The organism is Methylophaga sp. F-2, from assembly GCF_056859315.1.
In genome coordinates, this window is the sequence record NZ_JBSXOF010000019.1 from 1 (window position 1) to 115,343 (window position 115,343).

Annotated in this window: 101 protein-coding genes (1 of these 101 running past the window's edge); 79 read left to right on the top strand and 22 right to left on the bottom strand. The window is 47.1% G+C overall.

What is annotated here, in order from left to right:
* Positions 1–58: 58 nt before the first annotated feature.
* Together AC13DA_RS09325 and AC13DA_RS09330 are read right to left on the bottom strand one after the other, a co-directional pair.
* Complete coding sequence (locus AC13DA_RS09325) at positions 59–1,336, bottom strand: ISL3 family transposase (protein ID WP_000610830.1); 1,278 nt, start codon at positions 1,334–1,336, stop codon at positions 59–61.
* Positions 1,337–1,348: 12 nt separating this feature from the next.
* On the bottom strand, positions 1,349–2,383 hold the full coding sequence (locus AC13DA_RS09330) for a permease (protein WP_023660029.1): 1,035 nt from the start codon (positions 2,381–2,383) through the stop codon (positions 1,349–1,351).
* Positions 2,384–2,494: 111 nt separating this feature from the next.
* Between AC13DA_RS09330 and AC13DA_RS09335 the strand changes: the two genes are divergently transcribed.
* Entirely contained in the window at positions 2,495–2,809 is a 315-nt protein-coding gene (locus tag AC13DA_RS09335) for an ArsR/SmtB family transcription factor (protein ID WP_068435097.1), read from the top strand.
* 264 nt (positions 2,810–3,073) lie between these two features.
* Here AC13DA_RS09335 and AC13DA_RS09340 read toward each other — a convergent pair whose 3' ends face one another.
* Complete coding sequence (locus AC13DA_RS09340) at positions 3,074–3,679, bottom strand: TetR/AcrR family transcriptional regulator (protein WP_023660028.1); 606 nt, start codon at positions 3,677–3,679, stop codon at positions 3,074–3,076.
* A 141-nt stretch (positions 3,680–3,820) separates the two neighbouring features.
* Between AC13DA_RS09340 and AC13DA_RS09345 the strand changes: the two genes are divergently transcribed.
* The 25 genes from AC13DA_RS09345 (at position 3,821) to AC13DA_RS09465 (ending at position 31,394) form a co-directional block, all read left to right on the top strand.
* Positions 3,821–5,023, top strand: a complete 1,203-nt coding sequence (locus tag AC13DA_RS09345; RefSeq protein ID WP_008294933.1) for an efflux RND transporter periplasmic adaptor subunit — start codon at positions 3,821–3,823, stop codon at positions 5,021–5,023.
* A gap of 19 nt (positions 5,024–5,042) precedes the next feature.
* Complete coding sequence (locus tag AC13DA_RS09350) at positions 5,043–8,210, top strand: efflux RND transporter permease subunit (protein ID WP_284450824.1); 3,168 nt, start codon at positions 5,043–5,045, stop codon at positions 8,208–8,210.
* 64 nt (positions 8,211–8,274) lie between these two features.
* Positions 8,275–9,804, top strand: coding sequence for an efflux transporter outer membrane subunit (locus AC13DA_RS09355; RefSeq protein ID WP_284450825.1), 1,530 nt, complete (start codon positions 8,275–8,277; stop codon positions 9,802–9,804).
* A gap of 14 nt (positions 9,805–9,818) precedes the next feature.
* A complete protein-coding gene (locus AC13DA_RS09360) occupies positions 9,819–10,763 on the top strand; it encodes a LysR family transcriptional regulator (RefSeq protein WP_004350822.1) in 945 nt (314 codons plus the stop codon).
* On the top strand, positions 10,760–11,020 hold the full coding sequence (locus AC13DA_RS09365) for an EexN family lipoprotein (RefSeq protein ID WP_004350821.1): 261 nt from the start codon (positions 10,760–10,762) through the stop codon (positions 11,018–11,020). The genes AC13DA_RS09360 and AC13DA_RS09365 overlap by 4 nt, the downstream gene beginning before the upstream one ends.
* 236 nt (positions 11,021–11,256) lie before the next feature.
* Entirely contained in the window at positions 11,257–13,254 is a 1,998-nt protein-coding gene (locus tag AC13DA_RS09370; RefSeq protein WP_008294936.1) for a conjugal transfer protein TraG, read from the top strand.
* Positions 13,251–13,739 (top strand): ribbon-helix-helix protein, CopG family, encoded by a 489-nt coding sequence (locus tag AC13DA_RS09375; RefSeq protein ID WP_008294937.1) that lies wholly within the window; start codon positions 13,251–13,253, stop codon positions 13,737–13,739. The genes AC13DA_RS09370 and AC13DA_RS09375 overlap by 4 nt, the downstream gene beginning before the upstream one ends.
* Entirely contained in the window at positions 13,736–14,806 is a 1,071-nt protein-coding gene (gene trbB / locus AC13DA_RS09380) for a P-type conjugative transfer ATPase TrbB (RefSeq protein WP_008294938.1), read from the top strand. Before AC13DA_RS09375 ends, trbB begins: the two co-directional genes overlap by 4 nt.
* On the top strand, positions 14,803–15,189 hold the full coding sequence (locus AC13DA_RS09385; RefSeq protein WP_022960600.1) for a TrbC/VirB2 family type IV secretion system protein: 387 nt from the start codon (positions 14,803–14,805) through the stop codon (positions 15,187–15,189). The genes trbB and AC13DA_RS09385 overlap by 4 nt, the downstream gene beginning before the upstream one ends.
* Complete coding sequence (locus AC13DA_RS09390) at positions 15,186–15,455, top strand: VirB3 family type IV secretion system protein (protein ID WP_003462917.1); 270 nt, start codon at positions 15,186–15,188, stop codon at positions 15,453–15,455. Before AC13DA_RS09385 ends, AC13DA_RS09390 begins: the two co-directional genes overlap by 4 nt.
* Positions 15,456–15,467: 12 nt before the next feature.
* The gene (gene trbE / locus AC13DA_RS09395; RefSeq protein WP_008294940.1) at positions 15,468–17,918 is read left to right on the top strand and encodes a conjugal transfer protein TrbE; all 2,451 of its coding nucleotides are present in this window, start codon (positions 15,468–15,470) and stop codon (positions 17,916–17,918) included.
* Positions 17,915–18,658, top strand: a complete 744-nt coding sequence (trbJ, locus tag AC13DA_RS09400; RefSeq protein WP_008294941.1) for a P-type conjugative transfer protein TrbJ — start codon at positions 17,915–17,917, stop codon at positions 18,656–18,658. Before trbE ends, trbJ begins: the two co-directional genes overlap by 4 nt.
* Positions 18,659–18,670: 12 nt before the next feature.
* A complete protein-coding gene (locus AC13DA_RS09405) occupies positions 18,671–18,985 on the top strand; it encodes a hypothetical protein (RefSeq protein WP_008294942.1) in 315 nt (104 codons plus the stop codon).
* Positions 18,982–20,370, top strand: coding sequence for a P-type conjugative transfer protein TrbL (gene trbL / locus AC13DA_RS09410; RefSeq protein ID WP_008294943.1), 1,389 nt, complete (start codon positions 18,982–18,984; stop codon positions 20,368–20,370). The genes AC13DA_RS09405 and trbL overlap by 4 nt, the downstream gene beginning before the upstream one ends.
* 17 nt (positions 20,371–20,387) lie before the next feature.
* Complete coding sequence (trbF, locus tag AC13DA_RS09415) at positions 20,388–21,092, top strand: conjugal transfer protein TrbF (protein WP_028621632.1); 705 nt, start codon at positions 20,388–20,390, stop codon at positions 21,090–21,092.
* Positions 21,089–22,093, top strand: a complete 1,005-nt coding sequence (gene trbG, locus AC13DA_RS09420) for a P-type conjugative transfer protein TrbG (protein ID WP_008294945.1) — start codon at positions 21,089–21,091, stop codon at positions 22,091–22,093. The genes trbF and trbG overlap by 4 nt, the downstream gene beginning before the upstream one ends.
* Before the next feature lie 2 nt (positions 22,094–22,095).
* Positions 22,096–23,373, top strand: a complete 1,278-nt coding sequence (locus AC13DA_RS09425) for a TraB/TrbI/VirB10 family type IV secretion system protein (RefSeq protein WP_008294946.1) — start codon at positions 22,096–22,098, stop codon at positions 23,371–23,373.
* Positions 23,370–23,615 (top strand): DUF2274 domain-containing protein, encoded by a 246-nt coding sequence (locus AC13DA_RS09430; RefSeq protein ID WP_008294947.1) that lies wholly within the window; start codon positions 23,370–23,372, stop codon positions 23,613–23,615. Before AC13DA_RS09425 ends, AC13DA_RS09430 begins: the two co-directional genes overlap by 4 nt.
* A gap of 272 nt (positions 23,616–23,887) precedes the next feature.
* Positions 23,888–24,271: a hypothetical protein gene (locus AC13DA_RS09435; protein WP_482945907.1), complete on the top strand. Its 384-nt coding sequence runs from the start codon at positions 23,888–23,890 to the stop codon at positions 24,269–24,271.
* Between the two features lie 93 nt (positions 24,272–24,364).
* The gene (locus AC13DA_RS09440) at positions 24,365–24,619 is read left to right on the top strand and encodes a GNAT family N-acetyltransferase (RefSeq protein ID WP_284451596.1); all 255 of its coding nucleotides are present in this window, start codon (positions 24,365–24,367) and stop codon (positions 24,617–24,619) included.
* A 61-nt stretch (positions 24,620–24,680) separates the two neighbouring features.
* On the top strand, positions 24,681–24,974 hold the full coding sequence (locus tag AC13DA_RS09445) for an antibiotic biosynthesis monooxygenase family protein (protein WP_284451597.1): 294 nt from the start codon (positions 24,681–24,683) through the stop codon (positions 24,972–24,974).
* Positions 24,975–24,995: 21 nt separating this feature from the next.
* The gene (locus tag AC13DA_RS09450; protein WP_284451598.1) at positions 24,996–25,508 is read left to right on the top strand and encodes a hypothetical protein; all 513 of its coding nucleotides are present in this window, start codon (positions 24,996–24,998) and stop codon (positions 25,506–25,508) included.
* 288 nt (positions 25,509–25,796) lie between these two features.
* A complete protein-coding gene (locus AC13DA_RS09455; RefSeq protein ID WP_284451599.1) occupies positions 25,797–28,751 on the top strand; it encodes a putative bifunctional diguanylate cyclase/phosphodiesterase in 2,955 nt (984 codons plus the stop codon).
* Positions 28,752–28,995: 244 nt separating this feature from the next.
* Positions 28,996–29,391 (top strand): GFA family protein, encoded by a 396-nt coding sequence (locus AC13DA_RS09460; RefSeq protein ID WP_284451600.1) that lies wholly within the window; start codon positions 28,996–28,998, stop codon positions 29,389–29,391.
* 155 nt (positions 29,392–29,546) lie between these two features.
* Positions 29,547–31,394, top strand: a complete 1,848-nt coding sequence (locus tag AC13DA_RS09465) for a lytic transglycosylase domain-containing protein (RefSeq protein ID WP_284451601.1) — start codon at positions 29,547–29,549, stop codon at positions 31,392–31,394.
* Positions 31,395–31,632: 238 nt separating this feature from the next.
* On the opposite strand, the gene AC13DA_RS09470 is transcribed toward AC13DA_RS09465, so the two are convergent.
* A complete protein-coding gene (locus AC13DA_RS09470) occupies positions 31,633–32,739 on the bottom strand; it encodes an NADH:flavin oxidoreductase/NADH oxidase (protein ID WP_284451602.1) in 1,107 nt (368 codons plus the stop codon).
* Positions 32,740–32,871: 132 nt separating this feature from the next.
* On the opposite strand from AC13DA_RS09470, the gene AC13DA_RS09475 reads away from it, so the two are divergent.
* Complete coding sequence (locus tag AC13DA_RS09475) at positions 32,872–33,165, top strand: ArsR/SmtB family transcription factor (protein ID WP_482945908.1); 294 nt, start codon at positions 32,872–32,874, stop codon at positions 33,163–33,165.
* 105 nt (positions 33,166–33,270) lie between these two features.
* Here the strand turns inward: AC13DA_RS09475 and AC13DA_RS09480 are convergent, their stop codons facing one another.
* Positions 33,271–33,846 (bottom strand): type 1 glutamine amidotransferase domain-containing protein, encoded by a 576-nt coding sequence (locus tag AC13DA_RS09480; RefSeq protein WP_284451603.1) that lies wholly within the window; start codon positions 33,844–33,846, stop codon positions 33,271–33,273.
* A 228-nt stretch (positions 33,847–34,074) separates the two neighbouring features.
* On the opposite strand from AC13DA_RS09480, the gene AC13DA_RS09485 reads away from it, so the two are divergent.
* The 4 genes from AC13DA_RS09485 (at position 34,075) to AC13DA_RS09500 (ending at position 36,906) form a co-directional block, all read left to right on the top strand.
* On the top strand, positions 34,075–34,311 hold the full coding sequence (locus AC13DA_RS09485) for a hypothetical protein (protein ID WP_284451604.1): 237 nt from the start codon (positions 34,075–34,077) through the stop codon (positions 34,309–34,311).
* A 117-nt stretch (positions 34,312–34,428) separates the two neighbouring features.
* Positions 34,429–35,358: a patatin-like phospholipase family protein gene (locus tag AC13DA_RS09490; RefSeq protein ID WP_284451605.1), complete on the top strand. Its 930-nt coding sequence runs from the start codon at positions 34,429–34,431 to the stop codon at positions 35,356–35,358.
* A 14-nt stretch (positions 35,359–35,372) separates the two neighbouring features.
* Positions 35,373–35,885: an RES family NAD+ phosphorylase gene (locus tag AC13DA_RS09495; protein WP_284451606.1), complete on the top strand. Its 513-nt coding sequence runs from the start codon at positions 35,373–35,375 to the stop codon at positions 35,883–35,885.
* Positions 35,886–36,174: 289 nt separating this feature from the next.
* Entirely contained in the window at positions 36,175–36,906 is a 732-nt protein-coding gene (locus AC13DA_RS09500) for a glucose 1-dehydrogenase (protein WP_284451607.1), read from the top strand.
* A gap of 379 nt (positions 36,907–37,285) precedes the next feature.
* Here AC13DA_RS09500 and AC13DA_RS09505 read toward each other — a convergent pair whose 3' ends face one another.
* On the bottom strand, positions 37,286–38,161 hold the full coding sequence (locus AC13DA_RS09505; RefSeq protein WP_284451608.1) for an alpha/beta fold hydrolase: 876 nt from the start codon (positions 38,159–38,161) through the stop codon (positions 37,286–37,288).
* Positions 38,162–38,293: 132 nt separating this feature from the next.
* Between AC13DA_RS09505 and AC13DA_RS09510 the strand changes: the two genes are divergently transcribed.
* The 5 genes from AC13DA_RS09510 (at position 38,294) to AC13DA_RS09530 (ending at position 46,923) form a co-directional block, all read left to right on the top strand.
* On the top strand, positions 38,294–38,878 hold the full coding sequence (locus tag AC13DA_RS09510; protein WP_007144790.1) for a CGNR zinc finger domain-containing protein: 585 nt from the start codon (positions 38,294–38,296) through the stop codon (positions 38,876–38,878).
* Between the two features lie 537 nt (positions 38,879–39,415).
* The gene (locus AC13DA_RS09515; protein ID WP_284451609.1) at positions 39,416–43,846 is read left to right on the top strand and encodes an autotransporter-associated beta strand repeat-containing protein; all 4,431 of its coding nucleotides are present in this window, start codon (positions 39,416–39,418) and stop codon (positions 43,844–43,846) included.
* A gap of 86 nt (positions 43,847–43,932) precedes the next feature.
* Positions 43,933–44,448, top strand: a complete 516-nt coding sequence (sodC, locus tag AC13DA_RS09520; protein WP_007144793.1) for a superoxide dismutase family protein — start codon at positions 43,933–43,935, stop codon at positions 44,446–44,448.
* Positions 44,449–44,665: 217 nt separating this feature from the next.
* Positions 44,666–46,084 (top strand): sensor domain-containing diguanylate cyclase, encoded by a 1,419-nt coding sequence (locus AC13DA_RS09525; RefSeq protein ID WP_284451610.1) that lies wholly within the window; start codon positions 44,666–44,668, stop codon positions 46,082–46,084.
* 302 nt (positions 46,085–46,386) lie between these two features.
* Positions 46,387–46,923: an AAA family ATPase gene (locus tag AC13DA_RS09530; RefSeq protein ID WP_284451611.1), complete on the top strand. Its 537-nt coding sequence runs from the start codon at positions 46,387–46,389 to the stop codon at positions 46,921–46,923.
* Positions 46,924–46,926: 3 nt separating this feature from the next.
* On the opposite strand, the gene AC13DA_RS09535 is transcribed toward AC13DA_RS09530, so the two are convergent.
* Positions 46,927–48,801 (bottom strand): cation:proton antiporter domain-containing protein, encoded by a 1,875-nt coding sequence (locus tag AC13DA_RS09535; protein WP_284451612.1) that lies wholly within the window; start codon positions 48,799–48,801, stop codon positions 46,927–46,929.
* A gap of 328 nt (positions 48,802–49,129) precedes the next feature.
* Here AC13DA_RS09535 and AC13DA_RS09540 point away from each other — a divergent pair, with 328 nt between their 5' ends.
* The 13 genes from AC13DA_RS09540 to AC13DA_RS09600 all read left to right on the top strand — a co-directional run bounded on the left by AC13DA_RS09540 (position 49,130) and on the right by AC13DA_RS09600 (position 61,637).
* Positions 49,130–49,516, top strand: coding sequence for a tautomerase family protein (locus tag AC13DA_RS09540; RefSeq protein ID WP_284451613.1), 387 nt, complete (start codon positions 49,130–49,132; stop codon positions 49,514–49,516).
* Positions 49,517–49,582: 66 nt separating this feature from the next.
* Positions 49,583–50,050: a transcription elongation factor GreB gene (greB, locus tag AC13DA_RS09545; protein ID WP_273180832.1), complete on the top strand. Its 468-nt coding sequence runs from the start codon at positions 49,583–49,585 to the stop codon at positions 50,048–50,050.
* Between the two features lie 115 nt (positions 50,051–50,165).
* The gene (locus tag AC13DA_RS09550; protein WP_284451614.1) at positions 50,166–50,543 is read left to right on the top strand and encodes a MerC domain-containing protein; all 378 of its coding nucleotides are present in this window, start codon (positions 50,166–50,168) and stop codon (positions 50,541–50,543) included.
* Positions 50,536–50,940 carry a TraR/DksA C4-type zinc finger protein gene (locus AC13DA_RS09555; RefSeq protein WP_284451615.1) on the top strand — a complete coding sequence of 135 codons (405 nt, stop codon included), beginning with the start codon at positions 50,536–50,538 and terminating at the stop codon, positions 50,938–50,940. The genes AC13DA_RS09550 and AC13DA_RS09555 overlap by 8 nt, the downstream gene beginning before the upstream one ends.
* The gene (zigA, locus tag AC13DA_RS09560) at positions 50,924–52,132 is read left to right on the top strand and encodes a zinc metallochaperone GTPase ZigA (RefSeq protein WP_284451616.1); all 1,209 of its coding nucleotides are present in this window, start codon (positions 50,924–50,926) and stop codon (positions 52,130–52,132) included. Before AC13DA_RS09555 ends, zigA begins: the two co-directional genes overlap by 17 nt.
* Complete coding sequence (locus tag AC13DA_RS09565) at positions 52,129–52,785, top strand: DUF1826 domain-containing protein (protein WP_284451617.1); 657 nt, start codon at positions 52,129–52,131, stop codon at positions 52,783–52,785. Before zigA ends, AC13DA_RS09565 begins: the two co-directional genes overlap by 4 nt.
* Positions 52,786–52,910: 125 nt before the next feature.
* On the top strand, positions 52,911–53,363 hold the full coding sequence (locus AC13DA_RS09570) for a Fur family transcriptional regulator (RefSeq protein ID WP_273180823.1): 453 nt from the start codon (positions 52,911–52,913) through the stop codon (positions 53,361–53,363).
* A gap of 103 nt (positions 53,364–53,466) precedes the next feature.
* Positions 53,467–54,168, top strand: a complete 702-nt coding sequence (locus AC13DA_RS09575; protein WP_284451618.1) for an ABC transporter ATP-binding protein — start codon at positions 53,467–53,469, stop codon at positions 54,166–54,168.
* Between the two features lie 16 nt (positions 54,169–54,184).
* Positions 54,185–56,179: a TonB-dependent receptor gene (locus tag AC13DA_RS09580; protein WP_284451619.1), complete on the top strand. Its 1,995-nt coding sequence runs from the start codon at positions 54,185–54,187 to the stop codon at positions 56,177–56,179.
* 13 nt (positions 56,180–56,192) lie between these two features.
* The gene (locus tag AC13DA_RS09585) at positions 56,193–57,611 is read left to right on the top strand and encodes an ABC transporter permease (protein ID WP_482945909.1); all 1,419 of its coding nucleotides are present in this window, start codon (positions 56,193–56,195) and stop codon (positions 57,609–57,611) included.
* A complete protein-coding gene (locus AC13DA_RS09590; protein ID WP_284451621.1) occupies positions 57,608–58,972 on the top strand; it encodes a DUF3526 domain-containing protein in 1,365 nt (454 codons plus the stop codon). The genes AC13DA_RS09585 and AC13DA_RS09590 overlap by 4 nt, the downstream gene beginning before the upstream one ends.
* Positions 58,962–59,969, top strand: coding sequence for a CobW family GTP-binding protein (locus AC13DA_RS09595; protein WP_284451622.1), 1,008 nt, complete (start codon positions 58,962–58,964; stop codon positions 59,967–59,969). The genes AC13DA_RS09590 and AC13DA_RS09595 overlap by 11 nt, the downstream gene beginning before the upstream one ends.
* Positions 59,970–59,975: 6 nt before the next feature.
* The gene (locus AC13DA_RS09600) at positions 59,976–61,637 is read left to right on the top strand and encodes a formylmethanofuran dehydrogenase subunit A (protein WP_284451623.1); all 1,662 of its coding nucleotides are present in this window, start codon (positions 59,976–59,978) and stop codon (positions 61,635–61,637) included.
* A gap of 13 nt (positions 61,638–61,650) precedes the next feature.
* Here the strand turns inward: AC13DA_RS09600 and AC13DA_RS09605 are convergent, their stop codons facing one another.
* From AC13DA_RS09605 to AC13DA_RS09615, 3 genes are all read right to left on the bottom strand, one after another.
* Positions 61,651–62,775: a PQQ-dependent sugar dehydrogenase gene (locus AC13DA_RS09605; protein ID WP_431522809.1), complete on the bottom strand. Its 1,125-nt coding sequence runs from the start codon at positions 62,773–62,775 to the stop codon at positions 61,651–61,653.
* A gap of 19 nt (positions 62,776–62,794) precedes the next feature.
* Positions 62,795–64,411 carry a protein adenylyltransferase SelO gene (locus tag AC13DA_RS09610; RefSeq protein WP_284451625.1) on the bottom strand — a complete coding sequence of 539 codons (1,617 nt, stop codon included), beginning with the start codon at positions 64,409–64,411 and terminating at the stop codon, positions 62,795–62,797.
* 69 nt (positions 64,412–64,480) lie between these two features.
* On the bottom strand, positions 64,481–65,494 hold the full coding sequence (locus tag AC13DA_RS09615) for a metal-dependent hydrolase (protein ID WP_284451626.1): 1,014 nt from the start codon (positions 65,492–65,494) through the stop codon (positions 64,481–64,483).
* A 145-nt stretch (positions 65,495–65,639) separates the two neighbouring features.
* Between AC13DA_RS09615 and AC13DA_RS09620 the strand changes: the two genes are divergently transcribed.
* The 3 genes from AC13DA_RS09620 to AC13DA_RS09630 all read left to right on the top strand — a co-directional run bounded on the left by AC13DA_RS09620 (position 65,640) and on the right by AC13DA_RS09630 (position 69,563).
* A complete protein-coding gene (locus AC13DA_RS09620; protein ID WP_284451627.1) occupies positions 65,640–67,232 on the top strand; it encodes a tetratricopeptide repeat protein in 1,593 nt (530 codons plus the stop codon).
* 34 nt (positions 67,233–67,266) lie between these two features.
* Complete coding sequence (locus tag AC13DA_RS09625; RefSeq protein WP_284451628.1) at positions 67,267–68,964, top strand: PglL family O-oligosaccharyltransferase; 1,698 nt, start codon at positions 67,267–67,269, stop codon at positions 68,962–68,964.
* A 161-nt stretch (positions 68,965–69,125) separates the two neighbouring features.
* Entirely contained in the window at positions 69,126–69,563 is a 438-nt protein-coding gene (locus AC13DA_RS09630; protein ID WP_284451629.1) for a pilin, read from the top strand.
* A 63-nt stretch (positions 69,564–69,626) separates the two neighbouring features.
* Here the strand turns inward: AC13DA_RS09630 and metG are convergent, their stop codons facing one another.
* Entirely contained in the window at positions 69,627–71,654 is a 2,028-nt protein-coding gene (gene metG / locus AC13DA_RS09635; RefSeq protein ID WP_284451630.1) for a methionine--tRNA ligase, read from the bottom strand.
* 176 nt (positions 71,655–71,830) lie between these two features.
* Here metG and AC13DA_RS09640 point away from each other — a divergent pair, with 176 nt between their 5' ends.
* The 21 genes from AC13DA_RS09640 to AC13DA_RS09740 all read left to right on the top strand — a co-directional run bounded on the left by AC13DA_RS09640 (position 71,831) and on the right by AC13DA_RS09740 (position 92,140).
* The gene (locus tag AC13DA_RS09640) at positions 71,831–72,334 is read left to right on the top strand and encodes a hypothetical protein (protein WP_273180784.1); all 504 of its coding nucleotides are present in this window, start codon (positions 71,831–71,833) and stop codon (positions 72,332–72,334) included.
* A 2-nt stretch (positions 72,335–72,336) separates the two neighbouring features.
* A complete protein-coding gene (locus tag AC13DA_RS09645; protein ID WP_284451631.1) occupies positions 72,337–72,924 on the top strand; it encodes a succinate dehydrogenase/fumarate reductase transmembrane subunit in 588 nt (195 codons plus the stop codon).
* Complete coding sequence (locus tag AC13DA_RS09650; protein WP_284451632.1) at positions 72,921–74,861, top strand: fumarate reductase/succinate dehydrogenase flavoprotein subunit; 1,941 nt, start codon at positions 72,921–72,923, stop codon at positions 74,859–74,861. The genes AC13DA_RS09645 and AC13DA_RS09650 overlap by 4 nt, the downstream gene beginning before the upstream one ends.
* Positions 74,858–75,586, top strand: a complete 729-nt coding sequence (locus AC13DA_RS09655; protein ID WP_284451633.1) for a succinate dehydrogenase/fumarate reductase iron-sulfur subunit — start codon at positions 74,858–74,860, stop codon at positions 75,584–75,586. Before AC13DA_RS09650 ends, AC13DA_RS09655 begins: the two co-directional genes overlap by 4 nt.
* 55 nt (positions 75,587–75,641) lie before the next feature.
* Entirely contained in the window at positions 75,642–76,154 is a 513-nt protein-coding gene (locus tag AC13DA_RS09660; protein WP_284451634.1) for an ATP-dependent zinc protease family protein, read from the top strand.
* Positions 76,154–77,059 carry a 30S ribosomal protein S6--L-glutamate ligase gene (rimK, locus tag AC13DA_RS09665; RefSeq protein WP_007144828.1) on the top strand — a complete coding sequence of 302 codons (906 nt, stop codon included), beginning with the start codon at positions 76,154–76,156 and terminating at the stop codon, positions 77,057–77,059. The genes AC13DA_RS09660 and rimK overlap by 1 nt, the downstream gene beginning before the upstream one ends.
* A 2-nt stretch (positions 77,060–77,061) precedes the next feature.
* Positions 77,062–78,114 carry a succinylglutamate desuccinylase/aspartoacylase family protein gene (locus tag AC13DA_RS09670; RefSeq protein WP_273180776.1) on the top strand — a complete coding sequence of 351 codons (1,053 nt, stop codon included), beginning with the start codon at positions 77,062–77,064 and terminating at the stop codon, positions 78,112–78,114.
* 117 nt (positions 78,115–78,231) lie between these two features.
* Positions 78,232–80,178: a biosynthetic arginine decarboxylase gene (gene speA, locus AC13DA_RS09675; protein ID WP_007144830.1), complete on the top strand. Its 1,947-nt coding sequence runs from the start codon at positions 78,232–78,234 to the stop codon at positions 80,176–80,178.
* A gap of 26 nt (positions 80,179–80,204) precedes the next feature.
* A complete protein-coding gene (locus AC13DA_RS09680) occupies positions 80,205–81,404 on the top strand; it encodes a saccharopine dehydrogenase family protein (protein ID WP_007144831.1) in 1,200 nt (399 codons plus the stop codon).
* 5 nt (positions 81,405–81,409) lie between these two features.
* Entirely contained in the window at positions 81,410–82,576 is a 1,167-nt protein-coding gene (gene nspC / locus AC13DA_RS09685) for a carboxynorspermidine decarboxylase (RefSeq protein WP_284451635.1), read from the top strand.
* A 10-nt stretch (positions 82,577–82,586) separates the two neighbouring features.
* Complete coding sequence (speB, locus tag AC13DA_RS09690) at positions 82,587–83,453, top strand: agmatinase (RefSeq protein ID WP_284451636.1); 867 nt, start codon at positions 82,587–82,589, stop codon at positions 83,451–83,453.
* Between the two features lie 152 nt (positions 83,454–83,605).
* Entirely contained in the window at positions 83,606–84,013 is a 408-nt protein-coding gene (locus tag AC13DA_RS09695; RefSeq protein ID WP_007144834.1) for a ketosteroid isomerase-related protein, read from the top strand.
* Between the two features lie 10 nt (positions 84,014–84,023).
* Entirely contained in the window at positions 84,024–84,611 is a 588-nt protein-coding gene (locus tag AC13DA_RS09700) for a GNAT family N-acetyltransferase (RefSeq protein WP_284451637.1), read from the top strand.
* Between the two features lie 62 nt (positions 84,612–84,673).
* Positions 84,674–85,555, top strand: a complete 882-nt coding sequence (locus AC13DA_RS09705) for a carbon-nitrogen hydrolase family protein (protein ID WP_284451638.1) — start codon at positions 84,674–84,676, stop codon at positions 85,553–85,555.
* A 140-nt stretch (positions 85,556–85,695) separates the two neighbouring features.
* Positions 85,696–86,778, top strand: a complete 1,083-nt coding sequence (gene apbC, locus AC13DA_RS09710; protein ID WP_284451639.1) for an iron-sulfur cluster carrier protein ApbC — start codon at positions 85,696–85,698, stop codon at positions 86,776–86,778.
* An 87-nt stretch (positions 86,779–86,865) separates the two neighbouring features.
* On the top strand, positions 86,866–87,426 hold the full coding sequence (gene dcd, locus AC13DA_RS09715; RefSeq protein ID WP_007144838.1) for a dCTP deaminase: 561 nt from the start codon (positions 86,866–86,868) through the stop codon (positions 87,424–87,426).
* A 5-nt stretch (positions 87,427–87,431) separates the two neighbouring features.
* A complete protein-coding gene (locus AC13DA_RS09720) occupies positions 87,432–88,481 on the top strand; it encodes a WD40 repeat domain-containing protein (protein WP_284451640.1) in 1,050 nt (349 codons plus the stop codon).
* Positions 88,482–88,484: 3 nt separating this feature from the next.
* On the top strand, positions 88,485–88,817 hold the full coding sequence (locus AC13DA_RS09725) for a YqfO family protein (protein WP_284451641.1): 333 nt from the start codon (positions 88,485–88,487) through the stop codon (positions 88,815–88,817).
* Between the two features lie 12 nt (positions 88,818–88,829).
* Entirely contained in the window at positions 88,830–91,487 is a 2,658-nt protein-coding gene (gene pepN / locus AC13DA_RS09730; RefSeq protein ID WP_482945910.1) for an aminopeptidase N, read from the top strand.
* Between the two features lie 2 nt (positions 91,488–91,489).
* A complete protein-coding gene (locus AC13DA_RS09735) occupies positions 91,490–91,903 on the top strand; it encodes an HIT domain-containing protein (RefSeq protein ID WP_284450912.1) in 414 nt (137 codons plus the stop codon).
* A gap of 12 nt (positions 91,904–91,915) precedes the next feature.
* A complete protein-coding gene (locus AC13DA_RS09740) occupies positions 91,916–92,140 on the top strand; it encodes a DUF2835 domain-containing protein (RefSeq protein WP_284450913.1) in 225 nt (74 codons plus the stop codon).
* Here the strand turns inward: AC13DA_RS09740 and AC13DA_RS09745 are convergent.
* The 4 genes from AC13DA_RS09745 to AC13DA_RS09760 form a co-directional block, all read right to left on the bottom strand.
* On the bottom strand, positions 92,134–94,965 hold the full coding sequence (locus tag AC13DA_RS09745) for a bifunctional diguanylate cyclase/phosphodiesterase (protein ID WP_284450914.1): 2,832 nt from the start codon (positions 94,963–94,965) through the stop codon (positions 92,134–92,136). The genes AC13DA_RS09740 and AC13DA_RS09745 overlap by 7 nt on opposite strands.
* Positions 94,966–94,973: 8 nt before the next feature.
* Positions 94,974–96,221, bottom strand: coding sequence for a hypothetical protein (locus tag AC13DA_RS09750; RefSeq protein ID WP_007144845.1), 1,248 nt, complete (start codon positions 96,219–96,221; stop codon positions 94,974–94,976).
* Positions 96,218–96,646, bottom strand: a complete 429-nt coding sequence (locus AC13DA_RS09755) for a substrate-binding domain-containing protein (protein ID WP_284450915.1) — start codon at positions 96,644–96,646, stop codon at positions 96,218–96,220. Before AC13DA_RS09755 ends, AC13DA_RS09750 begins: the two co-directional genes overlap by 4 nt.
* Positions 96,647–96,733: 87 nt before the next feature.
* The gene (locus tag AC13DA_RS09760) at positions 96,734–97,159 is read right to left on the bottom strand and encodes an RDD family protein (protein ID WP_284450916.1); all 426 of its coding nucleotides are present in this window, start codon (positions 97,157–97,159) and stop codon (positions 96,734–96,736) included.
* An 85-nt stretch (positions 97,160–97,244) separates the two neighbouring features.
* Here AC13DA_RS09760 and purL point away from each other — a divergent pair, with 85 nt between their 5' ends.
* On the top strand, positions 97,245–101,129 hold the full coding sequence (purL, locus tag AC13DA_RS09765; protein WP_284450917.1) for a phosphoribosylformylglycinamidine synthase: 3,885 nt from the start codon (positions 97,245–97,247) through the stop codon (positions 101,127–101,129).
* A gap of 57 nt (positions 101,130–101,186) precedes the next feature.
* Here the strand turns inward: purL and AC13DA_RS09770 are convergent, their stop codons facing one another.
* Entirely contained in the window at positions 101,187–103,202 is a 2,016-nt protein-coding gene (locus tag AC13DA_RS09770; RefSeq protein ID WP_482945911.1) for a methyl-accepting chemotaxis protein, read from the bottom strand.
* A gap of 373 nt (positions 103,203–103,575) precedes the next feature.
* Between AC13DA_RS09770 and AC13DA_RS09775 the strand changes: the two genes are divergently transcribed.
* From AC13DA_RS09775 to AC13DA_RS09790, 4 genes are all read left to right on the top strand, one after another.
* On the top strand, positions 103,576–105,723 hold the full coding sequence (locus tag AC13DA_RS09775; protein ID WP_284450919.1) for a diguanylate cyclase: 2,148 nt from the start codon (positions 103,576–103,578) through the stop codon (positions 105,721–105,723).
* A gap of 103 nt (positions 105,724–105,826) precedes the next feature.
* Positions 105,827–106,252 (top strand): plastocyanin/azurin family copper-binding protein, encoded by a 426-nt coding sequence (locus AC13DA_RS09780; RefSeq protein WP_273180732.1) that lies wholly within the window; start codon positions 105,827–105,829, stop codon positions 106,250–106,252.
* A 122-nt stretch (positions 106,253–106,374) separates the two neighbouring features.
* Positions 106,375–107,460, top strand: a complete 1,086-nt coding sequence (locus AC13DA_RS09785) for a mechanosensitive ion channel family protein (protein ID WP_284450920.1) — start codon at positions 106,375–106,377, stop codon at positions 107,458–107,460.
* An 80-nt stretch (positions 107,461–107,540) separates the two neighbouring features.
* Positions 107,541–108,851: a sensor domain-containing diguanylate cyclase gene (locus AC13DA_RS09790; RefSeq protein WP_273180725.1), complete on the top strand. Its 1,311-nt coding sequence runs from the start codon at positions 107,541–107,543 to the stop codon at positions 108,849–108,851.
* Positions 108,852–108,876: 25 nt separating this feature from the next.
* Here the strand turns inward: AC13DA_RS09790 and bla are convergent, their stop codons facing one another.
* The 3 genes from bla to AC13DA_RS09805 form a co-directional block, all read right to left on the bottom strand.
* Positions 108,877–109,755 carry a class A beta-lactamase gene (gene bla, locus AC13DA_RS09795; protein ID WP_284450921.1) on the bottom strand — a complete coding sequence of 293 codons (879 nt, stop codon included), beginning with the start codon at positions 109,753–109,755 and terminating at the stop codon, positions 108,877–108,879.
* Positions 109,756–109,893: 138 nt separating this feature from the next.
* Positions 109,894–112,227 (bottom strand): putative bifunctional diguanylate cyclase/phosphodiesterase, encoded by a 2,334-nt coding sequence (locus AC13DA_RS09800; RefSeq protein ID WP_482945912.1) that lies wholly within the window; start codon positions 112,225–112,227, stop codon positions 109,894–109,896.
* Positions 112,228–112,384: 157 nt separating this feature from the next.
* Complete coding sequence (locus AC13DA_RS09805) at positions 112,385–113,284, bottom strand: LysR family transcriptional regulator (protein ID WP_284451306.1); 900 nt, start codon at positions 113,282–113,284, stop codon at positions 112,385–112,387.
* A gap of 130 nt (positions 113,285–113,414) precedes the next feature.
* On the opposite strand from AC13DA_RS09805, the gene AC13DA_RS09810 reads away from it, so the two are divergent.
* Positions 113,415–114,155 carry an SDR family NAD(P)-dependent oxidoreductase gene (locus tag AC13DA_RS09810; RefSeq protein ID WP_284451305.1) on the top strand — a complete coding sequence of 247 codons (741 nt, stop codon included), beginning with the start codon at positions 113,415–113,417 and terminating at the stop codon, positions 114,153–114,155.
* Between the two features lie 15 nt (positions 114,156–114,170).
* Here the strand turns inward: AC13DA_RS09810 and AC13DA_RS09815 are convergent, their stop codons facing one another.
* The 3 genes from AC13DA_RS09815 to AC13DA_RS09825 all read right to left on the bottom strand — a co-directional run.
* Positions 114,171–114,503, bottom strand: coding sequence for a DMT family transporter (locus AC13DA_RS09815; RefSeq protein ID WP_007144858.1), 333 nt, complete (start codon positions 114,501–114,503; stop codon positions 114,171–114,173).
* Between the two features lie 4 nt (positions 114,504–114,507).
* Positions 114,508–114,726 (bottom strand): VF530 family protein, encoded by a 219-nt coding sequence (locus AC13DA_RS09820; protein WP_007144859.1) that lies wholly within the window; start codon positions 114,724–114,726, stop codon positions 114,508–114,510.
* A gap of 182 nt (positions 114,727–114,908) precedes the next feature.
* Positions 114,909–115,343 carry the 3' portion of a COG4705 family protein gene (locus AC13DA_RS09825; RefSeq protein ID WP_284451304.1) on the bottom strand. The gene runs 324 nt beyond the window's last position, so only the last 435 of its 759 coding nucleotides appear in the window; its start codon lies beyond the right edge, outside the window; the stop codon is at positions 114,909–114,911.

A 115,343-nucleotide genomic window follows, 5' to 3' on the forward strand; every position in this document is an offset into this window, starting at 1 on the left:
GGGTATACGGATTTAATGGTTGATGGGGCACCTTCACCCCATCAATCTGATACCACCCTCAGATGGTTGATAGATCGACTCCGTAGTTGAGTTCCTCTGCGAAGTCCGGCAGTCCGTAACCGATGGTTTTCTTGTAGAAAGGAGAGACCTTCGCAGTCGGTGCCTTCTTCTTGTGCTTCGTGGTGTAGAGCATTCGTGCCCGCATCACCTCGAAGGAGTAACCGCGCCCTTCACGGTTCTTGTCCTTGGCCAGTCGGTTGATGGACTCCGTGTAAGCGTTGGTGACGGGCATGTCCGTCTCGAAGTAGGTCATGGTCTCTTCGCGCCAGTTTCCCACTGCCCTGACCAGATCGCTCCAGACTTCCTTTTGGCCCTTCGGGATGGTGGCTATCCACTCGTCCAGGGCGGCTTCTGCCTGGAGCCGTGTGGTGGCGTCCCAGATGCCGTAGAAGCGCTCCTTGTGCTCGTAGGCGGCCAGCAGTTGCGGGAACGCGCCTGTCCAGGTCTCCATGATGAGGCGCTCCCGGTCTGAGACTTCGTGAGCGCGTTTCAGCAGGATTTTCCGGTCTCCCTTGAGAGTCCGGCTCTGGGACGGTTTCAGCTCCTTTCTGAGGCCCTTGCGCACTCTCTCTAGGGCATCGTTGGCCATGCGCACCACATGGAACTTATCGACCACGATACGGGCCTGGGGCAGCACAGCCTTGACCGCTGCCCGGTAGGGGTTCCACATGTCCATGCTGACGATCTCGACCTTCTGCCGGTCTTTCAGCTTCATCAGGTAGTTGGTCACCACGTCCTGGCGGCGGGTGGCCAGCAGGTCGAGCAGGGTTCGCTCCTCAATGTTGGTCAGAATGCAGCGGTAGCGCTTGTTCAGGTATAGCTCGTCAATGCCCAGGATGCGGGGCGTCTCGAAGCGGTGCCAGCGCCCCAGGAACTCGGCGCGGGCGTTGAAGATGTCGCGCACCGTCTTCTCGTCCAGGCCGGTCTGTGCCGCCACAAAGGTGTAGGGGTGGTTGAAGGATTCCTTCTCCACGTACTCATGCAGCCGCAGTGTCATACGGAATCCGTCCACCATCTCCGGTAGCTGGGGCCTGAATGTTGTCTTGCAGGCCCGGCAGGTGTATCGGCGGCGGACCACCCAGAGAGTGACCCGCTTGCCGTGGATGGGCAGATCACGATAGGGAACGTCACGCTTGCCGAACCGCACGAACTCACCCTGCACGCCGCACCCCTCGCAGGCTACTGGTGTAGGTGCTTCAAGCCGAAAATGTATGTCTTCATTCTGCTCATCAGAATCCACCAACTGGTACCCAGGAAGGCTTAACGAATTAATCATCTCCCGCCTTGATCAGAAAAACAGGTAGGTGGCGTAACCGGCAATCATCGCCATAGCAAAAATGACTGCTAAAAACGCCGCTAAAAGCTTCAGCGTGAACAAAGAGCGCAACAGAATGAGCTCAGTCAGGCTGGCTCCGGCACTGCCGATGATCAACGCTAGCACCGTCCCGGCACCCACGCCTTTGGCCATCAGAGCCGCTGCCAGAGGTATGACGGCTTCAGCGCGAATATACAACGGCACGCCGATGACAGCGGCAACTGGAATGGCAAAGGGATTATCTGGGCCTGCATACTGCTCCAATAAGTCAGTGGGCATGAAACCATAGATCACGCTGCCAATCGCAATACCGATGAGCAGGTAAGGCAACACATCGATAAAGTCCGACCAAGCTTCCCGCCACACACCACTGTACTTCCCTTCTTTCTTAACCGTGACAGTGGGTTGACTGTCACAGCATTCGCTAGACGTAGAGACTGTTGTCTTCCTATCAGCCCCGCAAGAAGCCGTCTTCGGAGTGGTGTCGCAGCTGTTGGTGCCGCAACTCGATGCGGTCGATGTAGCACTGCACGGGCTTGCTGATGAACTACATCCACTGCTCTCTTGTGTCGCCGTCCGGCGCACATAACGCTCGAAGCCAAGCGTGTGAAGCAGCCATCCGGCACCTACCGCGACCACCAAAGCGGCGAGCACATAGATAGCAGTAAGTGTCCATCCAAACGTGGCAACCAGCAGGCCGACGACGATAGGATTCAGCAACGGAGATGAGAAAAGAAACACCATCATCGGCCCAAAACCGGCCCGTGCCCGAATCAACCCTTTCAACATGGGGATAGTCGAGCAACTACAGAAGGGCGTTATAGCTCCTAAACCAGCAGCAAGAAAATAGCCTCGCTTCCCACTGGAAGTCAGTAACGCTTCCACCTTGGATGGTGGGATGTGACGTTGAAGAACTCCGACCAGCAAGCTAATGCCAATGAATAAAACCGATAGCTCGATAGCGAGAAAGGCGAACATGCCTAGAGCGTCTTGGAGTTGAGGTGACATTCAATATTACTCCTATATTTCTAGTATTGTCGAAATGATGTACGCAGCTTACTTGCGTTTATCCGACCTGTCAACTATAATTCTAGAAACATCGAATTATTGGGGCGTGCTATGGATCACGAAAAGGTTGCAGCCAGCTTAGCTGAGCTAGGGAATAGTCACCGACTGTCCGTGTTCCGCTTTCTGGTCAAAGCTGGCCATGATGGGGCTTCGGTCGGAGATATCCAGAAGGGGCTGGGTATTCCTGCTTCGACGCTATCACATCACCTTGCGCGCATGGCCAAGGTAGGGCTGATCCGGCAGGAGAAACATAGCCGCACGATTGTCTGTATACCCGAGTATGGGCACCTAGAGAATTTGATCGGTTTCTTACTAGAGGAATGTTGTGCAGGTGTCCGGATTGCGCATGAACCAGAACCGCTTTGACGCTTGCCCAGCTCTCGCTGTCCTCCCTAGTCAGCATCGCTATGAAGACTCAGGCGAAGGTGGAAACAGAAAATTGGCAGTAGAGTAGGCTGAAGAGGATCAATCAGATAATCCGCTGAGAAAGATTTTCTTCTTTACATCTTTGGCATTTTATCAACCAGAAATTCCGGATACCCGATTTTTGAAAGGGTTCATGGTCAAAATCCAAATAGGTGAATGGTCAGGGTCAAAGAGTCCGGCCTGCCGGTCGGCACCTTTGGGCTGTTACGGCTGCGCGGGAGAGGTGTCCCGCCGCAAGCCCGCCACCAGTACAAGAAATCCCTGCACGGCTTTTTCGGAAGCGGCGCGTGGGTCGTCTGCGCTGGCGATCCACAGCGATGCGCCCAGCAGCGCCCCGCTTATCAGGTGGGCCGTCGCCAGGGGATCGACGGGGCGTATGACTGCCTCCTCGATCAACTTCTGGAGGCTGCGGCGCGTATTCACGATGCACACGTTCTGGCAGGGCCACTGGGAGGGATCGCCCAGAACCGCTGGCCCGTCCAGCAGGACGATCCGCTGGACTTCGGGCTCGACGGCCATCTTGATGTAGCCAATGCACTCCTGAACGAAGCCGTCCCAGGTGGACTCCGCCTCCTCGACGATGACGGCCAGTCGGCCAGATATCTCTGCATCAATCTGGGCGATGACCGCCTCCAGCAGCCCTTTCTTTCCACCGAAGTGGTGATAGAGCGCTCCGCGCGTCAGTCCGGCTTGGGCCGTCAGCTCATCCATTGAACTGTCCGCATACCCCACGGTTGCGAACGCAGCGCGGGCGGCACTGATGAGCTTGGCCCGCGTTTCCTCAATCATCTCTGCACGCTTTTGTGCCATTAGGTCGTCCTCCGATTTTTCACATACGAAGTGTATGTAAATGATTGACATACGTTGCGTATGAGTGGATGATAAATGGCATACGTCACGTATGTCAAATTTTATCAACCGGGTTTCGCCATCCCTTGGAGACTGAAAACAATGAGCACATTGCCTTACCTTGCGGTCCTGCCTTCCTGGCGCCGCGCCTTGCCGTTAGCTGCGGCGAGCTTGCTGGCGCTGTCCCTAGCTGGCTGCAATAGCGACGCCGCCGACGCGGTCGCCGCCCCTCCACCCACGGTCAGCGTGGCACCTGTGTCGGTGCGCAAGATCGTCCTATGGGATGAGTTCAATGGCCGCGTCGAGGCGGTGGAAAGCGTTGCGCTGCGGCCACGTGTGAGTGGCTACATCGACAGGGTCAATTACGAAGAGGGCCAGATCGTCAAACGTGGCGACGTGCTGTTCGAGATTGACGCTCGCAGTTACCGTGCTGCTCTGGCTCGCGCGGAAGCAGACTTGGCCCGCGCCCGCACGCAGGCCGCACTGGCACGTAGCGAAGCGGCCCGTGCTCAAAAGCTGGCTTCGTTGCAAGCAGCCTCCACCGAGGAGTTGGAGCAGCGCCACGCCGCCGCCGATCAGGCCCAAGCCAACGTGCAGTTCGCCCAAGCCGCAGTCGAGACCGCCAAGTTGGATCTGTCGTTCACCCAGGTACGTTCGCCCATCACAGGCCGCGCCGGACGTGCACTGGTCACGGCAGGCAACTTGGTGAGTGCTGACGGCCAGGCCAGCATCCTGACCACCGTAGTCTCGCTGAACCCGGTGCACGTGCATTTTGATAGCGACGAGCGTACCTATCTGCGCTACGCCCACATGGCTCGCAACGGAGAGCGCCCCGACCAGCGCAGCGAAAGTATCCCGGTGCAGGTGGGCCTGGTCGGCGAGAACGGCTATCCACACGCCGGAAACGTGGACTTCGTGGACAACCGTGTCGATGCGGCCACCGGCACCATCCGCGCACGCGCCACCCTGGTCAATCCCGACGGCCTGCTTACGCCGGGCCTCTATGCCCGAGTGCGCCTGCCGGGTAGCGGCAGTTTCGAGGCCATGCTGATCGACGACAAGGCCATCCTGACCGACCAGAGCCGCAAGTACGTGTATGTGATCGATGAGAACAACACCGCCCAGCGCCGCGACATCACGCTGGGACGCAAGGCCGAAGGCCTGCGCATCGTCGAGGAAGGTCTAAATCCCGGCGACCGCGTGATCGTCAACGGCATCCAGAAGGTTTCTGTCGGCATGCCAGTGACGGCCCAGGACATTGAAATGGCGCCTGCAGGCCGACAAATCGCCCAGGCGAGCGAATGAGCGCGGAGAGCCAGCCATCATGAACTTTGCCCGCTTTTTCGTGGACAGGCCGATTTTTGCGGCCGTGCTGTCCATCATCATTTTCGTGGTTGGGTTGATCGCGATCCCGCTCTTGCCCGTCAGCGAGTACCCGGAAGTCGTGCCACCCACCGTACAGGTTCGCGCCACGTATCCTGGCGCAAATCCGCGCGAAATCGCCGACACGGTAGCCGCACCACTGGAGGCATCCATCACCGGCGTGGAAAACATGCTCTACATGAAGTCCGTGGCCAGTAGTGATGGCGTGTTGTTGCTGACCGTCACCTTCCGTCCTGGCACCGATCCCGACGACGCCCAGGTCAAGGTACAGAACCGTGTCGCCCAGGCAAATCCGCGTCTTCCCGAAGCGGTGCGCCAGCAAGGTGTGGTGACCGTCAAACAGTTCCCCAACGAAACGCTGGTCGTGCAGTTGCGCTCGCCGGACGATCGCTATGACGAGCTGTACCTGCGCAACTATGCCGTGCTCCATGTACGCGACGAGTTGTCACGCATCCAGGGGGTGGGCGATGCCAAGATCATCGGCTCTGGCGACTACGCCATGCGCTTATGGCTGGACCCCGACAAAATTGCGGCGCTGGGTATGACCGCCGGCGATGTGGTCGAAGCCGTGCGCGAACAGAACGTCCAGGTCTCGGCCGGTCAACTAGGTGCGCCGCCCAACCCCTCGGGAAGCGACTTCCTCCTGTCCATCAATGCGCAGGGCCGGCTGGTGACGGAAGAAGAGTTCGGCGACGTCATCGTCAAGACCGGATCGCAGGGTCAGGTCACCCGGCTGCGAGATGTGGCGCGCGTGGAAATGGACGCATCCAGCTACTCGCTGATGTCGTTGCTCAACAACAAGCCTGCTGTCGCGATCCCTGTCTTTCAAGCCCCGGGCGCCAATGCCATCGAAGTCTCGGATCAAGTCCGCGCGAAGATGGACGAGTTGGCCAAGCGCTTTCCCGAGGGAGTGGAATGGTCGGTGGAGTATGACTCAACTGTCTTCGTGCGTCAGTCGATCAAGGCGGTCGTCAACACTCTGCTGGAAGCCATCGGACTGGTGGTGCTGGTGGTGATCTTGTTCCTTCAGACTTGGCGTGCCTCCATCATCCCACTGCTAGCCGTGCCGGTGTCGGTGGTAGGCACCTTCGCCGTGCTGCTGATGCTGGGCTTTTCCATCAATACGCTCACGCTTTTTGGACTCGTGCTTGCCATCGGGATCGTGGTGGACGACGCGATCGTGGTGGTGGAAAACGTCGAGCGCAACATCGCCGAAGGGCTGGCGCCGCTGGCTGCGGCCCATCAGGCCATGCGCGAAGTCAGTGGCCCCATCGTCGCCATCTCGCTGGTGCTGTGCTCGGTATTCGTGCCTATGGCATTCCTGTCCGGCGTGACAGGGCAGTTCTACAAACAGTTCGCCGTCACCATTGCGATCTCCACGGTAATTTCGGCCATCAACTCGCTGACGCTGTCGCCTGCGCTGGCCGCGCGCCTGCTTCGCCCGCATGGTGCCGCGCCAGACCTGCCCACGCGGGTGCTGGATCGCAGTCTGGGCTGGATACTCCGGCCGTTCAACCGTTTCTTCCTGCGCAGCGCGGATGGCTATGGAAACAGCGTGTCGCGCATCCTCGGGCGGCGTGGTGCGGTGTTTCTCGTCTACATCGCGCTACTGGTGGCGACGGGAGCTGTGTTCAAGGCCGTCCCTGGCGGATTCATCCCCATGCAGGACAAGCAGTATCTCCTCGGTGTCATCCAGCTACCCGAGGGTGCATCCCTGGAGCGCACGGAAGCGCTGGTCCGCCGTGTGAGCGACATCGCGCTCAAGACCGATGGCGTCTACAACGCCATCGAGTTCCCGGGCATGAACGCCTTGCAGTTGACCAACACGTCCAATAGCGGCCTAGTGTATTTCGTACTCAAGCCCATCAATGAGCGCAAGCACACTGCAACCGAGATTGCGGAACAGTTGAACGAGCGCTTCGCTCAGGAGCAGGACGGTCTGGCCTTTGCCATCATGCCGCCCCCTGTCATGGGGCTGGGCGCGGGTTCCGGGTTCTCTCTTTACGTGCAGGATCGCAACCGTGAGGGCTATGCCGCATTGCAGACGGCGACCACCGAGCTGGCGACGGCCATCTCGCAAGAACCGGGATTCCAATATCCGATCAGTTCCTATCAGGCCAATGTGCCGCAGCTTGACGCCGTAGTGGACCGCACCAAGGCGAAGGCACAGGGCGTGGCCGTGACCGATCTTTTCGATACGCTGCAAGTGTACCTGGGTTCGGCGTATGTCAACGACTTCACGCGCTTTGGCCGCACCTTCCGGGTGATGGCTCAGGCGGACGCACCGTTCCGCAGTTCTGTCGAGGACGTGGTCAAACTGCGCACCCGCAACGCCAATGGCGACATGGTGCCCATCGGCAGCATGGTGGACGTGCGCAAGACATTCGGCCCCGATCCCGTCATCCGCTTCAACGGCTATCCATCTGCCGACCTGATTGGTGAGTTTGATCCGCGTCTGGTGTCGTCATCGCAGGCATTGCAGCAAGTGCAATCCATTGCAGACAAGGTGCTGCCGCCAGGCATGCAACTGGAGTGGACCGACCTCAGCTACCAGCAGGTCACGCAAAGCAATACCGCGCTGGTGGTGTTCCCGCTGGCGGTACTGTTGGTCTTCCTGGTGCTGGCGGCACTGTACGAAAGCTGGACGTTGCCGCTGGCCGTCATCCTGATCGTGCCCATGAGCCTGTTGTCGGCCATGACGGGCGTGTGGCTCGCGGGTGGTGACAGCAACATTTTCGTGCAGATTGGCTTGATAGTGCTGATTGGTCTGGCCTCCAAGAATGCCATTCTGATCGTGGAGTTCGCCCGTGAACTTGAGCGCAAGGGGCACAGCATCCTCGATGCCGCGCTGGAGGCATCACGCCTTCGTCTGCGCCCGATCATCATGACTTCCATCGCCTTCATCGGTGGCGTGGTGCCGCTGATGGTCGGTTCCGGCGCAGGCGCGGAGATTCGCCAGGTTATGGGAATGACTGTGTTCGCCGGCATGCTCGGCGTGACCTTGTTCGGTTTATTCCTGACTCCTGTTTTCTACGTCGCGTTACGCAGGCTCGCGACGCGCAAGCCACGTCGCCAGGCAAATGTCGCCATGGAGGCCACCCATGACTGACTCCACAAGGACTGATTCCGTCATGCTTCAAACGCCATCCCGCATCCGACCATGCCTACGTCGGATGCCACATCTGGTACTGCTCCCTTTGGTGGCGTTGACGCTGGCAGCTTGCGCAGTAGGGCCGAATTACAAGGCACCTGCCGCGCCCCAGGCAGTGACGTATGCCCGCCAAGACCCCGTTGCCGTGTCCCAGCTTGTACCGGAGGCCGATGCGCAATTCTGGCGGGAACTGGATGACCCGGTGCTGCACTCTTTGGTGGAGAATGCTCTTCACGCCAATCACGACATCCGCATAGCACTGTCGCGCTACGAGCAAGCCAGCGCACTGTCGCGCGAACGTCGCCAAGACTACTATCCGACGCTGGGCGCGTCCGGTGAAATCAGTACCCAGCGCGCCAGTGCTGCACAAGCACCGGATGCGTCCCGCTCCGACCGGGATAACGATCTGCATTCGGCTAGCCTATCCGTGATCTGGGAATTGGACTTCTTTGGCCGAGTGCGGCGCAGCGTGGAATCGCAGCGCGCCGAGACCGAGGCCAGCGCAGCCGACCTGGCGGGCGTACAAGTGGCTATGGTGGCCGAGTTGACCGACGCCTATTTCCGCTTGCGCGGCTTGCAAGTGCAATTACAGGTCGCGCGGGACAACGAAATCAACCAAGCCGAAACGCTGCGGCTGATCGAGGTCTTGTTCGAGAACGGCCGGGGCACGTCGTTCGATGCCGACCGCGCCCGCACGCAATTGGCGCTGACACGCTCGCGCATTCCGCCGCTTGAAGCTGAGGCTGCTGTGGCCGCCCACCGCATTGCCGTGCTCACTGGCCGCACGCCTGCGGCGATGGCCGAAGTGCTGGATCACCCCGCAGCCTTGCCTGAGCTGCCCGCCCAGATCAACGCCGGTGCACCGGGCGATCTACTGCGTCGCCGTCCCGATGTGGCTGCGGCAGAACGTAGGCTGGCTGCGGCCACTGCGCGTATCGGCGTAGCCATGGCAGACCTGTTCCCTCGCTTTACGTTGGGAGGGCTGATCGGCACGCAGGCGTTGGGCTTTGGTTCGTTGTTCGAGCGTGATAGTGAAACGCGAATGATCTCGCTCGGTGTGGGTGGTTCCTTCCTAGACGTGGGCCGGGTGCGGTCGCGCATCGCGGCGGCCAATTCAGCCACTGCCGAAAACTTGGCGGTATACGAGCGCACGGTGCTGCGCGCCATGGAAGAAACCGAGAACGCGCTGGTACGCCTATCGCGCGCGCAGACCGAGTACGCCATGCTGGTACAGGCGACCGAGGCCAGCCGCCGGGCAGCCAAGACGGCTCGCCTGCAATTTGAGGGCGGCGCCATCCATGTTTTGGATGTGCTGGAGGCCGAACGTTCACGCTTGGAGTCCGAAGACTTGCTGGCACAAAGCGCCACCCGCAGGGCGACGGCGTTGGTGGCGGTCTACAAGACGCTGGCCGGCGGCTGGTCACACGCCTTGCCCGGACCGCAGGGCGAGGCAGTCGCGCAGCGCCACAAAAGCGGCGACAGGCCTGAACTGGATGAACTCGGTGAGATGAGCGGCTACAACGCTGCGACTCTCAAACGGCCTTTGTACTGACAACAGGAGGCGAAATGGAGATTCGACACTTACGCTGCTTTCTCGCTGTCGCCGAAGAACTACATTTCGCCCGCGCGGCGGAGAGGCTGCACATCGAGCAGTCACCGCTGTCGCGCACTATCAAGGAGCTGGAGGAGAGCCTGGGCGAACAGTTGTTCATTCGTACCAGCCGCAGCACGCGGCTGACACGGGCGGGCAAGCTGTTTCTGGAGCATGTGCCGCGCATCTTCACCGCCTTGCAGCAGGCGCGCGATAGCGTGAATGCAGCCACCAACGGCTTCCACGGTCAGTTGCGTATCGCACTGTCCGACGGCATCACGCCCTCGCGCCTGCCGTCCTTGCTGGCGCTGTGTCGGCAGGAAGAACCCGAAGTCGAGATTCGCCTGTTCGAGGTACCCTTGTCGCAGCAGATCAAGGGACTGCATGACGACCTTTACGACGTGGGCTTTGCCCAGTCCGATGAAGTTGGAGAAGGCATCACTGCCGAAGCCGTTTGGAGCGATGCGCTGATGGTGGCGGTTCCTGCACGTCATCCGCTTTTGAAGCACAAGCGCATCCCGCTGGAAGAAGTGCTGCGCTATCCGCTGGTGTTGTGCGATCCGCACGTATGCGAAGGCCATGCTCGCCAAGTCGAGCGCGTACTGCGCCGGATAGATATGGAGCCGCTGATTGCCGAACGTGTGGCTTCGTGCGATTTGATGATGGCGTTAGTGTCGGCGGGCTTTGCGCTGGGCCTAGCCGGAGCGCCGCATATCGCAGGCAGCCGTGAGCCTGGGATTGTGGCTCGGCCGCTGGCGGGTCGCTCACCCATGCTGACCACTTATGTGCTGCACCGGGAAGGTGGATCCTCGGACGTGCTGTCACGCTTTATCGAGCGTGTGCAGGCCATCGAATCGCCGGACGGCATCAGAGCCACGCCCCCCCTTGAACCCGATTCCCAAGAGGAAGTCGAGTCATGACCATGAAGCAGATCGCCCCATTCCTGTTGGTCGCCGCGCTGTCCGCTTGCGGCCAGTCCGAAACACCGAAACAGGCAACCAATGTACCGACCGTGGAAGAGCTGGTCGCAGATCCTGCGCGCCTGAGGGAGCTGCGCCGCCAGTGCAAGACCGAACGCCCGACGATGGGAGACGTGCTGTGCAACCGGGTGGCCGAGGCGACGAACAAGCGCTTCTTTGGCTATGGAAACACGCCCTACACGCCGCCGAAGTTCTGATTGTTGGCTTTCTGCCGCGAATCTTGATTTTTCTTTCTCGACACGCCGCCGCGCGCTCACGCCTGCGGCGTTTTTACTGGTTTCGCCTCTGCATGACACCATGCTTTTTGCATCACCTTGCTGCCGATAACGGTCTTTGACCGGCACTGAACCGGCACCGATCCTGACGCCTGCGGCACGCCTTTGTGCCGCGTTTTCCACGGGGAATCAGCGCAGGAGAAATCGGAGGCCAGGGTATGCAAGCTCAGGGCGTGTTGTTCGGGCAGATCGCCGCCGTCTTCGGCATCGTGATCGCCGGTGTGTGGGGTGCCACGCAATGGACCGCCGCCGCCTTGGGCTACCAGCTACGCCTGGGCGCGCCCTGGTTCGACTTCCACGGCACGCCGGTCTATTACCCGTGGAAGCTGTTCGAGTGGTGGTTCTTCTTCGACGCCTACGCGCCGCAGGTGTTCGACACCGGCGGCATGATCGCGGCGAGCAGCGGCCTGCTGGCCGTGGTGGTCGCCATCGCCATGTCGGTGTGGCGCTCGCGCCAGGCGCGCAAAGTGACGACCTATGGCTCGGCCCGCTGGGCCGATGTCGCCGACATTCGCAAGGCCGGGCTGACGCAGCCCGCCGGCGTCTTTCTCGGCCAGCATGACGGCCACTACCTGCGGCACGAAGGGCCGGAACACGTCCTGACCTTTGCGCCCACGCGCTCGGGCAAGGGTGTGGGCCTGGTGGTGCCGACGCTGCTGTCCTGGCCGGCATCCGCCGTCATCCACGACATCAAGGGCGAGAACTGGCAGATCACCGCTGGCTGGCGCAGTCGATTTAGCCACTGCCTGCTGTTCAACCCGACCGATGCCAGTTCGGCGGCCTACAACCCGTTGCTGGAAGTGAGGCGCGGCGCGCACGAGGTGCGCGACGTGCAGAACATCGCCGATATCCTGGTCGATCCCGAAGGGGCGCTGGAGAAGCGCAACCACTGGGAGAAGACCAGTCATGCGCTGCTGGTCGGCGCGATCCTGCATGTGCTCTACGCGGGAGAGGACAAGACGCTGCGCGGCGTGGCGAACTTCCTCAGTGACCCGGCTTGCCCGTTCGAGCTGACGCTGCATCGGATGATGACCACGCGGCATCTTGGAGATGTACCGCATCCCGTTGTCGCGTCCGCCGCCCGCGAAGTGCTCAACAAGTCGGACAACGAGCGTTCCGGCGTGTTGAGCACCGCCATGTCGTTCCTCGGCCTGTACCGTGATCCGACCGTGGCCGCAGTCACGTCGCGCTGCGACTGGCGCATCGCCGATCTGATCGCGTCTGCATCCCCTGTGTCGTTGTATCTGGTGGTGCCGCCTTCGGACATCAGCCGCACCAAGCCGCTGATCCGGTTGATCCTCAACCAGATCGGGCGACGGCTCACCGAGTCGCTCGATGGCAGCGACGGCATTGAGCGCCGCCACAAGCTGTTGCTGATGCTCGACGAGTTCTCGGCTCTGGGGCGCCTGGACTTCTTCGAGACGGCGCTGGCCTTCATGGCCGGCTACGGCATCCGCAGTTTCCTGATCGCGCAGTCGCTCAACCAGATCGACAAGGCGTATGGGCAGAACCATTCGATTCTGGACAACTGCCATGTGCGCGTGACCTTCGCCACGAATGACGAACGCACGGCGAAACGGATCTCCGAAACGCTGGGCACGGCTACCGAACTGCGTGCGCAGCGGAACTACGCAGGCCATCGACTTGCGCCGTGGCTCGGCCACCTGATGGTGTCCCGCCAAGAGACGGCGCGGCCGCTACTGACGCCCGGCGAAGTCATGCAGCTTGCGCCAGACGAATCAGTGGTGATGGTGTCCAGCGTCGCGCCGATCAAGGCCAAGAAGTTGCGCTACTACGCTGATGCCAATTTCAAGCAGCGGGTACTGCCGCCGCCTGCGCTAACGGCAGGCCGCTATGCCGATGTGCCGCCTGCACGTCCCGATGACTGGAGCGGTTTGGCGATCCCGGCCGTGCCTGCGGCACAGGCCACGGCATCTGCCGATGACCTGGGTGGCTCCGACGACGGCGGCCCCCGCCGTCAGCCCGAGCTGTCCGAAACCGTCGCCTACGACCCCGAACCCGATTACACGCCCAGCGACTTGGCGCTGCTCGATGACGACGACATGCCCCCGCTGCTTCCCGGCCAGTTCGACCCCGCCCTGCAACGCACGGCGCGGCTGGCATCTCTCGACCCCAACGACGGAATCGACATATGAGCCAATACCGATTGAACCTGTTCATCCAGCACGAGCACGCCAAGCGTCTGGACGAGCTGGCCGCGAAGAAAGGCGTGTCAAAGTCCAGCATCGTCGCCGCTGCCTTGGCGTCCTGGCTGTCACCCGATGCCGGCGACCAGCGTGAGGCCGCCATCGCCAAACGACTGGATCGCCTGTCGCGGCAGGCCGAGCGCCTGGAGCGTGACCAGAACATCCAGATCGAGACGCTGGCGCTATTCGTCCGCTACTACCTGACCGTCAGCACGCCGGTGCCGGAGGCCCATCAGGATGCGGCTCGCGCGCAGGGCAAGGCGCGCTTCGAGCAGTTCGTCGAACAGTTAGGCCGCCACCTGCTGCGTGGCCGCAGCCTGGTACGGGACGTGGTGGAAGAACTGCATCCCCAGGATCGTGAGTTCGAGATGCGCATGGATGACGCGGCCGCGATGGCCGCCGCCCATGAACGCACTGCGGAGCGTGCGTCATGAGTGCCGTTCCTCAAATCCCGCCCGAACCGCGCTCATCCGCTGCAGCATCCCAGGATCGCCGCATCCAGATGCTGCGCACGGCGATGGGGCCGGTGATCGCCGCTGCGCTGGAAGACCCGGACGTGGTGGAAGTGATGCTCAACCCCGACCGGACATTGTGGGTGGATCGGCTGTCGTCTGGCCGTGCGCCGCTCGGCGTCGAACTGCCCGAAGCCGATGGCGAACGCATCATCCGCCTGGTCGCCGCCCATGTCGGTGCGGAGGTGCATCGCGGCCAACCGCTCTTGACCGCCGAACTGCCTGAAACCGGCGAACGCTTCGAGGGCATCCTGCCGCCCGCCGCACCCGGCCCGGCCTTTGCGCTGCGCAAGCGTGCCGTGAGCATCATCGGTCTGGATCGCTATGTGGCTGATGGCATCCTGACCACTGGGCAGGCCGAGTTTCTGCGTCATGCCGTGCGCGAGCGGCACAACATCCTGATCGCCGGAGGCACCAGCACCGGCAAGACCACGCTGGCCAATGCCTTGCTGGCCGAGATCGCCGCCACCGGCGACCGCGTGCTGGTGCTCGAAGACACCATCGAACTGCAATGCGCGGCCCGCGACCATGTGCCGCTGCGCACCCGCGCCGGCGTCGTGTCCATGACCGAGCTGGTGCGGGCCACGATGCGCCTGCGGCCCGACCGCGTGATCGTCGGCGAAGTGCGCGGCGGCGAAGCGCTGGATCTGGTGAAGGTCTGGGGCACCGGCCACCCCGGCGGCATCGCCACCATTCATGCCGGCTCCGCGTTGGGCGCGCTGCTGCGCCTGGAGCAACTGATCCTCGAAGTGGCGGTGAATCCGCCCCGCGCCCTGATCGCCGAGGCGGTCAATGTCGTGATCCACATCGCAGGCCGCGGCCGCAAGCGCCACGTCGAAACCATTTCCCGCGTCGTCGGTTTCGACGGCGCGGGCTACCGCCTGGCGGATTCGCTGGAAGCGACGCTTCCCGAGCTGCCGCCGGTTCCTCTTACAGCCGCTGCCGCTACGCCTTCCTCGATCCCTGAACAACCTGGAGAACTGCCATGACGCACGTTGATGCTTTCCGTCTTTCTGTAAACCCGCTTTCCCCGCTGCCCATGCTGGCGCGTTTGCATCGCCTGGCCCGACCCGCAGGACAAGGGTTGCTGCTCGCGGTGTTGATGCTGTTGCTGGCGGGCACGGCGCAGGCCGCCGGTTCCTCAATGCCGTGGGAAGGCCCGCTGCAATCCATTCTCGAATCCATCCAGGGGCCGGTAGCCCGCATCGTCGCGGTGATCATCATCATCGCCACCGGCCTGGCGTTGGCCTTCGGCGATACCAGTGGCGGCTTTCGCAAGCTGATCCAGATCGTCTTCGGCCTGTCCATCGCCTTCGCGGCTTCGAGCTTCTTCCTGTCGTTCTTCAGCTTCTCCGGCGGGGCCGTCGTATGAGCACGGCCACCGATCTTCCGGGCTTTGAAGTGCCGCTGCATCGCTCGCTGACCGAGCCGATCCTGCTGGGCGGTGCGCCGCGCACCGTGGCGATTGCCAACGGCACGCTGGCCGCCGCCGTCGGGCTGGGCCTGCAACTGTGGATTCCCGGCGTGGTGCTCTGGATCGCCGGCCATTCGCTGGCGGTCTGGGGCGCGCGCGTCGATCCGCAGTTCATGCAGGTCTTCGCCCGGCACATCAAGCACAAGCCGCTGCTGGACGCATAGGGGAGTGCCGACATGCTGAACCTTGCCGAATACCGCCAGCGGCCCGCACTGCTGGCCGACTGGCTGCCCTGGGCCGGGCTGATCGGGCCGGGCGTCGTCTTGAACAAGGATGGCTCGTTCCAGCGCACGGCACATTTTCGCGGGCCGGATCTGAACAGCGCCACGCAAGGCGAGCTGATCGCCACGTCGGCACGCTTGAACAACGCACTGCGCCGCCTGGGGTCGGGCTGGGCCTTGTTCATCGAAGCCGAGCGCTGCGCAGCGGCGGGCTATCCACGTTCCGATTTCCCCGAGCCGTTGTCCTGGCTGGTGGAGGAAGAACGCCGTGCAGCCTTCGAGGAATCCGGCCACCACTACGAGAGCGCCTATCACCTGACGCTGGCCTACCTGCCACCAGAAGAATCCCGCGCCCGTGCCGCCAAGATGCTCTATGAGAATGCGCCGGGCGATGGCGTGGACTGGCAGGGTCGGCTGGAAGCCTTCGTGGCGGAAACGGATCGCGTGCTCGACCTGCTCGACGGCGTGATGCCGGAGATTGCCTGGCTCGATGATGCACAGACGCTGACCTACCTGCACGCCACGGTTTCGACGCGGCGCTACCAACTGGCCGTGCCCGAAGTGCCTTTCCACCTCGACGCGCTGCTGGCCGATTCCGCCCTGGTCGGTGGCCTCGCGCCCATGCTGGGCAACCAGCACCTGCGCGTGGTGTCAGTGCGGGGCTTTCCGACCTCGACCTGGCCGGGGATTCTGGACGACCTCAACCGCCTGGGCTTTGGCTACCGTTGGAGCACGCGCTTTCTGTGCCTAGACAAAGCCGAGGCGGAAAAAGAACTGGGCCGCCTGCGCCGCCAGTGGTTCGCCAAACGCAAGAACGTCGTCGCGCTGCTGCGGGAAACGATCTTTCAGCAAGAAAGCCCGCTGGTCGATACCGACGCCAACAACAAGGCCGCCGATGCCGATGCCGCCTTGCAGGAGTTGGGAAGCGATCAAGTCGCCTTTGGCTACCTGACGGCCACCGTCACCGTCATGGATGCCGATGCTGCCGTGGCCGACGAGAAGCTGCGCATGGTGGAGCGCGTCATTCAGGGCCGGGGCTTCGTCACCATCCCCGAAACCCTCAATGCGGTGGATGCCTGGCTGTCGTCCATTCCCGGTAACGCCTACGCGAACGTGCGTCAGCCCATCGTCTCGACGCTGAACCTAGCGCACATGATGCCGTTGTCCGCTGTGTGGGCCGGGCCGGAGAGGAACGCGCATCTGGACGGCCCGCCGCTGATCGTCACCCGCACCGATGGCGCGACGCCGTTCCGGCTGGTGACGCATATCGGCGACGTGGGCCACACGCTGGTCGCGGGGCCGACCGGCATGGGCAAGTCGGTGCTGCTGGCCACGCTGGCGATGCAGTTCCGCCGTTATCCCGGTTCGCGCATCTTCGCCTTCGACATGGGGCGCTCGATGCGCGCCACCATCCTGGGGCTGGGCGGCGAGCATTACGACCTGGGCAATGACGGGACGATTGCTTTCCAGCCATTGGCCCGCATCGACCAGGAGGGCTACCGCACCTGGGCCGCCGAATGGGTGGAAGGCCGCTTGCTGCATGAAGGTGTCGCCATCGGCCCGGACGAGAAGGCAGCGATTTGGTCGGCACTGTGCAGCCTGGCCGGTGCGCCAGTGGAGCAGCGCACGCTGACGGGCCTGTCGGTGCTGTTGCAATCGAACGCACTGCGCCAGGCGCTCGCACCCTATGTGCTGGGCGGCGCCCACGGCAAGCTGCTGGACGCCGATGCCGACAGGCTGGGTTCCGGCAGTGTGCAGGGCTTCGAGATGGAAGAACTCATGCATAGCAAGGCGGCGGTACTGGCCGTGCTGGGCTACCTGTTCGCCCGCTTCGATGAACGCTTCGACGGGGCGCCCACGCTGCTGATCCTTGATGAAGCCTGGCTGTTCCTTGATGACCCGGTGTTTGCCGCCCGCATCCGGCAATGGCTCAAGACACTGCGCAAGAAAAACGTCAGCGTCATTTTCGCCACGCAATCGCTGGCCGACATCAAGGATTCAAGCATTGCCCCGGCGGTGATCGAAAGCTGCGCCAGTCGGATTTTTCTGCCCAACCCGCAGGCCACCGAGCCGCAAATTCGCACGATCTACGAGGGCTTCGGCCTCAACAGCCGCCAAATCGAGATCGTGGCGACCGCACAGCCCAAGCGCGACTACTACTACCAATCGCGTCTGGGCAACCGCCTGTTCGACCTCGACCTGGGGCCAGCCACGTTGGCCTTCGCGGGTGCATCCACCCCGCAAGACCAGCGCGACATGGATCGCGTGCTGCTGGACGCAGGCACACCGGGATTTGCCGGTGCCTGGCTGCGCCATCGCGGCCTCGATTGGGCCGCTGACCTGTTGCCGTCCTCACCGGCGGCTGCTTCTTTCCTCGCTTCTCAACGACCGGAGGTTTCACCATGAAGACCCAACCCCGTTTGCTGTCCGTCTCGCTCGCCGCCGTGCTGTCGGTATCGCTGCTGGCAGTGCAGCCCGCGTCCGCGCTGACGGTGTTCGATCCGTCCAACTTCGTGCAGAACACGCTGACCGCCGTGCGCACGTTGGAGCAGATCAACAACCAGATCAACCAACTCCAGAACGAAGCACAGATGCTGATGAACCAGGCGCGCAATCTGGCGAATCTGGACTTCAACATCGTCAATCGCTTGCGTTCGACGCTGGCGACCACCGAGCGGCTGATCGCCGAGGCTCGCGGCCTGGCCTACGACGTGCAGAGCATGGATGCCACCTTTGCCCGGCTGTACCCGGAGCAGTATGCCGCGACCGTCAGCGGCGACCAGATGCTGCACGACGCGCAGGAACGTTGGAAGAACACGCTGAACAGTCTGCACACCGCGATGCGGATGCAGGCGCAGGTGTCGCAGAACCTGGCGCAAGACGAAAGCGCGCTGTCCGACCTGGTCAGCCAGAGTCAGTCCGCCACCGGCGCGCTGCAAGCCATGCAGGCGACCAACCAGCTTCTGGCCTTGCAGGCCAAGCAGTCCATCCAGGCACAGCAGCTCCAGATCACGCAGGAACGCGCCGCCGCGCTGGAACTGGCACGCCAGGCGGCGGCTGTCGAACGTGGCCGGGAAGTGACGCGCCGTTTCCTGGGTGATGGCACGCCCTACACGCCGCAGCGCGTGGATTTCTACGGCAACTGACGGGAGACGGCCATGCGATGCGTTTCCTTGCTGCTTCCCGTGCTGCTGGTCGCTTGCAGTCAGCAGCCGACCGAAGACCTGGCCGCTGCCTTGGCCGCCGATCCCGTGAGACTCAAGGCTTTGCGTGCGCAGTGTGCGGCCGACAGGACGACGGCAGGCGAAGACGCCTGCCTGGCCGCGGCTGAGGCCTTCCGGCGGCGCTTCTTCGCCGGTGAAACCGGGTCTGACGAGTTCCGCACGCTGGCCGATCTGCCGCCGATCCCGCCGAGCTTCGACATACCCATCAGTGACCAGGACGCCATGCCCTTCGAGGGGGACGTGCCATGAATGACGTGACAGTGATCGACCGCTTCCTCGATACCTTCTCGCGCTACATCGACTCGGGCTTTGGGCTGCTGCAGGGCGAAGTCGCGTTCCTCACCGCCACGCTGATCGTCATCGACATGACCATCGCCGGGCTGTACTGGGCGATGAGCCACGCCACCGGCCAGGGCGATGATGTGATCGCCAAACTGCTGCGCAAGGTGCTTTACGTCGGCGCCTTCGCCTACATCATCAACAACTTCAACTGGCTCGCCAGCATCGTCTTCCGCTCGTTCGCGGGCCTGGGCCTGACGGCCAGCGGCTCGACGATGAGCATGGGCGAATTCCTGCAACCGGGACGCTTGGCCAAGACCGGCATCGACGCGGCGGCCCCCATTCTTGAGCAGATCAGCGACATGGCGGGCTTCCCCGAAGTGTTCGTGAACATGACGCCCATCGTGGTCATGTTCCTGGCCTGGGCCGTGGTGATCCTGTGTTTCTTCGTGCTGGCGATCCAGCTTTTCATCACGCTGATCGAGTTCAAGCTGACCACGCTCGCGGGCTTCGTACTGGTGCCGTTCGCGCTGTGGAACAAGACCAGCTTCCTCGCCGAGAAAGTGTTGGGCAACGTGGTGTCTTCGGGCATCAAGGTGCTGGTGCTGGCGGTCATCGTCGGCATCGGCTCGGGCCTCTTCGCCGAGTTCCAGGTGCATCCGGCCGAGCCGTCCATCGACCATGCGGTGGTCGTCATGTTGGCCTCACTGACGCTGCTGGCGTTGGGGATCTTCGGGCCGGGCATCGCCACGGGCCTGGTATCCGGCGCACCGCAGTTGGGTGCCGGCACGATGGCGGGCGCTGCTGTGGGTGCCGCAGGTGCGGCGGTGGCCGTAGGTGCCGCCGCCACCGGCGTGGGTGGTGCCGTGATGGCCGGGGCACGCATGGCACCGGCTGCCGCCAAGCTCGCCGGGGCTGGCGCGCGGGCCGCCACCTCGGCGGCTGGCAGTGCGAAGTCGGCTTTCCAGGCCGGTTCTGCCGCTGCGGGCGGCGGGGCCAAGGGCGCGATGGCAGGTTTGGGGAATGTCGCCAAGGGCGGTGCACAGGCGGCAGGCCAACGCGCCGGTGCTGGCATCAAGGCAGCAGCGGCCAAGGCGGTCGCGCCATTCAAAGCAGGCTGGCAAGGCTCTGGCGCAGAAGGCGGCTCAGGCGGTGGCACTGCAGGGCCAGCCGCCGCAGGCGATGCCGCTGGCAACACAGCCAACGCGCAGAAGCAGGGGCAACCCGGCTGGGCCAAGCGCCTGCAACGCCGCCAACGACTCACCCAGGCCACCACCACGGCCGCGCACACGCTGCGCGGTGGCGACGGTGGCGGTTCGGGCCAAGGCCCGAGCCTGAGGGATTCCGATAGCTGACTTTCAAGGAGAACTCCATGCGATTCAAACGACCGCAGGTGCGCTATGCCGACACGCCGCAGCCTGCCACTCCGTATCAAGCCGCTGCCCAAGTGTGGGACGAGCGCATCGGCTCGGCCCGCGTGCAGGCCAAGAACTGGCGGTTGATGGCCTTCGGCTGCCTGGTACTCGCGCTGCTGATGGCCGGTGGCCTGGTGTGGCGATCGGCCCAGTCCATCGTTACGCCCTATGTCATCGAGGTCGATCAGTCCGGCCAGGTACGCACCGTGGGCGAAGCAGCCACGCCGTACCGGCCCACCGATGCGCAGACGGCGCACCACATCGCACGCTTCGTGACGCTGGTGCGCTCGCTGTCCATCGATCCCATCGTTGTGCGCCAGAACTGGCTAGATGCCTACGACTACACCACTGACCGGGGCGCGGCGGTACTCAACGACTATGCGCGCACCCATGACCCGTTTGCCCGCATCGGCAAGGAATCGGTGACGGTGCAGATCACCAGTGTGGTTCGCGCCAGCGATGCGTCGTTCAACGTGCGCTGGACGGAACGCCGCTATGTCAATGGTGCGGCTGCCGGGCTGGAGCGATGGACGGCGGTGGTGTCCATCGTGCAGCAGACCCCGCGCACCGAAGAACGCCTGCGCCGCAACCCGCTGGGCATCTACGTCAATGGCCTGTCGTGGAGCCGTGAACTGGATTCTTCTGAAGGAGCCAAACCATGAATGCACGTTTCCGTAAGACCGCATTGCCGGTGATTCTGCTGGCATCGACTGTTCTGTTTGCGGGCTGCGCCACGCAGGGCAAACCGCCGCCGGCGATCTCGCTCGATGAGCCGGTGCAGGCTCAGCCATTGCCCGAGCCGCCCAAGCCCATCGAAGTCGTGACAGTGCCCGAGCCCTTGGCGCTGCCCGCACAGTTGAAGCCGCTGCAGGGCATTGATTCGGCCCCGACCACGCCGGAGCCTGCTGACGAGAAGGTGCGCGTCTCCCGCGCCAATGCAGAAGCACGCATCGCACCGACCCGCGAGGGCTACGTCAATGCGATCCAGGTCTGGCCGTTCACCGATGGCGCGCTGTACCAGGTCTATGCGTCTGTGGGCCGCGTGACGGTGATCGCGCTCCAGCCCGGCGAGGAACTGGTGACGGTCGCTGCGGGCGATACCGTGCGCTGGATCGTGGGCGATACCTCCAGCGGCAGCGGTGCCGATCTGCGCGTCAATGTGCTGGTCAAGCCTATCCGTTCCAGCTTGAAGACCAATCTGGTCATCACCACCAGCCGCAGGACGTACCTGCTGGAACTGACTTCGACTGACAAGGCATGGATGGCGTCGGTGTCCTGGGACTACCCCAAGGATCGGATGCTGGCCTTGCAGCGCCAGGCACATGCTGCTAGCGCTGCCGCGCCGGTCGATGCAGGCTTGTCGCTGGAGAACATCCGCTTTCGCTATGCCATCAGTGGCAGCAATCCGCCGTGGAAGCCGCTGCGCGCCTTCGATGATGGCGAGAAGGTCTATATCCAGTTTCCGGCAGGAATCGCCCAGGGCGAGTTGCCGCCGCTGTTTGTCATCGGTGCGCAGGGCGATGGGCAACTGGTGAATTACCGCTTTCGCTCGCCGTACTACATCGTGGATCGGCTGTTCGGTGCGGCAGAACTGCGCCTGGGGGCCGACAAGGGCGATGTGGTGCGCATCGAGCGCACGGATGGCATCGCCGGGAGGAACTGAGCATGAGCCAGGACGACATTCCCGACCTTGCGACGCAGCGGGCGGACAAGGTGGCACCCGAGGCGGTGGCGCTGCGCGCCCAACCGCGCCCGGTCACGCGCCTGAACCGGCGCACGCTGGCCATCCTCGCCGGCTGCTTGTCGATCGGCATCATGGGCGCACTGATCTGGTCGCTGCAACCGCAGCAACGCAGTGCAGGCGAATCCACGGAGCTGTACAACGTGGATCGCGTCTCGCGCTCGGAAGGGCTGGATGCGCTGCCGACGGACTATTCCAAGCTGCCAGCGCTGCCGCCTGACGTGCCGGAGCTGGGGCCACCGCTGCCGGGTGATCTGGGGCCAGCCATCGTGAACTCGCAGCAGCCGGTCGCCGCCACCTATGCCGCGTCGGGCTACGACCCCAACGATGCGCTGCGCAAGGAGGCAGAAGCGGCGGCAGCTTCATCGGTATTCTTCCGCACAGGTTCCCCGCAGGCCGCGCCCGTAGCGCAGTCGCAGGTCGCTGCCGCACCAGGCTTCGCCGCCAATTCCGCTTTCGATCCGATGGCCGCAGGCCCGGCCTCGACGGCGGCCCAGCCTGCTGATCCGACTGCCGTGCAGAACCGGCAAGACCAGAAAGAGGCGTTCCTAAAAGGTGGTTCCACGGAAACCCGTAATTCCGGCAATCTGACCCTGCCGGCTTCGCAGTATCAGGTCATGGCCGGAACGGTGGTCGCTGGGGCGCTGGTGACGGGCATCAAGTCGGACTTGCCGGGCGACGTGATCGCCACGGTGACGGAGCCGATCTACGACACGGCCACCGGCAAGTTCCTGCTGATCCCACAGGGTTCGCGCATCCTGGGCAAGTACAACAGCCAAGTCAGCTACGGTCAGAGTCGCGTGCAGGTGGTGTGGAACCGCATCATCCTGCCGGACACGTCTTCGCTCACGCTCGACAACCTGATCGGCACCGACCCGGCGGGCTACGCCGGTCTGGAAGACGACGTGGACTGGCATTGGGATCGGATCTTTGCAGGTGCCGTGCTGACCACGCTGCTGGGTGTCGGTGCCGAACTGGCTGCACCTGAGAACCGCCAGGACGGCGATCGCGTCATCATCGCCGGGCGCGACAGCCTGCAGGACACCGTGAACCAGGTCGGCCAGGAAGTGACCCGGCGCAATCTCAACATCCAACCCACGCTGACCAGCCGCCCCGGTTTGCCGGTGCGCATCATCCTCAACCGCGATCTGGTGCTACGGCCTTATCAGCCGCTGTTCTTCAACAAGGGGACTTCTCGATGAGCACGACCAAGAAACTGCGGCTGGGGCCGCTACCCAAGACCGAAAGCGTCAAGCTGACCTTCGCTTGCCCGGCCAGCTTGAAAGCCGATCTCGACCGCTATGCCGCGCTGCATGCGCAGGCGTATGGCGAGGCGGTCGATGCCTCGGCGCTGATCCCGCACATGCTGGAGGCGTTCATGGCGGGGGATCGGGGATTCAGGAAAGGAAACGGCAGCAAGGCCGTGCCACCGAAGCCAAGCTGAAGATGCACTAGAACCAGACTGACCATCCCTCGAACGCGCAGCCCAACGCTGCGCGTTCTTCGTTCTGGATAGGCTGCGAGGGAATCGGCTAAGATGACTGAACAAGCCTGCCAGCCATTGGCAATCTCCATCGCTGCAACGCGACTCGACTCTCTTTCTCCAGGCTCTTATGTGGCTCCCAGCCCACAATGCCGCATCCTCTGCGAACGGCATGAAACAGAGCTAACCTATTGCCCCGTATATGGTTTCAAGCTTCGCGTGATTTCAACACAATGCTTGACGCCAGCCATTTTTTATTGCCTAGAGGAGATTGTGAAGATCATGCTCTTGCACTTGCTGATTGGTTAATCGAAATGAATGAAGACGCCAGAGTTGTCCTTGGCGATATAGACGGTAATGGTCATGCATGGGTTGTACTCTTCAAAAATGGTAAAGAATATTTATTAGAAGCAACTAGAAAAAATAGACTCGAACGAAATAAACCCTATCCCCTTGCTAAGTTATATCCTGACTATCACCCCACCTTTATGTTTAACCGACATGGGTTTTGGATGAATAGTGGCAGTAAATATACGACCGATTACTCTGGGAAACACTGGGAACACACGAGTGAGTATAGTAATGAAGCTATACGCGTTTTGAATCCGAAAAGTTAACTTCTGTGGAAATCAATAGAGTCAGAATGTTTGATTTAAAGTAGGTATATTTTAGATCTGGCTAAAACTACTTTTTTCGGCTCCCTTGATTCGGTGTTTTGGGGTTTAGGCTATGCACCTGAAGCGGCGGAAAAGGCATTAGAGTTTGCATTTGAAGAGCTTAATGCTCCTTCAGTTTATGCCTTTACCACGTTGCAAAATCTTCCTTCCCAGCGAGTAATGCTTAAATTAGGAATGGTTAATACGAATCAAGATTTTAGTCATCCTAAGGTGGCTAAAGGTCATCCTCTGGAGCGACATTGTTTATATAAAATCACTCAGAAACAGTGGTTGGAAAAATCTCTATAGCAAATAGTTAACAGTGGCTGACCCCTCTCGCTCTTTATTAATAATAAGGATAATGACTGTTATGACATCGCATCACCATGTTATCGTCAGGTTTCAGCTGGATAGCGAACAAGAACTGTTTGAATTGGTTAACTTAATCAATGAGCTAGAGGAAATAGTTAAAACTTCACCAGACTTCATCTCTGCCAAGCTCCATCGAAATCTCGAAGGGACCGTATTAATAAACTATGCTACTTGGACTTCGCCGCAAGCATATGAAAGCTTCTGGAAAGCATATGTTGTTGATACGGAGACAAACAAAAAAATTAAGTCGTACAAGCCCATGGTTGATCAGGTATTTGCGTTGCAGCAGTAAGACAGATAGTAAGGGTATGAAATGAAGCAGATTATTTTTTTAGCTCTAATGATAATGCCATTACTGTCATTTGCCGGAACGAGTGATGTATTACTGTCGCTTCTCAAAACACCACCGTTGGAAAGAATTCAACTATCTTCAGAAAAACTCAATGCATTAGAGACACTTAAAAAGCTCGGCATCATCAATCCAGAGCCGGATATTGTTGCTGATTACAATCACATTTACATGGCAAACAAACAGGTGCCGATATTAGGTGGGGTGCTGCTGGCTTTAGATGATGAATATTTTGATAGCTATGTTGGCTGTTGTGTTAATCCAGGTATTGCGCTGGTTATCCATGTAGGAAAGAAAAACGCTGACGCTTTAACGCTAATGGAATTTGCAAAAGAAAATGCTTGCTCGGTTACACCTTTCGAGCAGGCCATTATGGCTAATGAATTAGAAGAGTCACTATTGGAGACTTCTAATAAAGAAGACATCGTGGTGCTTTCTTGTAAATTACATGATGAAGCTAATACTCAGATAGAGTGAACAGTGGACTATGAGGTGACGCATATCTTTTTTATCTTATGCTGGGAAGAATAAAAGAAGAAAACGGTTTTCAATATAATTTTATTGATAGACAAACCGGTATTAGGAAAAGAAAATCAAAGCTTTAGATTTGCTGAACTTCCGTGATATGTTCTGAATAATGAGAATTTCTTGGGCTGAGGCTTCAAGTAAACGGGTGGGCCAGTGAAGTTAAGCTTTATGAGAAGGATAGGAAAGTGCGAAATATCAGCATCAACTTGATTGTCCGCCTAATATTCAACTATGCCAATGTCTAATAACACGTTGTTATTATCGCCCCTGCACACAGGCATACTGACATTTATCATTTCCCTGATATTCACACTCTCATTAGCATGGTATCTGGAAACCGACTATGTTGATGACTTAGAAACGCAAGCACTCACCGATGCGACAAACTATACCTATCAACTTGAGTCATCGATTATCCATGAGGCATCCATCGCTTATACGCTGGCTACCTTAGTTAATTTAGATAATAGAGCTATCAACCACTTTGATGAAGTTGTCGGCACGATACTGCCTTCTTATCCTTATATCACCGATATCCTCATTGTCTCTGATGGGATTGTTCGTCAATTTTATTCAACAAGTGATGAAGCGAATTTGCAAAATAAAATTCGTTCCATACCCCCTGGCTATGGTTATATCTCTAAAAGATTAACCATTACCGGACCTTTTCCATTCAAGAATAATAAGCTCAAATTAGCTGCTCGCTTGCCTGTTTTTATCGGCGATAGTGGTGATACAGAAAGAACACATTGGGGCTATGTTGAAGTGGGCATATCGCTTACCGACATTCTCGAAGCACAGCCACTTGAATCCATTACGGCATCAAAGTATCACTATGAACTATGGCGACAAGGCAATGGACAAGATGAGGCACAATTGATTTATGCCTCATCAACAGCAGCTCTCAATAATGCGCTTGAATATCCAGTCAGATTATCAATGGATGAATGGCGGCTCGGCTTGGTGCCTGTTGATGGTTGGCATGATTGGTCATTAACGACCTTACATTTAACGGTTGCTATTTTAGTGAGTTCTCTATTGGCTTATCTGGCGGCCTCATTACATGTTCTGCGTCGACAAGACGTGAGTCTGCAAGCCAAACTGGCCGAAGGCAACGCTCAAATAGATATGACGCAAATGCAGCTTGAAGCCACGTTTGATGCCATTCCTGATCCTCTCTGGCTAAAAGATATTAATGGTCTGTATATCAATTGTAATCATCGGTTTGAAGAACTTTATGGTGATGAAAAAAGTAACATCATTGGGCGTACAGACTACGATTATGTTTCTCAAGAAACAGCCGATGCTTTTCGTCATCATGATCTGAATGCAATAGAAGCAGGCGTAACACTTACCAATCAAGAATGGCTAACATTTGCTGAGGATGGTTATCGTGGATTGTTTGAAACGGTAAAAACGCCATTACGTGATCACGACGGAAACATTGTTGGTGTTATCGGTATTGCTCGTGACATTAGCGAGCACTACAAACACCTAGAAAAAATGCAAGAAAGTGAGATGCGTCTTCAAATCACGCTTGAGTCAACCAAAATTGGTATTTGGGAATGGGATGTCGCTGAAGATGTCTGGTTTGCATCCCCAACTTACCACACCATTTTGGGATATCCGCCAGTGCAAGGGGTAGGCGATCGAGAAAAAGAACTTGCAAAAGTTCATCCAGATGATCGAGAGATGATCAAAGGCAAAATCGGCAGCATTCTTGACCGATCTGAAACCAACTATTACTACGAAGCACGTTTACGTCATGCGGATGGTCATTATCGTTGGGTGGGGGTTCGTGGTAAAGCGGTTGAGTTTGATGAATCAGGTAAGCCCAATCGTATTGTCGGTGTTCGTATGGATATTGATGAACGACGCAAGGCTGAAGAGCAGATCAATTGGCTAGCCCACAATGATGCCTTGACGGGATTACCCAATCGTATTTCCCTAAAAAAACAATTATCAGCCGCACTGAATGCGGCAAAAGAAACAGGCGTTCAACTCGCCGTTCTGTTTATTGACCTTGATAACTTTAAAAACATTAATGATGCGCTTGGCCACAGTGTCGGTGATGCGTTATTACAAATGCTTGCTCAACGCATGCAAGAAGCACTTGAACAAGATGCCATCGTTTCTCGACAGGGCGGTGATGAGTTTATCGCTGTGCTGCCACATACCGATACAGAACAGGCAAAGATCAGAGCAAAAGCATTGATTGATCTGTTCTCAAAACCGTGTGCAATAGAACACTATGAACTCATCGTGACGCCTTCAATCGGTATTAGTTTATTTCCAGATGATGGTGACGACCATGACACGCTGCTTAAATGTTCAGATCTCGCCATGTACAGCGCTAAAAATGAAGGTCGCAATAATTTTCAGTTTTACTCACAACATTTACAAGCCAATATTGAACGCACAACGGCTATTGAAGCGGCTCTGCGTCGTGCTATTGAGCAAAATGAACTCAGACTGGTTTATCAACCTCAAGTTGAGTTGATCAGTAACCATATCAGGGGTGTTGAAGCATTATTACGCTGGCAGCATCCCACCCTGGGTCATATTTCGCCAGTAGAGTTTATTCCTATTGCCGAAGATTCTGGACAGATTATTGCGATTGGTGAGTGGGTTCTTCGAACCGCTGCAAAACAAATGAAGCAATGGCTGGATAACGGCATGCCACTCTCTGTCATCGCTGTTAATTTATCGGCATTACAATTTCGTCATCCGAATCTATTATTCCAAATCACCAAGATTCTGGATGAAGAAGGTTTACCGCCACATTACTTGGAATTGGAACTGACAGAACGCGTGGCAATGTATAAACCTGAAGAAGCGATTGCCATTATGCAAACGTTGAATAAAAAGGGGATTCGCTTATCTATTGATGATTTTGGTACGGGCTACTCCTCGCTGAGTTATTTAAAACGTTTTCCGATATCAAAACTTAAAATTGATCGTTCTTTTGTTAGTCATGTACAAGAAGATAGTGATGATCGAGCCATTATTTCGACCATTATTGATCTTGCGAACAATCTTGGATTAATGACTATTGCTGAGGGTGTGGAGAATGAGCAACAGCTTGAATTTCTTCGTATGCAAGGCTGTAATGAAGTACAAGGCTATTTTTTTAGTCCGCCAACCACGGCAGAGGAAATCGAGAGAATGACAAGTTGGAGCGCAGATGTATAAGGTATTTCGCAACTATAGGTATTAAATGGATTTAAACTATTTACCCCATATACAGAAGCTCTGAATATTATTGAAAAGAGTATTGGAACAATCAAAATTCAGATCACGGACTTAATTTAACGTAAAGAAAACACCTAAAAAGTGTAGCTGTTCGCGTTGATGGCGGATGCTCATACCAGGCAGCATGTCTCGGACGTTTTCACTTATCCTAAATTTTAACGTTACAAACAAAGGGGTTTTCACAATGATTAAGCAAGTTGGCAATACTAAAATTAAAGAACGGCATAAACTCACATGTCATTGTGGCGCAGTTGAATTATTGCTTCATCTGCCTGATGGAATTGTGAATCCAAGACGATGTAATTGTTCATTGTGCAGAAGAAAGGGTGCCATTGTTGCCACAGTGGCAGTGGATGGGTTGGAACTTATTAAAGGGGAATATATGCTCAAGCTCTATCAATTTAATACGATGGTAGCGAAACATTATTTCTGTTCAAACTGCGGTATTTATACACATCACAACCCTCGTTCTAACCCCTTAGAATATGGTTATAACGTAGGTTGCCTGGAAGGCGTAAATCCTTTTGAACTGGGTATCGTGCCCACATCAGATGGTATACATCACCCATTAGATAAATAGTTTCATCACAAAACAATCAATGGGTACAGAGTGTTTGATTCTGAACATTAAAATTCATAACACTTGTTGAAAAAGAACGGCATAATATTGCAGGCTTGTATCTGGTCCAGGCCCTGACTCTCAAGTCATTTCGCATTTAATCATTGGAACATCGAATGAAACGCATTGGATGGTTGCTTTGCATCTTATATAGTTCGAGCGCATTTTCTGCCGGCGAAGTCGAAATCCCTTTACTGGCTGAAACAACTCATCTTCAGTCCGCGATAAGTCGCGTTCTTGAATTTGATGAGAACGGCAAAGCGACACTTGGCCAAGATCCATGCAACCGGGTTGATTTATCCGATATGAAAGTGGCGACAGCTGATACCCAACTATCGGTCGATATGGCAGTGGCTGCAACAACGGGTGTTCGGGTGTTTGGCACTTGCCGGGGGCTAACGCCCTGGCAGGGCCGTCTGGCATTGAAACTGACACCACAGGTCACGGCATCAGGACTGGCGATAGAGTTTGTGCCTGCTGCGATTGAATTGTCTCGTCCAGATAGTAGCCCCGGCATTTTAAGTAAACCTGTGCAATTGATTGCCGATGCATTGGTATTGCCGCGGATGAAAAGGGTGAAAATAGATCTTGCTGGCCCACTAAACGAACTTGATGGACTGATTGAACAATTGTTGGGGCCAAATAGCACGCAGGGGATTGAACAATCCTTGGTTCAGCGAACTCATATTGCTCGCCTGCAAACAGAAGAAGATGGCGTTAGAGCCTGGTTGGCTTTTCAGGTTCGCGCTTCCGAACCTAGCGTTGAAAAGCCCGAGCCCGTTCTGGACGTTAACGAAGTGGCACAATGGCAAACGCTTGAAGATGAATTTGATGGTTTTCTAACCACCATTATTTCAACACTGGCCGAGTCAACTAATTCTCATGATTTACGAATGGAATTACTTGCCATCTTGCTCGATGCGAGATACGCCATTGCCGAGGCACTAACGGTTGATAATCCTGAGTCTGATCCCGTTCGAGATCTATTCCTGACGACATGGGAACGTTTACGCCCATTGATGAACGAATTGGAAGGCCTGGAGACACCTGGTTTGGAAGTGGATTACCGGCTTGCTGCCTTTATTGCAGGTGGTGATGCGTTGCTAGCGCTTGATGCTCTCGGGCCTGAATATGGTTTAGAAATCACTCGTGATGGACTGCGTAGACTTGCTCGTTTGCTGCTGGCTGGAACAGCGCCTCCGACGTTTACGCCATTGCCTTTGGAAGTCGATGAAGAGTTTCGTGACTTGTTTGGATTTGATACTGGAAAGAAGTCTATATCCCCATCAACTGAGTTATCACAACATATCATTGATAGTTTTGGTCTGTTAGGGGGATGGTTGTTACCTGCTGCCTATGCGGCAACGATGTCACCCGCCGAGGCACTAAAGGGCCTGGTACCACAACGCGATAATCTTAATGACTATCTTGATCTGGTTGCCAGTTTGCTTCAGGAGCAGTCCAGTACTTGGCTAGCTCAAAATAAAAAGATGCCGGATAGATTAGCTGACAGGCTCGATCCCTTGGTTCGCGCCACTGCTTGGAAAGAGTCCTGCTGGCGCCAGTTTGCCGGTTCAAGTAAAGATCCTCAGGTGTTACGGTCAGCGGTGGGGGCCGTGGGGATGATGCAGATTAATGGTCGGGTGTGGCGCAAAGTCTACGATCTTGATCGCCTGGTTGATGAAGTTGACTACAATGTAAACGCAGGCATCGATATTCTGACACACTACATGATTGATTATGCGATCCGACGAGGCGAGCACGAACAGCCCGGCGGGGATGATAATTTGATAAAAGCAAGCTATGCTGCATATAACGGCGGACCAGGACAGCTGGCGCGTTACCGTCGTGATGATACACCAGCAAGATTAAAATCCATCGATAATACATTCTGGAGCTACTACACCAGCTTCAACTCAGGTCAATTACCTGATGTTTCTACCTGCTACGTGGTCGGTAACTAGCAATTAGCCTGCTAAAAAACGCTGATCAGCCATACATTTCCAGGTAACTATTTTAACTGTCTCAATATAGAATAACGCGTGCTTTTGACGTTCACTTTTGGTGGGCAAGAATTAAAACACGACAGGAATGATATCCAGCAAATCACAAGACTAACCTTGTTTGATTTAGATTGATTACCTTACTGAGTATTAAGTTTGGATGAGTGCATAAGCACCCATCCGAACTCGCTGTAGTGAACTAATTATCTGACGGGATTTTGTATCTTGATAACCAGTGGGCATAAGGGGCTGGTAAGACCCAAGCGGGTTGATCTTTACCTAGCTCTTTTGCTGCCTGATATGGCCAATTTGGGTTTTCCAGATGGGCTCGTCCAATCATGGCTAAATCCAATTGCTCGTTTCGAACGGCTTGATCCGCCAGTTTCGGTGTGCCAAAGCCCCAAGCTGATGAAACAGGTATTTCGGCTTCATTCCTGACTCGTTGAGCAATCGGTGCCATAAATGCCGGACCCCACGGTATATTGGTGTCTGGAATAGTAAACCCAACACTGACACTTAACATATCGAGTCCGAGTTGACGCCATTCTTTGACTAATTCAATGGATTCACTGAGTGTTTCTTCATCTTTACCATCAAATTCAATCACACCAAACCGAGCGGTTAACGGCAAGTTTTCAGGCCAGACCTCTCTCACGGCTGACAGTGTCTCACGAGAGAAGCGTGCTCGATTTTCATAGCTTCCTCCATATTCATCTGTACGTAAATTTGAATGTGAAGAAGTAAAACTTTGTGCCAGATAGCCATGGGCAAAATGCAGTTCGAGCCATTCAAATCCAGCTTCATAAGCACGACGAGCGGCTTGAACAAAGTCATGCTGAACGCGCTTGATTTCATCAATACTCATTTCTTTGGGGACACGAGGAAGCTCTGCACCAAATGCAATCGCTGAGGGCGCTATTGTTTGCCATGCACGTGAATCATGTTCAGGGATATGATCATCACCTTCCCACGGCACATTAGCACTTGCTTTACGGCCGGCATGAGCAATTTGAATACCTGGCGTGGCGCCTGCTGATTTGATGAGTTCGGCTATCTCACGAAGTTGCTCTGCTTGTTCATCATTCCAAAGACCTAAACAGTGAGGCGTGATTCGACCTTCAGGTGACACAGCAGTGGCTTCAACAATGACCAGACCACTTCCACCTCGGGCTAGCGTTGCATAATGCGCTTTATGCCAGTCATTAACTAAGCCATCATCGGCCATGTACTGACACATTGGCGGGATCGCAATTCGATTTTTTAAGCTGATATCTTTTAATTTAAATGATGAAAATAAGTATGCCATGGTGATTTTCCTTTTTTTGGTAGCATGTAATTTCTGTTGTTCCAATATATTCGAACTATAGAATTAGATCAAGCAATATGCTAAATTTCTGCTATGAGAAAAATTAAACAACCCACCATAGAGCAGGTCGAGTTGACCGATATTATGTATGCCCTTGCTGATCCGACACGGTTGGAAATTGTTACGCGTCTTGCGAACGCAGGAAGGCAGCTAACCTGTGGTGAACTTGATCTTAATCGGCCTAAATCCAGTATGTCTCATCACTTTAAGATCTTACGGAGCGCTGGACTAGTTGAAACCGAGGTTAACGGTACTGAGCATATGAACTCGCTACGTATGGACGAGATTGAACAAAAGTTTCCGGGTGTGTTGAGTGCGATACTTAAAACACTGCAAGACAATTCGGACACGGCGACATCGTTATAGAAATGATTGTCGATTAATCTCCATTGTGTTGACATAAAAAAAGCCCCGCTGAAACCAGCAGGGCCTTTTTGTTTTCTATTTTAGCGAGATAAGCATTTAGCCATACTAATGCTTACCTTCAGCAAATTCCTCAATGGCTTTGCTGCAGAAAGCATCTAGATCGTCTGGTTTTCTACTGGTCACTAAACCTTGATCCACCACAACCTCTTCATTTATCCAGTTGCCACCGGCATTTTGAATGTCGGTTTTTAGACTGGGCCACGAGGTAAGCGTTTTACCTTTGATGATGTCAGCTTCTACCAGTGTCCATGGTGCATGACAAATTGCTGCAACAGGCTTGTGTTGGGTAAAAAATGCACGGACAAAATCGACTGCATTTGAGTCAGTGCGAAGTGCATCAGGATTTGCTACGCCACCGGGGAGTACTAGACCATCATAGTCACTAGCAGATACATCTGAGATGGCTTTGTCCACGCCAAACGCATCCGCTTTATCGAGGTGATTATAGCCTTGGACTTTTCCTTCTTCGAGTGCGACGAGTTCAGTGTCTGCGCCAGCAAGCTTGATTTGCTCCCAAGGGGCGGTCAGCTCCACTTGTTCAAATCCATCGGTTACAAGAAACGCAATTTTTTTTGCCTTGCAGGGTAGTTGTTGAGTTTTGCATTGGCTTGTCCTCCTCATTTAGTTGAGTGCTAAATTTGTTCAAAGTTCATGCACTGAAACTCTTTTCCTAGGGTAAAAGTAATAACTATTTAAAATCAAGGTAGAGGATTAATCTCACTTCTAAGCCAATAAAAAAATGAAATAATCCCTTGTTATTGGCTATTAAAAAAATATAAAAATACATTAAGACATGCTTTTATCACGAGGCTGTTGTGAAAAAATATGATGTGTTTATAAGGAGGCCTTGTGGCATTCTCTGAGTCAGAAAGAGAAGCACTCCTGTCTGTAAAATGGGTGGGACCGACCGTCGTAAAGAGGTTTGAGGAAATTGGCATCAATACGCTTTCAGATTTGGCGACTTATCAGGCAGAGGATATTGCGGAAATGGTGGCCTCAATGCTACGGACAAGCTGTTGGAAAAATAGCCCTCAAGCTAAAGCGGCCATTGAAGGGGCAATTGCTAGAGCAAAACAAGGGCTGTAATGTGAGTCTGCATTTAATTTTTCATTAAGTCTTAACAATGAAAGATAACTGAGCCTACTGCTAGAGAGCTATACTGACATTAATACCTTAGCCAGTAGTCATGCAATATAGGGAAAGATGAGTAAATACCGGATATTGTCTTTAGATGGTGGTGGAATTCGAGGGTTTATTACCGCCCGATTGCTTCAGCGACTGCTGGATAAACATCCTGGCTGGCTGCAACAAGTCGATTTTATTGCCGGTACATCTACCGGGGGCATACTCGCACTAGCTCTGGCAAATGGCAAAAGACCTGAAGAAATAGCTCAGCTCTATGCTAATGCTGGCCACAAAATTTTTGATGACAGTGTTTGGGACAACGTCAGAGATGTAGGAAAGCTGGTGGGGGCAGAATATTCTAATAAAGCGTTAAAACGCGAGTTAGATAAGGTCTTTGGTGGGGTGACGCTCAAAGAGTTAAAGAAGAAAGTCGCCATCCCTGCATTCGATTTAGATAATGAGCATACGGATAAAGCCAAAAGAACGTGGAAGCCGAAAATCTTTCATAACTTTTCCGGTAAAGATTCAGATGGCGATTTCACCGCAGCAAAAGTGGCAATGTACACCAGTGCTGCACCGACATTTTTCCCCTCTGTTGATGGTTATATAGACGGCGGTGTATTTGCTAATAATCCGAGTGTTGTTGCGTTGGCACAAGCGATTTCTCATGATAATCAGCCAACTGAATGTATTGATATAGCGGATATTGTTTTATTGTCTGTTGGCACGGGCGTGAGCCTGAACTTTATCAAAGGAAAATCATTAGACTGGGGGTATGGGCAATGGAGTCGGCCTTTGATTGATATTCTCATGGATGGTGTAGCTGGAATATCAGATTATCAATGTAAACAGTTGCTTGGGAATCGTTATCAGCGCCTGCAAATTGAGTTTGGACCAAATGAGTCCATCAAGTTAGACGATGTAAACAAGCTTGACCGTATGCAGCACATCGCTACTGAGTACGATCTATCAACAACGAGTGAGTGGTTAGAGCAACATTGGCTATAGGTGTTAAGTAAATAATGGGGGAGAAAACGCATATCGAGGTTGGTGGAAAATTTGTAAGAATTTGCCCAGCTAATCAAGTTGAGTCAGTTTTGCAAAGACATTCTCCCGAACGACCTGAAGCTCGCTATAACAGGCGTGGTCAGGATGCACTTTACCTGACGCCGACAGAAAGCAGTGCGCGTACGGCCATGATGAAATATGCCAAGAAGTTAACGGCACCGTTATTTTTGGTCACGTATGAGATTGATACATGCTCTCTGGCCGATTTACGCCATCCATTCTTCCAGTGTTACAGACACTTATTAGAAACTGACTGGCAAAAAGCGATTGAACAAGGCGTTGAGCCACCAAGCTGGCAAGTGTCCGATCTGTTAAGAAATGCTGATGAAGTCGGTTTGTTAGATCCTTCGCGTAAAGACCCCGCCATTTGGCATATCGTATTGTTCCGCTGGAATGAAGACGGGGCGCCTAGTGTAAGAGTCGTTGGTGAGCCCATTCCTATAGATTTAAATCAACAATCAAGCTGAGAATCAGTTAAACACTCAAAACGCACTAGGGTTATTGGATTGTTTAGGGATAACCGTGTCAAAACATATAGAAAACACTATTGCTGAGCTTATTGGTCATGTTTGCATTATCCTAACCATAGTTTTGCATCAAACTTAGAGGAAGATGGTCAGAAATATCTCAGGCAGGTCAAAGACAGCATTCAGCATTAATAGTGCACCCTAATTAAATTGCGCTACGATAATCATTTACATCAATTGTCTTAGTAGGCGAAGTTATTCGCTAGAAGAAAGTTAAAAAGGACGGGGTTTGAATAAAACAGTCATCATCACGGGGGGGAGTCGAGGTATTGGCGCCGCAACGTCTCGTGTTCTCGCCAAACAAGGCTATAACGTTTGCATAAATTTTATTAATAACGAAGCTGCTGCTTCTCAGCTTTGTGATGAGATAAAGCAGGGCGGTGGTCGGGCGATGCTTTTCAAAGCTGATGTATCAATAGAAGCAGATGTTGAATCGTTGTTTGGGGCGGCCAATGCTGAGTTCGGTACCGTTACTCATCTGGTGAACAATGTTGGGATTTTATTTGAAAAAACCGACTTTACTCAGATTACTGCAGAACGATTTATGAAAGTCATGAACACCAATGTTCTCAGTGCCTTTCTTTGTTCCAAAGCCTTTGTTCGTCAAAAAAACAAGGAGGGTGCAATCGTCAATGTCTCATCAGCAGCATCGAGAACAGGCTCACCTTTTGAATACGTTGACTATGCTTCATCTAAAGGTGCGATGGATTCGCTAACCAAAGGGCTTTCAATAGAATTGGCGGCTAAAAATATCAGAGTTAATTGTGTGCGTCCTGGCTTTATACAAACAGATATTCATGCTGATGGAGGTGAACCGGATAGAGTAAAACGGTTGAGTTCGCAGATCCCGTTACAGCGAGGTGGGAAACCAGAGGAAGTCGCCAATGCTATTGCCTGGCTTTTATCCGATGAAGCTTCATATGCTACGGGCTCATTTGTAGATATTGCCGGTGGAAGGTAATGATATAGACACTTTGATACCAAACTATGATGAATAAAATTCTAGCCGTCTGTTTTGTTGTCTTTTTTATTATGATACTAGTGAGTGTCTGTATCTTTTTTATTCAATATTTTCGTGCAAGTCTTTTTCATAGAAACTATAAAAGACCCTGGTATTTCGATTACCTGCCGTTTAATGACTTAAGAAAAGATCATTTTTTAAAGAGTGGGGATGAGCATATAGCAAAGGCATCTGCTTATGGGCCAATGTTTTTGATAGGTGTTGTGGGGTTCTTTATCACACTTTTACTTCATAAAGTTTTTTCTTGAGAGTTTGTCAGCCATAGTTATAAAAAAGCCGGTAGCCTACGCTAACCGGCTTTTGTTTTTTTCAATTAAGCTTATTCATCACCAATCACTTCACGGATTCGCTGAGTAATATAGCCGACGTGTGTTTCCAGTGCGAAGTGACCGGTATCCAGTAACTCGACCACAGCATTGGGATTATCTCGCTTGAAGGCTTCTGCACCGGGTGGGATAAAGAAGGGATCGTGTTTACCCCATATAATCAATGAAGGCAGCTGAGTTTCACGGAAGAATTCCTGAAACTGAGGATAAATTTCCAGATTGTTTTGGTAGTCGAGAAACAGGTCTAACTGAATCCCTTTATTGCCTTCACGTTCAAATAAAAATGTATCCAGATAATAAGCTTCCGGTGCTAACAACTCCTCATTTTCTACCCCATGAGCATATTGCCAGCGTGTACCTTCCAGATTGAGAATAGCATCATGAACTACCTGACGATTTTCAGCATTAGGTTCTGCCCAATATGCTTGGACAGGTGCCCAGGCATCGCCCAGACCTTCCAGATACGCATTACCATTTTGTGAAATAAAGCCGGTTACACGTTCCGGATAAGCTAATGCCAGACGCAGGCCAGCTGGTGCACCATAATCAAACACATACATGGCGTATTCATCGAGCTTCAACGTATCGACAAACTTCACCAAAGTATCGCCCAAGCTATCAAAGTTATAAGTGTAGTGGCGTGCATCAGGGACTTCAGTAAAGCCAAACCCAGGCAAGTCAGGTGCAATAATATGAAACTTATCGGCTAATAAGGGGATGAGTTCACGGAACTGATGTGATGAGCTTGGAAAGCCATGAAGAAGCAATAAAATGGGTAATGTTTTATCTCCGGCTTCACGATAAAAAATACGTACGCCATCAGTCTCGACAAATTTGTAATGAATTGGGTGGTGTGTATTTTTAGTCATCATTTCTCCTTGTGTAACTAATAAAAAGTATTTTTACAGGTTACCTGTGTGGTGCAGTATGAATAGTAAAAAGTAACTAGTCAAGTGCTATTTAACTGGTTACAATATTGCTAAGGTACAAGAGGGTGTGAAATGACTGATTTAGCTGGAATAAAGAAAGAACCTATTGTGATTGCTGACCACCTAGCATTGGATATGTTGAATACGGTGGCTATTGTGGATAAACAGCAGGCTGATTTTTGGCAAACGGATGAAGATGTGGTTTATTGGCTAAAGACGGTAGCAGGCATTAAGCTGAGATCTTATCAATCGTTTAAGCAAGGCGAGATACTTGAGACCGCCAGAGAGTTAAGAGAAGTCATTCGTAAGCTGGTGGTAAAAAAGAAAGCAGATTCGCTAAACAGTATTAAACCCATAGAACCCTTTCTAGATGCATCGCTGAGCTGGATCAGTCTGCAAAAAAATGCAGAAGGGCAATGGCATCAACACCGTTGTTATAAGCAGGATACGGTCAAACAAGTTTTCGGTCCGATAACAGAAGCGGCCGCTGCATTATTAGCTGAGGTAGATTTTAATCTGGTCAGAGTCTGTGAGCATGACGAGTGCATTCTCTGGTTTCTGGATCGCACCAAAACACATAAAAGACGATGGTGCAGTATGGCTTTGTGTGGCAATAGACATAAAGTGGCTAAACACAGAAAGCAAAAAGCCCAATAAATTTTATCAGCTTGCCTGGCAGAATCCTCGTAACTCATACGGTTATATGAGACTTTTGTCAGTTATTGACTCCAATATTTCAAAATTTCACTTTTTTCAAAAATCATACTTTTGGCTGATAGTTTTTAATGCCACATTTCTTTATGCTCCATCCGCTAATAAGTTTGTTAATTAACGATTGCCAAACATCACGTGAATCGAGGCGGAAAGTTTCAGGAATAAAGCTAACATGAGCTGGATTACACAAGTAAATGGGGTGTGAGAAATAAATAGCTATGGTCTACCTTAGCCATATTTACTGAGCCTTTAGGTGGTGACGTTAACCAGCTCTTGCCGACCCAGCATAAAAAATCAATCAGTCTAGTTTTGCCAAATAGAGAGGCATGCATCTGACACAAAGAAAGTTATTTTTACCTATAGATAATTGATTAATAAAAATAATAAATAAACTGAGAGCCTGAAAAATGTTGAGTGAGCCTACCTGCACTTAAAGGCAACTTTAATTACAAACAATGTTAAAAATAAATAAGAAATACGATGAAATCATCGAATCAAATATTCACAAAAGCACCTCGTTCAAAACTAAAACCACTGGTTGCAGCTATGTTGCCGTTGATGGCTTTCGGCATCCATAATCCAGTTTTGGCTGCTGTGATTGACTATACCAATGGCGAAGAGAAAACCGATGCTATTGCCTTGACTGATAACTCAACCCAGCTTCAGGTCACGGCAGGCACAGCAACGCAATCTGGGAGCATCGATGGTGATTTTGATCTCGAAAAAATTGGCGCTGGCACCCTCATATTCTCTGGAATGAATTCTTATAGGGGTGACACCAACATTTCTGCTGGAACATTACGCATAGCAAACACAGGGGCTATTCCTAATATAAGCGGCACCGTCAACGTTTCAGCAGGTGCGTTCTTCGATATCGCCACATCTGTTTCAATCAACGGTTTTACCGGTGCTGGAACCACGTCCATTAATACCAGTCAGACCTTAACCATAGGAGTTAATAGCTCAGCTAGTGCGCAAAACATTGAATATTCCGGAGTGATTACCGGCGCGGGCAACTTGTATTCATATGCAAATCGAACCTTATCAGGTAATAACAGTTACACAGGGACAACCACTGTCGATAACGGGACAGTCATCGTATCAGCAACCGGCGATATCAATGAAAGTTCGGCAATATCAATTACAGCCAACGGTACTCTTAATGTTGATGGTGGCGGCAATGCAGCAATCGGTGACACAGTTGCTATAACGAATGCGGGTAATTTCATACTGACAGGCAGTGATGAAACCATCGGTTCCATTACTGGCGCAGGTAATATCAACCTCAACAACAACACCTTGACCACAGGCAGTGATGGCACATCGACAACTGTTTCTGGAGTGATTTCAGGTCCCGGCGGCCGTTTAACTAAAGAGGGCGCTGGTACATTCACTTTATCAGGCGCCAATACCTACACTGGCGCTACTACAATCAATGCTGGCACACTACAGGCAGCCAACGCCTCGGCGCTGGGTAAAAACAGCGCGGTAACAGTCAATGGTGGTTCACTTGATCTAACCACCGACCTAAGCATCGGCTCATTAGCTGGCGCAGGCAATGTCACGTTAAATGCAAACACACTCACTACGGGTAGCAACAATAGCTCAACAACCTATTCGGGCGTTTTATCCGGCAACGGAGCATTAATTAAACAAGGCACGGGCACAACAACCTTATCCGGCACCAACACCTATACCGGCGGCACCACCATTAACGACGGCGCTATCCGTATTGGCGCAGCAGATAATCTGGGGAGTGGCGCGCTGACCTTGGATGGCGGCACTTTACAAACCACGGCGAGCTTTACCAGCAGTCGCGGCACTACACTGGGTGCTAGTGGTGGTAGCTTTAATATCGATGCCGGCACCACGCTGAGTCAAAGTGGGCAGATCACTGGTAGTGGCAGGCTCAGCAAAACAGGTGAAGGCACGCTGACCCTCTCCGGCACCAACACCTATACCGGCGGCACCACCATTAACGACGGTACTATCCGTATTGGCGCAGCAGATAATATGGGGAGTGGCCCGCTGACCTTGGACGGCGGCACTTTACAAACCACGGCGAGCTTTACCAGCAATCGCGGCACTACACTGGGGGCGAGTGGCGGTAGCTTTAATATCGATACCGGCACCACGCTGCGCGAAAGTGGGCAGATCACTGGTAGCGGCAGGCTCAGCAAAACGGGTGAAGGCACGCTGACCCTGTCTGGCACCAACACCTATACCGGCGGCACCACCATTAACGACGGCACATTACAGATTGGTAATGGCGGCACCTCAGGCACGCTGGGTACTGGGAATGTCATCAACAACAGCGCCCTGGTCTTTAATCGCTCCGATGATTCGAGCTATACCGGGGTCATTAGCGATACGGGGACAGTCACCAAAGACGGTGCGGGCACGCTGACCTTGTCTGGCACCAACACCTACAGCGGCGGCACAACCATTAACGCCGGCACCATCCGCATTAGTGCAAACAACAATCTAGGAACCGGCACGCTGACGCTGGACGGTGGCACCTTGCAGACCACCAGCACTTTTTCTAGCAGCCGCCTCACCACGCTCAACGCAGGTGGAGGTACCTATAACATTGATTCAGGCATCACGCTGACCCAAAGTGGGAATATCAGCGGCAGCGGCAGCCTCACCAAAACAGGTGAGGGCACGCTGGTTCTCAGCGGGTCAAACAACACTTTCACAGGTGGCACCGTCGTTGCTGATGGCAGGCTGATAGCGCTAGATGGTGGCGCGATAGCGAAAGCAGGAAACATCACCAACAATGCCATCGTTGAATTTCAGATAGGCTTAAACGCCAGTGAATATCACTACGATCAGATAAGCGGAACAGGCAGCCTGATCAAATCTGGAGCCGGCAATGTTGTCCTAAATGGCAACAATACCTATACCGGCGGTACAACCATCTCAGAAGGCATTTTATCCATCGGCGGAACAGCCGGATCAATAACAGGCGATATCCTTAACAACGGTGAGCTAAGGTTGTTGCGCACGAACGACTACACCTTTGCCGGGGATATCAGTGGTACGGGTAGTGTCTCCAACTATCTTTCAGGCACGACAACCCTAACTGGAAATAACACCTATTCAGGCATTACCTATATTCGGGACGGCATCCTGCAAATCGGTGACGGTGGCACTTCGGGCACGCTAGGTACTGGAAATGTCACCAACAACAGCACTCTGGTCTTTAACCGATCCGATGATTCAGGCTACGCAGGTGTGATCAGCGGTACCGGTTCTGTAACTAAAGAAAGCGCAGGCAACTTTAACCTCACCGGCACTAATACCTACACCGGCGCGACTACAGTCAACGCAGGTATCCTGTCAGTCAATGGCTCAATCAGTAATTCCACGACTAACGTGAATAGCGGCGGAACGTTAGGTGGTACAGGTACCGTGGGTGATGTCTTTATCAATGGCGGTACGTTTGCTCCCGGTAATTCCATCGGCACTATCAATGTGTCGGGCAATGTGGATTTTAGTGGTGGCGGTAACTACGATGTAGAAGTGGATGCAGCAGGGAATAGCGATAAAATCGTTGCGACAGGTAGCGCTACGTTAAACAGCGGTATCGTCAATGTGAAAGCGGCACCAGGCACCTATGCGTATGCCACAGACTATACTATTCTCACCGCCAGCGGCGGACTGGGGGGGGCAACCTTTGATAGTGTGAATGCGGATCTGGCCTTTTTAACGCCGACCTTGAGTTATGATGCCAATAATGTGTTTCTTAAGTTGACTCGCAACGATGTCAGCTTCAATGATGTGGCCAGCACGCGTAACCAACAAGCCGTAGCACAGGCTGTGGATAGCAATATTAATGATCTGAGCAGTTTAGTCAGTCAGATCACGCCCTTATCCAGTTTAGCTGCAAGACAGGCTTTTGATAGTTTAAGTGGTGTTCAGCACAGCAATAACCAACTTGTCAGCCGTTCTGTAAGTTCACAATTTAATAAGCTGTTGCTCAATCACGGCAGTCAAAGCGCGTCTGGTTCAATGGCTTTTAATGCCCAGTCGCCTAAGGCAACAGGTTATAACTCAGGTTCAGCATCCCAACTGGTTGAAGCTCGTGGCTGGTGGACACAGGGCTTTGGCAGTTTTAATAAGATTGACGATACCAACAATGCTCGCGGTGCTGATTATCAAACCACTGGCTTGGCCTTGGGGTTCGATGTCGATTGGAATGATTTTGTGATAGGTGTTGCAGGCAGTTATGCCCGCACGGATGTGGATCCTTATTCAGGTAACAGCACCATTGATTCCTACCAAGCCGCTATCTATGGTAGCTGGCAACAGGATAAGCTTTACGTTAATGCTAGTGTCGGACTGGGGCTGCATGAAGTCGATGCTTCGCGTACGGTCATCATGGGGTCTTCGGTCAGTACGGCTAAAGCTGATTACGATAGTTTTGACATCAACAGCACGATTGAAACAGGCAAAGACTTTGCTCTCGGAGCAGACACTACATTGACACCGTTTGCTGGCGTTTCTTATCTCTACAACACGCGGGAAAGTTTTACTGAGAAGGGGGCTGGTAGTGCTAATCTGAAGGTGGATAAGGAAAACGACGAGAGTTTACAGACTTCGATTGGTTTGCGTGTCAGCCACAATATCCAAATGAAGAATAACCGTGTTCTTACCCCGGTCGCTAGTATCGCTTATGTGCATGAACATATGGATAGCGTTACTGAGGTTGATGCCCGTTTTAACGGCGTGCCTTCATCAAGCTTTGTAGTGGAAGGTCCGGACCTGGATAGGCATCGCTTACAACTTGGCTTGGGAATTAGTGGTGAATTAACTTCAAGCACACGTTTGGTTTTAGGTTATTACGGTGAGTTTGCTGAGTCTCATCAGAATAACGCCTTCTCAGCCACACTGGATATGGCCTTCTAACGTTATGTTGACTCAATCTTATCGGAACATCTCCTGATAATGACAGTCCAGAATAGTGAGTTGTTATAACCACAAAAGGAGATGGTATGAAACTTAAAACGGCTTTCCTCACGTCATTGTTACTGACATCAACGGCTTTTGCTGCAGATGATATTACGGTCGATATGACCAATCTCAATACCGGTGAAAGTGTCGGCACAGTCACTATTAGCAGTCATCCATACGGTACCGTATTTACGCCACACTTAAAAAATCTGCCTACGGGTATTCATGGTTTCCATGTGCATGAAATTGCTTCCTGTGACGCCAAGAAAAAAGACGGTGAATTAGTACTCGGTGGTGCAGCAGGTAGCCATTATGATCCCTCCAATACAGGACAGCATGCTGCGCCATGGAGTTTTGAAGGTCATAAAGGCGATTTACCTGCCTTGTATGTGGATGAAAATGGCAATGCCACCTTACCGGTATTATCGCCAAAACTTAAACTGAAAGAATTACATAATCGTTCATTGATGATTCATCTGAACGGGGATAACTATTCGGATAATCCCAAGCCGCTTGGCGGTGGTGGCGCTCGACTGGCCTGTGGTGTCATCCACTAATCAGTTGTCAGAGAACCCGCTATGCAGCGGGTTCTTTTTATTTGTTCATATACGCTTTTATTTTCAAATAGATATCTTTGGCTGATCGGCCACGCTTTTGATACACCTTTGGATACTGAATATAGCAATTTTTTAATATGCCGCTTAATATCAAGGAGTGAGCAATTGGTGTATGTAATTGATAGAAGTAGATAAGTAACACATTAATGAGGTTCTCATGAGTCATCATCAAATCAATACCATCTTGAGAGACATGAGAGTCAGCCTTTATAGCTTATTTATATTGTTATTTTTTCTGGGCAGTTACTTTATTTATTTGATGGTGCAGTCATTTCATCACTTAAATGACAATGCAATTTCATCATCCCGAACTGTTGCTGACAGTGTTTTTTATAATGAGCGTGAGAGTCTAGGGAAAGTAGTTTACGACTACAGCTTCTGGAATGATGCGGCTGAGGCGCTTGCTGGCGTTGATGAAGCAGCCTATTTTGAAGAAAACTTTGATAATGATTATTTATTCAATACCTTCAATGTTAACCAAGTCATCATTTATGAACGCGATAGTACGCTTAAAGAAAGCTTCGTAAATGGTGTAAGTGAGGAGGTCAGTAGTCCAATTTATACTGCCACTGCTCTTGAGCGAATATTTGAGCGAGCCATAAAAACTGATTATGACTCGCCTGAGCCAGTCACTTCCTATATCAGTATGTCTGGTCAAATTCATGCCATCGCCGCATCCGCTATTGTGGCGGATAAACAAACTGACACATTGAATAAAGGTCAGCTGTATGGTGTCTTGATGATGACCCGCCAGTTAGATAAGCCGCTTCTGAAGAAATGGGAAAGACAGTTTCATTTACATGATCTCACTATCCAAACCACCAATGCCCTATTGAAAAAAAGCTATATCGCTGAAGACATTACAGATATTGATGGAAATGTTATAGCCCGGGCTATATGGAAGCCTCATCAACCAGGAAAGAACTACATAAGCGAGATATTACCGATTACCGGAGTTATCATTTTGTGTGTGGTTATTATCCTGGTTGTAATTTCTACCTTCATGAATAAATACATCAGGCACACTATGTCAGCTGCCAGACAGCTTGAAAATCATCGTGATGAGTTACAGCAATTGGCTCATTATGATTCGGTGACAAAATTACCTAACCGGCTGTTAGGCATGGATCGACTTGAACAGGCGATTCTGGCTTCATCACGCTATGGCTCGTTTACCGCACTATTGTTTATTGATCTTGATGGCTTTAAAGAGGTCAATGACACCTTAGGTCATGATATTGGTGATGAGTTGTTATATGAAATTGGTCAGCGCTTATTGTCTTGTGTGAGAGAGGGGATTGATACCGTATCCCGGCTCGGGGGGGATGAATTTATCGTCACCCTGACACAGTTACAAAGTCAATCTGATGCTATCAGTGTCGCTGAGGATATTCTTATGATCATCAAGAAAGATATTGTTATCAATGATAAGAACATTGCCATTTCAGCAAGTATTGGCGTTGCCATTTCACAGGGCGTTGACCTTGATGCAAAACAAATGGTCAAACAAGCAGATATTGCAATGTACAAGGCGAAGTTAGCAGGGAAAAATCAGTTTATTTTAGCTGATGAATAGTTTCCTTAATCAACGCTAGAGCTGTTGCTATATGTTTGCAAATCACGTAAGTAACTGAATATTAAGTTTTTTTCTGGTTTGATGGCGTGAATCTGAAAAGCCGGATGTTGCTGGCGTGAAGAATAAGACAGCTGGCGGCACCCGCACTGTACTGACGTTCGAAGTGAGTACAATCATTTTAGAATGGTTATCACCTAAGCAAACTCATCCTGATGTTGTTCCACGACCAAATAAATATTGCCGATAGAATCAAGTGCCGCACATTAATACTCACAAAAAATAAACGCAAAAAGGAGGAGCTAATGGCGAATATTGTTGTGCTTACCGGTGGTCCTGGAGCAGGAAAAACAACGGTATTGGATCAATTAAGAAAAAAAGGATATTCATGTTCAAATGAGGTCGGACGGAAAGTGATTCAACAACAACTCAAACAGAAAGGGGCGGCATTACCCTGGAGAGACAAAACCGCTTTTCGTGATGCTATGCTCAAACAAGAGGTGATTCGTTATCGCCAATATAATCATCACCAAGGCCCTGTCTTTTTTGACAGAGGCATACTGGATTCTTTGGCTTACAGTCGGCTTGAAGGGCTCGAAGTAGACGAAAAATGGTGTCACTTGTTTGAAGAGCTGACGGTGCATAAAACCGTGTTTTTATTCCCACCTTGGCAAGAAATTTATATGAATGATGCCGAACGTAAACAAGATTTTAAAGAAGCCATCCGCACATACGAGCATATGGTGAGCGTATATAGTGAGTATAGCTATACATTAATGGACGTACCTTGTGTGTCGGTTGATGAACGCACGCATTTTATTTTGAACACATTGGCTGAGTGAGGATTACTTATCTGCTGAAGCCTCGGCGGATATTGCTTGCATCTTCACACCGACGGCAGGCTCCCACTCTTCTAACAGCGTTAACATGCGGGCAATGTATTCCTCATTCTCATAGTTTGGCACACCCAGCTTATGGGCATCAGCGACAGCGAGCATGAGTTTTTTCTCATGATCATTAAACACATCGATCATTTTTTCTGCCTTATCCCGAACGATACCGAGTGCTTCAAAGGCTGAACGCCCCATACGTAAACTACTATCGTGTGTTTCCCGAATAATATCGCGGCAACCATGTGCGTAGAGATCATAAACATGATTATTATCGGTTGCACGACTGACAATATGCACATGAGGGTAGTTTTCAGAGACATATTTAACCAGTTTTGAAATTTTGTCGGTTTCATCAATGGCGACAATCAATAATTTAGCTTCATCAATGCCAGCAGCGGTTAATAAGTCGGGGCGAGTGGCATCACCAAAATAGGTTTTTAGTCTGAATCGTTTCAGAATTTCCAGACGTTCTGAACTGTAGTCGATGACGGTGGTATCAAAGCCCGCAGCCCGCAGAAGGCGGTCGATCATTAAGCCCATCCGACCCGAACCCGCGATAATGATATTAGCCTCGCTGTTGATTTCATCGGCTTCTCTGGCCTGAGTTTTATTGTATTGCTTTGCAATGACTTTATCGTAAATGATAAACAGCAATGGTGTGAGTAACATGGATAACGCCACAACTAATAATAAAAGTTCAGAAATATCGGCGGGGATAACACCGTTGTGAACGGTGAACGAGAGCAAGACAAAACCAAATTCACCCGCTTGTGACAGACCGAGAGCAAACAGCCATTTATGTGCACCATGCAGTTTGAATATAAGCGCTAAAAGCATCATGACAATGGCTTTGACCGCGATCAAACCCAACGTTGATGAGACAATCAACAGGAAATTATCAGTGAGCAAATGGAAATTAATTCCAGCACCAACCGTCATAAAAAACAGCCCCAACAGCAAGCCTTTAAATGGCGCGATATTGCTTTCGAGTTCGTGTTTATAGGCAGAGTTTGCTAATACCACACCCGCTAAAAAGGTACCCAAAGCGGGTGATAAACCGACTAAAGACATCAACAAAGCAATGCCAATCACAAACATCAAGGCGGTGGCTGTGAATAGTTCACGCAAGTGGGCGAGTGAAATAAAGCGGAATATAGGTGAAATCAGGTAATTCCCTCCTAATACTACGGTGCCAACAGCCGCGATAGTAACCAAAGCCACTTGCCAGCTATTCAGACCATCGATCAAGCTCAGGCTTTGCTCGGTTGCAGGAGCGAGTTCAGAACTGGCTTGATTGATCACGTTTACCAGCTCCGGCAGAGCAAGCAATGGCACCAGTGCCAGCATTGGAATGACGGCAATGTCCTGCATTAAAAGAACGGCTAAGGAAGCCTGGCCACCATCTGATTTTAATAGTCCTCTTTCCGTCAGCGTTTGCAAAACAATAGCTGTGGAAGATAAGGAAAAGATAAGACCGATAGTGAACGAGACTGACCAGGGTTGATCCAGCATGATGCCAATCGCTGTGACCGCGCCAGTGGTTAATAAAATCTGGCCGCCACCCAAACCAAGTAAACGAGCACGCATGGACCAGAGTTTTCTCGGCTCTAATTCCAAGCCAATCAGAAAGAGCATCATCACCACACCAAATTCAGCGATATGCTGTATGGCTGAGACATTGACATTGAACAGTGTTAACAGCGGGCTGATGAGGATACCAGCAATCAAATAGCCTAGGACCGACCCTAGTGAAAAATGAGATGCAATAGGGACAACTAATACACCTGCAGCCAGAAATACAAAGGTCAGAAGCAGGATGTCAGTCATCAGTTATATCCATAAAACAGAATAGTAGTAAGTAAGGAAGAACGCTTTGCAGAAGTGGTCTCAAACACACGATATGGTCGTCTGCTTGACGACACTACATCTGTTGAAAATATAGCATATACGATTTATTGCAAATGACTTTTTAGTGATGCATGCACCTTGGCTGGATAGATGCTAGCTTAGTGGCTCAAGTAGATAGCAAATCCGCTTAAATTACACAAAAGACGTTGGTTATAATGCCTTCAGAAAGGCTTATTAATCAGCAACAATTAGCAGGGTTGTTGAATATAAATAAGCTAAACATAGAGGCTTATTGAGGTTTTATTCAATGATTATTATTTACGGTATTAAAGAAAAGCTTAATCCAATCAAAGCTCAGTTATCAGATGTTATTCATACATGTATGCAGACTGTGTTGGGATTTCCTGAAGATAAACGGGCTCATCGATTTATTCCGATGGATAAAGATGATTTCTATTATCCCGGCGGGCGAAGCGATGCTTATACGGTAATAGAAATTCATATGATGTCAGGGCGACAAGTTGATACACAAAAACAATTGATTAAGACTTTATTTCAAGAAATTGAAACACAGCTTTTTATCTCTCCCAGTGATATTGAGATCACTATTCACGAACAGGCACCTTATCAGTGGGGATTTCGAGGTATGACAGGAGATGAAGCCAGAGATCTCAATTATAAGGTGAATGTCTGAGCATCAAAGCTCACGTATTTATTGAATATTGATATGATCCAGCCTTTTTCATTTGGAATGTAAACAATGGCATCTTCACCGTATATCACTGCCGAAGGCTACGCAGAGCTGAACCAAGAACTCACTGCGCGTTGGGCACGACGCCGTGATGTGGTGAAAGCGCTTTCAGCGGCGGCAGCTGAGGGTGACCGTTCTGAGAATGCTGAATATATTTACCGTAAAAAAGAATTACGTGAGATCGACCGTCGAATTCGTTATTTGCAAAAAAGATTACCTGATTTGAAAGTGGTGGATCAGGCGCCCGATAATAAAGATCATATTTTTTTCGCTGCCTGGGTGACCGTTGAGACAGAAGAGGGTGATGAAAAGGAATATCGCATTGTCGGCCCGGATGAGATTGATGCCTCAAAAGGCTATATCAGTATCGATTCGCCATTAGCGCGAAAGTTACTGGGTAAGACGATAGATGATGAGGTAGTCATTGAGGTTGCTGGTCAGAAAAAAGTCTACTTTGTCTTGGCAATACGCTATTAGTTCAGTGATGTTTTTTCTAAACGTCTAATTCCATTTTTAGTTTAAACCATCATTTTTCTTGCATCCGTTATTTTTTAACAATATGATACGATATATCATAAATTAAGAGGTGCTTATGAAAGACAATATTGCAATTGCTTGTTCAGGCTTGTGCTTAGTGCATTGTGTTATTACATCGATGTTGATGGGGTTAGCGGCATTAGGTGCTGTCAGCGCCTGGCTGGACTCACCCTGGATACATCAGGTGATGTTAGTACCGGTTATCTTATTTGCTCTGTTGAGCTTACCTTTTGCCTATATCAGGCATGGTAATCATGTCCCCATGATTCTAGTGGTTCTGGGAATCAGTGCCATGGTGTCGACCTTTTTTCTGCCCGAGCATTATGAGTTCTGGATTACGATTCCTTCGGCGCTGGCGATTATGAGTGGGCATTTCTGGAATCGTAAGTTAGTCACTAAAAAATCCTTAGTGATGGAGCCAAGTAATGGATGAAAAAGCCTTGTTGGCTATGGACCAAGCTAACTATATGAATGCTGAGCAGTTAGCTTTTTTTGATTCCAGGTTGCTTGAGTTGAGGCAAGAGACACTGGATGAAATTGAAGCATCAAAGGTGGACATTAACTATGAAAGAGTCAGTGATGTATCGGATCGAGCGACTCTGGAAGAAGAGGCTCAGCTTGCATTAAGACTGGCCGATCGTAAGCGTCAGCTGATTCCTAAAATTGACAAAGCCAGGCAGCGGATACGCCAAGGAGATTACGGCTATTGCATAGAAAGTGGAGAACCGATTGGCTTAGCACGGTTATTGATTAGGCCAACGGCAGAATACAGTACCGATATCAAGAATATAAATGAAAAAAGAGAACGACGTTATGAAGACAAACGATAAGCGCCTGCCAGTGACTGTTTTGTCAGGTTTTCTTGGCGCAGGCAAAACCACCGTACTAAACCATATCCTGAATAATCGTGAGGGTAGGAAAGTCGCGGTTATTGTGAATGATATGAGTGAAATTAATATTGATGCTCAGCAATTAAATAACGAAGTGGATTTTAATCGGGCAGAAGAAAAGCTGGTTGAAATGAGCAATGGCTGTATTTGCTGCACTTTACGTGAGGATTTGCTGATTGAAGTAAAACGTTTGGCAGATGAAGGTCGGTTTGATTATTTGGTGATTGAATCAACCGGTATATCCGAACCCTTACCCGTCGCCGAGACGTTTACCTTTGCCGATGAAGAAGGGGAGAGTTTATCGACGATTGCCCGGTTAGATACGATGGTAACGGTGGTCGATGCCGTCAACTTTTTAAAAGATTTTCGTGAAGCGCAGTTATTACAAGATACTGGCGAACATCTCGGTGAAGACGATATGCGTAGTGTGGCGGATCTGTTAATAGAACAAGTCGAATTCTGCGACGTAATTCTAATCAGCAAAACTGACTTATGTAGCACCGCAGAGTTGAATGAGCTGACATCCATACTGAGAAGCTTAAATACCCTCGCCGAAATTATTCCCCTGAAACATGGCCAGGTACCACTGGAAAAAGTTCTGGCCACACATAAGTTTGATTTTGATAAAGCGTCACAAGCACCAGGCTGGTTACAAGAGGCCCGTGGTGAGCATATTCCTGAAACGCAAGAATATGGCATTAGTAGTTTTTCATATACAGCACGCAAGCCTTTTCATCCGCGGAAGTTTTATGAGTTTCTGCATCAGGAGTGGCCGTGTGGAAAATTAATCCGGTCTAAGGGATATTTCTGGTTAGCCAGTCGCCCGCAGTTTGCCGGGCAATGGAATCAGGCCGGTGGTATTGCCCATCATGGTTTCGCGGGTATGTTCTGGAAGGCTGTCCCTACTGAACGCTGGCCACAAGATGATGCATCAATTGAAGTCATTATGGAGAACTGGCAAGAACCCTTTGGTGATATGCGTCAGGAGTTGGTTTTTATCGGACAGAATCTCAATGAAACTCAGGTCAAAAAGCAATTAGATGCTTGCTTATTGACGGATGAAGAACTATTAGCGGGTAAGTCAATGTGGCAGACATTACCTGACCCCTTTCCAGCGTGGCAAATGCAATGACAGCATTAAAAAGACAAGAGGTTGAGTTTCCAGGTAACATTAACTATGTATCTGAAGTGTATGATTTATCAAGTATATATAGTGAAAATATTAACTTGACTTTATGGCGCAGAAATAGAAGTTCAGCATTGCTTGATGATATTGCTGGCTTAGTGAATACCCATTCAAGTTTTGCGCTCAGGGCGGTGTTGAAACCCAGTGAAGTGAAAGAATGGTTGAGGGCCTCATTAAAACAACAGGCATTTACTGCACTGGAAAATGATATGACGTTTCTGGCGGAAGTGTTTGCAGATTTATTTGATTTAACGCATGTCGGCTTAAGACTGGAGTTATTAGATAAAACAATGTGCCCACGCTTTCATGTCGATAAATTATTATGTCGCCTGGTCACAACCTATACAGGTGATACAACACAGTGGTTACTGGAAGATAATGTCAATAGAGACAAGCTTGGTGCAGGAGCGAATGGTCAGCCTGATGAAAGCTCAGGCATTTATTGGCATGAGGATTCCATACAAAAAGCCATGCCAGGTGATGTTTTATTGATGAAGGGGCAGGGCTGGACTGAGTCCAGAGTGGATGGTTTAGTTCATCGATCGCCACTAGCCAGTCCAGATAACCGACGTTTGTTTCTCGGTATTGATTTCGCATAGGAATAATTCATAGTCTGTTTCGGAGTTAATTCCTGATAGGATGGTTAATTGTTAAAATTCCGTTATGATTGACCTGTCATCGTTAATGTTCGCGCCTGATGACCGCTACACCTTTAAGTGATGTTATGGATAAAGAGAAAGCAATAAATCAAGCTGAAAAAAGTTGTATTGAGCATGGAGGCAAACTGACACCTAAACGTAAAGTGGTGTTGGAGCTTCTTCTTGAAAATGCTCATCCTCAGTCTGCCTATGAACTCGCTGATCTCTATCAGCAAAAATTGGGTGAAAAAATTCCAGCAATGTCAGTGTATCGAATGCTCGAATTTCTTATTGAACAGGGCCTGGTCCATAAATTGGCCTCAACCAATAAGTTTCTTGCTTGTTCTCATATTACTTGCACACATAAACACGAAACACCACAGTTTCTGATTTGTGATAATTGCCAGTCAGTCAGTGAAGTTGGGGTCGATACTAAGCTTATTGAAGCATTAGAAAAAAGCATTCAACAAAATCATTTTCAATTAAATAGTCCCCAGTTGGAATTACATGGGCTATGTGAGCACTGTCAGCAACAATAAAAACCCAGAAACGCTGGGTTTTATTTATAATTAAATTTGATATGATATATCAACATCTTGAGAATAATTATCAAATAATAATAGGTCATGGACACGAAACTACATGTTAGAAGTCAGTAATTTGAACAAATATTATGGGAAGAACCATGCTGTAAATGAGTTAAATTTTACAGTAGATTCTGGTGAAATTTTATGTCTGTTGGGTGCTAATGGTGCTGGAAAAACAACTACACTCAATATGTTATTAGGATTTGTTAAACCAGATTCTGGTCGTGCTGTTCTGGATGGTATCGATATGTATCATCAGCGGACTGAGTGCCGTGAGCAGATGATGTATATCCCCGAAAATGTTCATCTCTATCCGAGTTTTACTGCCGTAGAAAATATCAGCTATCTCGCTGAGCTTGCCGGTGTAAAAGTCATTCAGTCAGATATCAAGGATGTGCTGCTTAGAACAGGGATTACAGAAGCACAATTAGAGCGAAAAATCGGTAGTTTTTCTAAAGGCATGAGACAAAAAGTGGCGATTGCCTTTGCACTGCTAAAACATGCCAAATTGGTTTTGATGGATGAACCCACATCCGGGTTGGATCCTGTTGCCACTCAAGAATTTATCGAAGTAGTCAATACCATCAAACAACGCGGTACTGCGGTTTTGATTGTCACCCATGACCTGCTATGTGCTCATCAATTAGCAGACCAGATCGGCATTATGAGTCAGGGGAAATTAAAACAGCTAATAAAAAATGATGATCTGACGTTACCTGATCTAACAGAACAATACTTTGAGCAATTCTCAGCTTAATTTAAGGATTATTTTAGTGAAAAAAACACTTCCCTCAACACTGGTTGTGACAAGTTTATTCCCAGTACTTCTGATGGCTGATAGCGATTTACCTGCTGAAATTGCTCCGATGGTTGTTACAAGTGATGCGCCTGATTATGTGAAAGATAATCTGGCGGGTTCTGTGAATGAAATAAGCAAAGAAGAGATTCAGATACAACAAGTGACTAATGTCATGGAGTTATTTACGCGGGTACCTGGTGTGTATTTGGCTCGCTATAACCAAGGCATTGTTGACTCTGAAATGGGTATCAGAGGTTTTTCTGCTGAGGGAACGACTCCTCATGCGGCAACACTGATAGACGGGATTCCATCTAACACACACTCTGGTTTCAGTGAAATGAATCAATTATTTCCAGCTGATATCAGTAATATTGATGTTTATAAGGGAAATAGTGATCCAAGATATGGATTATTTAATATTGCTGGCAACTACAATATCGAAACACGTAGTGATATTGGCCGAGAGGTCACTGTAACTGCAGGTAGCTATAACGAAAAACAAGTACAAGCCTATGCGGGTAAGCAGACTGGCAATTTAAGACATAATTATTTCTTTGGTTACCGCGACGCTGACGGGTATCGAGATAACGAGAAAACTGAAAAATACAGTGCTTCAGGCCGTTGGTTCTATGATTTTAATGATGATACCTCACTCGGTTTTATCGCACGTTTTTCAGGTATAGATGCCGATGCAGCCGGTTTTCTGGATCGTGACGTGGCAAAAAAACACCCAACACGATCAGCTGATTATGCTGCTCAGGATGGTGGTGAAAAGCATACCAACTCATTTAGTTTGCATTTTGACCACGCTTTCTCAGACAGCCTCGACTGGTCACTAAAATCGTATTTCAATCATTATGAACGTCAGCGTTGGGTTAGATTTAAGCAAGATACCGCTTTACAGAACAGAAATGATGAAGAAGATCATTATGGATTTATCTCTACACTGAGCTGGGAAATTAATCCAGAATGGAAAGTTCAATGGGGAGCTGATGTTCAAAAGCAAGAAGTGTTAGAGCAACGCTTCGGTACTGTCGGATTCCAGCGTGAACGTGATCGTAATTCAGTGAACCGTGATCGTCATTATGACTTTGTCAGCTACGGTAGTTATATACAGATCTCCAACTCTCCGGTTGACTGGCTATCCTGGAATGCTGCCATGCGTGCAGATCGACTGCGTGGAGAGTACTGGGATAAGGATCTGAACTCAATCAGTAAAAACGAACGCAATATCTATGATTTTGGCACCATTGTTCAGCCTAAATTGAATGTGTTTATTTATCCGACAGATGATGTCACCGTGTTTTTTAACTATGGCCAAAGCTTCCAGCATCCGGTTGGAAAAAATGCCTACACAGCTGGCGACACTTCAGCACGTGATGTGTCGATGAATGATGGCTGGGAGCTGGGTAGTAAATGGGCGGCTTTATCAACTTTAGAGTTGAGTCTTTCTTATTGGGAGCAGCGAGCCAGTGATGAATACATACAACTAGTTGATGGCTCATTTAGCAATGTGGGTAAAACCCTGCGTCAGGGCGTGGATCTGAGCTTTAGCTGGCAGGCTAATACGCAAACAACGGTTTGGGGTAATGTTTCAAAAATAGAATCAGAAATTCAAACACCTGGCGCAACGGATGGTAATCAGTTAATTGGCGTGCCAGATTATACGGCTTCAGTTGGTGTAAATTACCAGCTCACACCAAAGCTGATGTGGCAAACCACGCTGGATTCGCAAAGTGGTAGTTATGTGAACACCACTAATGAAGGCGGAAAGTTTGGTAAATACAACCTCGTTAATACCAGTCTGAACTATGACGCTGGCTGGGGTGATATTAATTTCCGAGTCAATAATTTATTCAATGAATATTATGAATATGTGTATGACTGGGGCACTGATGGTACTGATACGATTCATTCCCCCGGAAATGGTGTGAATGCATCATTGTCTGTTTCATATCGCTTTAAGTAAGTAGGTCAGTAAAATGATTTTTTCTATTGCTCGTCATGAGCTTAGCGAGTTATGGCGACATAAAACGTTAAAAATTTTACTGCCATTGCTGATCTCTCTCACCTTGCTGGTTGCTGTCAGTCACTGGCAGCAACAGCAGGATTTTATAGCGGTTCAGCAACAATGGCAGCAAACCAACGATGAAAAGTGGGAGGCTCAGCCTGATCGTCATCCACACCGAGCTGCACATTATGGGGCGATGGTGTTTCGCGTAATTTCTCCACTGAGTTTTATGGATGCGGGTGTGAATCCATTTGTGGGTAACGTGTTGTTTCTGGAAGCACACCGACAAAACAGCAGCCAGTTCAAACAATATCTGAGTAGTCACAGTTATATGCAGTTGGGCTATTTATCCGGGGCGACCTTGATATTAGTGGTGTGGCCATTGGTACTGATCGCTCTGGCCTATAAGAGCATTAGTGGTGAGCGTCAGCAGGGCACGCTGCGTCAAATTATCTCGCTGGGTGTCAGTTTCAGGCAGATGATTGTCGGTAAAGCGCTGGCATTTTTATTTATCTCATTACTTTTCCTGGCATTGGTGTTTTCGGTCGCTGCTATCTTTTTAGTGATGGCTGCGGTAGAGGCCGATGTCTATGTTCGTTTTGCTATGTTATTTGTGTTGTATTTTCTGTATTGCGTGATATGGGTCAGCCTTATCCTTTTCGTTTCAACGCTGTCTCGCGCTAATAATCAAAGTCTCTCAACATCCTTACTATTGTGGTTAGTGATGGTGGTGGTTTTACCAAAGCTGGCCTATGCCGTTGCCGAGTGGCGTTATCCACTTCCAGATAATGCAGTGTTTGATATTCAGACAGCCCAGGCCGTTGCCAAAGTCGGGGATTCTCATGATCCGGATGATCCGTATTTCAATGATTTTCGTGAGCAAACATTAAAAAAATACGGTGTTGAACGTGTTGAGGATTTACCGGTGAATTGGAAGGGCCTGTTGATGCAGGAGGGAGAGCGTATTACCAGCGAAGTCTTTGAAGAACAGTATGGACAGCTTTTAAATCAGATAGCTAAGCAAAATGCCTGGGTGTCACGCTGGTCACTGTTCTCGCCTTTTTTAGTGACAAGTCGTTTATCTAACCTGCTGAGTGCGACCAGTTACCAGCAGATCAGACAATACGAACAAGCCGCTGAAGCCTATCGTTATCAGTTGATTCAGTCATTGAATGATTTACATATTAACGAAGTGGATATGGCACATGATAATAGTGACCATCGGATCTCCAAATCTCATTGGGCTGAGCTTGCAGAGTTTGACTATCAGCCAGCTAAATTAGATGAGGAGTGGACATTTATGTCATCGTCAGCTGCCATGATAGGACTTTGGTTGCTGAGTTTATTGGCAGCGATTATGGTTATTAGGCCGAAGGTGACCTTAGTATGAGTCTGTTTTCTTTTGAATTGAAATTGTTTTGGGCGAATCGACTGAATAAATGGTTGTTATTGACTTATCTCGTTGCTGGTGTGATTGCCATTGCGTTAAGTCAGGCAAAAATTGAACGTGAACTCGACCATTACCAATTTTCTCAAGCCCATTATCAGGATGATATTCAGCATTATCGTGATCAGTATGATAAAAACCAGCTTCTTCCAGGCTATATGGGCTATTACTTATTTCATCCTGTGTCACAAACGCCGCAAGCCTGGTCTGCCATATTTCGTGGTGAACGTGATGAAACTGCGACGCATCTTCGGGTGAGGTTATTAGGCTTACAAAATCAGGTCAATGCAACTGCACCAGGCAATGTGGATGCTCAACGGTTTGGGCAATTTGATTTGTCCTTCCTCTGGTTATATTTGATGCCATTAATAATAGCCGCAATGAGTATCAATGTCTTAGCAGATGAAAAAAATACCGGTCGCTGGCCCATGTTAGTCGCCCAGGTTCCCAGAGGTGCCAGGTTGATCTTCAGAAAAATGACAATACCGGCGTTGATGGTACTGATCGTCAATATAGTTTTGTTAGTTGTTGCCACGCTAATCACTTCAATCAGTCTTGATAGCAATTGGTTTGGCGTATTAGCTCAGATCATCTTCTATCAGCTGTGCTGGTGGTTTATTTGTGGCTGGATTGTATTTCTGAATAAAGAAGCCAGTTTTAACTATCTGTCATTTATTACTATCTGGCTGGTGTTTACCTTTGTGGTACCCGGTTTAGCTTATCTTTATCAGATTCAACAACAGGATGCCGGTAAAGATGCGGCTATTGTATTTGAACAGCGTCAGTATATGAATGATAGCTGGGATAAAGATAAAAAAGCGGATTTTGCTGCGTATCTTGCTCTGTTTCCCCAATGGACTCCTACGGCACCATTGGGTGATGAATTTGATTGGCGTTGGTATTACGGGCAGCAACAAATGAGTGATGTGATTGTGGCTGATTTAGTTAGTCAGCGCCATCAGACACAGTTAGCGAGCTATCAACAAGGGCAAGCCTTTTCCTGGTTTTCGCCAGTGATGAGTATGCAATATGGTTTTAATCGTTTAGCCAATGCGGACACGCTGGCCAAGCTCGATTTTAATCAGCAGATTGAACGGTACCATCAACAAATACGTCATTTTTTCTGGTCAATTTATTTTCCTGACAAAGCTTTCGAAGAAGCAGACTTTGATGAAATTCCTGCGTTTAATTACAGCAGTAATATCGGATCAGGTTTATGGCAAAGCCTGCTGAAACTACTTGTGATAACTGCTGTATTTGCTGCCTTGATGTGGCAACAGCTACACCGGTTTCATGAGCACTAAACCGCTGAGAAGAGTCCCGACCAACATCATTACCGGCTTTTTGGGCGTGGGTAAAACCACGTCCATTAATCATTTATTGGCAAAAAAGCCAGTCTCTGAACGCTGGGCTGTATTAGTGAATGAATTTGGACAGATAGGACTGGATAAAACGCTGCTCGAAGCGGAGTCAGCTTCGCCTGGTTTACTCATTAAGGAAGTCCCCGGCGGGTGTATGTGTTGTAGTGCTGGCTTGCCTATCACAGTGGCATTAAACCAGATTTTACGTGAAGTAAAACCCGATAGATTATTGATTGAACCGAGTGGGCTAGGGCATCCGAAAGAAATTCTCGAGATACTCTCTGGTCAGCAATATCAGAATTGGATTGAGTTAGGCGCGACGATTACCTTAGTTGATGCCCGTCATTTCAATGATGAACGTTACACAACTCATAACATCTTTTTGCAGCAACTAGCGGTGGCTGACCTGATTGTCGTCAATAAATACGATAAGCAAAATCCGGCTGACTTGCTTCAGATGCAGACTGTTTTAGCTCAGTCTGAAGCTCAGGCCACTCCAATACAGATGACAGAGTGGGGGCAATTATCTCCTTCATGGCTGGATATACCATCCTTATTTAAACGCGCCATCTGGCAACAAGTGACTCAGACAAAACAACAGCAGGACGTTATCAATCAATATTCAGAAGCTGGCATTGTGGTTTATGAGCACCAAAAAGAGAGCTGGGCTAGCCTTGGGTTTCGTTTCGATAGTCGACATCAATTTGATGAGGCGGCGTTATTGCATTTTTGTGGGCAGCTGAACGTAGCGCGTATTAAAGCTGTTGTAAGTACTCAATTAGGCACACTTTTTATCAACCAGGTGAACACGGAGCTTAATTTTAACCAAGGCGATGCCGTGTTAACCGAGAGTCTGATCGAATTTATCAGCATCACTGTGTTATCAACTGAAGCTATAAAAGCCGGATTATCAGACTGTCTTATTCTCAAGCATCAATGAGGTTTTATGTATTCGTGTATAAAAAATGCCCGTGCCTATGATCCTGTTCAAAACTGGCATGGGGAGATACGTGATATCTGGTTCAGAGATGACAGAATCTGTAACGCACCCGCTATAGAGCAACAGCAGAAAGCCACTATTTATGATGTGAATGGTGACATCGTGATGGCGGGAGGGATTGATATTCATAGCCATATCGCTGGTGGCAATGTGAATACGGCACGATTACTCCTGCCTGAACAGCACCGGAATCACTTAATGAGACAAGCAGCAACACCTTTTGCCAATGCACGCTGGTCGTCGTTTGAAACTGGTTATAAATACACTGAGATGGGCTATAGCATGGTGGTAGAGCCTGCCATGTTGCCAGTAAATGCGCCACAAGTGCATGCCGAATTTGCTGATATTCCTATTATTGACACTGCAGCCCTGGCCATCCTCGGTAGTGATGATTTATTGGTCAATTTAATCAGGCAGGGTGCCAGTCAATCACAAATCAATGATTATGTGGCTTGGACGCTACATAAAACAAAGGCTTTGGGATTGAAGGTGATCAACGCCGGTGGTTCACAGGCATTTAAAGATGGTGCCGAGACATTCAATCTGGATGATGTGTTGACTGATTACAGTATTTCGTCTCGTCAGTTATTACAAACCCTACAAACAGCTGCGGTTCAGACTGGCTTACCGCATCCTGTTCATGTTCATTGTAATAACTTAGGTACACCAGGCAACATTCAGACGATTGTGGATACGATGGAAGCTGCACAGGGATTGCCTATGCATTTGGCGCATGTGCAGTTTTATGGTTATGGCAACGAAGGTAAATTTGGCTTTTCTTCAGCGGCGGCGCAATTGATGGCAGCGTTTAATCGCTATCCCAATATTACGATGGACGTCGGGCAAGTGTTGTTCGGTCAAACAGTGACGTTATCAGGTGACGTTATGGCTCAGTTTGCTCGCCGTGGTGATGCCAGCCCGAATAAATGGCACGTCTGGCATGCTGAGAATGAGGGTAGTGGCGGTATTGTGCCTTATCAGTACAAACAAACCAGTTTTGTGAATGGTTTGCAGTGGGCGATAGGTCTGGAGATTTTCTTATTATCTGAAGATCCATGGCGACTCTTCTTTACCACTGATCACCCTAATGGCGCGCCATTCACCCGTTATCCAGATTTATTACACTTATTGATGAGTTATGAATACCGCATGGCTTGCCTGGAAAATCTGCATCCTGAAATTACCGAGATGACCTTGTTAAAAGATCTGAAAAAAGAATTCAGTTTGTATGAGATAGCCATCATGACGCGAGCTGCACCTGCGCGTTTATTGGGTCAAAAAGACAGAGGTATGTTACAAGCTGGGGCGAGAGCTGACATCGCAATTTATCGTGAACAAGAGAATAAATCGCTAATGTTCCGTCATGCAGAAAAAGTGTTTAAGAACGGTGAGCTTGTGCTTGATGATGGGCGGATAACACAACGCACCAATGGCCGTACAGTTACGGCTTCTGTTGGTTTTAATCAGCAAATTGAACAGACCGTGCAAGATTACTTTGATCGGTTTTACACCATGAAACTGGCGCATTATGGTGTGGGCGATGACTTCTTCGCTGAACAGAAGAGAGTTTGCCTGCCAACAGATGTGGCAGGCGCATATTCAAATTAAGATTCGGCAGCTGTTAATTTGATAATGAGGGTGAAATACGATAGATGTCACCAGCATCAGTGCTAATAATCAAAGCACCATCTGGTGCTTCAATGACATTTCGTATTCTACTGGACAGTGTGTTTAATAAACGTTGTTCATCAGTGGCTTCATTCTTATCATTGAGGCTGACAATATTCAGGTGTTGTAAGCTGAGTGCGCCGATAATGAGTTTTCCATGCCAACCTGGAAATAAGATGCCCTGATATTGGATGAGACTGCTGGGTGCGATGGAGGGGATATAGGTTTTAATGGGCTGTTCCATTCCTTCCTCGTGAGTACCATGTCCCACAGAAAGCGGTGCCCAGTATTCTTTTCCATAAGAAATTTCAGGCCAACCATAGTTTTTGCCAGCTTCAATTAAATTGATTTCATCGCCACCACGGGGGCCATGTTCAATTTCCCATAACTGCTGGGTTTGCTGGTTATAAAACAGACCCTGAGGATTTCGGTGGCCATAACTCCAGATTTCCGGCAGGGCTTCATTTTTGCCAACGAAGGGGTTATCAGCTGGTGCCGTCCCATCCATATTGAGGCGTAAAATCGTGCCGGCATGAGTCATTAAGTTCTGCGCATTGGGACGTTCACCGCGTTCGCCGACTGACAGGAAAATATGGCCCTTGCCGTCAAACGTAATGCGTCCACCGTAGTGTACATCGTTACCGGTACGCGATTGTGTCACCAGTAATTCCTGCCAATGGGTGAGTGCGTTGTTTTCAATTTTAGCCCTAGCCAGAGTGGTGGCACCTTCGTCATCCACATCTTTGGCATAACTCAGATAAATCCAGCCTGTTTTTTCATAGTCTGGTGAGCGTTTGACATCGAATAAACCGCCTTGGCCCTGCACCAGAATATCGACGGGTAAGCCGGTAATTTCATGTAATCGTTTTGTATCCTGATGAAATTGATACAAGTGTCCATCGCGCTGGCTGATCAGCAAAACATTATCATTCAGATAATCCATGCCCCATGCGACAGGAATATCAGACAGTATTTTTTCAACATTAAGATCTTTATCCCGACTGATATCGGCAGCAACAAATGAACTGCTAATGATAAAAGCGAAAGCGGAGAGCGTCTTGACCAGGTTCACTGTCATTTCCTTAATAAATTACAGACTATGAACTACATGAGAGCATAGAGCAGCCGGGTTTGTTCCTGGCCCAGTCAGGGCGTTTTGCTGCATAGCTTTCATATTGTGGTTGTTCATCATAGGGGTGACGCATCACCTCCAGCAGTTCATTGATTAGGCTAGGGTCGCCTTGTTCCGCTTTATCAATGGCAAGCTGCGACAAATAGTTACGCAGAACATATTTGGGGTTTACAGCGTTCATCTTTGTTTTACGTTTTTCGTCACTGATGCCTTCTTCCTCAACACGGTTGAGATAATCTCTGACCCAGTTGGCGATGTCTTTTTTATCTGCCTGACTGAGTGCATCAGGTGAATAAAAAGCCACCATTAAGGGTGAGAGAAGCTCATCATCGGTTTTCTTTTTATCAGTGACTTTTACATCAGCGAGGTGCCGATAGAACAAGGTCATATCGGTTTCGGTGAGTTGCATAACGCGATTTAGATCCTGATGTAGCTCTTCATCTCCAGGCTTAAATTCAGATAGTCCCAATTTATCTGCACGCATCTGTTGCCATTTATCTGTATAGACAGTGACATAGTCATTCAGAATATTTCTCAACGCTTCAGCATCATCAATCAGTGGATAGATGGCGTTAGCCATTTGCAATAGATTCCATTGGGCAATTTGTGGTTGTGCACCAAAACGATAACGCTTACCGGTTGCGTCAGTGGTGTTGGGCGTCCAGTTGGGATCGTAGTCATCAATCCAGCCATAAGGGCCGTAATCGATAGTCAGGCCGAGCACGGATGTGTTATCTGTATTAAACACACCATGCACAAAACCCACTCGCATCCAGTCAACCACCATATCGGCTGTGCGTTCACAGATTTCTCGGAACCAATCTAAGTAGCTCTGTTTACTTGGCGTACCTAAGTGAGGATAAAACGTATCAATGGTGTAATCGACCAAGGTTTTTAAGGTTTCGCTGTCGCCACGGGCACTAAATATTTCATAACTGCCCAGACGCAGAAAGGAGGGCGCAACTCGGCAGACGACTGCACCAGGTTCGCTCTGTGGCCGGCCATCATAAAACATATCCCGAATCACATCGTCGCCTGTGGTGATAAGGCTCAATGCTCGGGTGGTTGGCACGCCAAGATGGTACATGGCTTCACTACATAAAAACTCACGTACGGATGAACGCAACACGGCCAGACCATCAGCTGTACGAGAGTAGGGCGTATCTCCTGAACCTTTTAATTGCAAGCTCCAGCGTTGTCCTGACTTGCCAATCAACTCACCTAAGTTGATGGCACGACCATCGCCTAGCTGACCAGCCCAATTACCAAACTGGTGACCGCCATAACATTGGGCATGGGGTTGCATGCCTTCAAGTTGTTGGTTGCCGACAAAAACCTGCTTGAATAAGTCGCTGTGACAATCCTCATCACTAAGTCCAAGTTCTTCGGCCATTTCTGCTGAGTAGGCTATCAACGTCGGTGATGTTGCTTTTCTTGGTGTGACATAGGAAAAGCAAGCACCGAGCACTTGCCTGCGGAAATTACCTGTTTCTGGATCAGCAGGTAAACGCTGAATAAATTGATTATCAAACTGCCAGTCAAGCAGGCTATTTGTGATGTTGCTTTCATTTGTCTGTGTCATGACACCATTACACCAAAGTTAGGCGAAACAAAAAACCTGTTAAACGTGTTGTTAATCAACACAAAAATACTAATTTAGCTGAGGGTTAAATTCGACAGCTGGATTCCATATCCGTTGCCAGACCCAGCGAACACCTTCCTTACGGTGATTGCTGGTTGCGAATCGGTTCGGAATGCTGGGTATGTATTGGTGCTGACCTTTTTCTGCGATGTTAAAGCGGAAAAAATAACTGGGCTCCATCCCCATGCGTAAATCTGAAGCCACGATATGATCACCTTGCAGTTCGAGTTTGAATAAGCCGTTGGTGAACCAGTCTATGCGTTTATAAGCCGGGTAATGTTCTACTTTATCAATGAGCTCAGCACCACGATCATATGTTTTGAAAATGATGGGCTGACGACCCTCGAATACAGAATGAAAGCCCTCAAAGTAGTGTTCATCATTGACGGCAATCACTCGCCACAAAAGCGTATTAAAAGCGGTTGCAGAGACTTGCATATGATCGATCTCAATACCTTGCTCAGCAAAAGTGCTCTCAGCTTGATGTTCAACCCACTCTTGAGCAAGCATTCCCCACGTTAGATACACACAGCTAAAAGCAAAGGTATAACGCATGAGTTTCGTACTGATGATTTTATCTGGTGCGATTAATACCGCTAAAAAACCAATTAAAAGCGGGATGGAGTAGGTCGGATCAATAATGAACACACTGCCACCAGAAACCGGACTCGGCATTAACGGCCAGAATAATTGCGTACCATAGACGGTGAGTGCATCCAGCCCTGAATGGGTAATTAAGGCCAACCAGGTCATCAAAAACCAGCTGAAGTAGCTGAAGGTTTTATCAAAACGATGCAATAAGATCGCGAGTAGAGGAGCGACAGCCGTCTGGACAAACCAGGAATGACTCCAACTTCGATGCAATGTCATTGAAGCCAGATCAGTCTCATGGGGAATAAAGATATCTAAATCGGGTAACACGGCAATTGCTGCTCCCCATAACACCGCTTTTCGTGGGGATTTTTTACCAGCAACCATATATCCTACGGCACCGCCGAGTAATGCTTGTGTTACTGTATCCATCTGATTTTTATAACCTTAAAATATGTAAGTTGATTAATGTGAGATTTTACGTTTTGCCAACGGTTGCGGGAAAATATTCCCTAGGCTACATTCGGCTATCTTAAATGATATCGATAATCTCTGAATTCAAGACGCTGAGCTCAATATGAAAAAGAACGCGCCCCTAAGACCACTATCTCAAGCAGAAATTCAACCCATCATCAATGCGTTAAATTCAGGTCAGTTAGCGATGGCGGAAGCCATGTCGAAAAAACTGCTTAAACAGTTTCCTAATGCGTTTGTTTTACACAACCTCTATGGCAATGCCTTAGCGGGACAAAATAAAACAAAAGAAGCGGTTGAGGCTTTCCGTAAGGCGATAAAAATCGATCCCAGTATTGCCGAAATGCATTTTAATCTAGCGGCGCTTCTCACCAATATGAACCGTCATGAAGAAGCTATTCAGAGTTATAAAAAAGCCGTCAGTCTTAAACCGAATCTCGTCGATGCTTATTATAATATGGGCATCGCTCATCAAGCCTTAAAACAATATCCGCAGGCAAGCCAAAATTATCAAAAAGCCATTGAGCTTGAACCGGGCTTTTATGAAGCCATGGTGAATCTGGGCGTTGTGTTGCAAGAGCAGGGCATGCTGATTGAAGCCATCAATACATACAACCAAGCTTTACAGATTCATAATGATGCACAGATTTATTTCAACCTCGGCACAGCCTACAAAAATCAGGGTAAATTAGGTGATGCCATCGCTGCATATAACAAGGCATTAGAGCTTAATCCGAATTATGCCGATGTGCATCGCAGTGTTGGGGAAGTCTTGCGTGATCAAGGCCGATATGACGAATCCGTTGCTGCCTACAAACGGGCCTTAGAACTCAATCCTGATCTACCGATGGCTAACTACAGTCTGGCTGTGTATCTCTACGATAGTGGCGATCTGGAAGGTGCATTGGAACATTTTCAACGTTCGCAATATGCTGACTGGCAGGAACGCTCTTTGTATTGTCTTTATAAAACAGAGCAGTTTGAGGAGTTTAAGAGCGGCCTTGATGCATTAAAACGAAGTAAAGATAACTCGCCATTTTTAGCGACGTTAGCCGGGCATTATGCTGAAAACTTCGGCACCGAGAATGACTACAATTTCTGTAAAAATCCACTGGATTTTGTGTTTCATACCGAAATCCCCGAGCTTAAAAACAATAGCGAGTTTTTAAACCAGCTTTTACAAGATATTGATACCTGTGATGTGGATGAAAAGTCTCAGGGACGACTCTACAACGGCGTGCAATCTTCCGGTAATTTATTTAAACGTCCCGAAGCATCATTTAGACAACTGGCTGAATATGTTGCTCAAGCAGTAGAACGATATCGTCAGACCTTTGCCGGAGAAAACTGTCAGTTCGTTAAGGCTTTCCCGAAAACCACCGAGTTCGCTAGTTCCTGGTATGTGAGAATGAAAAGTGGCGGTCATCTGACATCTCATATTCATGAAGAAGGCTGGGTCAGTGGATCATTGTATTTGTCATTACCAAAAAATAAACAGCACGAACACGAGGGTAGCATCGAGCTAAGCACCCATGGTGACGACTATCCGAAAAAGCATGACAACTTTCCAACAAAGACTATTGCTCCGGAAGTCGGTGACCTGGTGATGTTTCCTTCATCCTGTTTCCATCGCACCATCCCATTCAGCTCAGATGAAGAACGTATCTGTATTGCGTTTGATTTGAAACCGGTGTGATAGCAAATTAAAAAAGCCAAAAGGATATTGCTTAATGCAAAATCAATCATTATCACCCAGCAGAATTCTTGAAATTTTGCTGTTTTTACTTTTTGTCGTTTCGCCGTTTTACATTACGTCGAGTATCGGTGGTACAGGTTTTGATTTACCTTTTAATATTTCGGTTTGGTTTGCTGCAACGTTGGTTATTGCTTATATGCTCTGGCATATCGCTAGTAGTGACACGATTACCCTACCCAAAAATTACCTTTATCTGTTGATGTTGCCAGCGGGAATTTTATTATCCGCCGTCATTGCCGGCGTGGTTGAACCCGTCACCTGGTTATTCAGAATTTTATATATCCTTGCCGGTGTTATTTTCCTATTTGGTTTGTTTCAGTTTAAAAGCCTGTCGGTTGAGCGGGTATTGTTCTTTATTGTGCTATCAGGCTTGCTTGTGTCCATCTATGGCATTGTCCAGATACATCAATGGCAGAATTATATTGGCGGTTTTTTACTAAGTTCAAAAAATCTATTACCCACCACGATTTTTCAGCAAGTGAACGTAACGGCAACTTATCTCGCTACATCAATATTAATTGCCACTTACCTGCTGTTTACTTCCTCAATTAATACTAAAAAAGCATTTCAGTCGCTTCTTTATATCACGATCCTAATAGGTACTTATGTCTTGGTATCATCAGGGTCAAGAACAGGGTTGTTGTCACTGGGACTTGGTCTTATTTTTCTGCTGCTTGGTTTATTAAAATCTGTAACAAAGCAAAAAGCGAAGTTCAGCACGTTGATAATAATTTTGTTAGTGACTTCGTGGGTAGGGCAAGCAGGTTTAAATAGAACAGCGGATAAAGCCTATACTCTAGTCAAGGCAGAAAACTCAGAAGCAAGAGTCGTTATTTATGGAGCTGCTCTTGATTCAATTCGAACATCACCAATTTATGGGCATGGTATTGGTAGTTATAAAAAAGAGTGGCTAGCACATTCACTCGATTGGTATGAGGATTATCCATCTGTTGATATGCCTTATACATTAGGACATCCACATAATGAATTATTAATGTGGGCGATTGAGGGGGGGGGCTTAGCCGTTATTGGTATTTTAATGGCGTTGATATCAACGATATGGTGCGTAGCTCGGTTTTATGGGCTGGCAAGCTTAGCCTATTTTTCATTATTATTACCAATCTCGATGCACACTATGGTTGAACTGCCTTTTTATATTTCGTCATTGCATTGGTTTGTATGGTTATTTCTTATTTTTGTGGCACTAAAATCCATAGGTATTGATAAGAGTAATCAGCTTAGTCAGATGGCAAGACTATCTATCAAAGGTTTAACACTAATATTTGGTTGCGCTGCTTTGTTATTTTTATTACAGACAACAGTTGCTCAAAAAGATATTTCTGACTTTGCTTATGGACGCTCTACTGATAAACCTCTTCAGCAGGCATTGATAAATCCTTATTTTCAGGCTAATGCCAGAGCGATGGCAAACAGAAGCGTGCTCTACCATGCGATTGAAAATGGTGATGACCAAAAAATCATTCAACTGCTTGCTCAGTTTCAGCATGAATTAAATACAAATCCTGACTTAAAACTATTTGAAGATGTCATTAATGGTTATGAGGCTATAAACGATAAAGAGCAAAGCTGTTTTGTTGCTGAACGTGCATTAAAGATTTATCCATGGAATGGTGGATTAAAGAAATATTCAGCAAGTTGCTCAAGAAAGTGACAAAAAGTGTCACTTTTTGTCACTTTATGGTATATGCAATTACAGAGGGACCCAGCCTAATTCGATAAGTTCATGAAAAACATATGGAATCACAATTGGCACAATAACTGTATTGGACATATTTAAGCGTAGTGCTTAATTTAAGAAATACGGAGATAAACATGAAAAAAGTCCAACAAGGTTTTACATTAATCGAACTGATGATTGTTGTAGCTATCATTGGTATTCTAGCGGCGATTGCTTTACCTGCATATCAAACATACACAGACAAAGCTAGATATTCTGAGGTTGTCATGGCTGCAAGTGGATTGAAATCTGCTATTGAAGTTTGTGCACAAGTTCAAGGTGGATTTACAAACTGTGCTGCAGGTTCAAATGGTGTTCCAGCTAATATGAGCGCTGGTGATGACCCTTCACAGATGGTTGATAATGTAACGTGGACTGTCACTAGTAATACAGCAGGTACAATTGCTGTAACTCCTAATGCTGTTGGTGGCATTACAGCAAGTGATATTTATAATATGAATGGTGCATACAGCACGACAACTGGTGTTGTTCAATGGACAGGTAACTGTTCAAATAATCCTGCATTATGTTAGGAAATTCAGTTTTTAAAAAAGCCCCGCATCGCGGGGCTTTTTTTTACCTATAGAAAATGAAATTTATTTCACTCTCATTCCTGGCTGAGCACCGTTATCGGGATGCAATATAAACAAATCCTTCCCACCCGGCCCTGCTGCCAAAACCATACCCTCAGATAGACCAAAACGCATTTTGCGTGGTGCCAGATTAGCGACCATGACGGTTAATTTACCGATAAGGTCTTCTGGCGAGTAGGCTGATTTAATGCCTGCAAATACCTGACGTTTACCTAGGCCTATGTCTAAAGTGAGTTTAAGCAGCTTATCGGCACCTTCCACATGTTCTGCATTTACGATTTTGGCAATACGTAAATCGATCTTGGCGAAGTCATCAAACTGGATTTCATCGGCTATTGGATCAATATTGGTATTGCTTGTTGTTTGCTTTTCTACTGGTTTTGTTTCTGTCATATTTTCTTTTGATTCTTCAATGATGGCATCGATTTTTTCTTTTTCGATACGTGTCATCAGAGGTGTAAATTTATTAATTGTGTGACCAAGCAGTGGCGATGCAATATCAGTCCAGTTCAATGGTTCGATATTGAGGAAAGATTCAGCTTGTTCAGCAGTTTTCGGTAATACCGGTTTCAAATAAGCGATTAATACACGGAATAGGTTAATGCCCATGCTGTAAATGGCTTGAACCTCTTGCTCTTTACCTTCTTCTTTGGCTAGCGCCCAAGGTTTCATTTCATCAATATATTGGTTAGCACGATCGGCGAGCGCCATAATTTCACGCATGGCTTGACCAAACTCTCGTTTTTCGTAGCGTTCAGCTATTGGTTCAGCCTGATTGACAAAGCTATCAAACAAATCCGCATCGGCTAGTGAATCACTTAACTGGCCATCACATTTTTTACTCAGATAACCGGCGCAGCGGCTGGCGATATTGACGACTTTACCCACTAAGTCAGCATTAATCCGGGTTTGGAAGTCTTCCAGACTTAAGTCAATATCATCAATACCACTGCCGAGTTTGGCAGCAAAGTAATAACGTAGATATTCTGGGTCAAGGTGATTCAAATAGGTACGAGCTTTAATGAAGGTACCGCGAGATTTCGACATCTTCTTGCCATCGACGGTCAGGAAACCGTGTGCATAGATATTATCTGGTTGACGGAAACCTGCACCTTCCAGCATCGCTGGCCAGAACAGGGCATGGAAATAAATAATGTCTTTACCAATAAAGTGCACCATTTCGGTATCGCTGCCTGGTTTCATAAAGGCATCAAAATCAACGCCGGTACGATCACAGAAGTTTTTGAAACTGGCTAAATAGCCAATCGGCGCATCCATCCACACATAAAAGAATTTATTCTCTGTATCCGGGATTTCAAAACCGAAGTAGGGCGCGTCACGTGAAATGTCCCAGTCTTGCAAACCGCTATCAAACCATTCGCTGAGTTTACGTGTCACTTCTGGCTGAAGATGATCACTGTTGGTCCATTCTTTTAATGTTTTTTCAAAATTACCGAGTTTGAAAAAATAATGCTCGGATTCTTTGGTAATCGGCGTAGCGCCAGAGACAGCAGATACCGGGTTTTTGAGTTCGGTGGGTTCATAAGTGGCACCACAGACTTCACAGTTATCACCATATTGATCGGCGGCACCACACTTTGGGCATTCACCGCGAATAAACCGATCGGGTAAGAACATTTCTTTTTCCGGATCGTAGGCTTGGCTAATGGTTCTGGCTTCAATATGACCCGCATCTCGGTTAGCAAGATAAATCTGACTGGCTAAGGCTCGGTTTTCATCGCTGTGGGTACTATGAAAGTTATCAAAGCCAATGTTGAACTCAGAAAAGTCAGCTTGATGCTCTTTGCTGACATCGCTAATCAGCTGTTCAGGTGTGATGCCTTCATTTTGAGCACGCAGCATAATCGGTGTGCCATGTGCGTCATCTGCGCAAACATAAAAGCATTGGTTGCCACGCATTTTCTGGAAACGTACCCAGACGTCAGTTTGGATGTATTCCACCATATGGCCCAGATGTATTGAACCATTGGCATAAGGGAGAGCGCTGGTGACCAGAATTTTTCTTTGCATGTGTGAACCGAAATTAACCGTGAGAAAAACGATAAAAGATACCAGAATTAGGGTGTTTACACCACGTATCAGTCAGCTTTGTCGATGTGATTTATCCGTATGTTGAAAAGCATCAGGCTTTGCATTAGATTGAACCCAACACGCAATATCTAATTCACGCTTTCTCGGGGTTATCAATGGAGCTGATTTTACACAATATTCATGCTGACTCGGTTGAGTTGGCATTAGAAAAAGCTCGCCAATATCGTTCTTTAAATGAGCCTGAGATTGCCGAAAGCATTTGCTTGGATATTTTGCACATCGAGCCGGATAATCAAAAAGCGATTGTTTTGTACATTCTGGCTTTGAGTGATCAACTGCATCATGCAGGTAAAAAGACGCAAGTGAAATCGATTGAAGAAGCCATTGAAAAGTTACAAAGCCGCTATCAGCAATTTTATTATACCGGGCTGCTTCACGAGCGGCGTGCACGCTTTATGCTGACTCAGAGTATGGCGAGAGTGTTCGCTTATGACTATTTTATAGAAGCTTTACAGTTTTATCAGAAAGCGGAAAAAATAAGGCCAGAGCATAACGATGAGGCAACACTTCGCTGGAACAGCTGTATCCGTACTATTGAAAAAGAAAACCTGAAACCTCGTCCTGACAGTAAGGATGCCAGATTGGATATGGAAAGCTGAGCATGACGTTATTACAGATTCAAAAACGCACGATGACTATAGCAGGGACGGTATTAAGCGTTTATCTCCTGTTTCATATGTTATCCAATCTCAGCTTCTTTTTTGGCGATAGCTTTAATCAGTTTTATCAGATTTACAATTCAGCCTGGATACGTTGGCCTGTGTTGGTCATCGTACTGATTTGTCTGTGGATTCATGTTCGGGCAGCAGTAAACATACGCCGAAAAAACAATCAGGCTAGGCAGGTTGGCTATAAAAAACATGACAAATTTCATATCCCGGCAGCACTGGTTACGCTGAGTATCATCTTATTATTCTTATTTATTGTTATTCATATTATTCAATCTTTATATGTGAATCCGGATGATGTCAGAAGCTCAGTAATGAGTTGGTTTAGTTCTGTAATAATCACGCTGTTTTATCTGACCGGTGTGTTTATATTGGTAATGCACTTACAGCACTCTTTGATTAATGTTCTTCAAACCTTAGGAATTTCAGCAAAAATGCACCATATCGCTATTCATTCGACCGTAGCGCTTTTAGGAGTAGGGTTTGTTTCTATTCCTGTTTATGTATGGTTAATGTCATGAGTGAGTTTGAGTTAGATAGCCACGCGCCAAAGGGGCCATTACAGGATAGATGGAAACAGCATAAGTATAATTCTCGGGTTGTCAGTCCGGCGAATCGTAAAAAATATACAGTGATTGTTGTTGGAACTGGGTTGGCTGGCGCTTCTGCTTCTGCTTCATTAGGCGAAATGGGCTTTAATGTAAAAACCTTTTGTTTTCAGGATAGTCCGCGCCGAGCTCACAGTATTGCTGCCCAAGGGGGGATTAATGCGGCCAAAAATTATCAGAATGATGGAGACAGTGTCTGGCGTTTGTTTTACGACACGATTAAAGGTGGCGATTTCAGAGCTAGAGAATCTAACGTTTTCCGTCTGGCTGAATTAAGCACCGCCATTATCGATCAGGCAGTGGCACAAGGTGTACCTTTTGCCCGTGAATATTCGGGATATCTGGCAAACCGTTCGTTTGGTGGTGCTCAGGTGTCGCGGACGTTCTATGCCAGAGGACAAACCGGGCAACAACTGTTACTGGGTGCCTATCAGGCCATGAGCAGACAGATTGCCGAAGGTACAATTACCCATCAGTCGCGTTGTGAAATGCAAGAGCTGATCATGGATGGTGACAGAGCCGTTGGCATTATCACTCGTGACCTGGTCACCGGTGAGTTAGAAAGTCATATTGCTGATTGTGTGGTGTTATGTACGGGGGGGTACAGCAACGCCTTTTATCTGTCGACTAATGCAAAAGGCTGCAATACTTCAGCTATCTGGCGTGCTCATAAAAAAGGGGCTTTGTTTGCCAACCCCTGTTTTACCCAGATTCATCCCACCTGTATTCCACAGCATGGTGAATTACAGTCAAAACTGACATTAATGAGTGAATCTCTGCGTAATGATGGCCGTGTATGGGCGCCTAAAAATAAAGCCGATTGTGATAAACGGCCTGAAGATATTCCCGAACAAGATCGTGATTATTTTCTGGAACGCATGTACCCGTCATTTGGTAATTTGGTACCGCGCGATATTGCGTCACGCGCCGTCAAGCTCATCTGTGATGAGGGCCGTGGTGTCGGTTTTGAAATTGAAGGCAAAAAATTAGGTGTCTACCTGGATTTTGCTCAGGCAATCAAAAAACAGGGATTAGCTGCGGTTGAAGAAAAATATGGCAATTTGTTTGAGATGTATCAGCGAATAACCGCTGAAAATCCGTATGAAACCCCAATGCGGATTTATCCTGCTGTGCATTACACCATGGGCGGCTTGTGGGTTGACTATAATCTGATGACAACCATCGATGGCTTGTTTGCCGGAGGCGAAGCGAATTTTTCAGATCACGGCGCCAATAGATTGGGCGCCAGTGCATTAATGCAAGGGCTGGCCGACGGCTATTTTATTTTGCCTACGACCGTAGCGGATTTTTTAGCCAAGCATAAGCCTGTTAAATCAGAAAATTATTCAATGCAGATTGATGAAGCCATGTCGTCAGCCAAAAGCCGAATTGATAGCTTAATGAATGCACCTGAACCATCTGTTACCCCCGATGAGTTTCATCGTCAATTGGGACAGATCCTCTGGCATGCCTGTGGAATGGCAAGGACAAAATCTTCACTTGAACAAGCCATTAAGGAAATACAAACGCTGCGCGAGCAGTTTTGGCAGAAAGTAAAAATTTCTGGTGCTGAATACGGCTTAAACCAAACCTTAGAACGCGCGGGACGTGTTGCCGACTTTTTTGAATTAACAGAGTTGATGTGTATTGATGCACTGGATAGGGAAGAGTCCTGTGGCTGTCATGCACGTGAAGAGCATTTGACAGAAGAAGGGGAGGCCAAACGAAACGATATGGATTATTCCTATGTGGCCGCCTGGCAGTATAGTGGTGATATCAGCCACCCAACACTTTATCGTGAATATCTGCATTTTGATTTCGTTCGACCCAGCATAAGAAATTACCAATGATTTTTAAACTGAATATCTGGCGGCAATCTGGACCCAATAAAAAGGGTGATTTCGAGACATATGAAATTGAGGCGAGTGAAGATTCTTCATTTCTGGAGATGATGGATGCTCTGAATGAAAAGTTGATTCTACAAGGGGATGACCCGATTGCTTTTGACTTCGACTGTCGTGAGGGGATTTGTGGCTCATGTAATCTGATTATCAATGGCACACCGCATGGTAAACAACGGGCAACGACCACCTGTCAGCAGTACATGCGTGACTACATAGATGAAAAAGAATTATGGATAGAGCCATGGCGAGCCACTGCTTTCCCGATTATCAAAGATCTTATCGTTGATAGAAGTGCCTTTGATCGTATTATCCAGGCCGGCGGATATATCCCCATCCGCACTGGTTCGGCCTGTGAAGCAAATACTTTACCCATAGATAAACAGGTTGCAGATGATGCATTTGATGCGGCGACTTGTATCGGCTGTGGTGCCTGTGTCGCTGTTTGTCCAAATGCCTCAGCGACATTATTTGTTGCAGCAAAAATCTCCCACCTATCGGTCCTCCCACAAGGAGGTATGGATAAACAGCGACCAGCTAAATTACTAAAAGCCATGGAAGATGAAGGTTTTGGTAGTTGCAGTAACTATCGTGAGTGCGAAAGCGTTTGCCCGAAAGAAATCAAAATCAGCGCGATTACCACCATGAATCGCCTTCTTTACCAAAATCGTTGATGCATTCTACGGAGTGTTATCATCCCTCACTGAGAAAACGAATGGTTACCATCGGATGACAGAAGAGCAAAGTAAAGCAGCATTATCAGAATCTATTACTGTGGGCTGGCGCGAGTGGTTGAGCCTCCCACAACTTGGCCTCACCAGAATCAAAGCAAAAGTGGACACCGGAGCAAGGACCTCAGCTATCCATGCCTTTTCAGTTGAAGAGTTTGAGCAGGATCAGCAACTCTGGGTTCGATTTGGCGTGCATCCTAATCAGGGAGACAATGACACTATCAAATGGTGTGAAGCCTTAGTCATTGATCAGCGCAATGTGACGGATTCCGGGGGGCATACGGAAAAGCGTTATGTTATTCAGACTGAGCTATCACTGGGCCATAAGCAATGGCCTATAGAAGTCACTCTGACAAACCGCGATAATATGCTGTTTAGAATGCTGTTAGGTCGAACTGCCATGACCGCCGGCAATCTTATTGTCAATCCTGCCATGTCATTTATGACTGGCCAAAGTGTTCAGGAGCATGATGAACAGCCTGTTAAAGAATTTTTTGATGGAGAAAGTTGATGAAAATCGCCGTTCTTTCTCGTAACCCCAAGTTATATTCAACCCGTCGTCTGGTTGAGGCCGCAGAGGCTCGTGGTCATGAAGTACATGTATTAGATGTGCTTCGCTGTTATATGAACATTACTTCATTAAAACCAGAAGTTCACTACAAAGGCGAAATTCTGACAGGTTATGATGCGGTCATTCCGCGGATTGGCGCTTCTGTCACTTTTTACGGTACTGCTGTGCTGCGTCAGTTTGAAATGATGAATGTGTATCCGCTGAATGAGTCAGTGGCTATTAGCCGTTCACGAGATAAACTACGTGCGCTGCAATTGTTATCCCGAAAAGGGATTGGTCTGCCAGTGACCGGATTTGCACACCGACCGGATGATGTTGATGACTTAATCAAAATGGTGGGCGGTGCACCTTTAGTTATTAAGCTGCTGGAGGGAACGCAAGGTATCGGTGTTGTTTTAGCAGAAACAGAACAAGCTGCAGAGAGTGTTATTGAGGCCTTTATGGGAATGAAGGCCAATATTTTGGTTCAAGAATTTATCAAAGAAGCAGGCGGTGCCGATATTCGCTGTTTTGTGGTGGGGGATAAAGTGGTCGCCTCAATGAAACGTCAGGGAAAAGAAGGCGAGTTTCGCTCTAACTTACATCGTGGTGGTAGTGCTAATTTAATTCGTATTTCTCCCTTAGAGCGAGCAACCGCAGTTCGTGCCGCAAAAACGATGGGTTTGAATGTCTGTGGTGTTGATTTATTGCGTTCAAATCACGGTCCGGTTGTAATGGAGGTGAATTCATCACCAGGCCTGGAAGGCATTGAAAATGCCACTGGTAAGGATATTGCCAGCATGATTATCGACTTCATCGAGAGAAATGCACGTTCAGGCAAAACAAAAACGCGGGGCAGGGGCTAAACATGTCCGATGTGCTGGTGTTGGCTGGTGAAGAAGTCAGATTAGGACAAAGTAAGATTATTGATGTGCCTTTGCCTGATCTTTACATGCAAACAGCATTGAGTATGCCGGTACATGTCATTCGTGGACGTCGTAAAGGGCCTATCCTGTTTGTTTCAGCCGCGGTACATGGTGATGAAATCAATGGTGTTGAGATCATTCGCCGTTTGGTGAAAAGTAAAAGTCTTAAAGGTCTGAAAGGTACAATAATCGCCATCCCCGTTGTCAATGTGTATGGTTTTTTAAATCAGTCTCGTTATTTACCAGACAGACGTGATCTCAATCGTTGTTTTCCTGGTTCGGATGAAGGTTCACTTGCTGCCAGATTAGCGGATTCTTTTATGAAGGAAGTCGTCAGTCAGTGTACCCATGGTATTGATCTGCACACGGCTGCCATCCATCGCGATAATTTACCGCAGATACGCGCTGATTTATCCAATCCTGATGTTGAAATGATGGCCCATGCTTTTGATGCGCCGGTGGTGGTGAACTCCAGTTTGATTCAGGGGTCATTACGTTATGCCGCTGCGGCTTATGATGTGCCGGTTATCGTTTATGAGGCTGGTGAAGCCTTACGTTTTAACGAAATGGCTATTCGTGCAGGTGTTAAAGGCGTGTTAGCCGTGATGCGTCACATTGGGATGCTAGCCATCACAAGACAAAAAAAGCGTCCTCACGAACCCTTTGTAGCACGCAGTAGTGTTTGGGTCAGAGCACCTGAAAGTGGTATTTTCAGAATGCTGGTGCCTATGGGGGCCAGTGTCAATAAAGGCGATCTACTAGGCATGGTGGCCGCACCCTATGGTAAGGGAGATTCGGAAACTGAGGTGCTGGCAAGCAGTTCTGGTATCGTCATTGGTCGCACAAATATCCCTTTGGTCAATGAAGGGGAAGCCTTGTTTCATATCGCAAGGTTTAATAAACCGGACGAAGTCGCTGATAGTCTGCTGGCTTTTCATACGGACTTGGATCCAGCGACAGACACTGCAGTGCCTGATGAATTACCCATAATTTGAGCCGATGTCACTGTGGTGTCATCTCGGTAATGTAATAATTGAAATAATTCTTTGCTTTTTCACTGCAAACTAGTGAAAATCGCGCCCTTTAACTAACCAAGACGGGAATAATCGTCAATGCAGAAAACGCCTTTTCCTCCTATCGATAACGAGCTGGATTTAAGTACTGAATGGAGTGCTGAACATAGTGCTCGCTTATATGGTGTCAGGGACTGGGGAAGCGACTACTTTGATGTGTCAGAAGATGGTAATGCTGTTGTCACCGTCCAGTTTGGTGAGAAAACCATACAGGTACCTATCATTGACATCGTCAATGGCATGCGTGAGCGTGGACTGGATATGCCAGCTGTGTTACGCATTGAAAATCTGCTAGATCAGCGCATCACTCAACTTAATGAAGCATTCTCACGGGCGATTGATGAAGCAGGTTATAAAAATCATTACCGTGGCGTATTTCCTATCAAAGTTAATCAGCAGTGTCATGTTATTGAAGAGATTGCTGACTACGGCAGTCGTTACCATCATGGTCTGGAAGCGGGCAGTAAAGCGGAATTAATTATTGCTCTGTCACAGCTACGTGATCATGACAGTCTGATTGTCTGTAATGGCTACAAAGATGAAGAATTTATCGATCTTGGTCTTTATGCCCGTCAAATGGGAATCAAGTGCTTCTTTGTGCTGGAAACCGCCATGGAGCTGGACATTATTCTTGAGCGTAGCCGTGCTCTGGGTGTTGATCCCTTAATTGGCGTGCGTATTCGTCTGGCTTCTATGGTGGAAGGTCACTGGAATGAAGACAGTGGCGATCGCTCGATCTTCGGTTTATCTACCAGTGCTCTATTAGGCGTGGTTGATAAGCTTAAACAAACCAACATGCTGCACTGTTTACAATTGCTTCATAGCCATCTGGGATCTCAAATTCCTAATATCCGTAATATCCGTACTGGTGTGATGGAAGCCTGTCGATTTTACGCTGGCCTTATCGAAGAAGGCGCTCCAATGGGATACATCGATATGGGCGGTGGTTTGGCTGTTGACTATGAGGGGGCCAGAAGTAACAGCACGCATAGTATGAACTATGGTTTGGACGAATATTGTTACAACATTGTAGAAGCCTTACAGGAAAGTCTGGACCCATTGGATATCCCACACCCAGTGATTATTTCTGAGTCTGGTCGTGCGCTGGTGGCCTATTCTTCAATGTTATTATTCAATGTGCTTGAAGTACGTGAGCATAAAGCTGAACCGATCCCTGCCGAAGCCCCAGAAGATAGTCATGACCACATTATCAATCTATTTAGTGTGCTTGATTACGTCAGTCCGGAAAATTTGCAGGAGTGTTACAACGACTCTCTCTATTACCGTGATGAGATGCGTGAATTATTTCACCATGGACAAGCGACCATTCGTGAACGAGCATTAGCAGAAAACCTGGCACTCGCTATTCTGGAAAAGATTTCTAATCTCCTGCCACAGGCAAGACGCGTGTCTCAGGAGCTGGAAGCGTTACCCGAATTGCTGTCTGATATTTACTATGGCAATTTCAGCTTATTCCAGTCATTACCGGATATCTGGGCAATTGATCAGCTTTTCCCGATCATGCCAATCCATCGATTAAACGAAGCGCCGGTCAGAGATGCAGTTTTAGCGGATATGACCTGTGACTGTGACGGTAAGATCGATAACTTCATCTCACCAACCGGAGTGAAAAAAACACTACCGCTACACGAACTGAAACATGGTGAGGAATATTATTTAAGTGTTTTCCTGGTCGGTGCGTATCAGGAAACCTTGGGTGACTTACACAATCTGTTTGGTGATACCAATGTCGTCAGTGTGCATATCAACGAGGAAGGTGGTTTTGATTTCCGTCGTGAGTTCCATGGTGACAGCATCGCCGACGTATTAAGCTACGTTGAGTACGATCCTAAACACATGTTAGAACAATTCCGTCGTATCGCAGAAGAAGCAGTGCGTGATGGACGAATTTCGGTGCCGATGCGCCAACAAATGTTGCATGCTTTTAAAGAAAGTATGCATGGCTATACTTTTTTTGAACGTTAATTGAGACGAGTTAAAGGAATTCAGCAATGTCTAAAGTCCTGATTATTGGTGCCGGCGGTGTCGGTGGCGTAGTCACACATAAATGTGCACAGTTACCAGAAGTATTCTCTGAAATTGTTTTGGCAAGCCGAACAGAAGAAAAATGCAAAGCTATCGCTGCCCAATTGGATCGCCCGATTAAAACAGCGAAAGTGGATGCAGATAATGTCGCTGAGTTAACGGCATTGCTTGAACAGGAAAAACCGGACTTAGTGATTAATGTCGCTTTGCCATACCAGGATCTGACGATCATGGATGCGTGTCTTGCAGCAGGAGTGGATTATCTTGACACAGCCAACTATGAACCTTTGGATACTGCCAAGTTTGAATATAAATGGCAGTGGGCTTATCAGGATAAGTTTAAAGAGGCTGGTTTAACAGCATTGCTGGGAAGTGGTTTTGATCCCGGTGCAACCAATGTCTTCACCGCCTATATTGCTAAACATTATTTTGATGAAATCCATGAACTGGACATTATCGATGTCAATGGTGGTGATCACGGTTATCCGTTTGCAACCAACTTTAACCCGGAAATTAATATCCGCGAAGTGACTGCTGAATGTCGTCACTGGGAAAATGGTGAGTTTGTTGAAACCCCAGCGATGTCGAAAAAAGCGACATTTACCTGCCCAGAAGAAGTCGGTACCTACAATATTTACCGTATGTATCATGAAGAGCTGGAATCATTAACTAAAAATTTCCCGACACTGAAACGCGCTCAGTTCTGGATGAGTTTTGGTGAAAGTTACCTGAAACACTTGGAAGTGCTTGGAAATGTGGGCATGACAGGTATCGAGCCGATTGACTATAACGGTCAGAAAATCGTACCGATTCAGTTTTTGAAAGCCTTGTTGCCTGATCCTTCTACCTTAGGACCACGAACCAAAGGCAAAACCTGCATCGGTTGTGTGGTGAAAGGTATTAAAGACGGTAAAGAAAAAATTGTTTACCTCTATAACATCAAAGATCATCAGGATTGTTATAAAGAAGTGCAGTCTCAGGCGATTTCATACACCACAGGTGTGCCAGCCATGATTGGTGCCAAAATGATGTTAGAAGGCAAATGGAAACAACCTGGTGTTTGGAATATTGAACAGTTCGATCCTGATCCCTTCATGGAAGACATGAATAAATATGGCTTGCCATGGAATGTGATTGAGCTTGATAACTTTAATCTGGACAACTAATCTCCATGCAGTTTACTGATTTTGGCAAACTGGATTTATCCCGTTTGCCATCACCTTGTTTTGTGGTTGATGAAGTCGCGGTTGAGCGTAATTTACGTATTCTGCATGGCGTGGCTGTGGTCAGCGGTGCAAAAGTGCTGGGTGCCTTAAAAGCCTTTTCAATGTGGTCACTCGGTGAGTTAACTCGCCAATACCTGAATGGCACCTGTGCCAGTGGCTTACATGAAGCTCGCCTGGGTTATGAAGAATATGGTGGTGAAGTGCATGTGTTCGCCGCTGCTTTCAGTCAGGCAGATATAGATGAGCTGTTAACGTTTGCGAATCACATTGTGTTTAATTCATGCAGCCAGTGGCTGCGGTTTAGAGAGCAATGTCTAGCGGCCCAAAAGCAACGACCTGATCTGGAGTTTGGTTTACGAATCAATCCTGAACATTCTGAAGGGGCTGTGCCCATTTATGATCCGTGTTCGCCTGGATCGCGTTTAGGGATAACCTTATCGCAGTTAGATGAAACCGCATTGGCAGGTATTAGCGGTCTGCATTTTCATACCCTGTGTGAACAAGGTTTTGAACCACTTCAACGTACCGTAGCAGCGGTTGAATCAAAGTTCGGCCATATCTTGCCGCAAATGAAATGGGTCAACTTTGGCGGTGGTCATCATATTACTGCTGATGGCTATGATATTAATGGGTTGGTCGAGTTAATACAGGCATTTCAAGCACGCCATCAGGTGCAAGTGTACCTTGAGCCGGGTGAAGCAATGGCCATCGGCACAGGCATTCTGAGCTGTGAAGTGTTGGATATTACCTGGAATAAACTGAATCAAGCTATTCTCGATACTTCCGCCACCTGTCATATGCCGGATACGCTGGAAATGCCATATCGCCCTGATATTCGTGGTGCTGGTGAGGCAGATGAGTTCGAATATACGTATAGACTGGGGGGCTTAACCTGTCTGGCGGGTGATGTGATTGATGATTACAGCTTCAAAGCACCGCTTGAAGTCGGTCAGCGGCTGATTTTCGAAGATATGGCGCATTACACGATGGTCAAAACCACCACATTTAATGGCACAAAATTACCAGCCATTGCGTTGTGGAACTCAGAAACCGATGCCTTACGCATTGTGAAAGAGTTCAGCTACGACGATTTTAAACACAGATTATCTTGAGTTGATGCAAATGGAAGATTATCCAATTTTTCTCGGTTCAGAAATTGAACAGCCAGAACCCGAACAAGCACTATTTCATGTTTTGCCAGTACCGTATGAAAAAAGTGTGTCTTACGGTGGCGGTACAGCTTTGGGGCCTAATGCTATTTTACAAGCGTCATGGCAGTTAGAAGAATGGGATGGCAAGAGCAAACCCTGCGACGAGGGAATTTATACTTGTGAGCCGGTGGATTGTAGTGTTGCGCCACAACAAGTCATCGACAATATCGCTAAAGCAACAGCTGATATCGTAAAGAGCGGTGGAATGCCAGTTGTACTGGGTGGTGAACATACAGTCACTTATGGCGTAATAAAAGGCTTGCGTGATGCTGGTATAGAGGATTTTGGCATTGTGCAGATTGATGCACATGCCGATTTACGTCAGGCCTACGAAGGTGACTTTCTGAGCCATGCCTCAGTGATGAAACGTGCTGTGGATATGGGGATTCCACTTTATCAGCTGGGTATTCGCGCTTACTGTGAAGAAGAAATGGCCTTCCGCGAAGAATTTGGCGTGTTATATCAGGATGCCGACGAGTTAGTGCCCAACCGCATTCAATCAATTGAGCTACCTGACGATTTTCCACAAAAAGTGTTTTTTACACTGGATATCGATGGCATGGACCCTTCCGTTTTTCCATCAACTGGCACACCAGTGCCTGGTGGCCTTGATTGGTATCAGACACTCAACTTATTTGAGTCGGTTGCAAAACAGCGCGAAATCATTGGTTTTGACATTATGGAATTTGCCCCTATTGAGGGTTTCCATGCCTATGATTTTTCTGCTTCTTTGCTGACCTATAAATTGATGGGTATCGTGCAAAGAAATCGTCATTAATTAATAGGGCTTGTGCGCGACTCAAAAAACGAATGAATCAGAAAGCCTGTTTATAGGCTAAGGATATGAGGCAATTAACAAATTAAGTCTTTTCCTCATTCCTTGAAACAGATAAAATTCGGCCTTTTTCTAATCTTTGGGATTTTTTCATCATGAATCAAGCTACAGTAAAACTGTTGGAAGACTACTACAATGCATTTAACCGCGGCGACATGGATGCATTTCTTAATATGCTGACAGACGATGTCATTCATGATGTAAACCAAGGTGGTCGCGAAATCGGTAAAGAAGCATTCAAAAAATTCATGGATCGTATGAATGCTCACTATAAAGAAAATATCGTTGATATTTCGATCACAACCAATGATGCTGGTGACCGTGCTGCGGTTGAATTCACTGTATTAGGTGAATACTTGTCAACTGATGAAGGTTTACCAGAAGCCGCAGGTCAAACATATCGTTTACCAGCAGGTGCATTCTTTGTGATTCGTGATGGTAAAGTCGCTCGTATTACTAACTACTACAACTTAGAAGACTGGATCGCCCAAGTCGCAGGCTAAGAGGTGTGCGATGTTAAGACTGGAAAGACTGTCTGGCGATAAACTCAATCAATACATTCCGGAGCTCGCCGAGCTCCGGATTCGTGTTTTTCGTGACTTCCCTTATCTTTATGATGGGGATCTGACTTACGAAGAAAAATATCTTAAGACATATATCGAAGCGCCTGACAGCGTCATTGTATTGGCCTTTGACGCTGAGCATGTTGTTGGTGCGTCTACTGGCATTCCACTCAAATACGAAACAGACGAAGTCAAAGCCCCATTTATCGCTGCTGGTTATGATATCGATAAGATCTTTTATTGTGGTGAATCGGTATTACTGTCTCAGTACCGTGGACAAGGTGCCGGTGTTGCGTTTTTTGATGAAAGGGAAGCCCATGCGCATGAAGTCGGTGGATTTGAATACAGCTGTTTTTGTGGTGTTCAACGTCCAGAGGATCATCCACAGCGACCCGCTGACTATCAGCCATTAGATAATTTCTGGCGTAAACGCGGTTATGAAAAACACCCTGAACTCAATACCACATTCAGCTGGAAAGAAGTTGGCGAGACAATTGAATCGCCTAAGCCAATGACTTTCTGGATGAAAAAAATTTAAATCTCTTTAGCGTCTGGCTTTTAACACTCAAGCGACGTTATACCTAATTCTCTGGAACATGAATGAGCAAAGTAAAAGCGGCAGTTGCCCAATATGATATTGGCTTTTTCGCGCAATGGTTTGAATTTGAAGATAAATTAACACAATGGGTAAGCCAGGCAGCTAACAATGGGGCTAAGTTACTGGTTTTCCCTGAGTATGGCAGTATGGAACTGGCTTCCCTTTTTGGTGAGTCGGTTTATAAAGATTTGGGAAAACAACTGCATTCGATGCAAGAAGTCTATGCCGATTATGAGGCGCTTTATGCTCAGTTAGCCAAGCAGTTTGATGTGATGATATTGGCCAGTTCTTTCCCGGTACTGCAGTCTGATGGTAGCTTCCGTAACCGCGCTAATCTGTATGGTGTTGATGGTCTTATTGACTATCAGGATAAACTCATCATGACACGGTTTGAAAATGAACAATGGTTAATTCATGCCGGACAAGACATTAAAGTTATCGATACAGATATTGGTCGCCTTGCTATCAATATTTGTTATGACAGTGAATTTCCGTTAATCGCGCATCAGCAAGTTCAGGCTGGCGCTGATGTAGTACTGGTGCCGAGCTGTACTGACACTCAAGCGGGTTTTTATCGTGTCAGAATCGGTTGCCAGGCACGAGCGCTTGAAAACCAGTGTTATTTATTACAATCACCGACATTTGGTGAAGCATTGTGGTCAGAAGCCGTCGATGTGAATACAGGACGTGCCAGCATCTACACCCCCGTAGATTATGGCTTCCCAGATAATGGTATTCTGGCTGAAGGTTCTGCGGATACTGCACAGTGGGTCTATGCCGATTTGGATTTGAATGAGATTGCCCGTGTACGTCAGCAGGGACAGGTATTTAATTATCGTGATTGGCCCTTGCAAAATGAACTACGTGGCCCCAGATTAGATTGATATTAAACGCCGTCTTAAAGATGGCGTTTTTTTTAGATAGCCGTTTTAGCCAAACCTTCAGATTTAGCGTCTGGCATGCCAATAAAAATAGAATAGATGCGTGTCTTCAGGCGAACGCATGAAATAGACAGGAGTGCTCCATGTTAGATAATGCTCAGATAAAGCAGATTATTAACGACTTTCAGGACCCCTCGACCGAAATAAAACTCGGAGAGACGAACCCAGCGATTATGGTGGCAGAGAATGCAGGTAAACAAACTGTTTCTGTCGTTCTGCGTTATCCGGTCAAAGGCTATGTTGAACAACTCAACACAGCATTAACATCTGCTTTACAACAAGCAGGAGCAGACAATGTCAGTGTTGTCGTTTCAAGCGAAATTATCAAACATAAAGTTCAGCAGGGCGTCCAGGCACTGGATAATATTAAAAACATCATTGCTGTTGGCTCTGGTAAAGGTGGCGTCGGTAAATCAACCACGTCAGCCAATCTCGCTCTGGCACTCGCTGCAGAAGGCGCAAGCGTCGGTGTGCTGGATGCCGATATTTACGGACCAAGCCAACCTCGAATGCTGGGTGCCAATCGCCGTCCTGAATCTCCCGATGGCAAGTCGATGAATCCCGTCGAAAGTTACGGTATTCAAACCATGTCGATTGGTTTCCTCATTGATGAAGAAGAACCGATGATCTGGCGTGGGCCGATGGTCACTCAAGCCCTGCAACAATTATTGGGCGAGACAAACTGGAAAGATCTGGACTACCTGATTATCGATCTGCCACCGGGCACAGGTGATATTCAATTAACCTTGTCGCAAAAAGTCCCTGTCAGTGGTGCCGTTATTGTAACGACGCCACAAGACATTTCTTTGCTGGATGCTCGTAAAGCATACAAGATGTTTGAAAAGGTCAAAGTACCGGTACTGGGCATTGTTGAAAATATGAGCACCCATATCTGTAGTCAGTGTGGCCATGAAGAACACATTTTTGGTGACGGTGGCGGTCAGCGTATGGCCGAACAGTACCATCTTAATTTACTTGGCAGTTTACCTTTGGATATTCGAATCCGTGAAGATGCTGACTCGGGTAAACCCAGTGTGGTGACCGAACCTGACGCTGAGATTTCAATGGCGTATCGACAGATTGCTCGTCGCGTTGGTGCCAGACTGGCCATGCAGGGCAAAGATTACTCAGCAGCGTTTCCAAACATTGTGATTAAAAATGACTAATGTTTAGCTAAGACACGATAAAGCCTGTTTAAGATATGTTTTAATAGGCTTATGATTGGACATTTATAAAGGTATAACCAAGCAACTATGATTAAGTCAGATAAATGGATCCGTCGTATGGCGGAGCAGGGAATGATTTCGCCTTTTGAGCCAGGCCAGGTTCGATATCGTGATGATAACCGTATTATCTCTTATGGCACCTCCAGCTATGGTTATGATGTTCGTTGTTCAAACGAGTTTAAAATTTTCACCAATATCAACTCAGCGATTGTTGATCCTAAAAACTTTGACGAAAGCAGTTTTGTGGATGTGACATCTGATGTTTGTATCATTCCACCGAATTCATTTGCCCTGGCCAGAACCGTTGAAACCTTCAAAATTCCGCGTAATGTTTTGACCGTATGTTTGGGTAAATCTACTTATGCACGCTGCGGCATCATTGTGAATGTCACCCCGCTGGAACCAGAGTGGGAAGGGCAGGTAACATTAGAGTTTTCTAACACAACCCCATTGCCTGCCAAGATTTATGCTAATGAAGGTGTGGCGCAGATGTTATTTTTCGAATCTGATGAAGTGTGTGAAACATCGTATGCCGACCGCGGTGGTAAATATCAAGGCCAGTCTGGTGTGACCCTTCCTCGTTCCTGATGCCGATGTCTTTTTTTACTCAGAATGTAATACGAACCCTCAGTGCTGCACTGTTAGTGCTTTCAGTGTCAGCCTGTACAGAAGAAAGAACACCGACAGAATCCTGGAAGCACAGTGAAAATGGCAGTTATGCGTCGAGTTTCTCTCCAGATGGTCGTTATGTTCTGGTGGGAGACATTGATTTACCGGCCAAGCTTTGGGACCTTGAAACGAATAAGGTGAAATACACTTGGCAAAATACGCCAAACGATAGCGGTACTACCACGGATGTGGCTTTTTCTGATGACAGTAAAGTCGCTGCCACCGTAGAGTCTAAAGTCATTGTGTTATGGAATATGGAAAACGGTGAGCCGATGATTCGGCTTGAGTTTCCTGTCACTATTAAAGACATTGCTTTATCGCCCAGAGGTGATCATCTGCTTTTGGCTTTGCAGGACAGAACCGCCGTTTATTTTGATGTCATCAGAAATCGTGTGGTGCAAATTTTTAAACACGATGGTAAAGCCGTAAACTCACCGATTGACCAGCTTATTAATACAGTGGATATTTCACCCAATGGTAAATATGGACTTACAGGTGGTGATGATCACACAGCAAGAATGTGGAATCTGGAAACTGGTCAGCAATTACGCATCTGGCAACATAAGAATGATGTGAGTTTTGTCTCGTTTGACCCGAGAGGTGGCAATGTCATCAGTTCTGCAGGTAATGCTCAAACTCGTATCTGGAGTGTAAAAAGTGGTAAGCAAGTCGCTGTGTTGACCACATCACCAGTGGATGTAGATGGTATATGGGGTGACTTCCCAGTTTTTAAAACGACGACCACGGCGATAGCTTATTCACCTGATGGTAAATATGTTGCTACGGGTCACCCAAATCGTGAAATTTGTGTCTGGCGAGCACAAAATGGTCAAGCCTTGGGCTGTTGGTTAACACCACGTAAAGATGCGTTAAAACCGGGTGTGGTAATTCAAGCACTGGCTTTTAGCCCTGATGGCCGTTCAGTATACAGTGAGCTTGGCAATGGTCTCGCACAGAAATGGCGTATTCGATAATTGATGGCGGACACATTATTAAAACTGGTTTTTTTTGTCCCTGAATCTCACAAAGAAGTGGTTAAACAGGCAATTTTTGCTGCGGGAGCCGGACAATATGATGGTTATGATTCCTGTTGCTGGGAATCGCAAGGAATGGGGCAGTTTCGTCCTCTAGCTGGAAGCCAACCTTATATCGGCCAACATGGTCAGGTGGAATATGTACCTGAGTTCCGGATAGAAACCGTTTGTCCCAGCCAAAAGATAAAGCCTATATTGCAAGCCTTAATTTCTGCACATCCTTATGAAACCCCAGCCTACGAAGTCTGGTCTGTAAAAACACTAGACGACTTTTAATAGAGAAATATGATGGATCTTTCTAACGTGGAACAGTCACCAAAAATGACCTTATTAGCCAACTATCAGGTACCTCGTTATCTGGTGGATGAGGCATTACTTCATTTTGATTTGGATAAATCAAAAACAAGGGTTATCAGCACGTTAAAAATGCGGCTTAACCCGGAATCATCTGCTGGTGAGTGTGTGCTCGATGGTGAGTCACTGGATTTGATTAGTATCAAATTGGATGGAAAGTTACTTTCTGATAGTGGGTATGAGGTCAACAGCAAGTCACTGACTATTGCAGATGTGCCTGAACAGTTTGAATTAGAAATTATTACCGAGATACATCCCGATCAGAACACGGCCCTGGAAGGCTTATATCATTCGGGACGTTTATTGTGTACTCAATGTGAGGCAGAAGGTTTTAGACGCATTACCTATTACCCTGATCGTCCTGATGTAATGACGGTATTTACGGTGACGATTGTTGCCGATGCAAAACAGTGGCCGGTGATGTTATCGAACGGTAACCTGGAAGAACAGGGCCAGTTTAATGATGGTCGACATTGGGTGCGCTGGCATGATCCTCATCCCAAGCCGAGTTATTTATTCGCGCTGGTTGCTGGTGACTTATATTGTCAGCAAGATCACTTCACAACGATGAATGGTCGCGATGTCACATTACGTATCTACGTTGATCCTGAGAATAAACATAAATGTGACCATGCATTAGTCTCGTTAAAACAATCAATGAAATGGGATGAAGAGGTCTATGGCCGTGAATATGATCTAGATGTATTCATGATTGTGGCTGTTAACGACTTCAATATGGGGGCTATGGAAAACAAAGGCTTGAATATCTTCAATGCTGCCTGTGTATTAGCCACACCCGAAACAGCGACCGATGATGACTTTTATACCATCCAAAGCATTGTTGCCCACGAATATTTCCATAATTGGTCTGGCAATCGTGTTACTTGTCGGGATTGGTTTCAGTTAAGTCTGAAAGAAGGCTTTACTGTGATGCGCGATCAGAGTTTTAGTGCTGATTTGAACTCAGCTGCTGTACAGCGCATTGATGATGTGAATGGCCTACGCAGCATGCAGTTTGCTGAAGATGCTGGCCCAATGGCACATCCAGTTCGCCCAGACTCCTATATTGAAATCAGTAACTTTTATACGGTGACGATTTATGAGAAAGGCGCTGAAGTCGTCCGTATGATTAAAACATTGGTTGGCGATGAAGGTTTTAGAAAAGGAACAGATCTTTACTTTGATAGACATGATGGTCAAGCTGTCACCACCGATGATTTTGTTAAGGCGATTGAAGACGCCAATAATGTTGATTTAAGTCAGTTTAAACGGTGGTATGAACAAGCTGGTACGCCGGAGCTATCGGTTAAGACACACTACGATCCTGTGCAACAACGTTTCAGCCTTACCCTCCACCAATCCTGTCCAGCTACACCAGGACAAGAGAATAAGTTAAATTTCCATATTCCTGTTGCTGTGGGCTTACTGGATAGTGATGGTAATAATATGCCAATGCAGCTAGCGGAAGAAACAACACCCTATGACGGTGATACCCGTGTTTTGTCATTAACAGAAACAGAGCAGACGTTTGAGTTTATCCATGTTTCTGAAGAGCCTGTGGCATCAGTGTTACGCGGGTTTTCAGCTCCGGTAAAACTCAAGTATGACTTAACGAATAAGCAATTAGCCTTCTTAATGGGCCATGACACCGACAGCTTTAATCGTTGGGATGCTGGTCAGCAATTAATGATTAATGTGTTGTTGGAAATTGTTGATGATATTCAAAAACAGAATACATTAGCCTTATCGCCATTATTGCTGTCACAGCTTGAAGCCGTCTTGAATGACGAACAGTTAGATCAGGCACTTGTAGCAAAAATGTTGACTCTGCCAACGGAAAACTATTTGGCTGCACAGATGCCTGTAGCTGATGTAGATGGCATTCATCAGGCTAGAGAGTTTGCAAAGCGACAGATTGCCATATCACTGAAGCCATTATTCAATGCACGTTATGAAAGTCTGAGTAAAAAGAAAAAATATCAGTTTAACGCAGAAGATATGGCTGCACGTAGTCTTAAAAATCTATGTTTATCCTATTTGGCCGCCACCGATGATCCGCTACAAATGCAACGCTGTCTGCGTCAGATGAAAGTGACTGATAATATGACAGAATTATTGGCCGGCTTACGTTTGATGGTCGATCAGGCTGGACCTGAACGCGAACACGCATTACGTGCGTTTTATGAGCAATGGAAACATGATCGTCAAGTAGTTGATAAATGGTTATCAGTGCAGGCGGTATCGAAACTCCCTGATACCTTGTTACGTGTTAAAGCGTTGATGAAACATGAAGCATTTAACATTAAAAATCCAAATAATGTTCGTGCGTTAATTGGCCAGTTTTGCCGTAATAACCCTGTCCATTTTCACGCGAAAGATGGTTCAGGCTATCGATTCCTGGCAGAGCAAATATTAGTGTTAGATAAGCTCAATCCTCAAGTTGCAGCAAGAATGCTCGGCGCGTTAAATTCATGGCGTCGTTATGATGTTGAGCGTCAAGAATTAATGAAAGCGTCATTGGAAGAGATTGCTGCGCAAAAAGACTTATCCGCCGATGTTTATGAAATCGTCACAAAATATCTGGCAGCATAATAATGTATGAGCTTCATCCACAATTAAAACTAGACACTATCCGGATTGGCGAGTTTGAACTGTGCGAAGTTCTGTTAATGAACGATATGCGCTATCCATGGTTGATACTGGTGCCGAAACGTGAAAATAAAGCTGAGATTTATCAGCTGACTGAGCAAGAGCAGCAGCGTTTGTCGATCGAGTCCAGTTTTGTGAGCAAGGCTATGTCGGTTTTATTTTCAGCCGATAAAATGAATATTGCAGCTTTGGGAAACATGGTTGAACAACTGCATATTCATCATATTGCTCGCTTTAAAACGGATGCTACTTGGCCAAAACCGGTCTGGGGTATAGGGCAGGCTGAGCCTTATTCTGAGATGGCGAAAAACGCGATGTTGTCACAGCTGATACAAGCACTAGGTGACTATTTAGTGTAGAAGATAACTGCAATGACCCGATTACGCTTTCGAATGCATCTTACTCCTGAACAAGCGCTTCGTTATTATCAAGGCATGGCCAAAACGGTCATCGTTACTGCTGAAACGGGACAAAGATTAAGTTTCCCTGCTGAACATATTCGTCAGTTCGTTGATGGCAGAGGCGTGAATGGTTTGTTTTCCATTGAGTTTGACGACAATAATAAGCTGATAGGTATAACACGCCTGACTCACTGAACGAACGTTATTGGTCCATCAAGTAACGTGGGCTGGGGCTTTCCAATGTGATATCCCTGAGCATAATCGACACCAAGTTCAGCCAAAACTTCGAGAATCTCAGCACTCTCAACAAACTCTGCCACCGTATTTTTTCCCATGCCTTTAGCTACAGAAACCAAGGCTTCCACAAATAGCTTGTCATCATTATTTTCTGTGATATGGGTGATAAACATGCCATCAATTTTCACCATATCAACAGGTAGTTCTCGCAAATAACGGAACGAGGCAAAGCCAGAGCCGAAGTCATCTATAGAGAATCGACAACCTAAATCACGCATTTCACTCATCAATACTCGTGCTTGATTAATATCAGCGACGGCTGCCGTTTCTGTCAGTTCAAATAATAAATGATCTGGACTGGCATTATATTGATCTAAAAGGTGTTTTAGCAGCGGTATAAGATCAGCATCAAGCATTGCGTGGGCAGATAAGTTCAATGATAAAGTGATGTTTATGCCTTGTTGTTCCAGATCCGCTAGTTTGGCAATGCCTTTTTCTAATACATAGTGATCGATTCGGTGGATTAAGCCTGATTGTTCAGCAATTTCAATAAACATGCCTGGACTATGTATTTCACCATCCTCATCTAACATGCGTAGCAGCACTTCATAATGACTCACCGCTTGGGTTTGAATCTGCATGATAGGTTGGAAATAGAGTATAAAACGGTCGTCTGACAATGCATCTTCTATTTTCTGTTTCCAACGCATACGTTCCTGGAGTTGTTTTCCTAGCATGTCGTCATGGGTAAATAGCCGCCATGTATCTTTACCATGTGACTTTGCTTGATACATCGCCAAATCTGCACTGCTTAAGAGGCGATCCACATTGAACTCATTGAGTGGAAAAGGCACGATGCCGATACTGGAAGAAATGCTGTAGCGAACTTGTTCAAATTCAAAGTGCAGAGTATGTAATCTTGCACTGATTTGTTCACACAGAATAATAGCAGTATTTAAATCAGTCTCAGGCAAAATGATGGCAAATTCATCACCGCCTAATCGCGCTAATACATCTTTATCACGACTGACCTCAGTGAGGGCTCTTGCTACATTCTTGAGTAATTGGTCACCAATATTATGACCACAACTGTCATTGATATCTTTGAAATGATCTAAATCGAGCACCAGCAAAATACCCTGTTGGTCATTGAAAATTGCTTGTTTGAGAAGGTGTTCAAACTGATTCTTCAGTTTTTTTCGATTATAGAGTTCAGTTAATGGGTCATGGGTTGCAAGCCAGCGTAACTCCGTCTCATTTTGTTTTTTTTCTGTTATATCGATGCCTACTGAGAGAATTACAGCATTATTGGTGGGCACGCGAAAATTGGAATGTATCCAAGAGATAGTATGGCTCTGTCCATCAGTTGAGAGAATATCGGATTCCATGTGAACTATCTTTTCACCATGATTGGACAGTTGCTGAAGTGATTGATGGACCCTCTGCCAATCAGAGGGATGAAAACATTGTTCAAATGACTGATTTAATATGTCACTTGCTAGATAGCCGGTGATGCGGGCCGCAAGTTCATTGAAGCTAGAGATACAGTGATTTTTATCCAATGTAATAATGATTAACTGGGCTGTGTCTATCAGATTACTGACAAAGTCCCTTTCTTGTATCAGCTCTTGCGTCCGCTTATTGAGTGAATCTGTCTGCTTGTTAACAGAGCTTTCCAGATCTTCCAGTTGTTCAGAAAGTACTACGGCAGACTGTTCAAGGATATTCAGCTCATCAATGTAACGTCTTGGCAATGTATGATTCAGCATATTTCTGACTTGAAGGTATTTCTTCTCGGCCAGAAGAGGCAGGGCTTTGGAGACTGCTGATAATCGCCTCAGTGGCGCTGATAATAGTAAGAATAGACTGCCACCAATGGCGATTAAGCCAATAAGTGACCAGGCAATGGTCCTGTAAGTAAGGCTGCTAAGCTCATGTTGCTGATTAGCGATATTATCGATTATCACCAGTACTACATTGCTCACTTGTTTGAGCTTAACAAATTGAAATTCAACCGGTAAATTCGAATCGCGTAAGATCAATTTATCGTGATCAATGTCTTGATAATGATAATGTTTTGCTAGATATCTTAAATAAGCGATATTGCTATTGAATGAGGTGAGTACATTGAGATGACGGTCCCAGAGCGATGTATCAGCTTGACGTAACTCCTGTGTATTGGACTGATCAGAAATAATGGCAATATCGGCACCCGTTTGTGCCCGAAAATCCAACAATGATTGCGTCAGATTATAGCCGAGCACTAAGACATGATTAGACGGGCTATCCGCCAGAATAGGTAATAAGAGGTATTGTTTGCAACTGACTTCGCAGTTGAGTTGATTCTGAGCTAGTTCAGTTTCTGCGGTGCGTGTAATAATCGATTTTATGAATTTTGGTGTGGGCGGACCCCATCCACCTAGGTTTCGACCAGTACTATCAAACAATTGTACTTGGGAGACATCCCAGTTCAGTTCAAGGTCACTGCGGTAACGCTGAATACGCTCTAAAATATCTTTGTGTTTTCCTGATGCTGCTTGTTGCGTGGTATCAGGCGAAATAAGCAACTCAGCAAGTCGTTGTAGCTGATCTCGTGTGGTCGTGATTTGTCCGAGCAGCTGTTGATGATATTGCTCCTGTAACTGAGAACGAAAAAAAACAAATTTTTGCTGAACGTTCCAGTAAATAATGACATGAAAAATCAACAGAAAAATCAATAAAATAGAACTGAAAAATAAACCAGCTTTCCATCGAATACTTAAAAATGGGTTGCTAGTATTCATCTGTAGCACTAAAACCGATATGACAGAGATACAGCAAACATATCCCACCTTTTATTAGTATCTGTCACATCGTTTTCCCGTGGTGATAGTGTCGCTACACCCTCCACAATGTGATACTCGGTCCGAAGCATTAAGTTTTGTGAAATATGCCAGCGTCCACCTAACACCCAACTCTTTGAATAATATTCATGTGCTGGAACGGGGGCTCGATTGATCCCATTTGCAGCCAGTTGCTGACTATTGATGCGGTTTTGTCTAGCTGCTTTTTTTCCGTTCCAGTCATGTTTATTTAGCTGGAATTCTTCATAACGGATGAAGGCTTGCCATGCAGGCGTAAAATTGTAATTTGCCTGTAAGTAATAACCAATTGAATTAATATTCATCTGTGATACGGGACCACCGATATCAATATAATCAACATTTTCAAAGGCAACTTCACTGGTAAACTGCCATTTCTCACCGTTATATTGACCTGAGAGGACGGTATAATCGATTTCAATTTCGCCTGAATTCATTCCCGGACCGAAAGGAAAGGGTACGCGGTCACTCGCACCAGCATCAAAATCGAGCGTGACTCTTGTCCCAGTGATTGAATATATCCATTGACCGCCATTATGCTCATAAAGGAGTTTTCCGAAGATACCCAATTTATCGTTTTGGATTGAGCCTGCCCAGTCATCACCCATATAGGCATATTCAACATTTTTATCTGCCAGGGTATAGCCGGTGCCTACTTCCATAAAGACTGTACCGCTATCTAGATCAAGGTTGTTATAAAAGTGCACACCATCGGCTGCCATAATGGTGTTTCTGACTTTATCGAAATAAATCACTTGAGGTAGGAATATAGCGCTTCTTGTATGAGCCACGTCCCGCGTTTCGTTATACAAACCAATTTCGTTTTTGATTCTGCCGATGTAGAGTCCAGAAGAGTAGGTGGTAGAGGAATACAGGGAAATATCAATTAAGCCATAATCAAGTCGTGGCGAGCCGTTATCAAATCTACCTGCTTGTCTGGACAATAGTTGGGCAGATAGCCTGAGTTTGGGATTGAGACTCAAGCTGCCATTGATACCAACTTCAGTGAATTCAAAACTACCATCATCACTCGGACCAAAAAAATGATTGTCAGTTGTATGTATGTAACCTTGAGATGCAAAACCGTGTAACACGATCCGTTCAAACCAAGGTGTATCATCATCGGCAACCGCAGCTGTCGAAATGCTGAGAAAGATGGATAGTAGTATTACCCTCATAAGTCCACCTTAATCATTTGAATACCTTCGTGTGTATCAGCGTTGTCCAAACTGATATAGCCAATTGCCCCTTCCGTACTGGCAACAGCATTAAGCATTTCCTGTTCGGAGTTAACGACTACGGGAGCAGCGCCTGTTCCAGAAAAAACCTGCCGGTCCCAAATTCGTCTGAGCTGGTATGGAAACATGCCCAATATAGACTTACAAAACTCATTATGCGTAGGGTTCTGATCTTGAAGAACGAAGACTTTGATTGGTGTGCCATCAGGCCATTGATGAACTCGCATGGCAAAGATCGAACGAGCAGTGGTTTTGCTTAGTTGCTTGGTCTCAACCTGAACGTTGGCAATAACATTTTGAGCTGGTAGATCTTGCGATACCAGAAACAATAAAGTGATGAGGATTCTGATGCTTATCCATGTCATCAGCCTTGTTCCTTAAGCTGTGTTGAACCCAATTCTAGGCATGAATACAAAAAAAAGCCATGGTAAAACAACTTTATGTTGTTCGGCTTATTCTTTGACAAAAATAAGAGAGGTTTTTGCTACTTGGTTATACCAGCTTTGTTTATCTTTACTTAGCCACTGCCACCAGAATCCCAAGCCCAAACAGAGCCAGGATATAACGCCTAAACTAAAACGTATGGCTGTCTGTTTCCAAGAGATTGACGGTGTAGTTAAGCTAATAAGTTTTATTTTCCATGCTCGCATACCGAGGGTTTGTCCTCCATGAGTCCAGAACCAGCCATAGAATAAAAAACACACTGACAGTAAATATAATAAAAAAAACACATTGCCCGGTGTAATGGCTTCACCACCATTTAGCGCAACTGGAATAATAGCGGCGAATAATAAGGCGGATAGTAAAAGTAAGAAGTCGTATACCATCGCCATTAATTGACGAATTGGGCCCGGTCGATTGTGAACAGCTACACTCATTATGATTTCCAGCGGATTTTATTTGGGCGTTAAACCTTACATAAAGTATCATTATCGCTTTAGTTTATCTTGAATTGGGATCCGCATGCTGCAATTGATTGGCCGCCCGGCTTTTTCTGCTTTCCGTCTGGAGAAATTACTAAACAGCATTCAGGCTGAAGTGCCTGTTGTCACGGCTGTTAGAACTGAGTTTCGTTATTTTATTGAAATTGATGATGAATGTATTTTGCCTTCGGCGGAGCATCAGATTCTTGAAACACTGCTTGAAGCAGAAGCGCGCGAAAGCGAAGCAAAAGACAATGAAAGCTTTTTCCTGGTGACACCAAGACCCGGCACTATTTCACCTTGGTCAAGCAAAGCCACCGATATCACCATTAACAGTGGTGTGAAAAATGTTGAACGTGTTGAGCGGGGCGTTGCTTTTTTTGTTGAATCCTCTGAAACACTCAGTCAACACCAGAAAAATCGCGTTGCTAGCTTCTTACATGACCGTATGATCGAAACGGTATTTGAAAGCGTGGATGAAACCGATCGTTTATTTATGCATGGCGAGTCACGGTCATTAGTCAGTGTCGATATTCTAAACGGTGGTCGCGAGGCATTAGTACTGGCTAATCAGCAAATGGGCCTGGCTTTAGCCGAAGACGAAATTGATTATCTTTTTGAAAATTTCACCTTATTAGACCGTAATCCCAACGATATTGAATTAATGATGTTTGCTCAGGCGAACTCAGAGCATTGTCGTCATAAAATTTTCCGTGCTGACTGGATCATTGATGGCGAGACACAGCCTCATACCTTATTCAATATGATCCGCAACACCCATGACCTTCATCCGGAAGGGGTTGTGAAAGCCTACAGTGACAACTCCTCTGTAATTGAAGGCCCAAGAAGTCACCGTTTTCAGGTGGATATGGCGACTGGCCATTATCATTATGAAGGTGAAGTTCAGCACATCCTGATGAAAGTGGAAACACATAACCATCCTACGGCCATCTCTCCATTCCCTGGAGCATCCACTGGTGCAGGTGGTGAGATTCGTGATGAAGGTGCAACAGGACGTGGTTCAAAACCGAAAGCAGGCTTAACCGGGTTTTCTGTTTCCAATCTGGAAATTCCTGGCTTTGAACAACCCTGGGAAACACCTTACGGTAAACCGGCTCGTATGGCCTCTGCCCGTGAAATCATGATCGATGGTCCTTTGGGTGGGGCCGCATTTAATAATGAGTTTGGTCGTCCCAATCTGTGCGGTTACTTCCGTACTTATGAAGTGCAGGTGCCGACGGATAATGGTTTTGAAGTACGTGGGTACCATAAACCGATTATGGTGGCCGGTGGAATGGGCTCTATCCGTCCACAGCATGTTGAAAAAGGCATTATGGATCCGGGCGTACAATTAATTGTACTGGGTGGTCCAGCCATGTTAATCGGTCTGGGCGGCAGTGCGGCTTCATCCGTCAATTCTGGTGCCAGTGATGAAGGGCTCGACTTTGCTTCTGTACAGCGTGGCAACCCTGAAATGGAACGCCGTTGTCAGGAAGTCATTGACCGCTGTGTGGCGCTGGGTGAACAAAACCCGATCATTGCGATTCACGATGTCGGTGCAGGTGGTCTGTCCAATGCTTTCCCTGAACTCGTCGATGACAGTGGTCGTGGTGGCCGTTTTGAACTGCGTGTTATCCCAAATGATGAACCCAGTATGTCACCGATGGAAATCTGGTGTAATGAATCTCAGGAGCGTTATGTGCTTGGCGTTCACCCTGATCGTATTGATGAATTCAAAGCGATCTGTGAGCGTGAACGTTGCCCGTGGGCCGTGGTAGGTGAAACGACAGAAGAAGAACATTTATTACTCGGTGATGCTGATAATGAAACATCACCGATTGATATGCCGTTATCACTTTTATTGGGTAAACCACCCAAAATGCTGCGTGAAGTGAAGCATGTTAAACAAAGCTATCCTGAGCTTGATCTTGACGGTGTATCTGCCCGTGACGCATTGGAGCGTGTACTTAAACTACCTACTGTAGCCAGTAAGAGTTTCTTGATTACCATTGGTGACAGAAGCGTCACTGGTCTGGTTGCACGTGACCAGATGGTCGGCCCGTGGCAAGTCCCTGTCGCTGATTGCGCTGTGACATTGGCTGATCATCACGATGTGTTAGGTGAAGCCATGTCGATGGGCGAGCGTGCGCCAATTGCTCTGATTAATGCGGCTGCATCAGGTCGGATTGCAGTAGGTGAAGCGATTACCAATATTGCAGCGGCAAAAATTGATAAGTTAGGCGACATTAAACTGTCAGCTAACTGGATGGCCGCTTGTGGTCACCCCGGTGAAGATGCCTTGCTGTATGACACGGTTAAAGCGATTGGTATGGAATTGTGTCCTGAGCTGGGCATAGCGATTCCGGTTGGCAAAGATTCATTGTCGATGAAAACGGTGTGGGATGAAAAAGGTGAAACCAAAGCGGTAACATCACCTTTATCGCTGATTATTAGTGCCTTTGCACCTGTAACAGACGCGCGTGCTACCTCTACACCACAGCTACGAACGGATCTGGGTGACACGGATCTGATCTATATTGACTTGGGGCAGAATCAAAATCGTTTAGGTGGTTCTGCACTTGCTCAGGTATTCAGTCAGGTCGGCACTACAGCGCCTGATATTGATGATGCGGTACATTTGAAAAACTTCTTTAATGCCATTCAACGCTTGAAGAATGAAGAATTGTTATTGTCTTATCACGATAGAGGTGATGGCGGCCTTGCTGTCACGCTTGCTGAAATGGCTTTTGCAGGCCACTGTGGTCTGGACATTCATCTTAATGGTTTAGGGGATGCGCTGTCAGTCTTGTTCAATGAAGAATTAGGTGCGGTGATTCAAGTGCCTCATGCCGATTTGAACCACGTAATGAATATTCTTAAAGATTACAATTTGACCTCAATGTCATTTGCTATCGGTAAAGTGACGGATGAGCAGCAGATTCGTATTCATGTTGAAAAAGAACTGGTGATTGATGAGTCACGTGTGACATTACAGCGCTTCTGGGCTGAAACCAGTTATCAAATGCAGGCATTACGTGATAACCCAGACTGTGCTAAACAAGAGTTTGATGCTTTATTGGATGAGAATGATCCGGGCTTATTTGCCAAGCCATTATTTAACCCAGCAGAAAATATCGCCAGTTCACTTATCGTTAGTGGACATCGTCCAAAAGTCGCCATTCTGCGTGAGCAGGGGGTTAATGGTCAGGTAGAAATGGCTGCCTCATTTGATCATGCTGGTTTTAATGCGATTGATGTGCATATGAGCGATGTTCTGGAAGGGCGTATTGAACTGACTGACTTTGTTGGTTTAGTGGCCTGTGGTGGTTTCTCTTATGGTGACGTGCTTGGTGCTGGTCGTGGTTGGGCAAGTACTATTTTGCATAACGATCGTGCACGTCAACAGTTCACAGATTTCTTCCATCGTCCTGATACCTTTGCACTGGGTGTATGTAATGGCTGTCAGATGTTATCGCAGTTAAAGGAGCTAATTCCGGGTAGTGATCACTGGCCTCGCTTCTCACGCAACACATCTGAACAGTTTGAAGCACGTTTTTCTCTGGTAGAAATTGTTGAATCGCCTTCTGTAATTCTGAAAGGTATGGCTGGTTCAGTCATGCCAATCGCCGTTGCTCATGGTGAAGGCCGTGTGGATTACAGTGAGACAGGTTCAGAACAGCAGGCAATCGTCGCCATGCGTTATGTCGATCATTATGGTCAGGCAACAGAAAGTTATCCAATGAATCCGAATGGTTCAGTAGGTGGTGTGACTGCTCTGACAACAGATGATGGTAGGGTGACCATTATGATGCCTCATCCTGAGCGAGTGACTCGCACGGTTCAGCACTCGTGGCATCCAGATGACTGGGGCAAGGACGGTCCATGGGCCAGACTGTTCCAGAATGCCAGATGTTGGGTTAACTAAAATTATCCACTATCTAATAAAAAAGGGCCTGATGGCCCTTTTTTATTACCGGAACTTTTAAACCTTAAATCGCTGCACTATGGTATTGAGTTGTGATGCCAGACTTGCCAGGTTTTGGCTAGCGATAGAAATTTGTTCACTACCGTGCAAGTTGTCTTCAGATAAGTCAGAAACCCGGGTGATATTACGATTAATTTCTTCTGAGACTAAACCTTGTTCTTCAGCTGCGCTGGCTACATGGGTACTCATGTCAGAAATTTGAGTCATGGAATTAACAATATTCAAAATGGACTGCGTCGCCGACTCAGTGTATTGGACCATGCCAGCGGCGTTGGATTTTTCTTTATCCATTACCAGCACTGCTTGTTTGGTTTTTTGCTGCAAGTTATCCACCATGACTTGAATCTGCTCAGCAGACTCTTGTGTTCTGTTGGCGAGGGAGCGGACTTCATCGGCAACAACAGCAAAACCGCGCCCATGATCACCGGCTCTGGCTGCTTCAATAGCTGCATTCAAAGCCAGTAAATTAGTTTGTTCCGCAACCCCTTTAATCACGGTTAATACCGAACCAATCTGCTCACTACTCTGACTCAGTTCCGCAATGGTCATGGCAGCTCTACCGACATCTTCTGTGAGAGAATGAATGGATTTCACGGTTTCAGAGATGACCGCTTGTCCTGACTGTGATTCATTATTCGCTGTACGGACTTCTTCTGCTAATAATTCAGCATTCTGAGCGATTTCTCTAATCGTGCTGGACATTTCATTCATTGCTGTGGCGATTTGTTCAGACTGGTTTTGTTGTTCCTGCGAGTTAGATTTTGACTGAAGGGTATTTGCTGATAACTCTTCGGAAGCGGCAGCTAACTCATTTGCGTTGAGTCTTAATTGATTGACGATAGTATTTAAATTATGTGTCATTTCATTGAGTGCTTTAAATATATCCGTAGTTTCATCTTTAGCAGGGCTATCAATTTGTATGGTGAGATCACCCATAGCAATACGCTGAGAGGCCTGAGTAATATGTCTGATCATATTCACTGTTGCCTGATAAAAACCAATAAACAGATAAAGCGCAACTACAAGTGCAATGACGATAATCGTGATGACTAGGTTTTTCTCAAATTGCAGGTTCGATAACCGTTCATCAAGTAATGTGCTTAAAGCATCAGCCAAATAGTCATACATCGCATAGTTTGCTGAAATAGCCTGACTACCCAGATTAAAAATGGAATCGGCATCAGTTTTAATACTGTTACTCTCCAGAATATCTTGCTGAATGATATGAATAAACTGTGCAAGAATGTTTTCTCGATCCTGTTCCAGTTTTGCTATCGATTCTTTCAGCTTGGGATTGTGTTCAATGATATGTGTTATCGCTTGCTGAGTGTTGTCAGCTTCATTTTGAACTTTGCTGAGTGTTGCTGTGAGTTTGATACGTTGTTCTGTGGTGATTTCATTATCAGCTACGATACCTGAGGCTAATCCTCGTGTTTGGCCAATATTCTCAGCAAGCAGGGGAATATAACTGACAATGGTTTCAATGATGAATGTGGTTTCAAGCTCAGGATCCACAATCAGCCCGGAGTTATGGTTAACAAGATTCATCAAACGTCGTATTTTTGTGATCAGTTGAGTGTGTGCTGTAAAAATAGCATTTGAGTCTGTTCCGCTATCGTCATTAGATAGGAGTAACCAGTCCTGCTTGATTTCATTCAATAATGATGAGGTTTGAAATTCTGAACCGTATTGCTGATCAATAACATCAATTTTTTCGATGCTTTGTTGGATATCCTGACGTTTGCTCAGGATTTTTTCTTTAAATTCTGCAGCACCATTGAGGTATGCATTAGTCATTCCCCGATGTTGGGGAAGTTGCTGATAAAAAGGTTTCAATGCTTTTAGATATTCCAGCCCTTTTTGCTCATGATGACTTTCATTGACGACCTTATTGAGATGATAAATCAGTAGAAAAAAACTCAGTAGTATAGGGATCAGCAACACACTGGTGATAAGCGTCATTTTTTTGGGGTAGCTGAGAGAGTTCATTAATTTAATCGCTACGCTCATCATTTTTGACTCCTTAGAACTCACTGGGGATATATATCTTTTATTGGCATTGCGCTTTTTTTCTTTAATTTTGATGACTTACTGGCGGCTTCAGCAATGATGATTTGGAGAAAGTTTGTTGTATTGTGTTAATAGTTTTTGTTTTTTATTGTTTTTATAATTTTTTTATGAGAACTTTTTACACAACAAACAAGGTATATAGACTTATAACGTCTGCTATAGATGTAAAGTTTCATTTAAGTAACAGAGTTTATTGCCGTAAAAGAATGAATACTATCTTTAAGTACCAGGTCCTTTGTGACCCTATCTGCATCGAGCTGGAAAGGATGTCTAGCTGTTTGAATTTGTTTCTTTAGTTAGACAGTGAGAGATTGGAGTGAGAAAGGATTTAATTACACATTATCTTAATGTGACTATGGCTCGATATTTCTTACTGTTCTCTCTATTAACTCTGTTGTCTCCCGCGTTTGCTATGCATGAGCATGGAGCTGAAGAAGTGACAGGCTGGCAATATCGATGGGGGGATTCACCCATTGTTGATGGAATACCACAATGGATTTCAGCACCGCAAAATGTTAGTACTGACTGGACAGATATCAATTCTCCTGTAAAACCACCAAATCGGGATGAGCATAATACAGTTTGGTTTAAAGCTAAATTGCCAGATTCTGTGCATCAGTACCTGCATCCAGTTTTATATATAACCAGTATTGACTTAATGGCTGAAGTTTTTCTGGATAATAAGAAAATCTATCAATTCGGTGATTTTGATCAAAAAGATAAAAAAACATTTTATGGCTGGCCATGGCATTCGATAAGTTTGCCAACAGATTATGCTGGTAAAACCATATATTTCAGGGTGTATTCTAACTATCGTGATATTGGTTTGTGGGGTGAAGTTAAGCTATTTGAACAATCAAACTTACTGTTTTATGTCTTGAAAAATGCGTATTTTGAAGTTCTGGTGGCGTTATTTTCATTGTTTGTCACTATCATCACCTTTGCCTTTTCGATGATGCAGAAAAATGATCGTCATTTCCTTTATTTGTCTGCATTTTCCTTAACTTCGGCGCTGATGTTGCTTTCCGAAAATCATGCAGTGCAGTTTGTTTTTAATTATCCTTTGTTTCGCGTCTATCTGCTGGCGATTTCCTATTATGCACTGCCAGTTTTTATCTGTTTATTGTTATCTTCATGGTCATCAGCCTGGCAAAAAAATTGGCTGAAAAAAATTGCTTACTTTCATGGTAGTTATCTAGTCATTGCTATCATGTTATCAATGCTGGGTGTCATAGAACTGGCGCCGACCTTTCCGGTTTTTGATGCTTTATTCGCCATTTCAATTATTCTTATTATTGGCTTGGGGCTAAGCATGCGACCTTTGCCAGGATCAGATCAGCAATTTGTGATGTTGTCATTCACGGTGTATGGCATTTTTCTGTTACTGGATATGGGAATTGCCAATAGTGTTTTGCCTTGGATTAACCTGGATATTTCAATAGCTGCCTTGCTCTTTGCTTTGGTGTTAATGCTAATTTCACTTCGGCACTATTCTCATGTACAAAAAGCATTAAAAGAACTCAACGAGCATCTGGAAATGAAGGTGGCTGAACGGACTGCCACTCTTCATGCTTATGCTGAAGCTGAACAGGAAAGAGCAGAGCAACTACACAGGCTTAATATGCTTGGTGCTAAGTTAGAAGAATTAAACAGCCGTTTACAAGCATGTCATGATCTCGATGAAGCAAGAAAAATTCTGGTACGTAAATTACCTGAAGTTTTTTTGCCTGTTGAAGTAAAAGTGTCAGCATCGATTGAAAATCAGCCGTTTGATTCGGTACTTGCACAAATCGAGCTACAGGAAGTTGATGGCTCGTATAATGTCTTCGTCCACATCTTACTGGCTAATTCCAGCTCGAGATTATTAATACCTCATGAGAATCTGGATGACTTGATTAGCCGAGTAAAATTAAGGCTGGGTGTCACCCTCAGCAGTATTAAACTGAGAGAGGAACTACAACGATTTTCCTTTGAAGATGCATTAACTGGCTTGCGCAATCGTCGTTATTTCGACGACGCCCTTTATCGTGAGACGCAGTTATCCAACCGTCAGCAACAGACTTTGTCACTATTAATTTGTGATATTGATCATTTCAAACGCTTTAATGATGAATATGGTCATGAAGCGGGAGATTATGTGCTCAAAACACTTGCTCATTTGATGCATGAGTTTTTCCGGGAGACTGATATTCCTTGTCGTTATGGCGGTGAAGAATTTGTGGTGATTATGCCAAATGCGACATTAGCTAATGCGGTAGACAAAGCCGAAGCGTTAAGAAATACCATTGCAAAGAAAAGTATTGAGTTTAATGGCAAATATCTTGGTCACATTACGATTTCCATTGGTGTTGCGAATCTGTCTCTTCACAGCCTCCATTCGGAGCAGTTGCTAAGCGAAGCAGATAAAGCGTTATACAAAGCCAAACAATTAGGAAGAAATCGTGTGGAAAGTGTTCAAATATAAGCCTGGTTTACGAATAGCGGATGATTGTTTTTGTCACTATAAAATTCGCATGATTTTCACGCCCGAATTGTTGAAATAATCTGGTAAACAAAAAGGAGAAGTTATGAAAATGTTGAAAACTGCTGTAATAGGTGTTGCTGCTTCGACTGTGTTGATGACAATGAATGTGTTTGCTGCAGAGCATACTGTCACGACGCAAGGGTTAAAATTCAGTCCTCTGGTCGTTAAGATTGCGCCTGGTGATAGTGTCAGCTGGACTAATATGAGTACCCATAATGTGGAAATGATAGAAGGCCTGGTTCCTGAGGGTGCTGAGCTGTTCAAATCAGAGATGAGCCAGGATGTGACTCATACTTTTGATAAAGAAGGTGTTTACATCTACAAATGCACACCTCATATTGGTGCTGGTATGGGTGGAGCGGTAATCGTAGGTAATCCAGTTAACCTAGATGCTATCAAAGCACAAGATGTTTCAGGCGGTGTTGGTCGTATTGTCAAGAAAGCGATTAAAGAAGCTGAATCAATGTAATTTTGCACTGGCATTATCTATAAAAAAACCGGCATTGCCGGTTTTTTTATATTCGTTAGAAATGATGCATTGGCTCGGGCATGACATCTGCATGAAATAGCTAGGTTTATTGAGGAATCAGCATGAACAAACTTGATCAGTTTTTCTCATCCTTGCCTGAATGGTCGGTAGCCATGGCGGTCGTCATCAGCTTATTTATTCTTCTGTTAGTAGTGAAAAAGTTTATTTTGCTCAGAGTTGGAAAAGTCACGGCAAGAACCAGCTTTTATTACGATAAGCTGTTGGTCAAAGTCATCAGCTTTCCACTGACACTGTGTTTGCTGGCATTAACCATAAAACTATCTGAACATGTTGTCGTCTATTTCGATGTCGAAGCAGACTTTAGTATGTTTAATTCCACCGCACGACTATTGATCGTCGCTGCACTGGTTTTGTTCATCGATGGTTTTCTGACGGGTACGGTCGGACACTATGCCGAGAAATCGTCTACGCTGAAAAGCAGCAGTTCAATTATGCAGGGCGTTACTCGTGCACTCATCCTCGGGCTGGGCGTTTTAATCATTCTGGGCACCATGGGGATCGCGATTACACCTGTCATAGCGTCACTGGGTATCACTTCACTCGCCGTGGCTTTAGCGCTACAGCCAACATTAACCAACTTTTTTTCAGGTGTGCAGTTAGTCATAGATAAACCCATTCGTGTTGGCGATTTTATTGAACTCGAGTCTGGTGAACAGGGATTTGTAGATAAAATCGGCTGGCGTACAACGTGGATCAGAATGTTGCCAAATAACTTTATCATCATTCCGAACAGTGTTTTATCTCAATCGAAGATTATTAATTATTATTATCCAGAGAAACAACTGTCAGTCCCTGTTGAGGTCGGGGTACATTATGATTCCGATTTGGAACATGTTGAAAGGGTAACACTGGAAGTAGCCCGTGATATTCTGAGAACCCACAAATGGGGCGTGCCTGATTATCAGACGTTTGTTATTTTTCATACCTTTGATAGTTCGAGTATAAACTTCACGGTGATGTTAAGAGCACAAGAATACTTCAATCGATTTTTTATTAAATCTGAATTTATCAAAGCTTTGCATCAACGTTTTAAAGAAGAGGGTATTACTATTCCTTATCCTATTCGGGCCATTAACTACGAACAGGAAAAGTCTAATTCGTCAGGTGATACTAAAATAGTAGGTTAAGCCCATGGTCTTAGTTCGTCTATATGTACCATGTCGTATTCAATTTAATTAGGTTTTAGCTTTTTGTTGTTGGACAATCTATGTCGTCAGATCCAAATTATTTACTAGATCAGAAAAAACTCGAATCATTAAGTCACTACATTGATATGTTACTTGATGCGATCTGTATCGTTGATAAAGAAGGCCATTTCCTTTTTCTCAGTGCCGGTGCTGAACGCATATTCGGTTATTCACGGGAGGAGTTGTTGGGTAAACAAATGCTGGAAATGGTTCATCCTGATGATCGTGAAGCCACGCTCAATGCGGTTGACGACATTATGAATGGTCTGGAAAAAACAGACTTTGAGAACCGCTATATACGTAAAGATGGACAGATTGTTTATTTACTCTGGTCAGCGAAGTGGGCGAGCAATGAGGCTTTTCGTATAGCCGTTGCCAGAGATATATCCCGGCATAAACGCGCTGAAGCGATTCAGTCTGCTATGTATGCGATCTCTGAAGCGGCACATCATGAAGAAAGTTTGTCATCATTGTATAAGCGTATTCATCAAATCATGGAGACACTATTACCGATCAGTGATTTTGTTATTGCATTGTATGACCAGCAAACTCAACTTCTGACGTTTGCTTATACTAGTAGTGATGTCGATGGAGAATTGCTGCATGCGCATCTCAGCCAGAACCTGACATCCTGGATTGATTCAAGAAAGGTATGCTTCGATACTGATAATGGTTGGATCAAGGTACCACTGTGCACAGCAGAACGTGTTATAGGTAGTCTGATTGCCAGAGTTGAGGCTCAGCATATCAATACCGAAGATAGCCAACATTTACTTGAATATATTTCAACGCAAGTTGCTGCTGCAATTACGCGGAAACAACTGCATGACCGTTTACGCTTTCTGGCGATGTATGATCATTTAACAGGCTTGGCAAATCGTGAGTTGTTCCATGACCGCATGCAGCTTGCCATCGCAAGGGCGCTAAGACAAAAAACTGAATTGGCTTTGTTTTATCTTGATTTGGACAACTTTAAGCAGGCGAATGATAATTTTGGCCATGATGTTGGGGATGCCTTATTACAACAAGCTGCTGAGCGAATACAGTCGTGTGTTCGAAGTTCTGATACGGTAGCCCGCTTCGGTGGTGATGAATTTGTCGTATTACTCGAAACGATAAGTCATCAGCAAGATGCAAAATCTATTGCAGAAAAAATAAGGCAGACGATGGCAAAGGTATTTATCGTCGGCGGTTGTGAGATTCATTTGTCTAGCAGTATTGGTATTGCTTTATTACCCGTTCATGGTGATGTCGAAAAAACATTATTGCAGCATGCTGATCATGCTATGTATGAAGCAAAACGTTTGGGGGGTAATCAATACATCATCTGATTAATAGATATATTTTGCATCGCGTTTACTCAGGGTAAAACACTTTGCTTACCGATTGGCTGATTTTTGCGATTACCGCATTTTTTTCATTTTTTGAGCGTTCTGAGCCAGAGTAATACACGATCAATAGATAGGGGTGGCCAGCCTCCGGCCAGATAATAGCAACATCATTATTGGCACCATTAGCACCTGATCCGGTTTTATCACCGACAAGCCATGTTGCGGGAACACCAGCACGTATTTTGTCATCTCCTGTTTGGTTGCCAATTAACCAGTGAATAAGACGTTGTTTGGATGCTTCAGATAAAGTGTCACCAAGTAAGAGGGTTTTTAAGGTTAACAGCATCGCCTTGGGGGTGGTGGTATCTCTAGGATCTTCAGCTAAGTTAGTATTCAGATTTGGCTCAATTCTATCTAAGCGAGTGGTGTTATCGCCTAAGCTACGGAGATAATCAGTTAGTCCTTGTGGACCTCCCAATGTATTAAGCAGTAAATTGGCAGCAGTATTATCACTTAATTGCAATGCGGCTTTACTCAAGTCTGCTACCGTCATTGATCCTTTATCAAGATGTTGTGATGTCACTGGCGCATATTCAAGAATCTCAGATTTATCATAACTTATTAATCGTTCAAGCTTTTCTTGCTTTTGGTCAATACGTTGTAACACATTAGCGACGAGTAATAATTTGAAGGTACTGCACATGGCAAACCGTTCATTTTCACGGTAGTGAAGTTGTTGACCATCATTTGCATTCCATGCCGATACACCAATACGTCCACCATAAACCGTTTCTAGCTGTGTTACCTCGTCTTGCCAGCCGGAGGCGCTATCAGCGGCAAAGACAGGAGATTGAATAGGGATAACAATAAATAATAAAGTTAATAGTTTTAAGATTGATTTCATAGATAAGGGATTTATATAGCTAAAAAGTGATTACAGCAGTAGCGAGCAGCAATTGAGTGAAGTGTGACGGGCTACGATCGCAAGGAAAGAATTATAGCCTCAAATCACTACATAATCGAATGTGATAAAGGCAGTGGCTTAATGAAGAGGTCGGGGCTTTTTGATGTAATCGCTAAAGTCGTCTAAAGGCATAGGTTTGCCAAATAAATAACCTTGATAATTCAAACAGCCGTTTTCAGCCAGGAAGGCTTCCTGAGCTTCAGTTTCTACACCTTCAGCAATCACTGTCATGCCCATATGATTGCTCATATTAATGACTGTACGAATGATATGAGCATCATTTGCATTTTCCAGCATGTGATCGACAAAACTTTTATCGATCTTGATTTCATCGAGTGGAAAGCTACGTAGTATGGATAGAGAAGAGTAGCCCGTGCCAAAGTCATCCAGTGATAAAGTGATGCCATAAGACCGTAATTTTTCAATCTTTGTGGCCAGTTCATTGATATTTTTTAACATCAGGCTCTCAGTTATTTCCAGCCGCAAACGCGAGCCAGAACAGTGATATGTCTCAATGCTTGATAAGACAGTTTCAACAAAGTTCTTTTGCATAAACTGTCGTGCACTGATGTTAACGGATAATACTAAATGGGCTGTCTCGGGATTATTCTGCCAAATCGCTAATTGTTTACAGGCGCTTTGCAATACTTCAGTACCAATACGGTGAATAATGTCAGAGTCTTCAGCAATCGGAATAAACTCTGCCGGTGAAATCATGCCATGTTTAGGATGTTGCCAACGTAGTAAAATTTCTGCTCCGATCAATTCATGACGATGATTCACCTGTGGCTGAAAGTAGGGAATGATATCGCGATCAAAAATAGCATCGCGGAGGTCATTTTCCAGGCTGGCTTTGAATTCAATACTTGGTTGCAGTTTTTCATCAAAAAAGCGAAAACAACTACGACCATCTGACTTAGCCTGAAACATGGCATTATCAGCGCGTTTAAAGATTTCATTAACGGATAGAGTATCGCCGAGAAAGTTGCAAATACCAATGCTGCACGAAGTCCGATACTGAACATTGCCAATACTGTATATATCACTGATTCCATTGATGATTTTATTGGAGATTAATTCTGCTATTTTTTTGCTTTTGCCGAGTGTTTCACCAATATTCTCGACTAATATCACGAATTCATCTCCACCAAAGCGGGCAATAGTATCTTCTTCTCTTAGCAGTGTTTTAAGTCGTGTTGATACCGATTTTAGTAACATGTCGCCAGCAGAATGGCCGTGTAAGTCATTAATATTTTTAAAGTTATCCAAGTCGATAAAGAAAATAGCGCAATAAGATTTGTTTCGACTGCTTGAATGTATCGCATGTGTGACACGGTCTGTTAATAAGCGTCGGTTAGGCAAGTCAGTTAATGTATCGTAATAAGCAAGGTATTGGATTTCATCCTGATTTTTTTTGAATTCCGTTTTGTTCTGCACTAGCGTGGCTAAACCCACGACTTGATTCTCACTGTCACGTAAAGCGGTATAGGTCCACTCACAGTAAATAATCTCATGCTCTTTGGTCAGGTTTTCATTTTGACAATGTGTCGAATTGCCTTCTGAAATGAGTTTGTGCATTTTTTGAAGCACTTGATGTTGAATATCTAATGGCAAAATAAAACTGGCATGTTGATGACGTGCTTCATCTTGACTATAGCCAAAAATCTCCTGCGCGGCCGCATTCCATGAAACAACGCATAGATTGAGATCCCATTCAATCACGCCCATCGGGGTATGGTCTAAATGGATACGTTGATGTTGAGATAATTTCTCGATTTCTTCCTGTTGTTTGATAGCAGCATGATGTAGCAAGATGTTTTCATGAAGCTTTTTACCTAAATTAGTCGATGCTATTGAAATATAGACAATATAAACGGCTAACAGAATGGCCATTGCCAGTGACAGTTCTGTCTCGTTGGTAAAAAAGCCGGGCAAAGATAGCAGGTAGATACTGCCAGAGAATAATTTTGATGTAATGGCATCTACTGCATATACCACCATCGCACCCCCTGTTACGCCGACAATAACGAGCGTAATGAAAGCTTTATGAGCGACTTCATTGGTTTCTGAAAGAAAGTAATACCCAGCAAATCCCCATGCCATTCCACACGCTAGAGTTGATAATCGGAATATATTTAACCAATAATCTGTGGGGTAATTAGCTGAGTGTCGTTGAAAATACAGCGTGGTACAGAAGCGAAGGCCATAAACGAAGCAAAAAATGACGCACCAACCAAATAATATGATGTTGTTGACTTGATCGTATTCCACATAGGCCAGTGTGATAGCAACCAGGCTAGCAACGATAAAGGATTTGAGGTTGCTACCGAACAACATGTTGATGATTTCGGCTTGTAGTGCCGTTTTCTCATCTTGTTTAACCGGTCTTTCAGCGGCTGCTTTGGCGTCCAAACGGAAGTATCCTTTTTCTGCTTAAACCACAGATTAAACGTATAGTTAAATGGCTTCAGCAAGCTATGCTAAATACCTACGTTTAAAATGGTTTTAGCACAGAAAAAATATGCTGTCTATTTTGTTGTGGCCTAATTACTTTGAGACCTTGTTTGGATTAATCTGGCCGAACCTTTTTGGTCTGGGCTTCCAACCAATCCATAAATAAGCTCAGTCGTTTAGGGATTTGTCTGCGCGATGGATATATGATGGAAATTGGAATAGCAGGTGCTTTTAAGTCTGGCAATACTTCGATCAACTCACCACTTTCTATATAGCTTCGGGCACTTAAGTCTGGAATCTGAGCGAGTCCCAGACCAGATAAGCAGGAGAATAAATAGGCATCTGTACTGTTAACCTGGAGTTTGCTTGTCATTGGTAAATGATGGACAACTTCCTCTTTTACATACTCAAATACGGGTGTTTGTGTTTGCAGATTTTGCGCGTAATCAATTAATACATGGTGATGTAGATCATCAAGAGACATGGGTACGCCATATTCATCTGCATAGTTCGTACTGACACAATTAATCGTTGATAACATGAGTAATGGCCGTGCAATTAAGCTGCTATCTTCGAGTTGGCCGGCACGGATAACGCAATCAATACCGTCTTTAATTAAATCTGTGCGTTGGTCATGGCAGCTGAGTTTGATATTGATATTTGGATAACTGTCATACCAGTCATGTAGGTTTGGCAGAACAATATTGGCGGCAAAGCGACTAGGCATATCGATATGCAATGTGCCAGATAGCTGTGAGGGATGTAAGAAATGCGTGTCGAGCATGTCTACTTGCTCAAGAATGGATAGACATTTTTCAAGATAAATTTCGCCATCATGGGTGAGATGAATCTGGCGGGTACTTCGTTGTAAAAGTCTGGTTTTAATCTGTTGCTCAAGTGACTTAACGGCTTCGGAGACGCTGGATTTAGGCAAACCAAGCACATCTGCAGCACGGGTAAAGCTGCCTGTTTGTACGACAGTAACAAACCGTTTCATGTTTTCCAGTTTATCCATACTTGCCTTATCTATTGTTTGTTATATCCAAACAATGATATCGGTTTTTGTCTGTTTATCATGAATTAATTGGTCTTTATGATTTCAGTGAATTCACCAGAAGAGATAATTAAGATGAAAAAAACTAGTATTGGTTACAGGTGGTAGTCGAGGGCTGGGACGCGAAACTGCGCTTTATATAGCAGACAAAGGCTGTGACGTGATTATTACCTACAACAAAAATAAGGCTGCAGCTGAGGAAGTGGTAAATGCCATTCAGGAAAAAGGGCGGGCTGCAACAGCGATAGCATTGGATGTCAGTCAAGCGTCTACTTTTAAAAGCTTTGCCGATGCTGTTAAAACTCAACTTGGAACGGCGTTTGAAACCAACCAGCTGGATGTCATTATTCATAATGCGGGGATTGGCATACATAAGTCTTTTGAAGATACCACCGAGTCTGATTTTGATACCTTGATGAACATTCACTTGAAAGCACCGTTTTTTCTTACCCAATCGTTGTTAGCGATGATCGCGCCTCAAGGTCAGATTATTCATATCTCATCAGGTTTAGCGCGTTTCAGTCTCCCTGGCTATGCCGCTTACGCTATGATGAAAGGTGGTGTTGAAGTATTAACACGTTATTTGGCAAAGGAACTCGGTACAAAGCAGATTAGAGTCAATACACTGGCACCGGGAGCCATTGAAACTGATTTTGGTGGCGGCATTGTACGAGATAATGCCGAGCTGAATCGCAGTATCGCTAATCAGACTGCCTTAGGCAGAGTCGGCTTGCCAGATGATATTGCAAAGGCGATGGCAATGCTGATTAGTGACGATAGTGCATGGGTTAACGGTCAGCGAATTGAAGCTTCCGGTGGCATGTTTCTCTAATAAACACGAGTGTGGTTAATGCCCACCGGTTTTAGAAAAGAGGTTGATCACCAGCACGCCTGAGATAATTAAGCCCATGCCAAGCAGGGCAGGCAAATCGAGTTTTTGCCCGTAAAGTATCCAGGAGATGATGGCGATAAGCACAATTCCAAGCCCAGCCCAGATGGCATAGGCAATACCAACAGGAATGACTCTCAGTGAAAGAGTCAGAAAGTAAAAAGCGGTCAGATAGCCGGTAACGACAATTATCGTGGGAATAAGACGGGTAAATTCATGGCTTGCTTTCAGGGCTGAGGTTGCAATGACCTCAGCAACAATAGCGATAGCTAAATATATCCAATGTGGCATCGTGCTAGCGGCTGAATGTACTGATGTAAAGTTGCTCGACTTTTTTTCTGGCCCAGTCTGTTCTACGCAGAAATTTCAAAGAGGATTTAACAGAGGGATCGTTCTTGAAACAGTTCAAGTTGATACGCTGAGCAAAGCCATCCCAGCCGAAATGATCGACCAGTTCGGTAACAATCGTTTCAAGCGTAATGCCATGTAATGGGTTATTGGGTTGTTGATTCATATAACACGCTTATTGTTTAGCTGAAATGATCTTGTTAAGAGTAGGGTCAATGCTTATTAAACAATGATACATGACTGTCGTTGCATAGCCTAAGATTAACATCCATGTTCGACATCCAGCCAAAATATCTTTATCAATGAAGTCTATCTGTTTTCAAACAAGGGGGATACATCGCTGAACAGTCAATGCGATAGTCTAGCCGCCCGCTGTTTAAAACTGAATATCAGAATTAACATCAGCGTCAGCAATAAGCTGGTTATCCCCAAATGACTCAATGCCAGACCACCTTCAGCCACGGGTTTATCAAGAAAATCACCCACTACCGCACCTAATGGTCGGGTAAAAATAAATGCCGCCCAGAACAAAACAGTGTGTGAAACAGTGGTAGTGAAATAGACAATGGCAATACTGATAAGCACTGCGCTAAATAACAACGCGCTAGTTGCGTAACCCAGTCCTTCAGTATCTGCAACCCAATCACCCAAAGCGGTTCCTAATGTTTGTGAGAATAAAATGGTAATCCAGTAAAACATTTCGGCTTTGGGCGAACGTATCTGCTGAATGGAAACTGAGCCTACACTGTTGCGCCAGATAAATAACGATAACATCAATAATAC

What these genes read in the sequence shown, in the direction of transcription:
- bla (WP_284450921.1), bottom strand. Translation starts at nt 109,755, where the DNA reads ATGAAATCAATCTTAAAACTATTAACTTTATTATTTATTGTTATCCCT.
- speB (WP_284451636.1), top strand. Translation starts at nt 82,587, where the DNA reads ATGGAAGATTATCCAATTTTTCTCGGTTCAGAAATTGAACAGCCAGAA.
- AC13DA_RS09705 (WP_284451638.1), top strand. Translation starts at nt 84,674, where the DNA reads ATGAGCAAAGTAAAAGCGGCAGTTGCCCAATATGATATTGGCTTTTTC.
- pepN (WP_482945910.1), top strand. Translation starts at nt 88,830, where the DNA reads ATGGATCTTTCTAACGTGGAACAGTCACCAAAAATGACCTTATTAGCC.
- AC13DA_RS09820 (WP_007144859.1), bottom strand. Translation starts at nt 114,726, where the DNA reads ATGAATCAACAACCCAATAACCCATTACATGGCATTACGCTTGAAACG.
- trbG (WP_008294945.1), top strand. Translation starts at nt 21,089, where the DNA reads ATGAATGCACGTTTCCGTAAGACCGCATTGCCGGTGATTCTGCTGGCA.
- AC13DA_RS09355 (WP_284450825.1), top strand. Translation starts at nt 8,275, where the DNA reads ATGCCACATCTGGTACTGCTCCCTTTGGTGGCGTTGACGCTGGCAGCT.
- trbB (WP_008294938.1), top strand. Translation starts at nt 13,736, where the DNA reads ATGAGTGCCGTTCCTCAAATCCCGCCCGAACCGCGCTCATCCGCTGCA.
- trbJ (WP_008294941.1), top strand. Translation starts at nt 17,915, where the DNA reads ATGAAGACCCAACCCCGTTTGCTGTCCGTCTCGCTCGCCGCCGTGCTG.
- AC13DA_RS09350 (WP_284450824.1), top strand. Translation starts at nt 5,043, where the DNA reads ATGAACTTTGCCCGCTTTTTCGTGGACAGGCCGATTTTTGCGGCCGTG.
- dcd (WP_007144838.1), top strand. Translation starts at nt 86,866, where the DNA reads ATGATTAAGTCAGATAAATGGATCCGTCGTATGGCGGAGCAGGGAATG.
- AC13DA_RS09620 (WP_284451627.1), top strand. Translation starts at nt 65,640, where the DNA reads ATGAAAAAGAACGCGCCCCTAAGACCACTATCTCAAGCAGAAATTCAA.
- AC13DA_RS09760 (WP_284450916.1), bottom strand. Translation starts at nt 97,159, where the DNA reads ATGAGTGTAGCTGTTCACAATCGACCGGGCCCAATTCGTCAATTAATG.
- AC13DA_RS09425 (WP_008294946.1), top strand. Translation starts at nt 22,096, where the DNA reads ATGAGCCAGGACGACATTCCCGACCTTGCGACGCAGCGGGCGGACAAG.
- AC13DA_RS09360 (WP_004350822.1), top strand. Translation starts at nt 9,819, where the DNA reads ATGGAGATTCGACACTTACGCTGCTTTCTCGCTGTCGCCGAAGAACTA.
- AC13DA_RS09615 (WP_284451626.1), bottom strand. Translation starts at nt 65,494, where the DNA reads ATGGATACAGTAACACAAGCATTACTCGGCGGTGCCGTAGGATATATG.
- AC13DA_RS09725 (WP_284451641.1), top strand. Translation starts at nt 88,485, where the DNA reads ATGGCGGACACATTATTAAAACTGGTTTTTTTTGTCCCTGAATCTCAC.
- AC13DA_RS09565 (WP_284451617.1), top strand. Translation starts at nt 52,129, where the DNA reads ATGACAGCATTAAAAAGACAAGAGGTTGAGTTTCCAGGTAACATTAAC.
- AC13DA_RS09340 (WP_023660028.1), bottom strand. Translation starts at nt 3,679, where the DNA reads ATGGCACAAAAGCGTGCAGAGATGATTGAGGAAACGCGGGCCAAGCTC.
- AC13DA_RS09375 (WP_008294937.1), top strand. Translation starts at nt 13,251, where the DNA reads ATGAGCCAATACCGATTGAACCTGTTCATCCAGCACGAGCACGCCAAG.
- AC13DA_RS09530 (WP_284451611.1), top strand. Translation starts at nt 46,387, where the DNA reads ATGGCGAATATTGTTGTGCTTACCGGTGGTCCTGGAGCAGGAAAAACA.
- AC13DA_RS09540 (WP_284451613.1), top strand. Translation starts at nt 49,130, where the DNA reads ATGATTATTATTTACGGTATTAAAGAAAAGCTTAATCCAATCAAAGCT.
- purL (WP_284450917.1), top strand. Translation starts at nt 97,245, where the DNA reads ATGCTGCAATTGATTGGCCGCCCGGCTTTTTCTGCTTTCCGTCTGGAG.
- AC13DA_RS09335 (WP_068435097.1), top strand. Translation starts at nt 2,495, where the DNA reads ATGGATCACGAAAAGGTTGCAGCCAGCTTAGCTGAGCTAGGGAATAGT.
- AC13DA_RS09505 (WP_284451608.1), bottom strand. Translation starts at nt 38,161, where the DNA reads ATGACTAAAAATACACACCACCCAATTCATTACAAATTTGTCGAGACT.
- AC13DA_RS09625 (WP_284451628.1), top strand. Translation starts at nt 67,267, where the DNA reads ATGCAAAATCAATCATTATCACCCAGCAGAATTCTTGAAATTTTGCTG.
- AC13DA_RS09755 (WP_284450915.1), bottom strand. Translation starts at nt 96,646, where the DNA reads ATGACATGGATAAGCATCAGAATCCTCATCACTTTATTGTTTCTGGTA.
- AC13DA_RS09445 (WP_284451597.1), top strand. Translation starts at nt 24,681, where the DNA reads ATGACATCGCATCACCATGTTATCGTCAGGTTTCAGCTGGATAGCGAA.
- nspC (WP_284451635.1), top strand. Translation starts at nt 81,410, where the DNA reads ATGCAGTTTACTGATTTTGGCAAACTGGATTTATCCCGTTTGCCATCA.
- AC13DA_RS09680 (WP_007144831.1), top strand. Translation starts at nt 80,205, where the DNA reads ATGTCTAAAGTCCTGATTATTGGTGCCGGCGGTGTCGGTGGCGTAGTC.
- AC13DA_RS09740 (WP_284450913.1), top strand. Translation starts at nt 91,916, where the DNA reads ATGACCCGATTACGCTTTCGAATGCATCTTACTCCTGAACAAGCGCTT.
- AC13DA_RS09570 (WP_273180823.1), top strand. Translation starts at nt 52,911, where the DNA reads ATGGATAAAGAGAAAGCAATAAATCAAGCTGAAAAAAGTTGTATTGAG.
- AC13DA_RS09535 (WP_284451612.1), bottom strand. Translation starts at nt 48,801, where the DNA reads ATGACTGACATCCTGCTTCTGACCTTTGTATTTCTGGCTGCAGGTGTA.
- AC13DA_RS09815 (WP_007144858.1), bottom strand. Translation starts at nt 114,503, where the DNA reads ATGCCACATTGGATATATTTAGCTATCGCTATTGTTGCTGAGGTCATT.
- AC13DA_RS09640 (WP_273180784.1), top strand. Translation starts at nt 71,831, where the DNA reads ATGGAGCTGATTTTACACAATATTCATGCTGACTCGGTTGAGTTGGCA.
- AC13DA_RS09345 (WP_008294933.1), top strand. Translation starts at nt 3,821, where the DNA reads ATGAGCACATTGCCTTACCTTGCGGTCCTGCCTTCCTGGCGCCGCGCC.
- AC13DA_RS09645 (WP_284451631.1), top strand. Translation starts at nt 72,337, where the DNA reads ATGACGTTATTACAGATTCAAAAACGCACGATGACTATAGCAGGGACG.
- AC13DA_RS09735 (WP_284450912.1), top strand. Translation starts at nt 91,490, where the DNA reads ATGTATGAGCTTCATCCACAATTAAAACTAGACACTATCCGGATTGGC.
- AC13DA_RS09610 (WP_284451625.1), bottom strand. Translation starts at nt 64,411, where the DNA reads ATGACACAGACAAATGAAAGCAACATCACAAATAGCCTGCTTGACTGG.
- trbE (WP_008294940.1), top strand. Translation starts at nt 15,468, where the DNA reads ATGCTGAACCTTGCCGAATACCGCCAGCGGCCCGCACTGCTGGCCGAC.
- AC13DA_RS09405 (WP_008294942.1), top strand. Translation starts at nt 18,671, where the DNA reads ATGCGATGCGTTTCCTTGCTGCTTCCCGTGCTGCTGGTCGCTTGCAGT.
- AC13DA_RS09490 (WP_284451605.1), top strand. Translation starts at nt 34,429, where the DNA reads ATGAGTAAATACCGGATATTGTCTTTAGATGGTGGTGGAATTCGAGGG.
- AC13DA_RS09655 (WP_284451633.1), top strand. Translation starts at nt 74,858, where the DNA reads ATGATTTTTAAACTGAATATCTGGCGGCAATCTGGACCCAATAAAAAG.
- AC13DA_RS09585 (WP_482945909.1), top strand. Translation starts at nt 56,193, where the DNA reads ATGATTTTTTCTATTGCTCGTCATGAGCTTAGCGAGTTATGGCGACAT.
- AC13DA_RS09465 (WP_284451601.1), top strand. Translation starts at nt 29,547, where the DNA reads ATGAAACGCATTGGATGGTTGCTTTGCATCTTATATAGTTCGAGCGCA.
- trbF (WP_028621632.1), top strand. Translation starts at nt 20,388, where the DNA reads ATGCGATTCAAACGACCGCAGGTGCGCTATGCCGACACGCCGCAGCCT.
- AC13DA_RS09555 (WP_284451615.1), top strand. Translation starts at nt 50,536, where the DNA reads ATGGATGAAAAAGCCTTGTTGGCTATGGACCAAGCTAACTATATGAAT.
- AC13DA_RS09480 (WP_284451603.1), bottom strand. Translation starts at nt 33,846, where the DNA reads ATGAGGAGGACAAGCCAATGCAAAACTCAACAACTACCCTGCAAGGCA.
- AC13DA_RS09550 (WP_284451614.1), top strand. Translation starts at nt 50,166, where the DNA reads ATGAAAGACAATATTGCAATTGCTTGTTCAGGCTTGTGCTTAGTGCAT.
- AC13DA_RS09805 (WP_284451306.1), bottom strand. Translation starts at nt 113,284, where the DNA reads ATGGATAAACTGGAAAACATGAAACGGTTTGTTACTGTCGTACAAACA.
- AC13DA_RS09450 (WP_284451598.1), top strand. Translation starts at nt 24,996, where the DNA reads ATGAAGCAGATTATTTTTTTAGCTCTAATGATAATGCCATTACTGTCA.
- AC13DA_RS09600 (WP_284451623.1), top strand. Translation starts at nt 59,976, where the DNA reads ATGTATTCGTGTATAAAAAATGCCCGTGCCTATGATCCTGTTCAAAAC.
- AC13DA_RS09590 (WP_284451621.1), top strand. Translation starts at nt 57,608, where the DNA reads ATGAGTCTGTTTTCTTTTGAATTGAAATTGTTTTGGGCGAATCGACTG.
- AC13DA_RS09515 (WP_284451609.1), top strand. Translation starts at nt 39,416, where the DNA reads ATGAAATCATCGAATCAAATATTCACAAAAGCACCTCGTTCAAAACTA.
- AC13DA_RS09595 (WP_284451622.1), top strand. Translation starts at nt 58,962, where the DNA reads ATGAGCACTAAACCGCTGAGAAGAGTCCCGACCAACATCATTACCGGC.
- AC13DA_RS09455 (WP_284451599.1), top strand. Translation starts at nt 25,797, where the DNA reads ATGTCTAATAACACGTTGTTATTATCGCCCCTGCACACAGGCATACTG.
- trbL (WP_008294943.1), top strand. Translation starts at nt 18,982, where the DNA reads ATGAATGACGTGACAGTGATCGACCGCTTCCTCGATACCTTCTCGCGC.
- AC13DA_RS09790 (WP_273180725.1), top strand. Translation starts at nt 107,541, where the DNA reads ATGTCGTCAGATCCAAATTATTTACTAGATCAGAAAAAACTCGAATCA.
- AC13DA_RS09370 (WP_008294936.1), top strand. Translation starts at nt 11,257, where the DNA reads ATGCAAGCTCAGGGCGTGTTGTTCGGGCAGATCGCCGCCGTCTTCGGC.
- AC13DA_RS09435 (WP_482945907.1), top strand. Translation starts at nt 23,888, where the DNA reads ATGCTTGACGCCAGCCATTTTTTATTGCCTAGAGGAGATTGTGAAGAT.
- AC13DA_RS09385 (WP_022960600.1), top strand. Translation starts at nt 14,803, where the DNA reads ATGACGCACGTTGATGCTTTCCGTCTTTCTGTAAACCCGCTTTCCCCG.
- apbC (WP_284451639.1), top strand. Translation starts at nt 85,696, where the DNA reads ATGTTAGATAATGCTCAGATAAAGCAGATTATTAACGACTTTCAGGAC.
- AC13DA_RS09630 (WP_284451629.1), top strand. Translation starts at nt 69,126, where the DNA reads ATGAAAAAAGTCCAACAAGGTTTTACATTAATCGAACTGATGATTGTT.
- AC13DA_RS09365 (WP_004350821.1), top strand. Translation starts at nt 10,760, where the DNA reads ATGACCATGAAGCAGATCGCCCCATTCCTGTTGGTCGCCGCGCTGTCC.
- rimK (WP_007144828.1), top strand. Translation starts at nt 76,154, where the DNA reads ATGAAAATCGCCGTTCTTTCTCGTAACCCCAAGTTATATTCAACCCGT.
- AC13DA_RS09650 (WP_284451632.1), top strand. Translation starts at nt 72,921, where the DNA reads ATGAGTGAGTTTGAGTTAGATAGCCACGCGCCAAAGGGGCCATTACAG.
- zigA (WP_284451616.1), top strand. Translation starts at nt 50,924, where the DNA reads ATGAAGACAAACGATAAGCGCCTGCCAGTGACTGTTTTGTCAGGTTTT.
- AC13DA_RS09430 (WP_008294947.1), top strand. Translation starts at nt 23,370, where the DNA reads ATGAGCACGACCAAGAAACTGCGGCTGGGGCCGCTACCCAAGACCGAA.
- AC13DA_RS09470 (WP_284451602.1), bottom strand. Translation starts at nt 32,739, where the DNA reads ATGGCATACTTATTTTCATCATTTAAATTAAAAGATATCAGCTTAAAA.
- AC13DA_RS09670 (WP_273180776.1), top strand. Translation starts at nt 77,062, where the DNA reads ATGTCCGATGTGCTGGTGTTGGCTGGTGAAGAAGTCAGATTAGGACAA.
- sodC (WP_007144793.1), top strand. Translation starts at nt 43,933, where the DNA reads ATGAAACTTAAAACGGCTTTCCTCACGTCATTGTTACTGACATCAACG.
- AC13DA_RS09525 (WP_284451610.1), top strand. Translation starts at nt 44,666, where the DNA reads ATGAGTCATCATCAAATCAATACCATCTTGAGAGACATGAGAGTCAGC.
- AC13DA_RS09575 (WP_284451618.1), top strand. Translation starts at nt 53,467, where the DNA reads ATGTTAGAAGTCAGTAATTTGAACAAATATTATGGGAAGAACCATGCT.
- metG (WP_284451630.1), bottom strand. Translation starts at nt 71,654, where the DNA reads ATGCAAAGAAAAATTCTGGTCACCAGCGCTCTCCCTTATGCCAATGGT.
- AC13DA_RS09720 (WP_284451640.1), top strand. Translation starts at nt 87,432, where the DNA reads ATGTCTTTTTTTACTCAGAATGTAATACGAACCCTCAGTGCTGCACTG.
- AC13DA_RS09750 (WP_007144845.1), bottom strand. Translation starts at nt 96,221, where the DNA reads ATGAGGGTAATACTACTATCCATCTTTCTCAGCATTTCGACAGCTGCG.
- AC13DA_RS09605 (WP_431522809.1), bottom strand. Translation starts at nt 62,775, where the DNA reads ATGACAGTGAACCTGGTCAAGACGCTCTCCGCTTTCGCTTTTATCATT.
- AC13DA_RS09660 (WP_284451634.1), top strand. Translation starts at nt 75,642, where the DNA reads ATGACAGAAGAGCAAAGTAAAGCAGCATTATCAGAATCTATTACTGTG.
- AC13DA_RS09495 (WP_284451606.1), top strand. Translation starts at nt 35,373, where the DNA reads ATGGGGGAGAAAACGCATATCGAGGTTGGTGGAAAATTTGTAAGAATT.
- AC13DA_RS09745 (WP_284450914.1), bottom strand. Translation starts at nt 94,965, where the DNA reads ATGAATACTAGCAACCCATTTTTAAGTATTCGATGGAAAGCTGGTTTA.
- AC13DA_RS09330 (WP_023660029.1), bottom strand. Translation starts at nt 2,383, where the DNA reads ATGTCACCTCAACTCCAAGACGCTCTAGGCATGTTCGCCTTTCTCGCT.
- AC13DA_RS09390 (WP_003462917.1), top strand. Translation starts at nt 15,186, where the DNA reads ATGAGCACGGCCACCGATCTTCCGGGCTTTGAAGTGCCGCTGCATCGC.
- AC13DA_RS09460 (WP_284451600.1), top strand. Translation starts at nt 28,996, where the DNA reads ATGATTAAGCAAGTTGGCAATACTAAAATTAAAGAACGGCATAAACTC.
- AC13DA_RS09780 (WP_273180732.1), top strand. Translation starts at nt 105,827, where the DNA reads ATGAAAATGTTGAAAACTGCTGTAATAGGTGTTGCTGCTTCGACTGTG.
- AC13DA_RS09510 (WP_007144790.1), top strand. Translation starts at nt 38,294, where the DNA reads ATGACTGATTTAGCTGGAATAAAGAAAGAACCTATTGTGATTGCTGAC.
- greB (WP_273180832.1), top strand. Translation starts at nt 49,583, where the DNA reads ATGGCATCTTCACCGTATATCACTGCCGAAGGCTACGCAGAGCTGAAC.
- AC13DA_RS09785 (WP_284450920.1), top strand. Translation starts at nt 106,375, where the DNA reads ATGAACAAACTTGATCAGTTTTTCTCATCCTTGCCTGAATGGTCGGTA.
- speA (WP_007144830.1), top strand. Translation starts at nt 78,232, where the DNA reads ATGCAGAAAACGCCTTTTCCTCCTATCGATAACGAGCTGGATTTAAGT.
- AC13DA_RS09770 (WP_482945911.1), bottom strand. Translation starts at nt 103,202, where the DNA reads ATGATGAGCGTAGCGATTAAATTAATGAACTCTCTCAGCTACCCCAAA.
- AC13DA_RS09700 (WP_284451637.1), top strand. Translation starts at nt 84,024, where the DNA reads ATGTTAAGACTGGAAAGACTGTCTGGCGATAAACTCAATCAATACATT.
- AC13DA_RS09695 (WP_007144834.1), top strand. Translation starts at nt 83,606, where the DNA reads ATGAATCAAGCTACAGTAAAACTGTTGGAAGACTACTACAATGCATTT.
- AC13DA_RS09325 (WP_000610830.1), bottom strand. Translation starts at nt 1,336, where the DNA reads ATGATTAATTCGTTAAGCCTTCCTGGGTACCAGTTGGTGGATTCTGAT.